Raw genomic sequence first — 114,674 nt, 5'->3', positions numbered from 1 at the left:
ATTTCATCAGTTGCAACAGCTTGTCGAACAAATGCCTCGTAACGCTGGCCACGTTCTTTCGCAGTATCACCCAAAGCAGCGAAGCAAGGATCAACATCCAGCAAACAGTCGTTTTCTACACCACTCATCCGAGCTTGATAGCTCGACCATGGGTAATCTACCGGATCAGCGACCATTCGAGCACGCACAGGATTCAGTTCGATGTAGCGACAACACGCCAGCAGATAAGCATCCGATTGCACGACACTGGACTTGTATCGGCTTTCCCACAAGGTGCCCGAACGACCCTCCAGCCGATTGCGATAACGTGTCGTCCGTGCTGCCAGCGCCTTCATCAACTGGCCCAACCCTGCAACTGCTTCACCGGGGCTAGCAAAAGATGAATATGATTGGTCATCAGGCAATAGGCATAGACCTTCACGCCGAATACTTCCTTGAGTTCCCGCAGATTTTCGAGATAACGGTGATAATCTTCCGCATCCGCAAACACTATCTGACGGTTATGACCGCGTTGTACTACATGGTGCGGGTAGTTTGGTAAAACAATACGTCCCATCCTGGGCATACCTGAAGCCTCCTTCCGTTGAAGCTTTCAGAGTAGCAAACGGTTCAGAAAATAAATCTGTCCCCGTTTCTCCGGTTTCTGGGCCGGCATGGACCTTCGCCCCCAGCTCAAGGTGCTGTTCATCAAGGGCTACGCCGAGAATTCGGCGATCAGCGATGGCGAACTGCCTTGCGGCATGCAGGTGATGACCAAGCCGTTTGTGCTGGATAGTCTGGAGAGTCGGATACGGGAGATATTGACGGTGTAGGTGAGCGTTGCGCTCTCGGTCAAGGCGACGGCGGGTAGATACCTGAATTCTTGCTCCGATTAAGTCAGGACCCAGAATCCGTCTCAGGGTGTTGGTGGAATTTTCAAGATCAATTTCACGCACTCTATCCTGGTATGTTTTACAAACTCGGTAATATCCTTCTGCCTCTCCTCCTCGGTTGCTTTCTGAGAGTAGGCAAGCGCTTCTTTCAAAAGAACTGTTCGGAGACGCCAGGTAAACGCGTCCGGCTTTTGGTACTGATCCGAGGGATACACAGACAAAGGAGGCTTTCTTTCTTGCCACGCCATCATGATCGCCGCGGCATCCATCTCCCAGAGTTTGCAATATTCACCCTCACCGTTAGTGAGCGATGCTTTCCCATCCACCAGCTTCCAGGCCAATGCAGAAGTGCTTCCAAATAAACACATCAGGGCCAACGATGCCGCAGCAATCCTTTGAGCCATAGCATTTTGAGGTCATCAAAATAGCCATCCTATCACTTGGCTAGCGAAGATGGAAATTAAAATTGAAAACCTGCACCCTTATCAAGACGAAAGCATTAACAATGCAGCTTTTGTAGAACAGGCAATTAACCAGAAAAATGTTATACCAATAAGAAGTTTCAGTCCAGCCCCTCACTTCCGACATTGCTGGACAAGTGCCTAGGTGCCGACTAGCATTGGTCCAGTCACCACTTTAAGCACATGCGCTCATTGGGTTGTTGAGTCTAGTGGTGACCCACTTATAATCAGCAATCCGGAGCAACCATGAACGACAAGTTAGAGTCGCACAATCGGCCAGTTGAGACAGGTCCTATTTTTTACTCAGCCCTAGTTATGGGGTTGGTTATGATTGGAATAGGCACCTTTTTCGAAGCAATGCAACTTGGTAACTTCACATTAAAAATTTTCATGTTCTGCACAGGGTTAGGAATAATTCTTGGTGATTTCGGCTCTAAGGCCAGTGTCACCCTACCGGGCCAATCAATGACGATCATCGGGTGTGCGGCACTCGCAGTCGTCATATTCTTTATAATTTTGGACCGTATGGACGGACGTTACCTACGTATAAAAATAGAGGGGACACTAGAGAGGCTACGATGGTTTTCGAGGGCGACAATGATTTTTTTGGATCCCGATTAAAAACCAGTTATGACTTTGTAGTTTTCGACAAGGACATTGTTCGCAAAAAATTGGCTCTGATCGTCAACATTGGTGATAGAGAACAAATATTTAGCTGCATTGATGCTGCTTTATTAAGACCACATCTAGGATCAGGAAATACCCTGCAATGGCATTACAACTCCCAGGATGCAAGCCTAAACGACGGGGCTAATAAATTAATTGCCAAGGTTGGCCCATGCCCCAGCGCGACTGGAACAGGCGCTGTCGTTAAAGTAATGCCTGCTATTGATGGTTCGTCTTGGTCACTACTGCAAATGGCTTATGCAGATGAGGAAACTCAAACGATTGATGAATTAATCAACAGCTTGAACTCCGACAGTACCTATGTGCGGCGCGATGCCCGCGCTGAGCTCGGAAAAAAAGGAATGTCCGCTGCAAGACCCCTGTTAATCAAAGTACAGAGCACTGACACTTCCTATCGAACAAAGCTTGGTGCGCTTGTCTCCCTTAACGAAATTGCTCAATCAAATGCTGGTCAACGCGGAGCACTGAAAGCAGTTGTTGAAGAAGACGATTTAAAGGCTCTGACCAAAGCGTCCGCAAGCGACGACGGCACCGTGCGATCCTACGCAACCAATGTCCTAGTCAGTTTAAAGGATCCGCGTGCTATTCCTTTGGTCATTCAACAGTTCCCAGAATCAAGTGAAGATGGCCAACGTAACCTGCTAGTGGTCCTTAGTCAGACGGTCCCCCTGGCAGATGAGAAACAGAAACAATCTGCGGCTGAAATTGCTACATCGATCGACCCGAAAGATGAGGCTACGTCGGTGCTGATTAAATCTATCCAGGCTGCAGCCGAGTGAATATTTAATCGGAGTAACCGCTAGAATGTATCGGTATGTACGAAATAGCTTGAAACTTGGTTATTCGGCTTTAAAAACCGGCTCGGGATGCTCATTGGCAACCACTCAAGTCGAGCACGACCTCGGCCGTCCCTCGCCGGCTTTTGCCTTGCCTAACATGCGTTTCAAGCTATTTCGTACACAGCCTAGTGTGGTGTTTCACAAGTAACGTTCATATTTGTCGGCCTAGTGCCTCGGCTGCTCGCAAAAACGGGGACCAAAAACGGGGACGGATTTATTTTCCTTATTTCCCTGACTCTCGCCCCAGCCGCCCCGGACCTCGTTTCTCTATCCGTAAACCAATAATCCTTTCCACCTCGCCCACGAAACGATCTGTTCCTGTCAGCTGGCCTCGTTGCAGAGCATTATCGGAGAAAATAAATCGGAGAAAATAAATCCGTCCCCGTTTCTGCAGACGCCCGTTTCTACGTCCCCGTTTCTACTGCCGTTTCTATTGCAGAAAATAAACCCTAAAAAAATCTGCCCCAGCTCCTCCGCCCTTCCCGGCCAGCCTAATTTGATTTTCCGGCAGACATTCGCTCGCTATTTACTCTAGCAATATCCATTTTCTCCTCAGCCGATAACTTACCCCACTCGCTATGCCACAACCTTTCTCTATATACGTCATCTGCAACAAAAGGAATATTTTCATCCAACGCATCAATTGCAGAAATATATTCTACAGGAGGAAGATAACCATGAACCTCAATATAATGGAGAATCATCACAGGAGACGCATAGACAACTTCACGCCCAGGAATCCAAAGCCCAGAATCAGGTATTAATCTCCCAGAAGACCCAAACAGCTTAATCTCACCACATAATTCACAAACAGGAAATTCCCGAAGCGGCTCCACAAGAGGCTTAACACAACCAGCGCCATCGACAAGAGACTTCAATTTATTAAAAGTCGAAATCGGCATGTCTCCCGTCGAAAACTCAGATTCAACATCAATCCAACCAACATTTTTCACCCCTTTCAAAATATAAGGCGCTATCCCATAAGAATAGTCAGTCAAGTCTGAAAAAACATTGAATTTATTCATAATCACTACTTCGACGGTATGTATGGAACGGGCTGAGTGCAAGCAGCCCAGAAAACGCAACCCATATTTGGCTCCAAAAATTCTGAAAGCTGAGTCGGCGCGTTAGTTGTAGTTGAATTACTCAAAATATTCAGAGGCTTACCCTGAAAACCTGGACTAAGCAAAGTATAATTATATCCAGTCTCACCAGGCTTTGTCACCTGATAATTCCGAAGATCCGCATAATTTCGATCAGAGAGAATATATCCATTTGGAGCAATCCCACTCTTAATAGTATGCTCCAACTGTTCTACCGATGTAAGCTGCTCCAAAATTTTACCAGTTGAATCAGAGATGGTTATGCCAGGCCGTGGAGAAATAACAAATGTGCCCTCAGGAGAAACATATTGCATTGACACACCACTGCCGTTCATCACACCGTGGCCAGCGAGCGCCTGTCCACTCCCCCCCTCTGTAACGGTCTCGGCAAACTCATGACCGCTGGTACCACCAAGTCCTCTCTCGGCCTCCGATGCTGACTTTATACCATTTGCCGAAACGGCTGCTTTCAAACCAACCACATTCAGAAGAGCCTGAGCAAACCAACCAATTCGCTCCCCTATGGTCGCCTCGGCTCCCGTCACCGGGTTTGCCACACCAGCTGCCATCGAGAGCTGGCAACCAATGCCAATCGGCCCCATACCACCACAGCCCCCAGCGAAGGCATCAGCAGCAATCTGGTTCAGATTTGCCTGCAGATCGCTCTTAAGCTTCACCTGATCTGCCTGCCCCGCCAATGACTGCTCCACAGTCGCAGGCTTCAGGTACCACTCATCACCCTGAGCAGTTTTCAGAGACTGATCCGTAACAACGCAAACTCCGGTAGACGAGATCTTGCACATGACGATCTCGCCAGGGTAATGATCCTTACTGGAAGCCCACGTCATATCGGAGGCTTCGCTTATGACTTCATGTTTGAGCTCACTCTCCCCTTTCTTGAGTAATGCCTGAATATCGGCAGCCAATTCTTGGCATTCAGCTGAAGAACTGCCTAGGCAAGAAGACATGTACTTCCGCCGTTTCTCGACTAGAGAGAGTCCTTCTTCGAAACTCAGATGGTTGTTCTCTACCGCATTCTTCGCAGCTCCAGCAGCAGCAATAGCGTTTTCCAACCCACCGGCCGCCAACCCACCGGCCAGGCCACCAGCAAGCGTCGACAGCGCCGAAACTGTCTGTTTCTCCGACTCGGTCAACTGATCAACAGACTTATTCGGGTACAGTTGCTTGGCGATGTACTCACCAAGGCCTGCACCTGCCGCACCGGCCAAAGCGGAGTTACCTTGCGAGCTTGCAAGCACTGCTCCCCAGACGGCATGCGCCATCAGGTTTGCGGCGTCGTCCCCCTTGGTGGCCTCCTTGATGCTCTGGGCGACATAGGGCGCCGCCGCCCCCGCCAGCGCACCACCGATGTTCCCGCCCAGAACACCCTGCACAACTGCACTGACAGCCTGAGCCGCCTTTTTGAAGCTGCTGCCCACGCCGTAACTTTGGCTAACCTGCTGGGCAATCTGATCCCCAGTTGGGTTGGCGTTCCCCTTATCCAGCAACTGTTGCTGAGCAGCTTTGTACTCGTCGCTGTTCGGGTCCTGAGCCGCCTTCATCTTGGCCGTGGCAATCGCATCCGAAACCCCATTGACCAACTCCACGGAGCTGCGAATCAGCTCCATGCGCTCTTCCATCGCCTTCTTGTCAGGCCGGTCGAGCTTCTCGTTGGCGTTGGCCGTATCGCGGCTCAGCCCCACCAGGTCGTTGGCCCCCTCAGTGTTACGAACGACGATGGTGCCCTCACTGACGGCGCTACGGGTCTTGCTGCTGTCCGAATCGCTGAGTGACATGCCGAACATGCCGCCCAGGCCTGCGCTCACCGCACCACCGCCAAAGCCAACCGAGCCACTGACACTGACAGAAGTACTTTTTATTTCGCTCTTGTTCTTGATATCGCTGGCAATCAGGCGATCGGTGCTGAGCAGGTTCTTGTCCGCCGTCGCATCACTGGCGATGACCGCACCTTGCAAGGTGGTGTTGTGACCAACATAGATGTCATAGCCCCCTGCCCCTGCAAACAGCCCGCTCTGGTCCTCGACCGCCTGGTAATTGCTCTTCATGTTGCCGGCGGCAAGGTTGGCCGACACCACGACCGGCACGCCGTAGCAGAACGGCGGGATACAGATGCTGCCACCAATACCGGCACTGCCTTGCTTGTTCTTCTCGGTCTCGGAGTCCTGGCGCGAGGCGATGTTGAGGCTGCCCTCGACCAGCGCATCGATCGATTTGGCCCGTACCTGTGCACCCGCCAGGGTGGTGTCCTTGCCGCTATGTAGGGTCAGTGCGCCGGTGTCCAGCGTGCTGTTGACCTGGGTCACCGAACCACCGGTACCCAGGCTCTTGGCGATCTGGGCTCCCAGATCCAGGGTGAAGCCAGTCTGCTGACCGATATTGAAGCTGGCACCAATGGCTGTTCTGTTATTGGAACTGTTATTGGCCCAATCTGCGGTGTTCTGCGCACTTTCCAGAACGATGTCGTGCTTGGCCGTCAAATCAGTATCAGCGGCCTTCAAAGTGCTACCGATAACGTGGATATCACCGGCCGTACCAGCCGCCTTTCCCGTCGCCTCGATAGCCAGTGTCTGCCCTACGTTGAGTGAGCTTTGCTTGGCTGTCTTGCTCTCATACTCACTAGTACTTTTGCTGTGAGTGTTGGAGAGCTCGGTACCAATCTTTATCAACGAACCATTAGCCGAAGGGCTGGCCTTCTTGTTGAGGTAGGCGTCTGCACTCTCGGATAGTGAGGCCCCGATTACCCCCAGGTTGTAGGCAGCCAGTGCAGCCTGAGCCAACTTCACCGCCTTGAGCTTGGGATCATCGGCATTCTTCGCCGCCTTGACCGCGCTACGGATGGTGTTGACGCCATCTACGACAGCACCGCCCATCACCCGGCCAACCGCCAGGCTGGCAGATTTGTCAGTCGTGCTCTGGCTAGCACTCTCCATCCCGGCAGCGATGCTGATGTTGGAGCCGGTCAGGCTCATGTTCTTGGTGCTGACCAGGTCACTCGCTACCACCGTCAGGTCGCGACCGGCCGTAAGGGTTACATTCCCCTGACTGGAACCGACCGTGCTACCCGTCAATGTCGTCTGGTCCGACTGGCCGTTATGGCTCTTGCTGCTGATGGACAGATGCTGGTTGCCCGTAATGTCGTCAACGCCCAGGTTGTTGGCCGTCAGCACACCGGTCAGGTCACGATTCTTCTCCTTATGCATCTCCGTGCGGGTGAAGGTGTTCTCAGCCGCGTCGATGACCAGGTCGCGACCAGCCTTGACGGTCAGGTCCTGGGTACTGACCAGACCGGAGCCCTTCACATTCACATCATGCAAGGCCGCCACATCGACGGTATTACCGGAGATGACACTGCCCACCGCCGTGGTCTGGGTTTCGGCGACCTTGTCCTGAACCTTGCTCGATTTCAGGCCGCCCCAACTGCTTTTGCTCTTGCTGCTTTCATGATGGGCGCTGTTGGAATCGGTGGCCGCGACGATCTGCACATCGTTACCGGCGACCAGCTTGGCGGCCCCCTTGTCAGCCGCAACCTCACTGCCTTTTACGATCAGGTCGTTACCTGCCAGCAGCGTGGCGCTCTGACCACTGGTGACCGAACTCCCCATATGGGTGGTACTAGCCACCTCATCCAGTCGGCTTTTCTTGCCCGACGCGTTTTTCGAGGTTTTGCTGTAGAAGCTGTAGTCCTGATTCTCCGCAGACTGCAGCGTCAGATTCGCCCCAGCGGACAGGTACGCCTCATTCGCGGCACTGACCCGACTGGCTACCAGTCCCAGATCCTTGCCAGCCGTCATCGTCAGATTGCCGCCCGCGTTGACCAGGGTAGAAACCTGGCTGGTATGGTTATCCTCCCCCCGATACTTCTTGTTCCAACCGCTGTACTCACTCTCGTTCGCAGCCGAAGACAACGTGAGATTACCCACCGCAGCCATGGAGATGTCACGCTTGGCATCAATCTGGCTGGCGGTGCTGCCGAGATCGCGCCCGGCACTGATGGACACATCCCGCCCGGAACTCAGCGTCGAACTCAACTGAGTCACCTGGGCACTGGCGTAGTTGTCATAGCGGACACTGCTGGCCTGCTCGGCCGAGGCGATGCTGACATCCCGCCCGCCCGTGATCTGTGTGTCGCGCCCACTTTGCAGGACACTGCCCTGGCTGACGACATCACGACCCGCCTTGGCGCTCAGGTCATTGCCCGCCTCGATACGCGCAGCACTGTCCGCAAAATCCTTGCGATGGCTGATCAGGCCGTCATGGCTCTGATGCGTGGTCACCGTCCGCTCGTTGCGCACATCGCCCGTGACGGCCGTCACGCTCACGTCGCGCCCGGCGATAATCCCGCCGGCCTTGTTGCTGAGGTTGTTGTTCGCCAAGGCGTCGAGACGATTGCCCGCCTCCAGCAGACCGCTGTTCACCAGGTCATTGTTGGCGGTCGCCTTCAGGTTGTTGCTGGCCCGCAGGGTGCCGGCGTTTTCCAGGTCCTTGCCGGCGATCAGGCTCACATCAGCGCCCTGGATCAGCGCGCCATTGTCCGCCAGGCGGTTATTGGCATTGGCCAGGTAAAGCACCGGAACCAGGACCTGCTCACCGTTGATGGTCTGGTTTTCCATCCAGACGATATCGTGGGTCAGGGCCGCGACCTGTTCGGAGGTCAGGGTTACGCCCAGTTGCAGATTCAGTTCCTGCTTGCTGGCGACCGCGTTGTTCATCAGGTACTTGAACATCGCGTCATCGGAGGTCTGCCCATCGATGAAACGCTGCCCGGTACGGGCGGTCACCGCCTGCTGGATCAGTTTCTGCTCGTAGAAACCATCACCCAGGCGCTTGGCACTGGTGTCCGGGTCGTAGCCCAGGTTGGACAGCAGGTAGTCCGAACTCATGAACTGCTTGAGGTCGGTGAGCACCGGGTTGGTTTCGATCAGGTATTTCTGCGGGCTGGAGCGCCCCGAGGTATCCGGCAGGCCCGGTACATGCGGCGGGTTGGCGGCCTGGGCCGTACTGCCCTGCCCGCTCAGGCGGAACAGGCCGTTCTGCCCGGTCGGCAAGCTGAAGCCGGGCAAGGCCACCGGGTTGATCTGCTGCTGGGCCAGGTCGGGCGGGAGCTGCGCGTTGATGTACACCGCCGTCGAAAAACCGTTACCCGTCCCCGTGTCGGCGGCGGTGCGGCCTGCTGCGACATACTCATAAAAAGGCCGGATGACGCTGTTGCTGATCTTGTTATCGGCATTGAGCGTGACATTGCCACCGGCCTGGATGATGGCGTCGTAGGACTTGTCACTGATGTTGGTGGTGACTGAAGTCCCCCCCAGGTCGACGGTCGCCCAGCGGAAGAACGCACTCAGGTCCGAACCGTAGGAAGCCGAGGGCGTCGGGTTGTTTCTGGCGTTGAACGTGGCGGCAGCGCCGGCCGCGGCGCCGGTTTCGTTGACGAAACTCCAGTAGCGGCGCGTGGTTTTGATTTCCTGCGGTTGCAAGCCCTTGTTGTTGATCGTGCTGGCGTTGACCTGCACATTGCCGGTCGCGGCAATGAGGCTGCTGGTGTTGTTCAGCGTTTGCGTGTCGATCTGCAGGTCGGCGCCGCTGGTCAGGCTGGCGGCCGCGGTGCTGCGGGTGACATTCAGGCGATCGGTTTCCGCCAGTTCCCACAGGCCGTTGATACGGCCACCCCCCCGATCATCGCAGCCGGCCACGGGGATCAGCGTGCAGGAAAGCCGGGTAATGCCCGTGGCACTCTTTTCATGCTCGGTGTATTCCAGCACATCCATGACGTTGTTGACGGTGGTCGCCGCAATCGTCAGCTTGCCGAGGCTCTCGATGTCCCCCGAGCGGTTATCCAGCAGATCGGCCTGGGTCCCCGCCGTGTCGCGGGCAATCAACGCCGTCCCCAGGCTGTAGACCTGCGCATAGCTATTGGTGAAGCGGCTGGTCAGCAACTGCAGGTCGCCGCCGCTGGAGATCAGGCCCTGGTCGTTGACCAGCGCCCCGGTGGTGACCAGCAGGTCCTTGCCGCTGCCCAGGGTACCGGTGTTGGTCACACCGGCTGCGGTCAGCTTCAGGTTGTTGCTGGAGGTCACGCGCCCGGCGTTGTTGAGCAAGGCATCGAGGTTGATCGTGGTGTCGCCACCGCCGGCGATGCTCGCCGTACTCTCCAGATCGGCCTGCGCCGCGTGGAAATCCAGGATACCGAGGCTGCTCAGGCGGCCCTTGCCGGTGTAGTGGCCGCTCAGGTCGACGTCGAGGGCACCGTCGGTGCCGAACAGCCCATCGTTGCTCCAGTCGATCCCGCGGCCCTTCAGGCCCGACGTCGACAGCAGTTGGCCGCTGGCGGTCTGGGTCAGGTGGTTGACGTTGACGGTCAGGTGCTCGGCCTGGATCGAGGTGCTGTTGGTCCAGCTGTCGCCGTCGAGCGTCAGGTCGCCGTGGGTGACCAGGCGCCCGCCGACGTCCTCGAGGTTGGCCATGGACAGGCCGAAGATCCCGGTACCGACGTGCAGCAGGCTGCCGCCCTGGTTGCGGAAACTGCCGGCGTCGAGCGCAATATCGGTATTGGCGGTTTCCAGGGTGCCGTTGCTGTTGTCGAGCAGGCCGCCGATGGCGAAGAGGGTTTTGAGGCTACGGCCCAGCGAACGCAGTTGGCCGTTCTGGTTGTCCAGGCTGGCCGCCGTGGTCGACAGGGTGCTGCCACTTTCGATGATGCCCTGGCGGTTGTTCAGCTTGCCCAGCAGGAAGAAGCTGATTTCGCTGGCGCTGATCTTGCCGCCCTGGTCACCGCTGTTGTCCAGGTCTTTGCCGCTGACCTGCACCAGGTTAGAGGCGTAGAGGCCGCCGTTGCGGTTGTCGATATTGCCGCTGCGGGCATCGAGCAGCGCGTCGCCGGCCTGGGCGGCGATGCGACCACCGTTGTTGTCGATGCCGCCGAAGGCATTGAGGGCCAGGCGCTGCGCCTGGATCGTGCCGCCCTGGTTGTTGTCGTTCAGGCCATTCTTCAAGACGCCAATGATGTGGCTTTCAAAGGCACCCTTGACGCTGGACAGCAGGCCCCCGCGGCTGTCGAGGTTGGCAGCGGTGACGGTCAGGTCACCGTCCTGGGCAATGACCTTGCCGCTCTGGTTGTCGATATCGCCCGTAACGTTCAGGGTGACCGCGCCCTTGCCCTGCAGCGAGCCCTTGGCGTTATTCAGGCTGTCGGCAGTGAGTTGCAGGTCGGCATTGCGGCTGGCGATCAGGCCGTCGGCGCTGTTGTCGACCTTGCCACTGCTGGTTATCAGTAAGGTATCGGTGGCGCCGATGGTGCCCTGCTGGCTGTTGTCCAAATCGCCGGTGAGCAGGGTCAGCAGGCCCTGGCTGTTGATGCCGCCGTGCTGGTTGTTGATCTGTGCACTGCGCTGGACCAGCAATGGGCCGGCGCTGGAGAGCTTGCCGTAGTGATTGGTCAGGGCGCCGAGCAGGTCGAGGGTGACACCGGCCTTGCCGGTGAAGGTGCCGTGGCTGTTGTCCAGGTCGATGCCGGTGAAGCTCAGGGCATCATCGGCGCTGATCGTACCGGCGTTGTTCAGGGCCATCGCCTGCAGGGTCAAGGCAGCCGAGCTGGTGATGGAGCCGCCAAGGGTGTTGTCGAGCAGGCCAGTGATGGTGAGCTTCTGGGCATCCCCGCTGGAGAGAACGCCCTGGTCGCTGTTGTCGAGGCTGTCGGCGGTGATGGTCAGGGCTTTCTGGCTCACCACTGCGCCGGCCTGGCTGTTGAGCAGCGCGCCGCTGAGGGTGACTGAGACATCACCGCTGCGGCTGGAGACGGTACCGCTGTTGCGGTTGTCCAGGCGGGTGCCGGTGACAGTCAGGCCCTGCCAGCCGGAGATCACGCCGTTCTGGTTGTTGATCGTGCCGGTGGCGGTGAGGCCCAGGGTGTTCTCGGCCATCACTAGGCCGGTGAGGTTGTCCATCGTGCCGAGGCTCAACGTGCTGCTGGCCTTGCTGGAAACTTCACCGCCGTTGTTGTTCAGGTGGCCGAGGCTCGCGGTCAGTTGCCCGACGCTGTTGATCAGGCCGCCCTGCCCGTTCAGCACCGTGTCGGCGGTCAGGTTCAGGCGGTCGGCACTGAGAACCCGGCCCCGGTTCTGGTTGTCGAGGGTACCGGCAGTGACCGTGGTCTGGCGCTGGCCACTCAGGGTACCGCCCTGGTTGCCCAGGGTCTGGGTAGCGGTGACCTTCAGGTCGCGGCTGGCGATGACGCTCTTGCCGGTGTTGCTGAAGTTCTGCGCGGTGACGCTGACGTCGCCTTCGGTATTGCGGCTGTTATCGGCGTTGACCCCGGCTTCGATGATGCCGTTGTTGGTCAGTTGGCCGCCGCTGTTCACGGTGATGCGGTCCTTGGCTACCAAGTTGTTCTGGCTGGTCAGGTCACCGGCGGTCTTCACGTCCAGAGTGCTGCCGGCATAGACAGGCCCCTTGGCTTCCAGGCTCTGGGCCTTGATATTGACCGCCCCGGTCGCGGCGGTATCGACCAGGCTCAGGTGGCCGTTGGCATCGAGCTGGATGTCGCCCCCACTGGCGACCATCTTGCCGTCGAGCTTGACCCCAACCCCCGCTTCGGTACCGACCAGTTTGATCACCCCGGCGTACATGCCACCCAGCGCCGAGGAGTCGATCGCCAGTTGCGGAGCACTCGCCGGATCGGCCGCGCGCGCGGTGGCCTTGAGGGTCTTGGCATCGACATCGTTGGCGCCGGCGATGATCGCCAGGTTCTTGGCCTGGATCTCGGCATTGAGCTTGGCCGAGCGGGTGATGATCTCGAAGCGGTCGAGATTGTTGGCGTTCAGGCCCGCGCCTTCGATAGACACACTGCCCTTGTCCACCTGGTAACGGCTGACCTCGCCGTTCTCGATCACCGGTTTGCCGGTGGTCAGCGTCGCCTGCGGGGTGTTGATGAAGCCGCAGCCATTACAGGTGATGCCATAGGGGTTGGCGACGATCACATGGGCCGACTGCCCCGCCACTTCGGTATAGCCGCGCAACTGGCTGGGACTGCCGCCGTTGACTTCGTTGAGGATGGTCGAAGCGGCACGCCCGTTGAGGTTGCTGTTGCCAAGAATGATCCCGCCCAACTGCGTCGACTGGGTACGGCCAGTAGCGTTGTTGAGGATGACGCCGTTGCTGCCGACGTTGTAGTCCTGGAACTGGTTGTGCGACAGGCCGCTGCCGTTCGGGGCGGCGATGTTGACGATGGGCACGCCGTTGCCTGCCTGCCCGAGCGTGGTTCCCGGGGCACTGACGACGATGCCGTCCGCCTGGGCCCACAGCGGCTGCCAGAACATGACGTTCGCCAGCAGGAACGCTATCCCGCGCTTGGGCAACCCGAGGAAATGGTCACGTTTTTTCAGGGATGCAGAAGGCTGCCCCGCAAGGAAGGCGAACTGGCGAACGTCCATGTCAAAAATCTCGGCGTTCCACACAAAAAACGGGCCGCCTGATCTCTCTACAAGGAGACAGGCAGCCCGTTTTCTGCACGAATGATATTAATATGATGTCACAATATTAATTTGCCACTATCTTGACGTCAACGATCTCTCTGCTACGCGGGAGAGAACGGATATCAGCAAAATCGCCTCCCCGCCCCACCTCACGGCTCTCCACTCACCGTCTAATGTTGTGGTATCCCGCCCAGGCCAGAGAGGGACCCGCTGATGAAAACCCGAGTCGAACAGGTGGTGCTGCTTGCGGACCTGGTCGGTACCGCCGTGTTCGCCGTTGAAGGTGCGATCAGTGCCATGCGCGCGGGCCTGGATCTGCTGGGGGTGATGGTGATTGCCTTCATCGTGGCCCTGGGTGGCGGCGTCACCCGCGACCTGCTGATCGGCGCCACGCCCCCAACGCGATACGCGACTGGCGCTATCCGGCCCTGGCGTTTGCCATGGGGCTGCTGGCCTTTGTCTTTCATACCCAGGTGTTCAGCCTGTCGGAGTCGCTGCTGACCCTGCTGGATACCGCAGGCCTGGCCCTGTTCGCCATCGCCGGTGCACAGAAGGCACTGAACTTCGGCATCTCGCCCTTCGTCTCGATGCTGATGGGCACCATCACCGGCGTCGGTGGCGGGGTCATTCGCGATATCGTGCTGGCGCGCATTCCGATGGTGCTGCAGGCCGACCTGTATGCCAGCTCTGCCTTCACCGGTGCCGCCGCGCTGATCATCGCCCGGCGCCTGGGTGTACCGCCGGTGACCGCCGCCCTGCTGGCCGCAACGGCCTGCATCGCATTGCGCCTGGCTTCGGTGAACTGGGGCTGGCAGTTGCCGAAGATCACGGTTTGAAACAGAAGCACAGAGTAGGGAAAGTTGATTTCTACTCAATGATCCGTTGAATTCAGCGATGCCCCACAGCATCGGCACCTTGGTACCTTTGGTGCCGACGATATTCCAATCAATCAATGCGGTTGCACCAGGCGCAACATGCCCCTTTGCAGTCGAGCGGCGGACAACCGCCGCAGACCGTAATGCACTTGGGCGCAGAGACCCAATGGGCTGACCAGCACAACCGGTCGAGCTGGCGGGAATCTACGTATCACTCGGGTCAGCCGAACTTGGCTTTTCTAGTGGACAGATACTCGGTGCGAATGGTGCGACGTGACGTCTACTTATACAGATGTAGTGAATTGTTCAATCATAATCAGACAGAGAACGAACCATGAATTATCTTCCTTCAGCTGATCGCTACGATCACAAGATGCCCCTTCGCCGTTGCGGCAACAGCGGGATCGATTTGCCCGCTATTTCTCTGGGCCTGTGGCAAAACTTCGGAGGAACCGATGTTTTTGAAACGGGCCGGGCAATTTTACGACGAGCCTTCGACAGCGGGATCAATCACTTTGATTTGGCGAATAACTATGGCCCTCCACCAGGCTCGGCGGAAGAGAACTTCGGGCGGGTAATGGCATGTGACTTTAAAGCCTATCGCGACGAAATGTTCATTTCGACGAAAGCGGGATGGGATATGTGGCCGGGGCCATATGGTGGGATCGGCGGAAGCCGAAAATATCTGATTGCGAGTCTCGACCAGTCCCTGCGCCGTATGGGCCTCGATTACGTGGATGTATTTTATTCGCATCGTGTCGACCCGACGACACCGCTGGAAGAGACAATGTCAGCGCTGGCGCACCTTCATCGGCAGGGAAAAGCATTGTACGTGGGTATCTCCAGTTACTCTCCCGAACTGACTCGCCGGGCCGCCGCCATCTTGGCTGAGGAACGAGTACCACTTTTCATACACCAGCCCAACTATTCGATGTTCAACCGCTGGGTCGAAGATGGGCTACTGGATACACTGACCGAGATCGGAAGTGGCTGCATCGCTTTCTCGCCATTGGCTCAAGGTTTGCTCACCGACAAGTACCTTCAGGGGATTCCTTCGCAAGCAAGGATTACGCGTAATGGGTCGTTCAATAATCAGATGCTGAGCGACGCCAACCTGGACCGGATCCGTGCGCTGAATGCAATTGCGAAAGAGCGCAATCAAACACTCGCACAGATGGCGATCGCCTGGGTGTTACGTGATCCACGGATTACCTCAGCACTCATCGGTGCACGGACTGTCGAACAGTTAAATAATTCACTCGGTGCTCTTCAGAATCTGGAATTCTCTGCTGAAGAACTGGCCAATATTGATCTGTTTGCAACGGAGGGCGGGGTTGACTTGTGGCGTGAATCCGCTTCAATCTAGAACTATACCTCATCGGAATCTTCAGTATGCCCAAGAGTGTTAGATCTGAGCTCGCAGATCTTCGTGTTTTCGTCACTATCATGCGGTGCGGAAGCTTTAGAAAGGCTGCCCTTGAACTCGGTGTGACAACTTCGGCACTCAGCCACACTATACGTAAGCTGGAGGATAGACTAGGGGTGCGGTTGCTCAACCGCACCACCCGCACGCTTGTAGCCACCCCCGCAGGAACAGCGCTTTCGGCGCGACTGGAAATTGGTTTCTCCACCATCGATCAAGCACTCGGGGATCTTGAGCATCTTCGTAGTTTCCCGATAGGCAAGCTTAGAATCAATATGCCACAAGATGCATCATTGCTATTGGCGAGACCTGTCCTGGCTAAATTCACTTCCGAATTTCCGCAGATCGATTTAGAGGTCAGCGTGGAAGATAGATTCGTTGACATAGTGGCAGAGGGATATGATGCGGGAATTCGTTACGGCGAGCGAGTGCCCAAGGACATGATCGCAGTCCCCCTCACACCTATATTGAAATGGGTAGTGGTCGCATCACCCACTTTCTTAAAACGTCATGGACGCCCCTCCACCCCCAGCAACTCCTGAACTTTCCATGTATTTTAACCCGCTTGGGTGACGGTACCCTTTTTCAATGGGAGCTGGGCAACGATGAACGAATGTTGTCGCTGGAGGTGAAAGGACGAATCTGCCTGAATGAAACGGGGGCTCGCATCAATGCCGCTGTGGATGGAGTCGGATTTGCTTATGTCCTGGAGGAAGTGGTACGGCAGCACATCACACGTCAGGAGCTGGAAATTGTTTTACCTGAATGGTCGTCGGACGGGCCGCCACTGTGTATTTACTATCCCAGCAGAAAACAGATGCCTGCAGGACTAAGACAGCTGATAAACATGATGCGAGCACAATTTTTACTACCGGCGATCGCCGCACATAGTTGAGTCGCTAAAGCCGTAAATGCTAAACACTACGTTTCAACGACAAATGACCGCGTATCAAGGTTTTTCATACAGAGCCCAGGTCCTCTACTTCTCTGTGCTATTACAACACAGAGACTAGAGGACAAGCCTATCCTTTGCTTTCAGTCAGTTGGATGCACCTTGGGGTTTGAGGAAAACCAGCCTCTTCTGTCATGATTGCTACCATACTCATCAACCACCGCACCCTCCGGCCCCGCCATCATAAAATGCCAGGTTTCAATTTTCTTCAAACTTGAGATCTCTCCTTTCTTCAGAATAGTCATGTTCCCACTATGGACGGGACCAAAAGAAGAAGGAATTGGAGGCGTATCTTTCGTTACAGAGCCCACTTCTGAAAAATTGTAGACAAAACCATGAAAAACTCGCCAAGCCTCGTCTTTCGCGGGTTTTGCCGGCGGGATCGAAATTGGCCTGTGGATATGCTCAGGTATCATTTGGCCTGGAAGCAGGTACATGGTCATGGCGAAATAAGCACTTTTCTGACTATTGAACCATGTAACACTTGAAAGCCCAACATGTTCAAAGTCGCCAAGACCAAAGTCACTGACCCATATTTTACTATCCATCAGAGACGTATAGTCTTCCTTGTAAAAATCGAGCATATCTTCAACCGCTTTTTTCGCAACGTCCTTCTGAAAAACGCCGTCTTTGTAAAACTGGGCATTGGTGTATTTTTTAGAGTAGTGATCGGGCGGACTGACACTGTTCGAATCCGCTGCGTCTACAAGCGCGACCGAAAACAATGCGACCAATCCCAACATGCTTGACAACAGGACATGTTTACCCTTGCCTGGTAATATCACGACGCGACCCTCACTGTTAGCTAGATGACTTTCGAATACGTCTCATTTACTGCGCTCATTAATCGCACTCTACAAGCTACGTTATTTGCGCGTTTTAGACGTTAGCCAATGTAGCATTTGCTCGACACCATCAACACCAAAAGACTGTTGAATTTCTTTCACTGCGGCACTGATAAAATATCATCGTCCAGACCTGTACATTCAATAGGCTGCGCATTACTTTTAACGCAACGGGTGCATATCAAAACATCACCCAGAAATAGTAATCCAGACTAGGCTATGTACGAAATCGCTTGAAACTTGGTTATGCGGCGTTAAAAACCGGCTCGAAATGCTCATTGACAACCAGTCAAGTCGGGCGCGACCCCGGGCGTTCCTCGCCGGTTTTTGCCTTGCCTAACCTGCGTTTCAAACAATTTCGTACACAGCCTAGTAATACATAAATATTCCTAGAGGGTGAGAACAATGATGCTTCGGGTGGCTGGCGCAGCTATGGTGTGGCTTCTATCTTCGGGGATACACGCCGCTCCAATCGACTCTTTTACGAAAGATCAGGTTAATCATGGCCGTGAGGTTTTCTCAGGCATCTGCTCTCAATGCCATGGCAGCAATCCGGCGGCCCCTTACGCTCAAGCGTCTCTGCGCATGAAAAATATTGGTGAACTTTATACATTCATCTCCTCAAAGATGCCTGCAAACAATCCGGGCGGATTAAGCTCAAAAGACTACGTCGATGTGACTTCCTATTTGCTCTGGTCCGCCGGGAAGCCAAGCGGAGGTATTGAACTGACCCCTGACCTCGCAAAACGATCAAGCGGCCCTTTGCAGTAGTTTTCTGCTTCAGCACATGGCGAGGAAAACGCCGACCTGTGCCCGCCAGTGCTCGATGTGATAATTTTAAAAATGAAGAAACACGCTTCACTTGGAAAAAATCAAAAAGGAAAAGATGAACACAAAAAAACTCACCGAAACCAGCAAGTTCCTCAGCTACGTTCTACGACACGAGCCCCAGTCCATCGGCCTTCAACTGGACAGCGAAGGCTGGGCGGATATCGACGCCCTGATCACTGGCGCTGCCCAGTCAGGCCGCACTCTGGACCGCGAACTGATCCAGGCGGTGGTCAGCAGCAACGACAAAAAACGCTTCGCCCTCTCTGAGGACACACGTTGCATTCGTGCCGTGCAGGGGCACTCCACCGAAACGGTCAGCATCCAGCACATCGAGAAAGTGCCGCCCGAGGTCCTGTACCACGGCACAGCCACCCGTTTCCTGGAGTCGATCCAACAGAAGGGATTGATCCCGGGCTCCCGCCACCATGTTCACCTCTCCCAGGAAGTGAACACCGCCGTCGCGGTCGGACAGCGATACGGCAAGCCTGTGGTACTGGAAATCGATGCGCTGAAAATGCATCAGCAGGGCTTCAAGTTCTTCCAGGCCGACAATGGCGTCTGGTTGACGAACCATGTCCCGACCTCCTTCATCACCCAGCAATAGCCGCTGTTTTCGGACCACGCCGTTCTCCAGCGGCCAACTTGCGCAGCAGGCTTCCCGCCTCGGCTCAAACTGCGGCTCCTAGCCCTTCAGCCGCAACACCATCGCACACCGCAACCCCGCGTCATGGCCTAAGTCCACCTCATGCTGCAACTGCGCCACATGTTCCTCGCCCAGACTCGCCGCCTCGACCTCGACAAACCCCAGCCGCGCATAGAACGGCGCGTTCCAGCGCAAATGCCGGTAGGTGGTCAGGCTCACCGTTGCGAACAGTTCGGCCCGCGCATGGGTGATCGCCGCGGCCATCAGAGCGGTAGCCAACCCCAGTTTCTGATGCACAGCATGCACCGACAGCTCGACGATGAAAAACGAGCGATCCATGGTTTCCGCTGCCAGAAAGCCCACCGGCTGATCGTCGGCATCGGTTGCCACCCACAAGGTACGGTGACGACACAGCTGCTCCAGATAATCCGCCGGCAACGGCTCGCCCTCGGCCACCCAGCCCAGTCCGACTTCGCGAAAAATGGACGCGGCGGAACGCTCGACCGCCGCCAGGGCGGGAATATCGTCAGGACGTGCGGGGCGAATGGCAGGCATCGGGATCTCGGGCTCGCGAATAAAACGCTCACCATAACAAAACCCCACCCGACTTGACCCCCTACCCACCCCTGCAATCAACCTCGGCCCATCGTGGTAACCTCAGCCCCTCAAACTGTCTGCCGCCAAGGAGGCCCACTTGCCCGACTCCATTCACCTGGACGCCCTGCGCGCTCGCTTCAACGCCGGCGAAACCCTGAAGTACGTGTTCTTCTGGGGCCACCAGCGCAGCAAGGACACCCTCACCGCCAGTTGCTTCAGCCAGTGGTATAACGCCGAATTCACCGTCGACGGGCAACGCTACCTCACCGCCGAGCATTTCATGATGGCCGAGAAGGCCGCACTGTTCGATGACCAGGACATTCGCACCCAGGTGCTGCACGCTCCGACACCCGGCGCGGCCAAGGCCCTGGGTCGCAAGGTACGCGGCTTCGATGACCAGAAATGGCTGCAGCATCGCTACGGGATTGTCGTGAAAGCCAACCAGGCCAAGTTCTCGCAGAACCCGGCGCTGGGCGATTTCCTGCGCGGCACCGGCTCGCGCATCCTCGTCGAGGCCAGCCCGGTCGACAGCATCTGGGGCATCGGCCTGGCCCAGGACGACGCACGGGTGAACGACCCCAACACCTGGCAAGGCCTGAACCTGCTGGGCTTTGCACTGATGCAGGTCCGCGACGGACTGAACCCGGCGCAATAGCCCTATCGCTCAGCCCTGGCTGCCCGCCGCCAGGGCCGAACGCTCCAGCCCCCGCTGCACGACCCACACCAGCGGCAACGTCAGCAGCAGGATCGCCGCCAGGGTGATCACCGCCACCGGTATGCCGGTGAGATCGCCCAGTCGTCCAAATAGCATCGGCGCCAGCGCCCCCCGCCGATCGTACCGGTGTAGAACAGGGCGAACGCCTGCTCGCGACGCCCCGCTGGCGAAACATCCGGCACCGCGCCATACAGCACCGAGGAGGTGCCGTTCAGGGCCAGCCCCAGCAGCGGCAACATCAGCATCAGGCCGGCCAACGGCAGGTACACCGCCAGGATGATCAGAAGTGCCGTGGCCGACTCCGTCAGCCAGACCGTCCTCACCATGCCGATGCGCGCCCCCAGGTAACCGCAGAGCAGCTTGCCGAAGGCACCGCCGACGAACAGCAGCGCCAACGCCACGCCGATGCCCGCCGTCCCGGCCCCCTTGCTGGTCAGCAGGAACGGCAGGAAAGTGAGAAACCCCATGCGCACCGCACTGTCCAGCACGCCGGTCGCCAGCAGCGCCCGCAACCCGCTGACGGAGCCGACACCGGCCTTGGCCTGTTTCTCCTGAGCAACTGCGCGGTGCTCCCGCCTCGGAATCAGCCACCACAGCAGCGCAGCCGCCGCCAGGCCCAGCAGCCCGACCAGGCTGACACTGGCACGCCAGCTGATCAGTGTCAGCAGCAGACCGACCAGCGCCGGGATCAGCATCTTGCCGATGTCGCCGGCGAAGTTGTATTGCGACAGCGCCTCCTTCACGCCCCCTCCGGCCTCATGGCTGTCGGTGACCATCGAGGACGCCAAGGGGTGCTGGGTACTGGCGCCCAGCCCGCCCAACATCAGCGCCAGCAACAGTACCATCAGCCCACCGGCCTGCCCGGCCAGCAGATAGGCCACTCCCGCCAGCGCCGTCCCGCCGATCAGCAGGCGCTCGCGTCCCCAGCGCAACGCAGCCCGGCTCGCCAGCAACTGCAAGCCGGCCATCACCCCGGAATAGGCGCCGCGCAGCAAACCGACCTGGGCGTAGCTCAAGCCGAACTGCACTTGCCAGATCGGCAGCAGGACATAGATCACATCCGTCAGGCCATCGTGCACTGCATGGGCGCCGCAAGCCGCCAGCAGCGAGCGGCGGCGCACCGAGGTCGCAGCGCTTGGGGGTTCGTTGAGGACAGCGTCTTCGTTCATGGTTTTCATTATTGGGAACGCCAGGCAGCAGGGTTGAAAACATCAGGCGTGGCTTGGACAAGCCCTGGGTGGGCGCCAGCCGACCAGGGCAAGCAGCAGCGACAGCAGTTGGAAGGCAATGACCAGCGCCACGCAGCCCGGCCAGCCCCACTGGCTCCAGATCAGCGCCGGCACGACGGCGCCGCCACTGCCGCCCAGGTAATAACCGCTCAGGTACCAGCCGACCGCGCCGGCCTTGTTGTGGCGGGCAGTGGCCGTGATGAAGGCATTGGCGGCGGCCTGCGCCAGGAACACACCCGTGGAGCTCAGGGCCAGGCCCAGCACGATCAGCCACAACGACGGCAACAAGGTCAGCAGCGAACCCGCGACCCCGAGCAGCGCCGCCCCCAGCAGCAGCTCGGACTGCGGCCGGGATCGGCTCAGGCGCCCCGCCAGCGGGATCACCACCAGCGCCAGCAGGAACACCATGTAGAGCGTGCCCAACGCCGCGCTGCCCAGTTCGAACGGTGCCTGGCCCAGATACAGGCCGGCATAGGTGAAGGTCGCCACCTGGGAGAACAGCACGCAGAAACCCACGCCATAGGCCGCCAGCAGCGGCCGACTGCGCAACTCGCGCCGGGCCGGCAGGCCATCCACAGCCTGGCGCACCGCCGGCCGCGGCTGGGCCGGCAACAGATAATGGATCGCCACCGCCACCAGCAGGCTGATCGCCGCCAGCAGCTCGAAGCCTTCACGCCAACCGATGTACTCGCTTATCACCCCGCTGACGAAGCGCCCGGCAAACCCGCCCAGTACCGTCCCGGCAACGTACAGGCTGGTGACCTCGGTCACGCTGCCACCGCTCCAGCGCTCGCCGATGTAGGCCACGCTGCTGGCGAACACCAGCGGAATCAGCATGCCCTCGGCGAACCGCCAGGCCAGCAATTCGGCAAAGCTGCCGGCATGGGCGCCCAGCCAGGCCGGCACGCTGGAGAGCAGCGCTGCCGCGACAATCACCGTGCGCCGCTCGAAGCGGGCGGTCAACCGGCTGACGAAGGGCGCGGTGAGCGCCACCGCCAGGGTGGTCACCGTGATGCTCCAGCCGGCCTGCCGCGCGCTCACCTGAAAATCCACGGCCAACACCGACAGGATGCTCTGGGTGGCATAGAGGTTGAGAAAGGCCACGCATCCGCAGAGAAACAGCGCGACACGGGCGGACAACGGACGGGAATGCATGGAGCCTCTCGTTTTCTGGCGTGAGGACTTTATAAGATAGGCGCATCTTCCAAGACCAATACCGAATTCGGACCGATCAATACCCAAGGATCAGGATGCTCGACCTCCGCCGATTGCGTTACTTTCTGACCGTGGCCCAAGAGCTGCACTTCGGCCGCGCGGCGCAACGCCTGCACCTGGCCCAGCCACCGCTGACCCGGCAGATCTCGGCGCTGGAAGCCGAGCTGGGCTTTCGCCTGTTCGACCGCACCAGCCGCTCGGTGACCCTCACCGCCCAGGGCCGGCATTTCCTGCCCTATGCCCGCGCCGCGCTGGAGCAGGTCGACCTGGCCGAAGTGATCGCCGGCAAGCTGGCCAAGGGCCTGGCCGGCCAGTTGAGCATCGGCTACGCCAGCTCCATCGCCCTCTCGGACATCTTCAGCCAGGCGATCCAGGTGTTTGCCCAGCGTTTTCCAGAGGTGCAACTGGCCCTGGTGGAAGAGCCTTCCGGCGCCCACTGGTCGCAGATCGTCGATGGGCGCCTGGACATCGGCATGAGCCGCAAGGCCCTGCCCGCCGGGCAGCGCGCGGTACAGTCATTGTCCCTGGGCGATGAACCGCTGGTGGCCGCCCTGCCCAGCGACAACCCGCTGGCAAGCATGAACACGGTGACGCTGGAACAACTGGGCGCCCACCCGCTCATTCTGTTTCCGGCCGACTACGGGTCGGGGCTCAACGAAACCATCGAGCAGCTCTACCAACGACACGGCGTGTCATTGCAACGCGGCCCGGCCGGGCGCCAGATCACCTCGATCATCGCCCTGGTCGCCGCCGGCCGGGGTGTGGCCCTGGTGCCCGCCTGTGCCCAGGCCCTGGCGAAAAAGGGCGTGACCTACCGACCGCTGTCCGATCCCCAGGCCTGCGCCCCACTGCTGGTACTGACCCGCACCCAGGAGCGCGGCCTGCTGGTGGAAGCATTCATGGGCGTCATCGACGAGTTGAGGCCGGTAGGCAAGTAGCGCACGGCGCGCAGGAAAGCTTTAACGCTACGGCGCGAAACCGTATTCGCATTGACGGTCGTGGCGCGGGGATTCATAGGTCTTTACCTGACGCACCGTTACGCGATAATAGCGCTTAGCTATCATCCTCCAGATTCTCCCCTCGTAAGAATGCCCCGGCTAACAAGGAGTTGGCGTCTTCGGTTTCAGTTTCACAGTGGGAAGACATTGCCGCCAGCACGATGCTACTTAGAGTCAGGAAGCCCACGACATGCTACAGGCCTTCAGCCGCGGAAAGTCGCACCTTTACAGACGCTATCTCGGACACCGGGAAGCTGATGAAGCCCGGGTGTGCGAAGAGGACGAGATCACCGCATTGATCATGGGGCCACTGGATTACCTGCCCGCTGCCACCACCAGCCGGTTCTGGCGGGCCATGGTCGAGCAGGATGGCCGGAGCACCGCCCATGGATTTCCCGAGGGCCCCGCCCAGCACGTCGAAATGCACTTCTGGCCACGGCGGGCAATAGAACCGGACCTTCTGGTCGAGCTGCACTGGCCCGGCGGAACACGGCGCCTGCTGCTGATCGAATTCAAGTGGAACGCCGCCCTGAGCGGCAGCGATCAGTTGCATCGCCAGTGGGATGAGTTCCTCACACCGGGGGAGCGCGAAGATGCCTGGCACCTGTTCATTGCCCCGGAAATCAGCGCCGGCCTCAATGCGCTGGCCGAAGGCGATATCTGGGACGGTCGCCTGTTGCTGCGCACCTGGGCCGATGTCCTGGAGGTGCTCAGGCACCTGCGCGCCCCCGATGTCCCTGGCCTGCAGAAATGGAAAAAACAGGTCAGGTCTTTCCTGGTAAAACTGGGGATCAATCGTTTCCGGGGTTTCAGGCACCTTACCCCACCCCGAACCGTCGATGATCCGGTCATTTTCTACAGCCCCATGAACGGCTTCACAAAGCTGGTGGCGCCACCCACCTTTCCCGAGGCGGATTCGCCCGCCTTTATCTGGAGTACCACACCGTGAACACCTCAGCCGATATTGGCAAGTCGATCAGGGACAGCTTCCACTTCGTGTCCAGGGTCGGCGCCGAATGCGATCACCTGGCCAAACTGATCCGGGAAGAGTTCAGTCGGCTGCTGTTGACCGCGGAAATCGAGAAACGCTACCGGGTGGCGGGCAAATGGATCGACAAATCCATCAATGACGCACATGGCTGGGTCTGCCTGGAGATGGGCTCTTCACTCCCCTTGATCATCAGGCCCAAGCAAAAAATTGGCGGCTATCTGTTCGTCCAGATCAGCCTGGCCGGACATGGCACCGATGCCAAAGATCCACAAGGCCCCTTGCTGCACGTTGGCTGGTGGCATGAACCCATTGACTTTGACGAGTACCATATGGGCTTCCCACTCGTAGCCAGCCCCTGCCTCACACTTGAGGAACAGCGTTTGTTCAAGTGGACCTACTCGGCCTCCGAGACCGAATGGTGCTACAGCCTGCGCCTGACAGACATCAACAGTCCGGCAGACGTACAGACCCACATCATCAGGCCGATGAAAGCTCTGCTGCTCGGCAAAGCACCGGCGGACGCACTGTCAGGGACAGCAGCGGTGCGTTATGAATCGGTGAATGACAACACGGGGTACTACCGCATACTGGCTGAGTCGTAACGCCCCTCGCCTCATACCCGCCTTGAGGAAGGCACGCGCCCTACTCGTACACCGTCACACAATTACGCCCCGCCTTCTTCGACTGATACAACGCCTGGTCCGCCCAGGCGATCAGGTCGGCGTGGGTCACCGAGGGGCGGCTGAGGTCGGCCACGCCCAGGCTGATGGTGAAGCGGATGGTCACGCCCTCGTGCACCACTTGCTGCGCCTCGATCGCCTTGCGCAGGCGCTCGGCAAAGAACCGTGCACTGGCCTTGTCGGTGTCCGAGAGCACCACACCGAACTCCTCGCCGCCATAACGCCCGGCCACGTCGCTGTCGCGCACATGCTCGCGCACCACCTCGGCCACCCGCTCGATCACCTTGTCGCCCGCCTGGTGCCCGTAGGTGTCGTTGACCCGCTTGAAGTGGTCGATGTCGAACATCACCAGGCTGGTCGGGTTGCCATGGCGCTGGTTGCGCGCATAGGCCACCTTCAGGCTCTCCTCCCAATGCCCGCGGTTGTACAGCCCGGTCAGCCGGTCGGTGCTGGAGAGCTTCTGCAGTTGCGCGTTGACCGCCTGCAACTGGTTGCGGTTGGTGGCCACGTCGGTCACGTCGTAGATCACCAGGCAGATATGGTGGATCGCACTGTCGGTCGAGCGCAGCGCCAGCAAGGTGGTGTTCTGGTACATGAAATCTTCCTGGCCGGTGATCGGCTGGTAGTTCTTGAACCGTACCAGGTAGGGGCGCTGCTCCCAGATGGTGAAGCCCGGTGTGCCGAGGGTCGCGACACTTTCCACCTTGCGGCTGAACCACTCGCGGTCGACCTCGGGAAACAGCTCGAAGAACGAGCGGTTGTGCGCCTCGCCCGGCTGCACCCCGGAGCGGTTCTCCATGAAGGTGTTCCACACCTGCACGCGGTAGTCGCGGTCGAGCACCACCACGCCCACATCGATGCTCTGGACGATCGCCAGCAACCAGTGAAACTCGTTCAGATCGATGTGGTCGCTCATGGCTCAGCTCATCAGGTAGGCGAGTTTATGGGTCAGGCGCTCGATCGAGTCCTCGGTGAACAGCAACAGCAGGTCGAAGTGGATATCGTGACCTTCCAGGCTGTAGCTGATCTCCACCGCCAGGGTCTTCTTCCAGCGCTGGCTGTTGATCCGGATCAGGTCCTCGATGGCCGCGTGCTGCCCGAGAATCTGCGGGTGGCCCTGGGAGAACACCACGTCGATCTGCTCGGCGATGCTGCTCAGGCAGGCGCCGATCAGCACGCTGGACAGGTCCAGGAGCATTTCCAGGTCCGAATACTCCGGACCCTGGCGCTTCATCAACTGGGCCATGTCGGCGATTTCCGAATCATGGAACATCAGCAGCGCCTCCCCGGCGATACCGCCACCGATAAAGCCCTGGCAGATGGCGGTAAGCCGCTGGCAACTGCCGGCATCCGCCAGGGCCATGTGCAGCTCGCCGACTTCGAGGATGTTGACGTTCGGCACCGGCAACTGCACGAACACCCCGAGCACCTTGGCAATCAGCGCGGCCGCGCGGCCAATGGCGACGTTGACCGTCTCGCGGAAGGCATCGCGAAAGCTGATCTGCGCGTCCGAGGTCGGGCGCAACGGTGCCTCGTCCGGTGCATCGAGCAGGCCCAGTTCGCCCAGGATGCGCTGCAACTCCTGCTGGTCGAACGGTTTTTTCAGGAACGCCAGCGCACCCAGGGCGCGGACGCGGCGCACCGCCTCTTCCTGGACGTCGCCGGAGATCACGATGACCTGGGCCTGGAGCCCTTCGGCACGGATAGCCGCCAGTACCTGGTAGCCGTCCATTTCCGGCATGGTCAGGTCGAGCAGCACCACCTGCCCCAACCCCTGGCGAATCGCCTCCAACCCTTGGCGTCCGTCACTGGCCTGCGTGATCGAGACCGGCCAGTTCGCTGGCAGAGCGCGCAATATCTGCTTGCGCGCCATGCTGGAGTCATCACACACAAGTAGGGGAATCACTGACACAGACCGGCGCTCACGTGTTGGGCATCAGGGAAAACATTAGTGGCATGATGCCATAAAATTGACATAAAACGCTGATCGCCGAGGAATTATTGAGAACCACGTCGAATAATCCGCCAGGGTATCGCCGATACGCAACTCAGGGAATGCCCTAGATCAAGGATACACCTGCCGGCTCCGGGCAGAGGGCCGACGACGCGGATTACACTCTTTGACATTTTTTCGACAAACCACTCACAGACCGGCAAGGCACTCAAGCCTAGGATAGGTGGCCCATTCGCCAGTTCGCCGGGTGCTCCATGTTCCGCTCGCTCTGCACGCTCCTCCTGATCGGCTTCCTGCTGGGCAGCACGGGGTGCAACGGCCAGCCGCCGGTGCCGCCGCCCACCCTGGAAAAGGGCGACTACAGCGGCATCATCCGCTATCTGCAGGAGCGGATTCCCGAGGAGATGGCCGAGCAGAACGTCCCCGGCCTGTCGATCGCCCTGGTCGCCGGCCAGGAGGTGATCTGGGCCCGTGGCTTCGGCTATGCCGACAAGGCCGGCGGTGTCAGGGTCACCAACCACACGGCGTTTCGCGCCGATGCCCTTTCCAAGCTGCTGACCGCCAGCGCCACCCTGCAACTGGTCGAGCAGCAGCGGCTGAAGCTGGACGCACCGCTGCAGGACACCCTCCCGGAGTTCCATGTCCGCTCGCGTTTTCATGAGCGCCAGCAGGAGGCGGACCAGGCCGTCACCCTGCGTCGCCTGCTCAGCCATCAGGCCGGCCTGCCCGGCGAATACCTGCGCGACCTGCGTACACCGTCGGCGCTCGACCAACTGCCGCAACGGGTTTCCGGCCTGTGGTTGAGCAATCCACCGGGCCGGCAGGTGGCCTATTCCAACCTGGGCTACGCACTGGTCGGCGCCGCCATCGAACGCAGCAGCGGCGAAACCTTCGAGAACCAGTTGCAGAAAACCCTGCTGCAACCGCTGGGCATGACCCAGTCGAGCTTCATCGGCGACAGCGAGCTGCTGCCCTTCCGGGCCCAGGGCTACCGCAACGGCTCGCCCCAACCCGACAGCACGATTCGCGACCTGTCCGCCGGCGGCCTGTGGACCAGCCCGCAGGACCTGAGCCACTACGTGCAGATGCTCTTCGCCGAGGGCACCTACAAGGGGCGGCGGATCATGGCGGCGCAGTCGGTGCGGGAGATGTTCCGCCAGCAGAACCGCGGCAACGCCCTGGATTTCGATTGCCCGATGGGCCTGGGCTGGTTCCTCGCGCCGTGCGGTGACGAGATGATCAGCCCGGGGGTGCGGACCTTCCAGCACAGCGGCTTCAGCGGCGACTTCGTCTCGCAGATCAGCCTGCTGCCGGACCCACAGTTGGCGGTGATCATCATGGCCAACTCCGACACCAGCGCCGACCTGGTCGCCTCGCTGACCACCCGTTCGCTGCGCATGATGCTCCAGGCCAGCGCCGGGCAGGCCGCCTGCACCGAGGCGTGCGAGGACGAGCCGCTGGCCGCCGGCGAGAGCCGCCGCCAGGTGCCCAGCGCCATCGACCGGCAGCGTCTGGCGGGGTTCTACGCCACCTATGCCGGCGTGCTGCGCATTCGCGACGAGAACCAGCGCCTCTACGCCGAGCTGGGCGGCGAACGCTTCGAGCTGCTGCGTGATGAACAGGGCTGGCTGCGCGCCGAACAGAAGCGCCTGGGCTTCTGGCCGGTGGACCTGGGCGAGTTGGGCCGGCTGCAACTGGACCTGACCACGGTGCAGAGCCGGCAGATCCTGCTGGCCCGCAGCCATGGGCAGTTGATTCCACTGGGGGAACGGATCGACCCGGTGCCCCTGCCCAAGGGCTGGCTGAAGACCGTCGGGGACTACCAGGTGATCAACTCCGACGAGCCGCAGACGGCCCTGAGCGGCGTGAGCATCCGCATCGAGGAGGGTTTCCTGCTGATTCGTGGACGGATCGAGGAAGAGGAACTGACGGAGTTCATCCTGCTGCCGGTCGACAATGCCCACGCGGTGGTCGCCGGCAGCGGGCTCGGCCTGGGTGACACCATCAGCCGCCAGGTGCTGGGCATCACGGCCTTGGGCTATCGCTTCAAGCGCGCCAGCAAGGCGCCACCCACCCTGGTTTTCTAGCCCAGGTGGCGGCGATCGCCCCCAGGTCTGGCGGTGCTATGAAGCGGCCTCGGCATGGGCCCAGGTCATGCGGAACGACGCCCCTCCCCACTGCGAATCGCGGACCTCGACCTGCCCGCCATGCCACTGGGAAACCCGCCGCACCAGCGCCAGCCCCAGGCCGAAGCCGCCGGTGCGACGGTCGCGGCTGGCATCCAGGCGCAGGAACGGTTCGAAGATCTTCAGGCGCCCCTCCGGCGGCACCCCGGGACCGTCGTCACAGACCACCACCTGGTAATCGTCGCCCTGGCGCGTCAGCGACACCTGCACCCGCCCCTGCGCGTAACGGATCGCATTGCGCAGCAGGTTGATCACCGCCCGGGCCATGAACCGCGGTTCGATGCAAACGGTTTCGACTTCGCAGGCCGCAATCGTCAACTGCACACCCGCGGCCTCCGCCTCCAGGGCCACGCTGCCCACCACGCTGTCGAGCCAGCTCTGGGCCTGGATGATCTGCCGCCGGCTCTCCCCCGCGCCGTGTTCCAGGCTGGCGTAGGTCAGCAGTTCCGAGACCATGTCTTCCAGCTCGCCAAGGTCGGCATACATGTCGCCGATCAGTTCGCCGCTGAACTGCGGATCGACATGCTGGCGCAACTGGTCCAGCTCGAACGACAATCGCGCGATAGGCGTGCGCAACTCATGGGACACCGCATTGGTCAACTCGCGCTGATTGGCGATCAAGCCCTCGATACGCGCCGCCATCTGGTTGAAGTGCTCGGCCAACTCGTAGATGTTCGACCGTCGCGGCAGATGCAGCCGGGCGCCCAGATCGTTGTTGCCGAAGCGCTGCGCGGCCAGGCGCAGCCGCTCCAGGTCACGCCAGTGCGGACGGACCCAGAAGAACAGCGTGATCCCCACCATCAGCCCGAGCAGGATGTAGGCCGCGATGGTGTACGGCACCGTCAGGCTGGGCTCGGGCGGCAGCTTGATCATCAACAGTTGCGAACCGTCGTCGATCCGCGAGATGAACTCGGTGAACTCGTCGCGCACCACCAACTGGTTGGACGCCAGCAACGCCTGCTCCCGCGGGCTGAGATCGAGCGTATCGGTGTCCACCAGGCTCAGGGTCAAACCATAGTGCGGCTTCCACTCCAGCAGTTGCCGCTCCCGGCCGGCCCGATCCAACGGGCGCAGGTCCTTGACCAGTGCATAGGCCTGGCCACGCACCGATTCGCGGTTGAGCGCCTCGGTCGGGCCGTCGAGCAACTCGGTGAACATGTAGTCGACCGCGTAGATGGCCGCGCCGAAGCCCAGGGCCAACAGGAAGTAAAGACGCAGGAACAGGCGCAGCATCTACAGCTCCCAGCCAAACGGATTGAACAGGTAGCCCTTGCCCCAGATGGTCTTGATGCACACCGGTTCGCGGGGGTTGTCATGCAACTTGCTGCGCAGCTTGCTGACATAAACGTCGACACTGCGGTTCAGGCCGTCGAAGGCGATCCCGCGCAGGCGGTTGAGGATGTCATCACGTGACAGCGTCTCGCCGGCAGCATTGGCCAGCAGCCAGAGCAGTTCGAACTCCATGGTGGTCAGTTCGATCACCTCGTCGGCCAGGCGCACCTCACGACAACTGCGGTCGATGCTCAGGCGGCCGAACTCCAGCGTACCGCGCGCCAGCGGGTCCGGCACCTGGCGCCGCAGCAGCGCACGCAGCCGGGCCAGCAGCACCGGCGGCTTGATCGGCTTGACCACATAGTCGTCGGCGCCCGACTCCAGGCCGAGGATGTGATCGAGGTCATCCTCCCGGGCCGTCAGGATCACGATCGGCGTATCGGCGATCGCGCGGATATCGCGACAGACCTGCAGGCCGCTCTGCCCCGGCAACATCAGGTCGAGCACGACGATCCGCGGCCGCCATTCCTGGAAAGCCGCCAACGCCACATCGCCGCGATGCACCGTGCGCACCTCGAAACCATGCTGTGACAAAAATTGCGCGACCAACGCGGCCAGCTTGAGGTCGTCTTCAACAAGCAAGACTTTGCTCAATGTCGAACTTTCCATAAGTGACAATCTGCAGATATATAAAGTGCGCGCATTATAAGCGCGCCATTGTGAATAAATTCCAGTTCCGCAACAAATAAATCGCTCAGCCAAAGTACCGCTATACAAACTTTTACAATCTGCAAACTTTTTAACAATTAGTCGGCTGATTCAATTAACGCCCCTCTCTGCAAAGCCTCGGCGAGACTTGCATCGGCGAGAAAAAATTGTTCAAATCCGCCCTCCTTCAATCCGGCAAGCCCTGTTGTCGTGTCGCCCAGGCGTTGATTCGCGCGGCGTCCGGCCCGGTGGCGCCAACTCGACCCGTCGTCGCCGGCCCTTGCGCACGCGCCGACTCCCCGTCTCCCGACCCCGATTGAATGACCATGACTATTCGACAAAGAGTCCCTCGCGACAACCTTGCCCTGAGCGAACTGTGGTTACGCTCGGTGCGCGCCACCCACACTTTCCTCGAAGAAGCCGATATACAGGCCCTGTATCCACAAGTGCGCGACCTTTACTTGCCGGCGGTGCAAGTCTGGGTCGAAGAAAACCCCGACCGCAGCCCGGCCGGATTTATCGGCATCGACGGTGACAAGGTCGAAATGCTGTTCATCGAACCGGACCAGCGTGGCCAGGGTATTGGCACCCGGCTGCTCGATTTCGTGCGTCAGCGTGGCGGCCCGTTGAGCGTCGACGTCAACGAGCAGAACCCCGCGGCCCATGGTTTCTATCGGCACTATGGCTTTCGCGATATCGGCCGCTCGCAGACCGATGGCCAGGGGCGCCCCTTCCCCCTGATCCACATGGCCCTCGAGCCGCAATCGAAGCCCTGAAGCCCCTGACCGTTCTCCCGCTGCACGGGGGAGCGGTCATCAGGCCGGTTGCGCACGCACCGAAAAGCGCTCGCGATAGGCCTGCGGCGTGACCCCCACGGCCCGCAGGAAACTGCGGCGCAGGGTCTCCTCGCTGCCGAATCCGCAGCGGGCGGCAATCCGCTTGATCGGCGTGGCGGTATCGCTGAGCAGCCGGCGGGCACTTTCCACCCGGATATTCTCCACCGCCCGGGCCGGCGTCTGGCCGGTCTCCTGGCGATAATGACGGACGAAACTGCGCTCGCTCATCCCGGCCTGCTGGGCCAGGATCGGGATCGACAGGTCCAGTGCCAGGTGCTCGGCGATCCACGCATGCAGGTCGCCGAAGCGGCTGGTGCTCTTTTGCAGCGACAGCGTGGCGCTGAACTGTGACTGCCCGCCCGGACGCTTGAGAAACACCACCAGGTGCCGGGCAACCTCCAGGGCCATCGGCCGGCCAAGGTCCTGCTCCACCAGTGCCAGGGACAGATCGATGCCGGCGGTCACCCCCGCCGAGGTCCAGACCGGCCCGTCATTGATGAAAATCGGATTGGGCTCGACCTGCAACTGCGGATAACGCTCGGCCAGTTGCTCGCAGCGGGTCCAGTGGGTCGCCACCCGCCGGCCATCCAGCCAGCCGCTGGCCGCCAGCAGAAACGCCCCGGTGCACACCGACGCGACCCGCCGCGCACACGCCGCCTGCTGGCGCACCCACGCCACCAGTTCCACGTCCTCGGCCGCCGCATAGGTGCCCCAGCCACCGGCAATGATCAGGCTGTCACAGGGGGTTCCCGCCGCGGGCAGCGGCTCGGCGAGCATGGCCAGGCCGGCCGAACTCATCACCGGCCCGCCCTCGGCGGCGATCACCCGGGGCGCATAGGGAGGCGGCAGGCCCTGGGAACGGGCCAGGTCGTTGGCCGAGGCGAATACCTGCAGCGGCCCGGTGACATCGAGCAGTTGCACGTTGGGAAAAGCCAGTATGTCGATGCTGCGGGGCGTATTCATGGCGATTGGCGTAAAACGTGGGTGGTATGGCGTATTCGCCAGATCCTACGAAACTACAGTGAAGCCGTCTACAGACACCGCCCCGTCTTCTCAAAGGAGCTTCGCCATGACCCTGCACATCGGTTTCCTGCTGTTCCCCAACGTCCAGCAACTGGACCTGACCGGCCCCTATGATGTTCTCGCGTCGTTGCCAGGGGCCAGGCTGCACCTGATCTGGAAGGACCTGGAACCGGTGAAGTCGAGCACCGGCCTGGTGTTGACCCCGACCACCCGCTTCGACGATTGCCCGCCACTGGACGTGATCTGCGTGCCCGGTGGCGCGGGGGTTGGAGCATTGATGGAAGATCTCGAAACCCTGGGCTTCCTCGGGGAACAGGCGGCGCAGGCACGCTATGTCACCTCGGTCTGCACCGGCTCGCTGGTGCTGGGCGCCGCCGGTCTGCTGCGTGGCCGCAAGGCCACCACCCACTGGGCCTATCACGACCTGTTGGCCACCCTCGGGGCGATCCCCGTGCAGGACCGCGTGGTGCGCGACGGCAACCTGTTGACCGGCGGCGGCATCACCGCCGGGATCGACTTTGCGCTGACCCTGGCCAGCGAGCTGTTCGGTGCCGACGAGGCCCAACTGATCCAGTTGCAGCTTGAGTACGCCCCCGCGCCACCGTTCAACGCCGGCAGCCCGGACACCGCGCCCCAGGCCATACTCGACGTGGCCCGCGAGCGGGTGGTGGAATCGCGTCGCCTGCGCAGTGAAATCACCGCCCGCGCCGCCAAGCGCCTGGGCCTGAACTGATCCTGTACTCCCATGGGAGCCGGCTTGCTGGCTCCTACCAGAGGGCTGCGCAACCGGGGCCCGCGTGTTGACAGGAAAAATGCCAAGGCGCATTGTCTGACAACCTGACTTTTGAGCCCGCACCGATGTTTGAGCTCCAACGCCCCGATTCCCTGGTCGAACGGGTCGTCGCCGCCATTCGCAACGAAATCGACACCGGTCGCCTGGCGGCCGAGGCGCGCCTGCCCACCGAGCAGCAACTGGCCGAACAACTCAATGTCAGCCGTTCCGTGGTCCGCGAAGCCATTGCCCAGCTCAAGGCCGACGGTGTGCTGGTCGCCCGTCGCGGGCTCGGCTCCTATATTTCCAGCACGCCGGCCGGCACGGTCTTCCGCTTTCCCAGGAGCGAGGGTCGCGACACCGACCTGGCGCAGATGTTCGAGATGCGCCTGTGGATCGAGACCCAGGCCGCCTCCATCGCCGCCCAGCGCCGCGACGCCGCCGACCTGCAGCGCATGCAGGAGGCCCTGCGGGAGATGCACGAAAAGCGCAGCGACTTCACGGCCGCCGCCAATGCCGACGTGGCCTTTCACCGGGCCATTGCCCAGGCCAGCAAGAATGACTACTTCGTCGCCTTTCACGATTTCCTGCGTGGCCAGTTGGCCGAGGCCCGCCGCACCGCCTGGGAAAACTCGGCAACGCATTCGGTGGGTGGCCCGGCGGATGCCGGCCGCGAGCACCAGGCCCTGTTCCAGGCTATCGCCGATGGCGACCGTCAGGCTGCCGCGGCGTGTGCCGAAGCGCACCTGCGCGCGGCAGCCCGACGCCTGCAACTGGAGCTGCCGGCCATGAGTTGACCCGCAGCCCGCGTCCGAACCGTGTTTGCGCAAGGCTTGAGGGCCCTTCGCAGGCAAGCCACGGGCCTACCGGGGCGTGTCGGGCGCAGTGGTGAGTGAGCACGAAGGGAAGGTTGCCCATGACATTCTTCAGGCACCTTAGTCTGACAACCTGATAACAAGACACCGCAAAGACAGGGATAATCGAACCATGCTCTACGACTTCTGCATCATCGGCGGCGGTATCGTCGGTCTGGCCACCGCCATGGAACTGCTCAAGCGCCAACCCGGCGCCAGCCTGGTGATCCTGGAAAAGGAGGCCAGCCTCGCCCGCCACCAGACCGGGCACAACAGCGGCGTCATCCATGCCGGGATCTACTACGCGCCGGGCAGCCTCAAGGCCGACCTGTGCAAGCGCGGTGCCCAGGCCACCAAGGACTTCTGTCGCGAGCACGGCATTGCCTACGAGGTCTGCGGCAAGATGCTGGTGGCTTCCACCCCGCTGGAGATGCAGCGGATGAACGCACTGTACGAACGCTCGCAGCTCAATGGCCTGAAGGTCGAGCGCCTGGATGCCGAGGAACTGCGGCGCCGCGAGCCGAACATCGTCGGTCTCGGTGCGCTGTTTCTCGATGCCACGGGGATCGTCGATTACCGCCAGGTCTGCGAAGCGATGGCCCGGGTGATCACCGGCAGCGGCGGCGAAATCCGCCTGCAGCAGACCGTCACCGCGATCCGGGAAAACACCGACAGCGTCACCGTCAGCACCGAAGACGGTGTCTGGCAGGCACGCCGGCTGGTGGCCTGCGCCGGCTTGCAGTCCGACCGCCTGGCCACCCTGGCCGGGGTGCCCATCGACCACCAGATCATCCCGTTTCGCGGCGAGTACTTCCGTCTGCCGGCGTCGAAGAACGACATCGTCAACCACCTGATCTACCCGATCCCCGACCCCGAGCTGCCATTCCTCGGCGTGCACCTGACCCGCATGATCGACGGCAGCGTCACCGTCGGCCCGAACGCGGTGCTGGGGCTGGGCCGGGAGAACTACCGCAAGTTCTCGGTCAACTGGCGGGATGTCGCGCAGTACGCCCGCTTCCCCGGCTTCTGGAAAACCATTCGGCAGAACCTGCGCTCCGGCACCCAGGAGTTGAAGAACTCGCTGAGCAGGCGCGGCTATCTGGAACTGTGCCGCAAGTACTGCCCGTCGCTGGTGGTCGAGGACCTGCTGCCCTACGAGGCCGGCATCCGCGCCCAGGCGGTCATGCGCGACGGCAGCCTGGTGCATGACTTCCTGTTCGCCGAAACCGCGCGCATGGTCCACGTCTGCAACGCGCCCTCGCCGGCCGCGACCTCGGCGATGCCGATCGGCGAGATGATCGCCGAGCGGATTCTCGGGCCGCGTTGACCCTACTCGTCCAGCGGCATGTCCAGCAGTGCCGAACCCAGGCTCTTGCCATGGGCGTCCAGCGCCAGGGAGCGGGTCACGCCACCGCGCAGGATGCCCGGCAGCACGAAGTTCAGCGCCTGCACACCGGGCAGTTCGTAGCGCCGCACCGGCGCGGCGGCCGGGTCGCGCAGCTCGGCGAACCAGGCCGCCACCCGCTCCGCGGTCAGCCACGCGCACAGCCGCGGATAGTCTTCGGCGCGATAGGCGATCACCGAGATGTTCGAGGTGTCGCCCTTGTCGCCAGTACGCGAATGGGCCAGGGACCGCAGCTTCAAGGTACTCATTGCAGATCCTCCAGATGAACCCGGGCAACCAGGCTTTCGCGCGGCAGCAGCAACGACGCCACCGCCACCACCTGCCGTACGCTCTTGCTGGCACCACCGCCGCCGGAGGGGCCATTGGTGTACAGGGTTTCCACTTCATTGCCGACGCGCACCGCATCGGCCCGCCGGGCGCAACGGGCGGCCACCCGCAGGCGGACTTCCCAGGGCTCGGCCGCCGCGCGCTCGCCCAGGCGCTCGCCATGCAGCGAATCGACACCCATCAGTTCGGCCCGCACCTCCTCCATTTCAACGCCGATGATCCGCAGGCGCTCCAGCACCACCTCCCGCGCCAGCCGGGCACGGGCCAGTGCCCCGGGGCCGCCGTAGGACATCTGCCCCTCGCCGATCCAGCCGTCCAGGTAACCGACCGAGACCTTCAGCGACTGCGGCCGCGGCAGCCCGCTGGCGCCCTGTACCTGCACCCGGTCCGGGCCCTGCCCGGCAAAGCTCACCCGGGAAAAATCGGCGGTGACATCCGGGGTCAGGTAGGCCGCCGGGTCATGCACCTCGTAGATCAGCTGTTCGGCGCAGGTGGCACGATCCACCCGCCCGCCGCTGCCGGCGACCTTGGTGATGATCGCCCCGCCCTGCTCGTCGACCTCGGCCAACGGGAAGCCCAGGTAGGCCAGGCCCGGTACGTCCTTGATGCCGGGGTCGGCGAAGTAGCCGCCGGTGATCTGCCCGGCGCATTCGAGCAGGTGGCCGATCAGCGTGCCGCGCCCCAGGCGCGGCCAATCGTCCGCCGCCCAGCCGAACTCGAACAGTTGCGGGGCAAGGAACAGCGACGGGTCGGCGACCCGGCCGGTGATCACCACATCGGCATCCGCCGCCAGGGCCTGGACGATGCCCTCGGCGCCCAGGTAGGCATTGGCCGAGATCAGCCGCTCACCCAACTGCGCCAGCCGCAGGCCATTGTCCAACTGCCGCTCGGGCTCGGCCTGCAGGGCCGCCAGCACGTCATCGCCGGTCACCGCCGCCACCTTCAGCGCCGGCAGGCCCAGCTCGACGGCGATCCGCCGCACCTCCCGGGCCGCGGCCAGCGGGTTGGCCGCGCCCATGTTGGTGATGATCCGCAGCCGCCGTGCATTGCCGGCCACATAGGGCAACACCCGCTGCATGCGCTCGCGCAGCAACGGATCGTAGCCCGCCGCAGGGTCGCTCAGGCGGGCCTGCTGGGCCAGCGCGATGGTGCGCTCGGCCAGGCATTCGAACACCAGGTAATCCAGCTCGCCCTTGGCCGCCAGTTCCACGGCCGGCTCGATACGGTCGCCGGAGTAACCGGCACCGGAGCCGATACGCAAGGTTTTCATCGCAAAGCCCTTCATTTCAAAAGACGCCCAGAAGCAACGCCGTCAGGGTCATCAGCACCGAGGCGGCAAACAGGAATGGAATGGTGAAACGCTGGTGGTCGGCCAGTTCGATCTTGCACAGGCCCACCAGCAGGAAAGTCGCCGGGGTCAGCGGGCTGACCGGGAACCCGGTGGTGTGCACCCCGAGCAGCGAGGCCTGGGCCACCTGCAGCGGTTCGACCCCCAGGGCCTTGCCGACCTCGGCGATCACCGGCATCACCCCGAAGTAGAACGAGTCCGGGTCGAACAGCAGGCTCAGCGGCATCGACAACAGCCCGACCACCGTCGGGATCAGCTTGCCGTGCCCGGCGGGAATCTGCGCCACCGCCACTTCGGCCATGGCCTTGAGCATGCCGGTGCCCTGCATGATGCCGGTGAACACCCCGGCCGCCAGGAGAATGCTGGCCATGGTCAACGCGGTCCTGGCGTGGGCATCGATACGCTCGCGCTGGGCGTCGACGTTCGGGTAGTTCAGGCACAGGGCAACCACGGTGCCGAGCATGAACATCACCACCGGGTCGACCCAGCCGGCGATCATCACCACCATCACCAGCACGGTCAGCAGCAGGTTGGCCCAGAACAGCCGCGGACGCCGCAGGCGCTCCTCCTCGGCGCTGATCACCCGGGTCGGCACGCTGTCCACCGCCGCCCCGCCCCCCAGACCGAGGCGACGCTCTTCACGCCGGCCCAGCCACCAGGCGCTGGCGAACACAAAGAGCAGGCCGACGATCTGCACCGGGATCAGCGGCTGGAACAACTGCGCCACCGGCACGTGCAAGGCCGCCGAAGAGCGCAGCACCGGCCCGGTCCACGGCAGGAAGTTGACCCCGGCGGCCATCGCCGCAACGCAGGCCAGGATGCGCCGGTCGATGCCCAGGCGGGTATACAGCGGCAGCATCGCCGGCACCGTGACCAGAAAGGTCACCGCCCCCGAACCGTCCAGGTGCACCAGCAGCGCCAGCAGGGCGGTGCCGACGACGATCCGGCTCGGCCGGGTACCGACGGTACGCAGAATGCGATCGATGATCGGGTCGAGCATGCCGGCATCGGTCATCACGCCGAAGAACAGGATGGCGAAGACGAACATGCCGACCACCGGGGCGACGTTCTTGATACCGGTAATGATGAAGCCGCTGGTCTGCAGACCGAAGCCGCCGAGCAAGGCGGCAATGATCGGCAGGGCGATCAGGGCAACCAGGGGAGAGAGGCGCTTGCTCATGACAGCCGCAAGCAGACAGAGAATGGTGATGACACCCAGCGTGGCAAGCATGGGAAGACTCCAGTGAGCCGCTTCTTCAGGGAGCGGGCGGTTATTGTTTTCCCCGGAGTATTGAAAGGCGATTAAGCTTTGTAAATTGGAATGTTCACCGCCTTGTATTCGGAAAAACAGAATGAAGAATTCCATCCAGCATATTCGCGCCTTCCTCACCGTCGTGCGCGCCGGCAGCTTCACCCGGGCGGCGGATGAACTGCACCTGTCGCCGTCGGCGCTGACCGTGCAAGTGCAGCAGTTGGAAGACTGGCTCGGCGTCGCGCTGCTCGAGCGCAGCCCGCGTCAGGTCAGCCTGACCAGCGCCGGCCAGCAGGCCCGCGGGCCGATGGAGAAGCTGCTGCTGGACCTGGACAACATCGTCAACGGCTCCCGCGGCCTGGCCAGCCTGCAGCGCGGCGTGGTGACCATCGCCGCCCTGCCGTCGATCTGCTCCGGCGCCCTGCCGCCGGTGCTGCGAGCCTTTCGCGAAGCCTATCCGGGCGTCGAAGTGCGCCTGCGCGACGTGGTCGCCCAGCGCATCGATGCCCTGGTGCGCGACAACGAGGTCGATTTCGGCCTCGGCGTGCGGGCGCGGCTCAGTCATGGCCTGGACTTCGAGGTGGTGATGGTCGACCGGCTCTGCCTGTTCGTGCCCGAGCAGCATCCGCTGGCGCGCAGGAAACGGGTACGGCTGGCAGACCTCAGCGGCCAGCCGATGATCCTCACCGGGCGCGACAGCAGCGTGCGCGAGCGGGTCGAGCAATTGTTCGACGAGCAGCGCCTGACCCTGGTCCCGGGGCTGGAGGCCAACTACATGTCCACGGTGCTGGCATTGGTGCGCCAGGGGCTGGGCATGACCCTGTTGCCGGAGTCGGTGGACGACCGCCTCAGCGGCCTGATCCGCCTGCCGGTGGAACACGCCGGCGTCAGCCGCGAGATCGGCCTGATCACCCGCGCCGGGCAGACCCTGGGGCCGGCGGCGGCCCGCTTCAGCGCGCTGGTGCGCGAACGCTTCGCCCTCGGCTCAGAACCGAGTGACGTTGTCGCCGAAGGTCCGGATCAGTTCCAGTAGCATCTTCACCCGCAGCGGCAGGTTGCCGGCCGGGTACACCGCATGCATCTGCGGGTTCTCGCCGCCGCTGGAGGTCAGTCGATACTCGGGAAACACCCGCACCAGCCGCCCCTGCTCGACCTCCGGCTCCGCCAGCCAGTCGGCCAGGCGGGCAATCCCCACCCCGGCCAACGCGGCCTGAAACACCGCGGCGCCCGAACTGAAGCGAAATTTCGGATGCACTCGGTAGCTGATGGCCTGCTGCTCATTGCGAAAATTCCACTCCTTAAGAATCCGCGGGGCGGTGTGCAGAATCAGCGAATGACGGTCCAATGCCTCGATCGAGTCGGGCGTGCCGCACCGCTCCAGGTAGGCGGGGCTGGCATACAGGTAGCGGGCATAGCTCCATAGCGGAAAACCGATCAGGTCGCTGGATTGCGGAAAGGCACCGCGGATCGAGAAGTCCAGCTTGCTCCTGGCCGGGTCGATGGTTTCGTCGGTGAAGATCACGTCGATGTTCACCTGCGGATAACGCTCGCAGTACTGGGCGATCAGCCTGGGCATGACCCCGTGACCGAGAAACTCCGGCGCCGAAAAGCGGATCCAGCCGTTGGCCAGGCCGCTGATACCGGCCAGGTCTTCGTCGGCCTCACGTTGCAGATCCAGCATTTTGTAGGCGTGGGGCAACAGCCGCTCGCCGGCCTCGGTCAGGCTCACCGCATTGGCCGAGCGATTGAACAGCTTGACCCCGGCGCTCTCTTCGAGGGCCTGAACGGCACGGGTCACAGAGCTTGGCGAACGCCCCAGAGTCCGCGCCGCGGCGATGAAGCTGCGCTTGCGCGCCACCGTCGCGAAGGCTTCGAGCTCACCCAACAGATCCAGTGCCATCACTCACCTCGTTGCACTTTTCGCAACGTGGTATTGCAACACAAAAAGGTCCCTTCCGTTAGCCTTCGCGCTTAACCCACAGGGACGTAGGAATAGAGGAGCAAAGGACGTGTCAAAACTGAATGAGGCTGTCAGGCATTCGGCTAGCCGAATCAGCGAGCAAAGCCCGCACTGGCTGGTTCGAAATGCCCCGGCGCCCACTCTGCAGGCCCTGCCCGAAATCCATCTATCATTCACCGAGCAACGACAATTGCAGGCAGCGCTCACTCCCCTGGCCATCCGCGACAGCGCCTCGGGCATCGACCGGATGCCGGTGCTGCAACGTCTGCTGGAAAACGTCCTGAGTGCCGAAAAACACCAGGTGCTGCGCGACTTCCCCAGTCGGATGCGGGGCGCTGATCGTCCGCGGCCTGCCGGTCGACCCGCAGTTGCCGGCCACACCCTACGACGACGAACCCGGCATCGAAGAGCTGCCGGTGCTGGCCGGTGCGATCCTGTCCGTGCTGGCGGCGTTGGGCACCCGCCCCGTGGGCTATGCCGGGGAGAGCGACAACACGGTGTTCCGCCACGTCTCGCCCAAGCAGGAGTGCGAGACCGAAGCCAGCTCCTTCGGCTCGCGCCTGGGCCTGGGCATGCACGTCGACAACCCGCACCTGCCGCTGACCTGCGAACCGCTCGACGGCCTCTCGGCCTGCCCCGAGTACCTGACCCTGACCGGCCTGCGTTGCGAACTGGACGTGCCCACGCGCATCGTCGCCATCCGCGACGTGCTGGACATCCTGCCGGACTTCGTCGAACAGGAACTGCAGCGGCCAAACTTCAGCGTTCGCCGGCCGGACTCGTTCGGCCAGGAGGGCAACGTGCTGGAAAACGTTCCGCTGCTCTACCAGCCGCCAGCCGGCGGCCTGCATTGCCGCTACAACAAGGCGGCGGTCAGCGCGACCACCGCCAACGCCGACTTTGCCATGCAACTGTTCTCGGCCACCGCCAACCACCCCGATGTCATCCGGCACATCCTGCTGCAGCCCGGCGACATGCTGATTTTCAAGAACCAGCAGACCCTGCACGCCCGGGATGGCTTCACCCCGCGCTACGACGGCCGCGACCGCTGGATGATCCGGGTGTTCGGGGTCGACGATCCGGCGCGCGTGGTACCGCTGGACCCGAACCAACCCTTTATCGTCAGAGCCTGATTTCATGTTTGATATCGTCATCCTTTGCTGCTTCGCCTTCGCCGCCGGCCTCATCGACGCGGCGGTCGGCGGCGGCGGACTGATCCAGATCCCCGCGCTGTTCAACGTGCTGCCCTCCGCCCCACCAGCCGCCCTGCTGGGCACCAACAAGGTCGCGGCCGCCTGCGGCACGACCTTCGCGGCGCGCTCGTTCGTGCGCAAGGTGGTGATCGACTGGAGCCTGGTGATCCCGGCGGCCGGGGCGGCATTCGTCATGTCGTTCTTCGGCGCGGCCACCGTCTCGGCGGTGCCGCAGTCGGTGGTACGCCCGGCGGTGCTGGTGATGATCGTGGTGATGGCGCTCTACACCTTCTGGAAAAAGGACTTCGGCGCCCTGCACAAGCCGATGCGGATCGGTACCCGGGAAAAACTGCTGGCGGTGCTGATCGGCGGCGCCATCGGTTTCTACGACGGCCTGTTCGGCCCCGGTACCGGCAGCTTCCTGATCTTCCTGTTCATCCGCTGCTTCGCCTTCGACTTCCTGCACGCCTCGGCCTCGGCCAAACTGGTGAACATCGCCACCAACGTCGCCGCGCTGGTGTTCTTCATCCCCACCGGCAACGTCCTGTACCTGGTGGCGCTGCCGATGGCGCTGTTCAACATCCTCGGCGCCCTGACCGGCACCTGGCTCGCGGTGCGCCGGGGCGTGCCGTTCGTGCGCGCGCTGTTCCTGGTCTTGCTGGTGATTCTGATCAGCAAGCTTTCGTACGACCTGATCAAGCCCTTCTGAGGAAAAGCCCATGCCTGCCGTTTTCGATCGACTGGTCAGCCTGCTGGACAGCCACGGCGCCCGCTACCGCGTCATGCAGCACGATGCCGAAGGGCAGTCGATGCGGGTCTCGCAAATCCGTGGCACCGAACCGGGCCAGGGGGCCAAGGCCATGCTCTGCGCCCTCAAGGGCCAGGGCGAACGCTATGCCCTGGCGATCCTGCCGGGCGACCACCGGCTCGACATGAAAAAGCTCGGTGCCGCCCTGGGGGCAAGAAGGCCGAACTGGTGAAGGCCGAGACCGCCATGGCCCTGACCGGCTGCCGGATCGGCGCGATTCCGCCGTTCGTGTTCGACGAGCGGATCGAACTGATCGTCGACCCGAGCCTGACCCGGCGCTACGCCGAGATCGCTTTCAATGCCGGGCGCCTGGACACCTCGATGATTCTCGCCAGCGATGACTACCTGGCGATCACCCGGCCGCAACTGGTCGATATCAGCCAGGCCTAGGGCCGGGCGATTGGTACGGGTGTTTTCCCTGCAAATGGCCCTTGCCAAGGCGTGGCGGGCTGACTGTAATGCGCAGGGAACCACCGCCTGAGCCCTCGCCGTGAAAAACCTCCTGCTGACCCGTAGCCTGGAAGGCCAGCGCCTGCTGCTGCGCCCGTTGCAAGCCGATGACGCCGACGCCCTGGTACGGGCCGCGCAAGACGGCGAGTTGTGGAACCTGCCCTTCACCGTGGTGCCGTCGCAGGCCACCGTCGCGGCGTACATCGGCACGGCCCTCGCCGGCCGCGAAGCCGGCACGGTGATGCCCTTCGCCATCGTGCTCAAGGACACCGGTGAAGTCATCGGCTCCACCCGGTTCTGGAAGATCGACCGCCACTACCGCAAGCTGGAAATCGGCAGCACCTGGATCTCGACGCGCTGGCAGAAGAGCTTCGTCAACACCGAGGCCAAGTACCTGATGCTGCGCCATGCCTTCGAGGACCTGGCGTGCGTGCGGGTGCAGTTCACCACCGACGAAATCAACGCCCGCTCGCGCGCGGCGATCCTGCGCCTGGGCGCCCAGCAGGAAGGCATCGTGCGCAACGAGCGGATCATGCCGGACGGGCGCAAGCGCAACTCCGTGCGTTTCAGCATCATCGACGAGGAATGGCCGCAGGTGCGCGATCGGTTGCAGGCACGCCTGCTGCGCGACTAAGGGAGCCAATCACCTCCGGCCCGGTCTGATGAACACCGAGGCACACCCGAACAGCAGGCACCCGCATGAAAAAATCTTTAGGGGCATTGGCCGCCCTCCCCCTGTTTATCGCCACGGCCCAGGCCGCCAGCTTCGACTGCGGGCGGGCCAAGCAGCCCACTGAAATCGCCATCTGCAGCGACCGCCAACTGAACGACCTCGACGTCGAGATGGCCACCACCTACCGCCTGCTGCGTGGCCTGTTCGCCATGGGAAACCGTGGCGCGATGCAGGATGAACAGGTGGCCTGGCTGCAGGAACGCAACGCCTGCGGCAGCGACAACGCGTGTCTCCAGCGCCAGTACGAGAAACGCCTGACGCAGTTGAAAGCGCGTTATGACCGCATCGAAAAACCGCTCTGAAGCCTTGCCGGACGTGGCTTTGAGGTAAAACATCTTTCACTGTGCCAGACAGCCTGCCTGTTTATAGTGAACCCGCTCCTTTGATGAACCTCCCATTGAGCCCGCCCGCATGCGGGCTTTTTTTTCAGCGGTGCTGCCACTTCCGGCAACGTACCGCCAAGGCGAAACCAATCCGCCAGCGCAACGCTCAAACGCTCAACTCCCAGCCAGAGAGCGCCCCCTTGAAAGCACCCCGCGACGCCCTGTCCTGGTCATGGACCCGCGTGGTGCAACGGGTGGGCAGTCACGAACAGGGGTATCTGGAGCATTGCCGGCGCTATGCGCTGGGAACGGACAAATGACCCGGCGTCCCGTCAGGGCGGCGCCGGGGCATTGAATCAGGAGAGGAAACCCTGCTGGACGGCGACGATCAGGAAGATCCCGAGGGCCGCACGGTAGATCACGAACGGCCAGGTGGAGAAACGCTCGAGGAAACGCATCAGGCCCCAGATCGCCACGAAGGCCGAGACGCTGGCGACCACGATGCCGAACAGCAGGTGGCCCCAGGCCTCGGTCGGAATCTGCGCATGGTGCAGCACCCACAGCTCCTTCAAGCCGGCCAGGGCGATTGCCGGCAGGCCGAGCAGGAACGAAAAGCGCGCCGCCTCTTCGCGCTTGAAGTTGAGAAACAGCGCCGCCGTCAGGGTCGAGCCGGAGCGCGAAACGCCCGGGATCAGCGCGCCGATCTGGGCGATGCCGACGATCAGCGCATCACGCAGGCGCATTTCACCGACCACCCGCTGGTGCCGACAGGTGAACTCCGACACCGCCAGCAGCAGCGCCATCACCAGGCAGGACACGCCGATCACGGTCAGACCACGCAGGGGCGAATCGCAGGCGTTGAGCGTGGAAGACAGGGCCAGGCCGGCGATACCGATCGGAAGGGTCGCCAGGATGATCGCCACCGCCAGCTTGAACCACTGGCTGTCGAAGTCGCCCTGGCGAACCGCCGTGACACTGCCGCCCACCACGTCGCGCACATCGCGCCAGAAATAGCTGACCACCGCCGCCAGCGCCGCCAGTTGCATGGCCGCCGAGAACGCCGAGCCCGGGTCCTGCCAGCCGAGCACCGCCGGAACGACACGCATGTGGGCAGTGGAGGAAATCGGCAGCAGTTCGGTGATGCCCTGGATGATGCCGAGAATGCCGATCTGTAGGTAGTTCAGGGAAGCGAAGCCGATATCGAGGCCGGCGGAGCAGACGTTAGACAAGATGAGTTCCTGAAAAGGGCGAGGGGTTCACGGTCTTCGCACAGGCGCGCAGCAGCGCCTTGAAGCGCAGACACAGTGCGGCGAATGATGGGCCGGTTCTCGCCGAATTTCCAGTTAAAACAAAAGCAAAAAGGCAAGCAGTAAACTAATTCTATTTATGTCAAAGCCGACCCCAGGCGCTCCGCACCCTGGGGCCGGGACGTCCGGTCAGACCGCCGCCTCCTGCGTCGAATGGGCGACAGCGCCGTAGTAGCGCCAGCAGCAATGGTCCCGGTGCCCCGGCAGAATCACACAGCCGCTGAGGCTCAGCAGCAGGACCGCGGCAACGAGCAGCGAGAGACGACGAGACATGGTGGTATTCCTCAGGGTGCGGTGGATAGAGCCGCTGCACGGACGACGCCACAGCGCCTGCCGATGGTCAACGGTTACCGGTTGAACGCGGGCACCTGGAGAAATCCGTCGCACCCCTCGTACGATTTCATCAACGCCGTGGCCACCCTGGGTAATACTTCTTCCCGACACGGCGGAAAAGCCCGCGAAAAATTTTCGGTTTTGCCGCGACGGATTTTTTCGGCGTCCTGCGTTCAACCCATCAGCAGCGTTCACTTTCGTCCGCCGCATGAAGGAGTTGTCATGAGACCTGCACGACCTCTGGCCACATTTCGCCTTGCCCTGCTCATTCCCCTGGCATTCGCGGCCCTGACCAGCACCCCGACCTTCGCCCAGCCCGAGATCATCATTCGCGAGGCACCGCCGCCCATGCGCGTCGAAGCCATTCCTGTCGAACGCCCCGGCTACGCCTGGGATCGCGGGCACTGGCGCTGGGAAGGCCGCGGCTACGTCTGGGAGCCGGGCCACTGGCAGCGCGTGCGCTACAACGCCCGCTGGGAACCGGGCCACTGGGCGCCGCGCGGGCCGAACTGGGTGTGGGTCGAAGGCCACTGGATCCGCTGAATGCAAGCCCCCGGCGGCGCGCACCGCAGCCGGGCCATCCGCTCAATCCGAAGCTGAGCCACCGGACCGGGATTTGCCATATTGAAAGAAACTGATCCGGACGTTGAATTGCTGGCCCGCATCGGCAACAACGAACCGGCGGCCGTCAACGAGATGGTGTCGCGCAAGCTGCCCCGTCTGCTGGCGCTCGCCGCGCGGATCCTCGGCGATGCCGAAGAGGCACGGATGTGGCCCAGGAGAGCTTCCTGCGCATCTGGAGGCAGGCGGCGAACTGGCGCAGCGGCGAAGCGCGCTTCGACACCTGGCTGCACCGGGTCGCGCTGAACCTCTGTCACGACCGTCTGCGCCGGCGCCGGGAACGTCCGCTGGCCGACGACGAGGAGCCGATCGAGGTGCCCGACAGCACGCCGGCGCCCGACGAACAACTGGAAGCGGCCGCCCGCAGCGAACAGATGGCCGCGGCGTTGGCGGCGTTGCCCGAACGGCAGCGCGAAGCCATTGTGCTGCAGTATTACCAGGAGCTGTCGAACATCGAAGCCGCGGCCCTGATGAACATCAGCGTCGAGGCACTGGAGAGCCTGCTGTCGCGGGCCCGGCGCAACCTGCGCGGCCACCTTGCCGAGACGCTCGGCGATGCCGGACTGGGGAGGGAAAGACGATGACGCCCGAACGATTCGCCCAACTGGCCGAGGCCTACGGCGCAGACCTGCGGCGCTGGCCGGCTACCGAGCGGGCCGGCGCCGAGGTATTGCTCGAACAGCGCGACAGCAGCGCCCTCGCCGCCCTCGATCAGGCGCGCCTGCTCGACAACCTGCTGGACAGCCACCAACTGCCGGCACCGGACCCGGCCCTGATCCGCCGGATCCGTCTCTCGGCCGGCCAGAACCGCGCGCCCTCCTTCTGGCAGCGCTATGCCGGCTGGCTGTCTCCGGCCGGCGTCGTCGGCGTCGGCGTGGCCGGGATCGCCGCCGGCATCCTGGTGGCCTCCCTGAGCCTGCCGTTGCCCCTGCATTCCGCCGAAGTGCTGCCCAGTGTCTTCGACCACGGCGATGCCGACATCGTCTTTACCGTCAACGCCGAGGAAACCGAGCAATGACCCCACCCAAGTACCTGAAGCCGCTGCTGGCCGTGTCATTGCTGCTCAATGTGTTCCTGATCGGCGGCGTCGGCGGCGGCCTGTATCACTGGCTGGTCAACGCCCGGCCGGCCGAGGTCGCGGTCAACCAGCATGGCTTGCGTCAGGCGCTGATGCAGTTGCCCGAGCCGCGGCGCAAGCAACTGCGCCAACTGCTCAGGCAGAACCAGGCGAACAGCCAGCCGCTGGTCCTGGCCGGGCGTGAAGCGCGCCAGGACGTGATCCGCCAGCTGGAAGCCCCGACCCTGGACCGCAACGCGCTGCTGGCCGACCTGGCCCGGGCCCGGGAAGCGGACAACTCGCTGCGGGTGCTGATCGACAACACCCTGGCGGACTTCGCCGACAGCCTGCCGCTGGATGAACGCCAGGAACTGGGCAAGGCCTTGTACCAGCACGGGCAGGCCAAGGCGAAAATCGCCCGAAAGGAGTGATGACCGCGACGGATTGCGCAGGCCCATGCGTTTAACCGACAGAAGCCCGCCAACCGGGCGTCGGCCCTATCGTCACCCAGGAATCACGCCATGTCCCGAATACTCAAGAGCACCCTCGCCGCCGCCCTGGTGGCGGCCACCCTGTCCGGTTGCGTCGTCGAGCCGGTTCATCCACGCCGCCCGCCACCGATTGTCGAGGTCGTCCCGGTGGCCCCGGCGCCGGGCTACCACTGGGTCGCCGGGCACTACCGCTGGGGTCGCGGCCAGTGGGTCTGGGTGCCGGGGTATTGGCGGTACTGATAGGAGCTGGTGATCTAAAAACGAACAGCAAGACCTGACGACCGATGAGCGCAAGGCACTGCGAGCAATCATCGAACAGGGGAGAACGCCAGCCGGCACCGGGCCGCGTGGCTGCCGGCTAGAGGTCGTCCTGGCCCCCATCCCTGTGCCCCGCTTCCAGGGCGGCGACCTCCTCCACCCGGTCCATCTCGCTGCGCACCACATCGCACAGGTCCTCGCAACAACGGAAGTAGGCACGCTCGGCAATCTTGACCGCCTTGAAGCCCTCCTCCAGCGCTTGCGGTTGCGTCTTGCTCAGGGAGGCCACCGTCAACCGCCAGGCTGCGCGGGCACTGTCCCTGGCCGCCAGATAGGGCTTCAAGCGTTCCGAGTCGATCATCGTCATGGGTGGCTCCTGCCGGGGGCGCTCAACTGTTGTCTGTCTGCAATCAATGTAGTGCGGATCAGGATTATTGCCTCCCTATTTGCGCCCCACCGCCGTCACCGCCAAGCGATCGACCGCACTGACAACGTCTTACCAGAACCAGTACGGCAGAAACTTCGGCGTCGGCTCGTTCGCCAACTCCAGGTGATAGGTGATGGAGTTGAAGAAGAAGGCATCCAGCGCGAGGAACGTGGCGACACCGAACGACAGGATGATCAGTTCACGATGCCGATGTTCGGCGCAGTGTTTGCCAAGCAGATGACGGGCGACCAGCAGCACGGCCAGACTGCCGAGCACGGCGGGATAGTTGGGCAGGAGTGGATGCACCGCGAAGAAGTTATAGGCAAAGACAAACGCAACCAGTCCAAGGCCAATCCACGGCAGCCTCAGGCAAAAACGCAGCAAGCCGTTCTTCGCCCCCTCGAACAGACCGCTCCTGTCGACGAAGATATACGCCGCCAACATGGAAATCGCTGGCGTGATCGACAGGATATAGCGGGCCTTCTTCGCGTTCGGGATGGTGAAAAACAGGATCAGCGCCATGAACCACGCCGCCAGGTAAAACAGCAAGGCGGTATCGCTCTTGCCAGGCGCGCGAAAGAACGTCTTGTACTTGCGCGCGACGACATACAGCGTGAAAAACACCGTCACGCCATAAGTCACCAGGCCGCTGCTGAAGTAGAAGTAGTAGCGCGGCGCATGGCCGCCGGCGAGGCGATCCAGCCCCTGCATCATCAGCACGTCGTGCAGGAAATCCATTCCCCCCTGCACATAGGCGGCCCACGACAGCAAGGCGACTGCGGCGACCAAAATCAGCCCGGACAGCAGCGAAAACAGCCCCAGCGCACGCCACTGCCGGCTCAGCAGGTAGTAGCAGCCGACCACGATCGACGGCCCGATCAGGCCGATAGGCCCGCGAAACGCAAAGCCCAGCGCCAGCCCGAGAAACACCAGGGGCAGCCGTGAAGGGTCCTGTTTCACATCACCGCGATACACCAGGTAAAAGCAGATCAGCGTAAACAGCGCCGGATAGACATCCAGTGCCAGCGAGTTGACGCTGTCGAGGAATGACCAGGTGAATAATGAAAAAAGTGCCCCGTACAGTCCCCACTTGCGGTCGTGCAATGCACCCAACTTGTAGATGAACACCAGTATCAGGGCGGCCGTGATGCAATAAGGCAGGCCCATCGACAACACCGAGACCCGACCGAAAGGCAGGGACACCAGATACATCAGCAGCGTATTGGCAATCGTGTAGTCGGGATAAGGCTTCAAGTCGTCGGCAATGGGAAACAGCGTCACGCCGTGATACAGCATGTATTCGGCGAAATCGACGAAGCGGGTGGTGTAATTGAGAATGGCGGGCTTGTACTGCAGGCCCATGAACACCATCAGCGAGAGCAGGAAAATACTCAGACAGGGCTTCTTCATGACCCGTCCGGTCAAGGCGTCCATAGCGTCAGGGCTTCCAAAAAAAGGCTGATGTTACAGCGGCCCTGGATGGAACACCATGAACATCCGCAGCGCCGGGCGCTGTCGCCATCATTCGACAGCCTGCTCCTTCAAGTGGCGGCGCCTGGGCAATGCGGCGTCCAGGCGTGCTGGCGCTCCAGCACGGCGTCGGCGGTTTCACCCAGCAACTCGGCGTACACCCCGGGAGCGGTGGCGCCTTCGGTGTTGATTATCAGCACCCGTGAGTTCGCATCGAGGCCGACTGCCGCCGCACCACCCTCCTTGACCAGGCGTACGAGCCCGGCCAACCCGGCGACACCGGACTCGCCCGCCACCAGCGGGATGTCGCCGGCACTGCCAGCCGCCAGCCGCCCCATGGCCGCCACCGCCTCGTCGTCCTTGATGGTCATGAAGAAATCGACACAAGGCTCAAGGAACCGCCAGGCCAGCGGCGAGGTTTCCCCGCAGGCCAGGCCCGCCATCACCGAGTCCACCGAGCCGGTGGCTTTCGCCGGCTTGCCGTGCAAGGCGCTCTGGTACAGGCAGTCGGCCTGCTCCGGCTCGACCATGACGAAGCTCGGGCGCTGCGCCCCCTGCTGCTGCCACAGGTAGCTGGCGATACCGGCGGCCAGGCCACCGACACCGCCCTGCAGGAACACATGGGTAAACGCCGGAACCTGCGCATCGGCGGTGGCCTCGACGATTTCCGCAGCGATGGTGCCGTAGCCCTGCATCACATCGCGGGGGATCACTTCATAACCTTCGTAGGAGGTGTCGGAGACCACGGTCCAGCCATGGGCCCGCGCCAGTGCCGCGGCCTCCTGCACCGACTCGTCGTAGTTGCCGGCGATGCGCACGATGGTCGCGCCATAGGCGGCAATCGCCTGTTCGCGCTCGATGCCGACATGGGCATGCAGGACGATCACACAGCGGCAACCGATGCTCTGCGCCGCGGCCGCCAGGCCCTTGCCATGGTTGCCGTCGGTGGCGCTGATCACGGTGAAGTCCGCCAGTGCCTCGGCGTACCGGCCGTCGAGCAGTTTGTGCGGCTCCAGGCGCCGTTCGGGAAAGGTGCCCAGGATCAGCCGCAGCAAGGCGACCGGCGCCCCCAGCGCCTTGAAGCTGCCCAGCGGCGACCGCACCGACTCGTCCTTGACCGACAGGTGCGCAATGCCCAGTTCCCGGGCCAGGTCGGGCAGCGAATACAACGGCGTGGCGCCGGCATTCAGACGCTTCCAGGGCGCCAGCCACTGGCGGCTCTCCTGGGCCTTGGCGATGCTCATCAGCGACTGGAGCGAATCGGGGTACGGCTGGCGGGTGGCCTTGGGGTTGGCGATCAACATCAGGAGCTCCTGTTGAGAGGCAAAGGGGGACCGATACCGCTGGACGCGATGTTCAGCGGCTCGGCGTGACCGGGTGAAATCAGGCAGCGCCAAGGCGGCGACGGACGACGTCGAGCAGCACCTGGGCGCCCTGGATCAGTTGTTCGTCGTCGGTGTGCTCGCGCGGGTTGTGGCTGATGCCGCCACGGCTGGGGACGAAGATCATCGCCGCCGGCGCGATGCGCGCGATCATCTGCGCATCGTGGCCGGCACCGGAAGTCATGCGCCGATGGCTGAAGCCGAAGCGTTTGGCGCTGGCCTCGATCTCGTCGGCCAGCTCGGCGTTGAAGACCACCGGCTCGAACCGCACCAGGCGCTCGGTGGTGATGCTGACCCCTTCGCGTTCGGCAATCTGTTCGAGGCAGCGGCTCAGGCGCTGTTCGGCACGGACCAGGCGGGCTTCGTCGGGGTCGCGCAGGTCGACGGTGAAGGTCGCCCGGCGCGGGATGACGTTGATCACATCGGGCTCGAATTTCATGCAGCCGACCGTGGCCAGGGTCGAGCCGGCCTCCACGGCGATGTTGCGCAGCTCGGCGACGATAGAGCAGGCGACGAACCCGGCATCATGGCGCAGACGGGTTGGCGTGGTGCCGGCATGGTTGGCGTTGCCCCGGACCTCGACCTGCTGCCAGGAAATGCCCTGCAGGTTCTCGACCACGCCGATCAGGGTGTTCTCGGCTTCGAGGATCGGCCCCTGCTCGATGTGCAACTCGAGGTACTCATGGGGCACGATGGCACCCGGCTCCAGCGAACCGGCATAACCGATGCGCTGCAACTCGTCGCCCAGGCGCGTGCCATCGGTGCCGATGCTGTCCAGTGCTTCTTCCACCGAAAGGCCGCCGGCATGCACCAGCGAGCCCAGCATGTCCGGCTGGTAGCGCACGCCCTCTTCATTGGTGAAGGCGCCGACGCTGATCGAGCGCTGCGGCAGCAGGCCGGCCTCGCGAAAGGCGCGGATCACCGCCAGGCCGGCCAGCACGCCATAGCAGCCATCCAGGGCACCGGCGTTGGTCACGGTGTCGATATGCGAGCCCATCATCAGCGGGCGCTGATCGCCGCTGTCCTGGGCCGAACGCAGGGTGCCGAAGATATTGCCGATGCGATCGACCTGAACCTCCAGGTCGAGCTCACGCATCCAGCCGACCAACAGATCGCGGCCGGCCTTTTCCGCGTCGGTCAGGGCGATCCGGGTGCGCCCGCCCTGCTCGGCATCGACGCCGACCTGGCCCAGTTCCCGGATCTGCCGCAGCAGCCGCCGGCCATCGAGTTGCAGGGGTGTACTCGCCTTCATCCGCCATATCCTCCGGGGCCGCGCGCGTCGGTGCGCCGCCCCCTGTTATCGATCATGGGAGAATCTTATTCGTTGCCGGCGTACGAAAAGCTTGATTTTCAGGTGATGAATGCAATTTTATTGCGCCACCACGGCACCACTCGCCGTTTGCCTACGGAGCGCTCCCCATGGACCTCGATCACTTCGACCTGGCCCTGCTCGATGCGGTGCAACGCGATGCAGGCACCTCGCAACTGGACCTCGGCGCCCAGGTCAACCTGTCCAGCGCCGCCGTCAACCGGCGCCTGAAGAAACTCTGCGCACAGGGGGTGATCCAGGGCACGGTGGCCCAGGTCGATGCACGGGCGCTGGGTTACCCACTCACGGTCATTACCGAGGTGGAGGTGGAGAACGAGCGTCTGGATCTGCTCGACGACATGAAGAAGACCTTCCTCGCCTGCCCGCAGGTGCAGCAGTGCTACTACGTCGCCGGCGAGTGCGACTTCGTGCTGATCATGCTGGTGCGGGACATGGAGCAGTACACCCAACTGACCCGGCAGCTGTTCTTCGAGAGCAACAACGTCAAGCGCTTCAAGACGCTGGTGGCGATGAGCAACGTCAAGACCGGGCTGTTCGTGCCGACGCTGAGCGAGTGACCGCCGGATCGGGGAAAACAGCACAGGAGTCCAATCACGGATAGTTCTCACTCTCTATCCTGCGCTCATGTTTTCCCTGTGCGAGATTGCCTGATGCCGACCCAGACCACCCCCATGACATCGTGACACTCGTGGTCCGGCACCGCGTGCGTGCGCAGTACCTCACCGAGTACGAGGCCTGGCTCAAGACCTCGGTCCGCGCGGCCATGTCCCAGGACGGCCACCTGGGCGTCAACGTCATCCGCCCCGGCGAAGCCGACAACACCTTCACCACCATCGTCCGCTTCATCGACTCCGCCCGCCTGCAGGCCTGGATCAACTCGCAACTGCGCGAGCAACTGATCCGCGAAGTCGCGCCGCTGCTGGAAGAGGAAGACCGCCCGGAAATCGAGACCCAGGCCGAGTTCTGGTTCACCCCCAACCACGCCGATTCCAAACAGCCGCCCAAGTGGAAACAGGCGCTGCTCAGCTACGGGGTGATCGCACCGCTGTCCATGGTCATTCCGCAGCTGTGGGGCCCGGTGTTCCAGGCCAATCCCGTGCTGGGCGGGATCGTGCCCAGCAACCTGATCATCACCGCCTGCATCGTCGGCCTGGTCACCTACCTGATCATGCCCAAGGTGACCCGCTGGCTGGCGCCGTGGCTGGCCGCCAAATAAGCGATCCCCCTCGACGGACGGAGCGCTGCGCGCTCCGTCCCCGTCCCGAACTACCGCAACCCGATAGCCCTGACTCTCAAGCCATCCGAAACGTCGTGGCGCCCGCTACCCGATGAGGGCGCCCTTACTGTTCACCTCCAATTGAAAGGGTATTCAATGAAACATTCATTCAAGCCGCTCTCCCTGGCCCTGGCGCTGGGCCTCACCGCCTCGCTCCCGGCCCACGCCGCCACCTCCGCCAGCGTGGCCGTCGCGCCGCAATACGACACCAGCCACGTGTATGTCGCCCCGGGCGACGTCGATGCCTTCGTCAAGAGTTTCCTCGCCACCTTCGGCGGCAAGAGCACCCGCAGGTGGTGGTCAACGTGCTGCCGGTGCCGAGCAGCACCACCTCGCAGTTGCTGCAGACGCCGGTCGGCACCGTGTCGCTGTTCGGTTTCACCACGCCGGTGCCGTACCCGTTCGGCGCCGAGCGTAACGGCTACCTGGTCAAGGACCTCGACGTCGCCCTGGCCGAAGCCAAGAAGCATGGCGCCGACGTCATCGTCCACGACTTCCCCGATCCGATCGGCCGCGATGCCGTGGTGCAATGGCCGGGCGGCGTGAACATGCAGCTCTACTGGCACACCAAGACCCCGGACTACGCGCCGTTCCAGACCGTGCCGGAGAACCGCGTGTACCTCTCCGAGCAGCGCGCCGACGCCTTCATCAAGGGCTTCGTCGGTTTCTCCCACGGCAAGGTCGTGGCCGATGAAAAACGCCTGGACGGCGCCGTGGTCGGCGAGCCGGGCAAGCCGATCCGCCGGGTCAGGCTGGAGTCCGACTTCGGCAAGATGGTGGTATTCGTCACCGACGGCCACCTGCCCTACCCGTACGGTCGGGAAACCACCGGTTACGAGGTGAGCGACCTGGCCGCGACCCTGGCCAAGGCCGAAAGCTCGGGCGCCCATCTGGTGGTCGAACCCAAGGCCGAGCCGGGCCGCCAGTCGGCCATCGTCGAGTTCCCGGGCGGCTACGTCGCCGAGATCCACCAGCCCGTCGCGGCCAAGTGATTGAAGAGAGGTGAACCATGAGCCGACGCCCTTCGCATAGTCGTTATGCCTGGGCTCTGGCCGTGCTGTGGCCGCTGGGAGTTTCCAGCGGCCACGCCGCCGAACCCGCCGAACGCCCGGTGCTGAAAACCAACCGCTGGCAGGAAGACTGGTCGGTGCTGCAGAACCCGGCCCTCAAGACCGCGCCGCTGGACGATCTCAAGTACATCCCCTTGTCCGCGGACAATCCGGACAGTTACCTGTCGTTCGGCGCCACCCTGCGCGAGCGTTTCGAACTCAACGATGCCGCCGGTTTCGGCATTGGCGGGCGCTCGCGCGACTCCTGGCTGATCCAGCGCCTGCAGGCGCATGCGGATCTGCACCTGAACGAACACTGGCGCGTGTTCACCCAACTGGAAGACGCCCGTGCCTTCGGCAAGGAGGCCATCGGCGGCGCCGACCAGAACCACCTCGACCTGCGCCTGGCGTTCGCCGAGTACGTCGACCAGACGGCCGACCACACCTTCAAGGCGCGGGTCGGCCGCCAGGATTTCGCCTTCGACCTGCAGCGTTTCATTTCCTCGCGCGACGGCCCGAACGTGCGCCAGTCGTTCGATGCGGTATGGGGCGACTGGGAGACCGAGAACTGGCGTTTCATCGGCCTGGCCAGCCACCCGGTGCAGTACCTGGACGGCCGCCACTTCGACGACAAGTCCAACGCGGACGTGGCCTTCCACATGCTGCGGGTCGAACGGCTGATCGGCGGCAAGAACGAGCTGTCGGCCTACTACGGCCTCTATGAAGAACGCGACGCGCGCTACCTTGATGCCCAGGGCGACGAGCACCGCAACATTTTCGACGTGCGCCTGGGTGGCGCTTCGGGCCCTTACGACTGGGATGTGGAAGCGATGGTCCAGAGCGGCTCAGTCGGCTCCAAGGACATCCGTGCCTGGGGTGGCGGCAGCCGCCTGGGCTACACCTGGCAATCGACCCCGTGGAAGCCGCGCCTGGGCCTGCAACTGGATGCGGCCTCGGGTGACCGGCACCCCGGCGACGGCACGCTGAACACCTTCAACCCGCTGTTCCCCAACGGCTACTACTTCTCCCTGGCGGGCTACACCGGCTACAGCAACCTGATCCACGTCAAGCCGTCGATCACCGTCAAGCCGGTCACCGACCTGTCGGTCCAGGCGGCGGTCGGCCTGCTGTGGCGCCAGACCACCGAGGATGCCGTCTACACCCAGCCCAACCTGCCGGTGGCCGGCACCGCCGGACAGGGTGGACGCTGGACCGGTTACTACGACCAGCTACGGCTGGACTACGCGTTCAACCGCAATCTGAGTGGGGCCATCGAGGCAGTGCATTACGAAGTCGGCCAGGCACTGCGCGATGCCGGTGGGGATGACAGCAACTACCTGGGGGTCGAGCTGAAGTTCATGTGGTAGACCGGGCATGCTCGGGTATCCGCAAGTCTTCTGGTGAAGCCGGGGGCCTCTTCGCGGGCAAGCCCTGCTCCTACAGGTCTGCGTCGCACACAGAAGCTGCATACGACACACGTCCCCAGGAGCAGGGCTTGTCGGAACGCCGCACCGCCACACCACCGCGAAGCTTTTGCTTTTGCTTTTGCTTTGGCTTTGGCTTTTGATCTACCCGCCCCGTTCCCAGCGGGCTGAGTGGAGGTTCTGTTTCGAGAGTCGCCCGGCAGGGATGCCGGGCGAGCCGTGTTGGGCCATGGATGGCCCGTCACGGCGTGCTCTCGAAACAGAACCGGAGCGAAGGAACCCTCGCGCAGCGAGGGCCAATGGAGGGGCAAGCGTTTTTGGTTACTTTTGCCGCGACTGGCAAAAGTGACTCGCCCGTAAGGGGCGAAACCAATACATCAGCCACACGCGCAACCGGATATACACACCATCCCCCCGACAAAAAACGGCGCACTCGTGGTGCACCGTCACTGAAATAGGCCAGTCATCTTTCGCGGGGACGCCGTCTATACCTAGCCAAACCTGATGGTGGCCGGCACAGCCACGACGGGAATGGGGATGACAGCACTACCTTGGTGTTGAACTGAGGCTCATGTAATCGGCTGCTCCTAAAGGTGCCTAAACCGCATCATCAGGTTGATATTTCAGTGGAGTATCAAACCTGGTTTTCCACTTCACGAGCTCTATAGGAAACATGCCAGGCATTGTTTAGAGACTGATAGCCATTTCTCAACAACTGCTGTTGCTCTTCCTGCCCCTCCAACTCCGAGAAGAGTTCATTGATTGAGGAGCGAGTGTCATTGACCATCGAGTTAAAGAAAGCATATTCACTCAGCTTGCCAACCTCTTGCTTCGAACCAAACAGCTGATCCAGAGGACTGCAAATCCTATCAAGCGCAGCACCGCGTAAAATGGGCAGCATTTGCAGGATTTCACGGTAGAACTGCTCCAACTCGACAAGCCCCGGCGCCTCTTTGCGCACACGAAAGGAATTCTGCGCAAAACGGTAATCCAGCGTTTCAGCAATCATTGCGCGCCGCAGGACCAGATCATTGAGGACTCCGTAGAAGGGTTCCACCTCCTTGTTTCCCGAATAGAACAGGATCGAGTTCACCGTCACTACGATGACCTCCAGCGACTCCTTCAACGCATAGAGATTGATGCCGAGATTCACACCTCCCAGCGAAATATCCCCATCCACCGCATCAGGCAGATAAGCAACGTGCAGTTGCTGGCGAATCCGCCACATCATGTCGATGATTGAGAACCCCTGCCCATCCTGCAAAGGCCTGGCACGCAGCAAGTCCCTGAGTTCAAGCAGATTGTCGTGCAACTGACCCAATCCGGCTGCCTGCCCCTGTTCCGGCGACAGATCGACGTCATAGCTGCAATGAGTGGGGCAGTTTCGAGGAAAGATCCACTGGTACAAGGCATCCTTGTTGGTGAAGCGCACGGTGTGGTTGAAGGTGGCTTCGAGGCTTTCCAACCGGTCGAAAAACACCTCGCGGTGCTTGAGGTACTGCTCGAAGGTCTGCGCCTCAAGCTGCCGGGAAATCACCTTGTCATGCTTGTCCTGAGCCTCCTGCCGTTGAGTCTCCTGCGCCCGCTGGCTCTCTTCGTTCCTGCGCTGCTGGATCAGCAGAAAAACCAGGGTGCCGAACGTTGTCACCGAGCCCAGCAAGGTGAATGCACCGGATAACACCGAACCGAAATTGCCCCAGTCGGCCGCTGACGAAGAAATCGCTCCCAGGTTCATGCCATAGGCCACCAGCACCCCCACGGTCACGGCCACACCCACGGCCACCGAGCCAACCATGAAGTAGGTAATCCACTTGTAATCCTTCAACGACATCTCCTTGTTGGGTGACATGAGCCCGCGGCAGATCGCAACGGCGCGCAAGCATAACGTGCTTCGGTACGGACAGGCACAGCAACCAGCACCCAAAAAAAACGGCGCACTCGTGGTGCACCGTCACTGCAATCAGCCAGTCATCTATCGTGGGAGGCCGACAAGGCGCTTGTGACGCCCCGCCGGATACGCCAGGCCGAACGGTGATCACCACCCGGCCCACGCATGCTTGCCCCGGGCGACTCTACGGTCGCCCAGGCGTATTCAGATCAATGTTGCCCCGCCAGTTGCCCCACCCCGGCGTCACGGCCCTTCACGGCGACCACAACCACAAGGCCGCCCACGGCGCAAACGAGCGCCGCCACACCAAAGGCCCCGCTGTAGCCGCCACCGTACTGCACCAGCAGCCCGGTCAACGACGGCGCGATGATGCCCGCGATGTTCGCCAGCAGGTGCACGAAGCCACCGGTACCACCGACGCGATTGCTCGGCACGATGTCCTGGATCAGCGCCCAGCAGATCTGCGGGGTGACGAACAGGAACACACTGGACACGGTGATGCAGGCCACCGCCATGTGCAGCGAAGTCACACGGGTGGTCAGCAGCACGCAAGCCGCCGCCACCCCCAGCCCCACCACCAGCATGATCTTGCGGGCACGAATGACGCTGCCGAGCTTCTTGCTCAAGACGTCAGTCAACACGCCACCGCCGAGGAAACCCACCGCCGCCCCCAGCCAGGGAATGACGCTGACGATACTCATGCTCTTGATGTCCAGGTGCTGATAGTCCATCAGGTAGCTGGGCAACCAGGTCAGGAAGAAATACAGCACATAGTTGAAGCAGAAGAACGCGGTGGCCACCGCCAGTACCGGTGCCGAGAAGATGCACGAGACCAGGCTGCGCTGCTCCTGCACACCTTCGACGGCGGAAGTGGCGCGGCTGCTGCGAATCAGCTCGCGCTCGGCTGCTGACACCTTCGGATGCTGGTCCGGCGTGTCCTTGAAGAACATCAGCCAGGCCGCCAGCCAGACCATGCCCAGCAGGGCAATCACCACGAACGAAATGCGCCAGCCGAAGTTCAGCGCCACGATCCCGACAATCGGACCGGCCAGCGCCGCCCCCAGCGGCTGGCCGCAGTTGGTCAGGCCCAGCGCGCGTCCCGCCTCTTCCCGTGGGAACCAGTTGGAAATCGCCTTGTTGGTCGTGGTGCCCATCGGCCCCTCGCCCATGCCGAACAGCACCCGGAACACCAGCAACTGGAAGTAGCCGGTGATCAGCGCAGTGGCGCCACAGAACGCCGACCAGGTGCCGGCCGCCAGCGCAAAAACCCGCTTGGGCCCGAACCGGTCAGCCGCCCAGCCGCCGATGAAGCAGAAGGCACAGTAGCCGATGAAGAAACTGCTGAAGATGAAGCCCATCTGGGCGTCGTCAATGTGCAACTCGGTCTTGAGCAGCGGCGCGACCACCGACAGCGCGGCTCGGTCCAGGTAGTTGAGGATGCCGGCGAAAAACAGCAGCCCGGCGATCTTCCAGCGGTAATTGCCCATCATGGTTGTAGTGCCTTTTATAGTTATTCGGACAGGTGATGCGGTGGCTCAGTCGATGACGGCCCTATCGATGCAGTAGGTTTCCAGTACCTCGAGGTCAGGTTTGAAGCCCAAGCCCGGGGTGGTGCCCAGGCGCAGACGCGGTTGGAACGCCAAGGCAGGGAACAACAGGCGTTCGAACTCGATGAAGGGCACTTCCACCGCCACCTCTTCCGGCAGCAGCGTGCACAGGTGGGCCACCGCCAGCAGTCCGGGCCCGTAGTAGAAACAATGCGGCACGGCTTTCACGCCGTATTGCTGGGCCAGCTCGAAGACCTCGAGCATGGCGCCGATGCCACCGATCTTGGCGACACTCGGCTGCACCACATCGATCGCATCCTGGTCGAGCAAGGCGCGCACGCCGTTGACGCCGGCGGCGTTCTCGCCCGCCGACAGCGGCACGCCCCTGGCGCGCACGGTCGCCAGGCCACGGGCATCATCGGGCGGCCACACCGGCTCTTCCAGCCAGGTCAGATCCAGCTCGCGCAGGCGGTCAGCCATGGCCCCGGCCTCCTCCACCGTCCACGGGCAATTGACGTCGACCATCAGCTCGCCCTCCGCAGCCGGCAGCGCCTCACGGGCGGCCGCGATGGAGGCGTAGGTGGTCTCGTGCAGCTTGATCTTGCGAAAGCCCAGGTCGCGGGCGCGACGGACCTGGCGAAAGACTTCCTCAGGGTCGCCCCCGTAGCTGACCAGGCTGGCGTACAGCTCCAGCTCGCGGGGCGTGCCGCCCAGGTAGTCGTAGAGCGGCTTTCCGGCGGCCTGGGCGGCCAGGTCCCAGAGGGCGATATCGATACCCGAGAGGGCGTAGAAGATCGGGCCGGTGCTGCCGAAACCATGCAGGGCACGGCGGGCCTTCTCCATCTGCGCCCGGTGGTCGGCCACCGCACTGCCGATGAACTGCGGGGCGACCACATCGGTCAGCGCCTTGAAAGTGGCAGGGTTCGAGCCGTGGCCGAAGGCTTCGCCCCAGCCTACCCGGCCATCGTCGGTGGTGACCTTGATCGCCAGGCATTCCATGCGCCGATGGCGGGGCGAGGCGGCATTGAAGGCATCGTCATCCTTGGCCTGGCCCTGGGACTGGCGTTCGACCGTCCCGGCGCTGAAGGGAATGCTCAGGCGGATGATCTCGATACGGCGGACTTTCACAAACACACGCTCCGGTAGCACTTATTGGGGGATTTATTGGCTCGGCTTTGAGGTACGTTATCGTACAACACAAGCAAGAGCCAGTCCCGAGTGCGGCATTCTAACGCACCTGCCCCATTCTCCCGCCCACCAGAACCTCATCGAGCCATCGCGACACTACCTTGAAAATGTCGTCGCAATTGCGCTCGTAGATCAGGCCGTGGCCGTTGCCATGGATGCCCAGTGCGGGCAGATCCAGATGATCGACCCGCGCGCCGGCGGTACGCAGGAACGGCACGATGCTGCTGGCGAAAGAGGCGAACACCGACGTTTCGCCAGTCAGCAGCGCCACCGGCAGCCCCTCGAATGCCGGGACCCGCAACGTCGCCGGGTCGGCTGCACGCACCTCGTCAGCCGTCGCCCGGGGCGGGTCGAAGGTGATCGGCGCCGCGGTCAGCCCCCAGTCCAGGGCGCCGATACCTGGCGTTTCGCCAAACACCGGGCCCATCGGCTCGACCGTGACGATGGCCGCCACCCGTTCCGGCCGTCGATCCGCCAGCAACCAGCCATCAGGGCCCGAGGCGGAATGGGTGACGATAATGGCCTTGCCGATGCGGTCCAGCAGTTGCGCCAGGCGATCCGCGTCGAGGGTCTGTGACGCCGCCAGGTCCGCCGGCATGGGGCCGTAGGCGGCGATGAAGGCATCGAAGGCGGCTTCGTCATCGGCCGCGAACGGCCACTGGGTTTCCTGCCCGCCCTCGGGAAAGTACACCTCCCGGGCCCGCTCGTAGGAAAACGCCGGGCCCATCGGCCCCATGATCTGCGAATGATAGGGCGAGCGCCCATGGCCCGGCCGGTCGACGCAGAACACCACATGGCCGGCCTCGACGAAACGCTGGGCCCAACCCGGGCGCCCATCAGGGGTATCGAGCCATTCGGTGCCCTGCAATGTACCGCCGTGCACCAGCACCACCGGGTATGGCTGGGTGATGTGCTCGGGTGCTTCCCAGGCAACGAACATCGGGCCCTTCTGGAAGTGCCTGCCCGCCTGAGCCACCCGCGGCCCGGTGACCCAGAAATGCCCACGCCGTGAAGTGGTGGGCGCGGCGCTGTACCAGGGGGCCCGGCGCGGATCGGCGGCGCCGGGTTGCAGGGGCACACTGGCGAAGGCTGACCAGTCCCGATCGCCCAGCCCCCGGCCATGGCCGCCGACATCCTCGAACGCACGACGCTCGCCGCCGGTAACGACAGGCCCTGGTCGGCAGCGGCCGCCAACGCCAGATTGACATCCTTGAGGCCCAGGGCCAGCTTGAAACCCGGCTCGTACTGCTCGTGGACGATGTTCTGCCCGTAGCGTTGATAGCTGGGGCAGGCAAACAGCGTCTGGGTCATGAGTTCGATGAAGGCAGCGGCCTCCAGCCCATGGCAACGGGCCAACGCGCTGGCTTCGGCCAGGGACTCGATGGCCTGGGTGATCATCAGGTTGCCGGCGATTTTCGCGATACAGGCCTGCACCGGCTGTTCGCCGAGCCTCCAGGTTTTCTTCCCGAGCACATCGAACAGCGGCTGTACCCGTGCGATCGCCGCCTCGGCCCCTGCCGCCAGGATGTTCAACTCCCCCCTGGCCGCCACGGCCGGCACGCCGAACACCGGCGCGGCCACCAGCGCCAGGCCCAACTCGGCATGGCGGGCCTGCAAGCGCTCCACGAGCCGAGGCGACAGGGTCGACATCAGCACATGCGTGCAGCGTCCATCGGCCGCCTCCAATACCCCGGCGGCCAGCAGCACGTCCTCCACCGCCCGGTCATCTGCCAGCAGGCTGATCACCACGTCCACCTGGAACGCCGCCGCTGGCGAAGCCAATTCCACCACCCCTTCCAGCCCCTCCAGGGTCTGGGGGCTGCGGTTCCAGGCCGCCACCCGATGCCCCGCCCGAACCAGCCGCGGGATGATCGCCCGCCCCATGCTGCCCACGCCAATAAAGCCAATGTTCATCGCAGTGCTCTCGATTAGGTGCCTGGGCCTATTGTGCGAAGCGCGGGGTTGCGACGGGACTGCCATTGCTGCATCTTCGCCGTTCATTTTTGTACGAGGTGCGCCGTGGACTGGAACGACTTGCGCGTTTTTCTGGCGATTGCCCGCAGCGGCTCGCTGGGCGCGGCCGCCCGGCAACTGGGCGTCAGCCACCCGACCGTCGGCCGGCGCCTGCAGGTGCTGGAGCAGGCCAACGGCCAGGTGTTCTTCCGCCGTACCGGCCAGGGGCTGGTGCTGACCGCCGCCGGTGAGAGCATCCTGCACCTGGCCGAAGAGATGGAGCGCAGCGCCCTGGCCATCGAGCGACGCATCGCCGGCGACAGCGACCAGCCCGAAGGCCTGCTGCGGATCTCCTGCGCGGACTGGTTCGCCGGCTATGTCCTGGCGCCGGTCCTGGCCGAGCTGCAACAGCGCTACCCGCTGATCGTCGCCGAAGTGATCGCCGGCCACCGCCTGTTCGACCTGGCCCGGCGGGACGCCGACCTGGCCTTTCGGATCGTGCCATTCACCGAACCCGACATCGTGCAACGGCGCCTGACGACCCTGCGCTACGGGCTCTACAGCGCCCACCTGCCCGCTCCCACTGCCGCGCAGGGCGAGCAGCCCGGCCTGATCCTGATGAACACCGCGCAGGCGCATTACCCCGACGTGCTCTGGCTACAGAGCCGCTATCCCAGGGCGAAAACCGTCTTCACCAGCAGCAGCCGCACCGTGCAGGCACGGATGTGCGCCATGGGGCTGGGCCTGGCGGTGCTGCCGCGGGCGCTCGGCGACCAGTCGCCGTTGCTCAGGCGCCTGGATATCGACGAAGAGCCGCCCACCCGCGATATCTGGATGGGCTACCACCGGGACATGCGCCAGATGGACCGACTGCGTGCTCTCGCCGACCTGGCCGTGGAGCGGCTCGGCGACGACTGACACGGCCGCTGATAGGCCATCGCGTACCACACCGCCGGTGTTCGCGGCGCCGTTGCAAAAGCCCCCAGCCGTGCTTCAGGGCTGGAGCGCCGCCAGTTCGGCCATGAGCACCTGGACCAGCGCGGCAGCGGGCAGCTCCCGGGCCAGCGGTGCCGCCTGCCCCGCCCATTGCGCCGCGAAGTCGTGACAGCCTTTCGCGGTGGCGGCGGCGTTCAGTTGCTTGTTCGCATCATAGGCATAGGGATAGGCGGCCACCGCCACCTCCCGTCCTTCCAACAGGGTGAAATTGCGGTTGACCAGTCCCCTGGCCGGCCGCCCGGAAATCACGTGGGTGACTTCGGTACGCTCGGCCGCGCTGCCCTTCAAGGCAGCACGGTAGGCCGCATTGGCCGACGACTCCGGGCAAAGAATGAAGGCCGTGCCCAATTGGACGGCCGACGCGCCCAAGGTCAATGCGGCACGGATACCGGCCCCGTCCATGATCCCGCCAGCGGCGATCACCGGCAGCGTGCTGCGGGCCACCAGCAGCCTCGTCAGCGCCAGGGTGCCCATCTTCGTATCCTCGCCGGGGTCGAAGAGGCCGCGATGACCGCCGGCCTCATAACCCTGCGCCACCAGCGCATCGACGCCCGCCTGCTCGGCCAGCCTCGCTTCGGCCAGGCTGGTCACCGAGCAGAGCAGCGTCGCGCCGATGCCCTTCAATGCCGCGATAGTGGCCTGGGGCGGCAGCCCGAAATGAAAGCTGACCACGGCCGGCTTCTCTTCCAGCAGCATCTGCAACATCGGCGCATCGTCCAGGAACGAGCGATAGATCTCGCGCAGCGCCGTGGGTGGCTCGGCGCCAAACTCACGAAACAGCGGGCCCATGACCTGCAACCAGCCCGTGTCCCTGGCCGGGTCGGGCAACGCGGGCTGGTGACAGAACACATTGACGTTGAACGGCTTGTCCGTGAGCGCCGCCGTCTCGCGGATCGCCTGACGCGCCTGCTCGACACTGGAGGCGCCGATTCCCAGGGAGCCCAGCCCTCCGGCATTGGACACCGCCGCCGCCAACTGCGGCGTCGAGACACCGGCCATGGGCGCCTGGATGAGGGGAAGGTGCACATTCAGCAAGGACAGCAGCGTATTCGACATGGCATCACCTGAATGACTGGATGAAAATAACCTACATGACTCGCCTCACTCGCGCGTAACCGGGCCGACGGTCAAGGCCGCCGCCAGCCAGAGCGCCAGGGTCGCGGTCCACAGGGAGGGGTTGAAGGAATGGGTCCGCGCATAGAGGGCGCCAGCGATCAGCGGTCCGAGGATCTGGCCGATGCCGTGCGCGGCGGTCATCACCGCCATGATGTTCATCCGGAAGTCGGCCGAGACCCGCTTGGCCGCCGGCATCGCGATGGTCACCGTGCCCATGAACGTCGCCCCCACCACCAGGGCACTGGCGATATAGGCCGCGGGCGTCTGGGTGATGGCCGGAAGCAGCACACCGATGCCCTGCAACGACAGGTTGCCGCGCAACGCCGCGCGCGTCCCGAAACGCCCGTGAGCCCGATGCCAGAGGTAACAGGACGGCGCCGCGCCGAGCCCGAACACCGCCCACAGGTGCACCGGGTTGACCGAACCCAATGCATCCTTGACCAGCAACGGCAGGTAGGTCGCGGTGATGATGTAGCCGAGCCCCGACAGGCCATAGAGGCCGATCAGGCGCCAGGCGGCCAGGGGCAGGTGATCGAGTCGCAACGTCGCTGCCTGCGTCGGTCGCGACGCCAGCGGTCGCCCGTCGAGCAGGAGCGCCCCGCCGCCGCCCAGGATCAGCGACGCGACCGCGAGCACGCCCCACAACTGGTAGGCATCGAGGGCAAACCGCTCGCCGACCGCCAGCAGCTCGGCGGACAAGGCAATCCCGACGCCCACCCCCGCATACAGAATCGGCGCGCCCTCCGGATGAGCCCGGTGCTGCAACAGCCAGAGCGAGGCGGCAATCATCGACAAGGCACTGAACACCCCCGCCGCGCCTCGGATCAGGATGATTGCCCAGGGACTGGAAACCCCACCCAGCAACCCTAGCGATATCACCGTCGCCACCACCGACACCAGTCCCCAGTGACGGGCACTCGGCGCCTGCAGCCGGGCCGCCAGCAAGGCGCCGATCAGGTAGCCCAGGTAATTGGCCGAGGCGGCGAGCGTGCCATCACTGACCGAAAGCACGCCCTCCCCGACCATGACCGGATACACGCCGGTAAAGGCAAAACGACCGAAGCCCATGCCCACCGCGATCACCGCGGCGGCAGCCAGGGCGGAGGTGAAAGGGCGATTCAGCGAAGCAGACGTGTCGAGCGGCGAAGCGAGCATGGCGCCCCCTTTATCTACGAGGCCAGGGCGAGATCCGTGAAGGCGCCGATAGCGGCCGTCCGGCTGCCCTTGCGGTACACCAGCCAGGTCGCCACGTTGGCGATCGGCCGGGTGGTGACCGCCGGCGACGGCGGCTGCAGGGCCAGCAGGCTGGTCGGCGCGATGCACAGGCTCTGCCCGGCCACCACGCAGGCGAACATGGCGTGATAGGAGGCCACTTCATGGGTCATGGACACGGCCAGCTCGCCCTGCTCGGCCAGCCACTGCTGACCGACACGACGATAGGTGCAGCCTGCGGCGAAGGCCGCCAGCGTCAACGGCGCCTTGCCGTGCCCCACCGGCATGACGGCCACCAACTGTTCCTCGAAGACCGGCACACCGGCCAAACCGCGATGGGCCAGATCCTCCTCGATGGGGGTGCCCTCCTCAACCGTCAGCGCCACCAGGGCGCAATCGACCAGGCCATCACCGAGCAAGTCCAGCAGCGCCTGACTGGTACCGGTCCTCACCGCCAGACGTACATTCGGCCAGCGTTGCTGGAAGGCTGTCAGCACCCCGGGCAAGCGAGCGGCCGCCGTGCTCTCCATGCTGCCGATGCGCAACGTGCCTTGCGGCTGCGCGGGATGCAGCACCTGCACCGCCTCCTCCGCCAACGCCAGCAGGCGCTGGCTGTAGTCCAGGAACAGCTTGCCCTGGTCGGTCAACGACAAGCGCCGGCCTTCGCGAACGAACAGGTCGACGCCCAGTTGCTGCTCCAGTGCCTGGATACGGGTGGTGACGTTCGATTGCGCACGGCCCAGGACGAGGGCGGCCTTGGTCACGCTCAGTTCGGCGGCCACGGTCTGGAAGATTTCGAGGGAGGTTAGGTCCATTTTAATTCTCTAAAAGAGATTATTAAAAACACTATATTCTCAAATAAAGATTAAATGAAGTGCCAATCGTCTACCAGCCCGGCCCTTCGCCTGGAGTGCCCCGCTCGCCCATTGCCTGGACCTGCGCCTTGATGCTCCTGGCTGGACGATCGCTTGGCGCATCGGGTTTGGTTGAAAGTGCAGCCTCCAAAGGCCTACATTTTCCGTTCACGCATGCGTTTTCAGAGGAGGACATCACCATGGCACCGCCCGTACTGTCATTCCGCGTGGAGGATGGGTTGGTTGAGAAGCTTGAGCGTTTGGTTCAAGCAACGGACCGGGATCGCCAATACCACCTGAAGCGTGCTCTGGACCGTTACCTTGAGCCCGAATGCTGGCACATGGACGCCATTGCCGAGGGCATCGCTGACGCGGATGCGGGCAACCTCACTGATCTGAAGGTCATCAAAGCCAAATGGGTGAACCGCGCCAAATATTGTGTTGGCGGACATAGCGGGCAGTGACTTTGAAGCCAGTCATAAATGCTGCGAAACGCGCATGGGTGTGGCGTCGGCCGATGCAGTCATCACCGAGATGATCGAGGCGCTGGAATGCCTGGAAACGTTCACTGGTTTGGGCAGGCCCTCCCAGACGCCAGATGTCAGGGAACTGATCTTCGCTCGCTATCCTTTCATCGCGCCTTGCCGGTTGCGCTATGGCGAGGTGTAAGCGCTTTGCATTCTGAGCAAGAGGACAGAGCGGGCTGAGGAGTGTTGAATCAGATCCGATCTGCGCTGCGTCCACAAAGTAGGAGCATTCATTTCCGAGTCTGGCTCGGCAGACAAATACGTCCCCTTTTCGCTCTCCATACGCTTATTAGTCGCCGACTTCCAGCCTCTGCCAGTGAGAAGATAGGGAAATCTCGTAATCAAGTAGCGGTGCTGATTTTTCTTACGAGCATGTAGTAGCATCCAGAATAGAAAATTTAATCGTAGCGCTGCTTTTTGGAAGGAAGCCATCAAGAAATGAAAGATTTTTTAAACAGCAAACGCAAAAAAATTTTACTTTACCTATTAATTATATTCATGTCACTAGGGATATTTATTCCCTTGGCAGTGCTGACCAAATACTATTTGAAGCTTGGAAATATTTCTGGAGACCCTCAAGACTGGTCAGCTTTCGGATCTGTACTATCAGGCTCATTCACTCTCCTTGCTGCTATTTCAACAACCGCAACCTTCTTGTTTTTGATATGGCAAAAGAAGGAATCCGACGAAGTGGTCGCAAAACAGATTACCGCCATGCAGTTTGAGCAATACATTAAGCATAGAGCGATATTCATGGAAACCTTAGATGAGCTGGAAACAAAATACGACAAGGACTTTATATTCAGAGAGCGCAATGAACTGTATCGCCTCTTATTCCCAGAGAATGGTGCATTCCACATATCCTATAAAGGATCCAGCTTCTGTGAATTTTTAGTAGAGAAACTTCAGGATGTATGGAACACACAAAATAAGCTTATCTATAGCGTAGATGTTTATCATGCAGAGGAATTCTGCTGGACTCTGCGGCGGCTGCATGAGCGACTGGGAATTAACTGGGAGAGGATGGATCGGGAAGGTGACATCAGTGTATTCGAGACACATATCGATGACAGGGGGAAAAAGAAGGCTGGTTTAAACTTACTCAACATAGCGAACGACTTGGAGCGCACTGACTACATAGTGAGAACCTTACTGGAGTTTTCGGCACAAGAAGAACTATATATAACGATGCGTCGCCACCTCACCGACCTGACCGTTCTTTTCGAGAATCTCTACAATTCAGCATTGGAGCGCGACCAAACCGGAGTGAGCTTTTATTCGGAAACTGATAATGGACTGAGCGCGCTTTATGAACTTTACCAGTACTCCAAGCTCACCATGCATAGAAACGAAAGGATATTCGATCCGATTTATAGCCGTCTCCATGAGGTCATACACAAAGGTAGAGGCGATAAAATTTTTTCGTCTACTGAGACTCTGAGAAATTTTTCTGAGTCATGCAGAAGTCTTGTGATCGACATACAAAAGGATCTTGCAAAAAAAACCGAATCAAGAATAGACATCACAGTGGACGGACTGAATTTTTTAGAAATATACAAAAAAATCAACGACCTAGGCACTGTAAGAAAATTAATGTCGTAAACACCGTCGCCAGCAAGCGAGTGTGGCCATCGTTACAAAGATTTCGGCCAACCTGCAGTAGTGAGCATCCCTGCCGGTGGTGCTCCTTTAATCTGCTGAATAATCGCTCGATAGCGTTGCGCTGTCGGTATTTGGGCCCGTCACACAGACGCGATAAGCCCGGCTTGGGTTTGCGTTTCATGTCACGTAGTGGAATCTCGATAGCCGTCGTAATAGTGCCGTAAGGACTTCGTGCCATAGCCCCTATCGGCCAGGAACCAGCGGCATCGCTTACGTGGTCGGCCTCGTGAGCCGAAAACGAAAACCGGGACTGAAAGCCGCAGAAAACTCGGACACCTATCAGTCGGTCTCGAGTCAAGGTCAAAAGCCACCAATGGAAAAGCGGGACGTATCAAAATAAATCCGTCCCCTTTCCGGTCCTCAACTCCCGCTCAACGAACGAAAAGCTCCACCAGGCGTTTCTCGAAGGCATAAGAGACGATCCGCGAATGTCCGAACTGGTCGGCCGGCTCGGTATTGCGTTGTCCTGATTTCATCGCAGCGACTCACCCTGCCACGCTCCAGACGCGTGGCAGGCTGCCGTCGCCGAGAAGCGAAAAAGGTAGAAAATAAATACGTCCCATTTTTCGCACATTTTTCGCATACACCTAGCCGCTCGACTTAGAGAAAAGGCTTCCTTCCACCTCTTCCGTTGGATGTAGCTGTCACTGGCTTTTCCAGTTTCGCAGACTACGCTTGCTGAGGACCGCAAGGCAGCCATCATTACGCCATCTCGCTGCGGTTTTCTACAGTCCCCACACAAGGAGCAGGAAGGTGCCGTCATTCATTATTAATAAGAATCAGCAGCAAAACGGGGACCATGAGGTCCATAACACGACAACTGGGTGCAGCTTCATGCCTCACGTTACAAACCAAATTCCGTTGGGGGTCTATGCGGGCTGTGCCGATGCTGTACGTGCAGCAAAGCAAAAATGGGCCGATTCGAGGATTAATGGGTGTTATTACTGCTGCAATCCTTGCCACACGAGTTGACGCTCCCTTGGGAAGAGACCTAGCCAACCTATAAAGAGTATTGACCTCACGCGGAGGGCAGAAACAGAAAAAGCAGAAACGGAACCAGATTTGAAAAGGAGTCAGATTTAGATTTGAAAAGGAGTCAGATTTAATTTCGATCTACTGACTCGTGAAAAATAAACCCGCCCCTTTTCACTTTGGACCTAACTGAAAGGAAACAATCGTGCTTGAAAGAATTGAATGGATTCGTGGTATTGGCCTGCTACACGACGTTAATGGGAGAGCGCTCAGGTTTTCCAAAACGCAGTTGATCTACGCTGACAACGGGCGAGGAAAGTCGACGTTGGCCAGTATCCTTCGCTCAGTCGCAGAGGGGGATTCCAGTGCGCTCATAGATAGGAAAACTGTCGATGGCACGATTCCTCCTGATGCATGCCTGGCCTTTGGGAGCGGCCACAAAGTCACTTTAACTAAGGGGAAGTGGTCAGAGGCACGCCCTGAGCTGCTCGTCTTCGACGCCGAATTCATCGAAAAAAATGTTCACTCTGGAGGTGTTGTTTCGCCTGGCCAACGCAAGAACCTTCTTCAATTCGCGTTGGGTGCATCCGCCGTACAAGCGAGAGTCAGCGAAGAAAAAGCCACCAAAGAGTCATCTGACGCTAACGCAGAAGTTTCCCGCTTGACAGCTCAGCTCGCTGGCTTCCATCAGGGGTTATCACTTCCGATGTTCCAGAAGCTAACACCGATGACTGAGGAAGAGGCGTATCCACAACTGAATGCCCTTAGAAAGCGCCTCCTTGTTACCCAGAGTATAGATGCGGTGCTTAAACGAGCGCTCCCAGAGGAGATTCAAGAACCATCTTTCGATCTTGATGCTCTGTTTAAAATCCTCAATCTTTCACTGGCGGATGTGGAGGAAAACGCGGAACACAAGGTATCCGCTCATATTGCACATCAGAACAACCCTTCAATCGAGCGATGGATAAGTGAAGGCCAAACGTTCGATGACGGGTCGGCGTGCCCCTATTGCAGTCAGCCGACCACGGGGGTCGAATTGGTGAGGGCTTATCGGACTCACTTCAACAAGGAGTATCAACAGCTCAAATCGAGTGTGTCAATGCTTGAGCGAGGAGTCCAAGCGAGAACTGCAGACACTGTGATCGAGAAAATAGCAACTGGGGTGGCAAACGCCTGTACAGCCATCGCGCTATGGTTAGCAGAGGTAAAAATAGACAACCCTGTTTTTTCTATCGAACAAGCCAAAATAGACATACAATCCCTTCGAGAAACCTTAACCAACCTGGTTAGTTTAAAATTAAATAGACCACTGGAGTCAATTGGAAGCATCGATGAAAAATTAGGCGCCCACAAGCAGTGGAATACAGTACTTGAACACATCAGAAAGGCAAACTCTAAAATCTTGCTGGCACAAACTTCAATTATTGAGTTTCGCGAGAGCTTAATCTCTGAAAATCCGGATCTTATTAATCAAGAAATAACAAATTTAGAGTTAAGAATTTCAAGGAACAAGCAGAATGTCGCCGAATTGCTAACAGCTCTTGCTGGTGCGAAGAAAAAATCCCAGGAAGCCGAAACCAACAAGAAGTTGGCGCGCGCGACTTTAAACGAACAAATGGCGTCAACCTTGGTAACCTTTAATACTACAATCAACAAGATTTTGAGCAGATTTGGCGCTTCCTTCAGCATCGAAAAAATGGATGCCAATTTCCGAGGTGGGTTGCGAAGTGAATATGGCATTTCACTTCGTGGACGATCTATCACACTGGATGGTACGCCTAAATTTGCGACGGCGTTGAGCGAAGGGGACAAGCGTACATTGGCGTTTGCCTTTTACATCGCCACGGTGACGTCGGATCCGGAATTGGAGAAAAAGATTATAGTCATTGATGATCCCATGTGCAGCCTAGACGCGAACCGCAAGTCTCAGACTAAAGAGATACTCCGAATCATAAGCACCCGCGCCGAACAGCTTATCATTATGGCCCATGATCCATTCTTTGTGCGAGACCTTAAGGAAGCCTTAGCCGTGCAGGGTTCTCCCGCGTTGGAAGTGTTCCAGCTACAGCATGCAGCGGACGGATATAGCCAGTTGGTAAAATTCAACGTAGAGCAGGAGTGCGAGTCAACCTTCTATAGGCATCACAGGCTTCTAATGGAGTTTTGCTCTGGTACTGCGCATGACAGCAGACCGGTGGCCAAAGCAATCCGCCCTTTCTTAGAAGGATATCTGCACCGAAGGTTTCCTGGCTTGGTACCTAAGGACCTAATGTTCGGACAAATTCTCTCTCACATTGGAACGGTTTCACCTTCAAATCCGTTAGCTTATGCCGCCCCCCTTGTAGAAGAATTGAGGGATCTCAATAGTTATGCGGGCCAGTTCCACCACGATACTAATCCCGGCGTTTGCGAGACTATTCCGATAACGACATCAGAACTCATCACCTATAGCCAACGCGCGCTAAATGTGGTTTATCGTGGAGCGGTGTAGTATTTTAGAGTTCGAGAAACCGGGACCGAGAAACCGGGACAGATTTATTTCCCTCTCTGTCTTGCTGGCATGATTCGCTGAGGCAAGCTATTTATTGTTGGCACGGCACGGAGCCGAAGAGGATTTGAGTCATGAACGGAATTGGACTACTGAAGGCGCATCACCGCGCATACCGAAGGGCTCTGGAGATCCACCACAAGTGGGCAGATGGTGATATCGACACACTGCTCAGGAAAGCCAGCGATCTTTCTGAACTCATTAAACCACTTGCTGATGAGGCCGGACCTGATTGGGGGAGAAGTAAGCATCTCCAGCGCCACCTGAAATGTGTCGTTCGTTTTCTGAAAGACAACGACAAGGATTCGGCCCACTCCGACATCAATGACTTGATTTATGCGGATCTTCCAGGGTTATGTGATGAGCTACTGAAAATTGCAGAAAAATCAATCAATTTTCAACTAAAAATATGAAAAAACTGTCTAGCCCTGAAATAGTTTATACCTATTTCAGGGCTCGACAGTTTTGGAAAATTAGATTTATCTCACTTTCCCTACACTACCACCCTCTCCAACATCCCCTGAGTCAAATCATCAATGATCGCCTTACCCATCTCACTCAAGTAATGCGCAGCCCAGGCATAGCGATCCCCATCGTTTTCCAGAGCGGCATCAAGAGCGAGCGCTTTGGCGCAATGGAGCAGGACAGAGGCATGTTCCATGGCTTCCAGCATAGGCACATCCGGGTTCACCCGAAATAACTCACGGCCCTGTGAGCCGCACTGGGAAAAAGTGGTGACACCGAGGGTTTTCAAGTGTTCGCTCATTGCACACCTCCCATGCCAGTCATGAGAAAGCTGTAGGGCTGAGAGGTATTGGAGATCGAGAGAAAAGCGGGATTGTTGCGTGTACTGAAAGCGTGCATGGATAAACGTCCCTATCAAATGAGGTCTGATTTCTCCTGTACACAATCGAGTTTCCAAGCCCGGTCGCTGAATTGGCAGCGACGGGAAAAGGTAACGCGCACCATCAGTCGCTGCAATGCAACTGGCCCGACGTATTTGAGTCGAGAGATTTCAACCATCGTAGGGACGCAATTGATAAACCAGGGAAACCTGCAAGTAAGTATCGTCAAGGAGAGAGCTACCGTTTCTGCACGGTTCTTGGTAGTTCGCTCGATAAATCCTGATTTCTGAGGAAATCGCCCAGTTTTTCTTAAGCACACCAAGAAAATCTTCAGAATCACTGGTTTCCTCAATTTTTTCTTAACCAGCCTGCCCTACCTAGCCGTTCATGAAGGCTCAATGCCCACCGACAACTAAATGGTCGCAAGATCTTCACATCGCTGAGCGTTCCGGCCAGTGCGGGGTACGCGGCCATTGCCGATCTGCGTCACAAAAGCAGACGCCGAGCGTCCTGAGGGGCATTCCCACGCGGAGCGTGGCAACGATCGGAGGGCGTGGGGTCTGCAACAAGCCGAATTGCCCCCTGCCCCGAATGCCTTCCGCAAACCACCTTCCATTGACCCACATCAATCCTCGACGCCCCCACCCACCATTGTCTAAGATCGGACCTTTAACGTTTCAGCGTATTTCAACAAGGATCCCGATGTCTGTTCATGAGGCGCCACCCGCCACCTACTCGAAAAGCACCGTCGCCAAGATGGAGGCGGCCATGGCGCTGGGAAGCTTTGCCATTGGTACCGGCGAATTCGCCATCATGGGGCTGATGCCGGACATCGCCCACAACCTGCAATTGACCGAGCCCCAGGTCGGCCACGCGATCAGCGCCTATGCCCTGGGCGTGATGGTCGGCGCGCCGACCCTGGCGATCCTAGGCGCCAAGCTGCTGCGCAAGCACATGCTGCTCCTGCTGATGGCGCTGTATGCGCTGGGTAACCTGGCGACCGCGTTCGCGCCGTCGTTCAGCAGCCTGGTGGCCTTCCGGTTCATCAGTGGCCTGCCCCATGGCGCCTACTTCGGTATCGCCGCGGTCATCGCGTCGAGCATGGTGGCGAGCAATCAGCGCGCCGGGGCCGTGGCCCGGGTGATGATGGGCCTCACCCTGGCGATGCTGCTGGGCAACCCGATTGCCACCTTCCTCGGACAGTTCTTCGGCTGGCGCTCGGCGTTCGTGCTGGTGGGGGCGATTGCGCTGTGCACCATCGCGCTGGTCTGGCGCTTCGTGCCGCAGCCGCACGACGAGCCCCGTAGCGATCCGCGCAAGGAACTCCAGGCCTTTCGCCTGCCACAGGTGTGGATGGCCCTGGGTATCGCGTCCATCGGTTTTGCCGGGATGTTCTGCGTGTTCAGTTACCTGGCGCCGACCATGCTGGAGGTGACCCAAGTCTCGCCGCAGTGGATTCCGTTCGGCCTGGCGGCCTTCGGGGTAGGCGGCATCATCGGCAATATCGCCGGCGGCAAGCTGTTCGACCGCCTGCAGTTCCGCGCCGTCGGGCTGGTGCTGGTGTGGTCGATCGGGGTGCTGCTGTTCTTCCCCTTCGCCGCCAGCTCGCTGTGGTCGCTTCTGCTGGGCATCGGCCTGGTCGGCACCATGGTCGCCCTGGCCGCGCCGCTGCAGATCCGCCTGATGGACATCGCCCACGAAGCGCCGAGCCTGGCCGCCGCCTCGAACCATGCCGCGTTCAACCTGGCCAACGCCCTGGGCCCATGGCTGGGCGGGATGGCGATCACCGCCGGCCTGGGCTGGACCAGCACCGGCTACATCGGCGCCGCCACGGCGCTGATCGGCCTGGGCCTCTACGGGGTGGCCCGGCGGATGAAGGGCGGGCACTGAGCCCGGACGGCGCCCTCCTCCGGGCGCTGCCGACAACCACCGACGAGCCGCCACGGTGCGGCCCGTCGGGGTCTCGCGGCGCCTCCAGGCGCGCCGCTCAGTCCGGGTTCACTTCCAGTACGAGCTTGCCCTGGGCCCGGCCACTCTCGATGAGGGCGTGAGCCCGACGCAGGTTGTCGGCGTTCAACGGGCCGAAGTGCTCGCCCACCGTGGTGCGCAGGATGCCGTCATCCACCAGCAGGGCCACCCGTGTCAGCAGCGCCTGTTGCAGGGCCTGGTCCTCGGTGCGGTACATCGAGCGGGTGAACATGAACTCCCAGTGCAGCGAGATCGACTTGCGCTTGAGCGGCATGGCATCCAGCGACGCCGGGTCATCGATCAGCGCCAGCTTGCCCTGGGGCTTCAGCACTTCGACCAACTGCGGGTAGTAGTACTCGGTATGGGTCAGGCTGATCACGTAGTCGACCTGGGCCACGCCCAACTCCTTCAGTTGGGCCTGCAAGGGCTGACCATGATCGATCACATGATGGGCCCCCAGCTCGCTCACCCAGTCGCGGGTCTGCGGGCGCGAGGCCGTGCCGATGACGGTGAGCCGGGTCAGCCGGCGCGCCAACTGCACGAGAATCGAGCCGACGCCACCGCCTGCGCCGATCACCAGCAGCGACTGGCCCAGCCCGCCCCCTTCCGCCACCCGCAGGCGATCGAAGAGCAGTTCCCAGGCGGTGATCGCGGTCAACGGCAGTGCCGCGGCCTCGGTCGCGCTGATCGATAACGGACGCCGGGCAGCGATGCGCTCGTCGACCAGCCCGTAGTCGGCATAGCAGCCCGGCCGGGTGATGTCGCCCGCATACCAGACCGGGTCACCGACCACGAAACCGCTGACCTCGGCACCCACCCCCTCCACCACGCCGACGGCGTCCCAGCCGAGGATGCACGGCGCAGCGGGCTGCACGCCCAGACGCAACTTGCTGTCCACCGGGTTGACGGCAATCGCCTGGATTTTCACCAGCAGGTCCCGCGGCCCGGGCACGGGCTTTTCCAGTTCGATTTCGTACAGCGCCCGGGGATCGGCCAGGGGCAACCCGGCCTGATCGTAGACAAAGGCTTTCATTGACGTACTCCTGCGTTGGGCTCGCGGCTCATGAGCCGCAGGCGGCTGTTGGCTGATTCCTGGCCATCATCGTGCCGTCCGTTGACCCGAAAACAAATGACATATAGGGTCATGATTCTAGACATCAGGCGATTACGGACATGCATCGAATAGGCTACCTGCTGAGCGAGGGTTTTCAGGTGATGGCGCTGGGCACCCAGACGGTGTTCGAGTTCGCCAACGTGGTGGCCCAGGAGCCCATCTACCAACTGACCAATTACTCGATGGAGGGCGGCCAGGTCCGCTCCTCGATCGGTGCCGTCGTCGACACCGAACGCGCTGACGGCCAGGCCGCCGATACGTGGATGGTCTCCGGGGTGGTCGACCCGCTGGCGCATGAGGTCAGCCAGGCCCAGTTGCAATTCGTGCGCGAGTCCGCCGAACACTGCCGACGCACCGTCGGGCTCTGCACGGGTTCGTTCGTGCTGGCCGAAGCCGGGCTGCTCGATGGTCGGCGGGTCACCACCCACTGGGCGTATGCCGATGCGCTGCGCCAGCGCTACCCGGCGGCGCGTGTGGAAGTCGACCGGATCTTCATCGAGGACAAGGGTGTCTGGACCTCGGCCGGCCTCACCGCGGCCATGGACCTGGCGCTGGGCATCGTCGAAAACGACCTGGGCCCGGAGCTGGCCACCCAGGTGGCGCGGGTGCTGGTGATGTATCACCGGCGCAGCGGCGGCCAGTCGCAGCATTCGCGCATGCTGGCGCTGGCGCCCAAGTCCGACCGCGTGCAGGCGGCCCTGGAGCACGCCCGCGCCAACCTGGCCGGCGACCTGACCCTCGAAACCCTGGCCGCTACCGTGCACCTGAGCCCGCGCCAGTTCAGCCGGGTGTTCCTGGCCGAAACCGGGCTGTCCCCGGCCAAGGCGGTGGAACAACTGCGGGTGGAGTCGGCCCGCCACATGATCGAGCGGGGCCGGCATTCACTGGAGGTCATTGCCCGGGAGAATGGTTTCCGTGACCGCCGACACCTGCGCGAGGTGTTCGTGCGCACGCTGGGCGTTTCACCCCTGTCGCTGCGACGCGAGAAGGCCTGAACAGGGTTGCGGCGACCGCGGCCCCGCGTCAGAAATCGAAGCCGTGTCCCAGCTCCTTCTCCATCCACTGCAGGAAACGCCGCACCCGGGAGAAGTTCGAATGGGCTTTGGGGAACACCAGATGATGAGCCGCCACCGGGGCGCTCAGCGATTCGGGTGACACCTTCACCAGTTCGCCGGAGTCGAGGTACTTGCGCGCCAGCAAAGCGCTCTCCAACGCAAAACCCAGACCATGGCTGGCCGCTTCCAGGGTCATGTAGGAACGGTCGAAACTCAACGTGTAGGGTTTCTCCGGACGGGCCAGGCCGTGCTGGGCAAACCAGGCCGGCCATCTGAGCAAGGTGGCCTCGGAGAGAATCAGCTCGCGGTCCAGCAGGTCCATGGCGCTGCTCACCGGGTGTCGCGCCAGCAGTTTCGGCGCCGCCAGCACCTCGAAGGTTTCGTTGCGCACGGTGCGCACTTCGTAGCTGGGCCAGTTGGGCTCGCCATGGCGGATGTCCACGTCGATCTTGTCGCGGCTGAAATGCAGGGACTCGTAGGAGCACGACAGGTTGATCTGGATGTCCGGGTGTTCATCCCGGAACGCCTCCAGACGCGGCATCAACCAGAGCAGGCCGAAGCTCGGCGCGGAATGCAGGCGCAGGCAGTCCAGGCTGACATCGCTGCTGGCCCGTTCGGTCGCCACCGCCAGGCTGTGCAGCAGGCCGGACACCTCCTTCAGGTACTGTTCGCCCACCGGCGTCAGGGTCACGCCGCGAGCGCCCCGTACGAACAGCTGGCGGCCGATCATGGCTTCCAGTTTGGCCAGTTGATGGCTGACCGCAGAGGGCGTGAGGTCCAGCACCTCGGCCGCGCGGGCGACGTTGCCGAAGCGCGCAGCCTGCTCGAAGGCCTGAATAGCCCTCAGCGGTGGAAGGGGCGGCGCCGTATCGTCGAGAGAGCGCATGGCAAGGGGTCCGCATGTTTTGTGGCTTTCCATTCAACCACCAAGCCGATCGGCTGACGAGTGCTGAATTTTCTTCAGCACTCAATGATTTTTGCGTTATTGCTCACGCTTCGGCCGAGGACCAAGCTGCGCCCATCGATCTCGCGGATCGACTCCATAAAAACAATCAGGGGTTCTCCTCATGCTGCTGCAAGACAAAGTCATCCTCATCACCGGTGCCGCCTCTGCCCGCGGTATCGGCCGGGCCACTGCCAACACCTTCGCCGCCCACGGCGCCCGTGTCGTCATCCTCGACCTGGACGAAGCCGCCGCCCGCGATGCCGCCGCGCAACTGGGCGAAGGCCATCTCGGCCTGGCCGCCAACGTGGCCGACGAAGCCCAGGTGAACAAGGCCGTGGGCCGGATCATCGAGCACTACGGCCGCATCGATGGCCTGGTCAACAACGCCGGCATCACCCAGCCGCTGAAAATCATGGACATCAAGCACAGCGACTACGACAAGGTGCTCGACGTCAGCCTGCGCGGCACCCTGCTGATGTCCCAGGCGGTCATTCCGCTGATGCGCGAACAGGGGTTCGGCAGCATCGTCTGCATGTCGTCGGTGTCGGCGCAACGCGGCGGCGGCATCTTCGGCGGCCCGCACTACAGTGCCGCGAAAGCCGGCGTGCTCGGCCTGGCCAAGGCCATGGCCCGCGAACTGGGGCCGCACAACGTGCGCGTCAATTCGATCGCCCCCGGGCTGATTCACACCGACATCACCGGCGGCCTGATGCAGGACGAGCGCCGCCACGCGATCATCGAAGGCATTCCGCTGGGCCGCCTCGGCGAAGCCGGGGACGTGGCCAATGCCGCCCTCTTCCTGGTCAGCGACCTGTCGTCCTACCTGACCGGTATTACGCTGGATGTGAACGGCGGCATGTTGATTCACTGATGAGCCTCACGCCGGCCCGGCGGCTGGCGTTGTTCTGAATCCAGGGCAGCCCCGCGCGGCCCATAACAACAAGAGATCAGACCCTCATGAGTACCCTCTCCCTGGAGGCGGCCGTGTCCGTCCGCTCCACTGCCTATCGCAAGACCGCCTGGCGGCTCATGCCGTTTCTCATGCTGTGCTACCTGTGCGCCTACCTCGACCGCGTCAACGTCGGTTTCGCCAAGCTGCAGATGATGAACGACCTGGCCCTGAGCGAAACGGTCTACGGCCTCGGTGCCGGCATCTTCTTCCTCGGTTATTTTCTCTGCGAAGTGCCCAGCAACCTGATCCTGCACCGTGTCGGCGCCCGCCGCTGGATCGCCCGGATCATGATCTCCTGGGGCCTCATTTCCGCCCTGTTCGCCTTCGTCGAAACCGCCTGGCAGTTCTACGCCCTGCGCTTTCTCCTGGGTGTCGCCGAAGCCGGCCTGGCCCCCGGTCTGCTGCTGTACCTGACCTATTGGTTCCCCTCCTACCGCCGGGCCAGGATGACCGTGCTGTGGTTCGTCGCCATCCCCCTGTCGGGCATGATCGGTGGCCCGCTGTCGGGCTGGATCATGAACCACTTCGCCGGCGTACACGGCTGGGCCGGATGGCAATGGATGTTCGTCATCGAGGCGCTGCCGACCGTGATCGTCGGCCTGCTGGTGCTGAGCTACCTCAAGGACGGCGTGCACCAGGCGACCTGGCTCACCGACGAGGAAAAGGCCCTGGTCAACCGCGAACTGGCCGAGGACAACAGCCGCAAGGTCACCCACGCCTCGGCCCGGGAGTTCGTTCGCGACCGCCGCCTGTGGCTGCTCGCGGGCATCTACTTCTGCGTGGTCATGGGCCAGTACGCGATTACCTTCTGGCTGCCGACGCTGGTGCGCAACGCCGGGGTTTCCGATCCCCTGCACATCGGCCTGCTGACCAGCCTGCCGTACCTCTGCGCCATTGTCGCGATGCTGCTGATGGGGCGTAGCGGCGACCGTCACCAGGAACGTCGCTGGCACCTGGTGCTGCCGATGATTGCCGGCGCCCTCGGGCTGACCCTCGCGGCCCTGCTGGGCGGCAACCTGCCGCTCTCGATGCTCAGCCTGTGCCTGGCCGCCGCGGGCGTGCTGTCGGCGTCCTCGCTGTTCTGGATGCTGCCCACCACGCTGCTGGGCGGGGTCTCGGCCGCCGCCGGTATTGCCGGCATCAACAGCTTCGCCAACCTCGCGGGCTTCTGCTCACCCTATCTGATCGGCTGGATCACCACCTCGACCGGGTCCAGCGCCCTTGGCATGTACCTGATCACTGGCGTGCTGCTGTTCGGCGCCACGCTGGTCCTGCGCATCCCGGCCGCCCAGGTCAACCGTTAAGTTCCCGGAGTCATCACCATGAGTGTGCATTCATCCTCCACCGCGGCGCTCTCGCTTGCCGAACGCGCCTACAACATCCGTCGCCATGCCCTGCGCATGGGCCAGGTCCAGGGCCAGGGTTATGTCGGCCAGGCCCTGGGCGCTGCCGACCTGCTGGCCGTGTCCTACTTCCATGCCCTGCGCTATCAGCCGCACGACCCCGAGTGGGAGCAGCGCGACCGTTTCTACCTGTCGATCGGCCATTACGCCATCGCCCTCTACGCGGCGCTGATCGAGGCCGAGGTGATTCCCCTGGACGAGCTGGAAACCTACGGTTCGGACGACAGCCGCCTGCCGATGTCGGGCATGGCGGCCTACACGCCGGGTATGGAAATCACCGGCGGTTCCCTCGGTCACGGCCTGGGCATCGCGGTCGGTGCCTGCCTGGGCCTCAAGCGCAAAGGGTCCGACGCGTTCGTCTACAACCTGCTGTCCGACGGCGAACTGAACGAAGGTTCGACCTGGGAAGCGGCCATGTCGGCCTCGCACTGGAAGCTGGACAACCTGATCGCGATCATCGACGTCAACAACCAGCAGGCCGATGGGCACTCCAGCGAAGTGCTGGCCTTCGAACCCATCGTCGATCGCTGGCAGGCCTTCGGCTGGTTCACCCAGCGGGTCGACGGCAACGATATCCCGGCGCTGGTCGCCGCCTTCGATGCCGCCCGCCAGCACACCGGGCCACAGCCGCGGGTGATCATCTGCGATACGCGCATGGGCAAGGGCGTGGACTTCCTCGAATCCCGGGAAAAAACCCACTTCATCCGCGTCGACGAAAACGAATGGGATCTGGCACTGCAAAACCTTCAGGTCGGGAGAACCGCATGAGCACCGCAAACACCCCTCAAACCGGCAAGAAGCGCCTGACCACCTCGGCGATGATCGCGTCCATCGCCGCCGAAGGCCAGGCCACCCGCTCGGCGCCGTTCGGTCACGCGCTGGCGGCACTGGCCGAGCAGCGCCCGGAGATCGTCGGCCTGTCGGCGGACCTGTCCAAGTACACCGACCTGCACATTTTCGCCAAGGCCCACCCGGAGCGTTTCTACCAGATGGGCATGGCCGAGCAGCTGCTGATGAGTGCCGCCGCCGGCATGGCCCGCGAAGGCTGCATACCCTTCGCGACCACCTATGCGGTGTTCGCCTCGCGCCGGGCCTATGACTTCATCTGCATGGCGATCGCCGAGGAAAACCTCAACGTCAAGATCGTCTGCGGCCTGCCGGGGCTGACCACCGGCTACGGGCCAAGCCACCAGGCTACAGACGATCTGGCGATTTTCCGGGCCATGCCGAACCTGATGATCATCGACCCCTGCGACGCCCTGGAAATCGAACAGGCGGTACCGGCCATCGCCGCCCACCAGGGCCCGGTGTACATGCGTCTGTTGCGCGGCAACGTACCGCTGGTGCTGGACGAGTACGGCTACCGGTTCGAGATCGGCAAGGCCAAGACCCTGCGCACCGGCAACGATGTGCTGATCATTTCCACCGGGCTGATGACCATGCGCTCGCTGGAAGCGGCGCAGAAACTGCAGGCCGACGGTGTCGACGTGGCCGTACTGCACGTGCCGACCATCAAGCCCCTCGACGAACAGACCATTCTCGCCGAAGCGCGCAAGCCGGGGCGGCTGGTGGTGACGGCGGAGAACCATTCGATCATCGGTGGGCTGGGTGAAGCCGTGGCCGGCCTGCTACTGCGCAATGGCGTCACCCCGACCTTCCGGCAGATCGCCCTGCCGGATGCCTTCCTCGATGCCGGGCCTTGCCGACCTTGCACGATCGCTATGGTATCTCCACTGACGCGGTAAGTGCCCAGATCAAGGCCTGGCTGTAGTCGTGAAGGCTTGCCCAAGGCTGCCTGAACCGGCGGCCTTGGGCGGCAAAACCATCCTCCCCGCCAGCGCCACGGCCTGTTCAGCGCCGACTCACCTGCGCCAGCGCGTCCCTTGCTCTCGCACCGGCATCGACGCCGACGCGCTCGGCCAACACCTGGGTCAGTTGTGGTGCTGGAGCGGTTGCGCCTGCGCTGATGCGCGCTGCGGCGCTACGCCGAGGACAGGCGCTCGTGCACCTGCTTGGCCCGGGCGACGGTGACGGTGTCGGGCAGCTCGATGCCATTCTTGGCCGCTAGAATCTCCGCCATCACGCTCACCGCGATCTCCGCCGGCGTCTTGCTGCCGATGTACAGGCCGATGGGCCCATTCAGGCGTTGGAGGCTGGCCTCGGTCTCGCCGAAATGCTCGATCAGGCGCTCGCGGCGCAACTGGCTGTTGCGCCGCGAACCGATGGCGCCGATGTAGAACGCCGGGCTGTGCAAGGCTTCGAGCAAGGCCAGGTCATCGAGCTTGGGGTCATGGCTGAGGGCGACGATGCCGGTGCGCAGGTCCACGGCAAAATCGCGAACGACATCGTCCGGCATGCCGACGAGGTGTTCCACACCCGGCACGGCCCAGGTCTCGATGTATTCCGGGCGCGGGTCGCAGACCGCGACCTTGAAGCCGTTGAACAGCGCCATGGTCGCCAGGTACTCGGCCAGCGCACCGGCCCCGATCATCAGCAGCCGATAACCGGGGCCAAGGGTATTGAGCATCCGTTGACCATCGAAGCTGAACTGCTCCGGCGTCGCGGTGGCGGCAAGGGTCACCGCGTTAGAAGCCACTGTCAGGCAGCGGCGCACCAGGCGACCGGCGTCGAGCTGCACCAGCAGTTCGTCCAGCGCCTGCCGGCTCGGCCGCAATTCCAGGACCAGCTCCAGCGTACCGCCACAGGGCAGGCCGAAGCGATGGGCCTCATCGGCCGTGACGCCATAGCGCACCACCTCGACCGGCCCCTCGCCCATACCACTGCCGCCATGGGCCGTGGTGTAGCGGTGGATCAGGTCGTCCTCGATACAGCCACCGGACACGCTGCCCACCACCCGCCCATCGTTGCGCAGCGCCATCATCGAGCCCACCGGCCGTGGCGACGAACCCCAGGTGCGCGCCACGGTGGCGAGCAACACGCGCTCGCCGGCGGCAAGCCAGTCCCGCGCCGTGCGCAGGACCAGCAGGTCGATGCTTTCCATCCGGGCCTCCTTCAGCGCATGTGCAGAATGATCGGGCTGCTGCTGGCCGGATCGGTGTGCCCGCGCAGCTTGCCCACCGCCTGCGCATCCACCGCCCCGGCCTGGTTGCCCCAGGTGCTGCGCACGAAGCTCAGCACCTCGGCGATCTGCTGGTCCGACAGTTGCTCGCGGAACGCCGGCATGCGGTAGGCGTCCGGCACCCCGGCGGCGACCACCCGTTGCGAACCGTTGAGGGTGATGTTGATCGCCGAGGCACTCTCGGCGGCCAACACGGATGTCGCGCCGGCCAGCGGCGGCATCGACTCGGGCTGGCCCTTGCCGTCCAGGCCGTGGCAGGACGCGCAGCGGGTCACGTAGGTCTGGGCCCCCGGTTTCTGTGGGGACGCCGCTGCCGAGGTCGCCTGGTACTGCCAGGGCTCGCCATCGCGCTGGCGGTCGCCGGGCAGCGAGTGGAGGTAACGGGCGATCGCCGCCAGGTCGTCATCGCTCATGAACTGCGTGGAGTTGTTGAACGCCTCGGTCATCGAGCCGAACACCACCGCGTGCCGGTTGCGACCGGTCTTGAGGAACTGCACGATCTCCGGTTCGCTCCAGCGGCCCAGGCCGGTGTTGTGATCGGCACGCAGGCTCGGCGCGTACCAGCCATCGAGCAAGGCGCCGGCGAGGAACGGCGCGCCGGACTCGTCCAGGGCCTTCTCGTTGAAGGCCAGGCCCCGTGGCGTGTGGCAACTGCCGCAGTGACCGGCCCCCTGGACAATGTAGGCACCGCGGTTCCACAGCGGGTCCTGGGCCGGTTTGTCGCTGTAGGGGGCTGAGTCGGTAAACACCGCGTTCCACAGGGCGATCGGCCAGCGCAGGTTCAAAGGCCAGGGAATCGAGCTCTCGGCATTGGCCTGCTGCACCGGTGCCACGCCCTTCATGAAGAACGCGTACAGCGCACGCACATCGTCATCGCTGAGCTTGGCGTAGGACGGATAGGGCATCGCCGGGTACAGGCGCCGACCGCCGGGCGCGACGCCGTGGCGTACGGCGCGGTCGAAGTCCGCCAGGCTGTAGTTGCCGATGCCGGTGTCCCGGTCAGGGGTGACGTTGGTGGCATGGATCGCCCCCAGCGGGGTGGCCATTTCCAGGCCGCCGGCGAACGGCGCACCACCCGGCACGCTGTGGCAGGCCACGCAGTCGCCAAGGCGGGCGACATACTCGCCGCGGCTGACCAGCGCCGGGTCGATGTCGGCCACGGCCAGTGGCTGGTGTTCCAGGGGCGAGGCAGGCTCGCGGGTGACGTACCAGGCCAGCAGGCCTGCCGCGACCAGGCACGGCACAGCCAGCCAGGCAGCGGTTCTTGCGAATCGACTGTTGTTCATGAAGGCTCCGCGCAGGTCAGGTGAAGGTGTAGCGGCTCAACGGCAGGCTACGGATGCGCTGCCCCGTCAACCTCGCCACCGCGTTGGCCACGGCGGGCGCCACCGCCGGCAATGGCGGCTCGCCAATGCCGCCCATCTTCTCCCCGCTCTCGACCACCCGGACGTGCACCCGGGCCATGCGCGAAGGCGGCAGGATCGGGTACAGGTCGTAGTTGCGTGCCCTGGGCTTGCCGTCGAGCCACACCGCTTCCTCGACCAGCGTCTGCGACAGCCCCAGCGCCACGGCGCCGTTGACCTGCGCCTCGACGATGGCCGGGTTGACGATGTTGCCCGGGTCGATGGCCTGCCAGATGTCATGCACCTTGACCTGCCCGTTGTCGATCGAGACCTCGGCGATCACCGCCGTCTGGGTGCCGAACGGCGAGGCCATGGCGACACCGCGGGCGCGCCTGCTGCCATCCTCGGCGGTGAACGGACCGCGCTTCCAGCCGCCGGACAGCTCGCCCACCGCGTTGAGCAGCGTGGTCAGCCGCGGGTTATCGCGCAGCAGGTGCAGGCGCAGTTCGAAGGGGTCCTTGCCGCCCTTGTCCGCCAACTCGTCGAGGAACGCCTCGTAGAAGAAGTCGTTGAGCGAGTTGCCCACCGAGCGCCAGTAGCCGAGCATGGCCGGGCCCTTGACGTAGATCTGCGCGATACGCTTGTTGGCGATCGCATAGGACTTGCCCGCCAGCCCTTCGACGGCGGTGGGGTCGACCTTGTCGCCCTGCTTGCCGGCCAGGGCCTCGGTCGGCCCTTCGGTCGCGCTGATCGCCTCGATGGCGACGGGGAAGCCGTTGTCGTCCAGCGCACCGCGGAACCGCACCGCCGCGATCGGCCGCAGCACATCGCGCAGGAACTCTTCCTCGCGGCTCCAGATCAGCTTGATCGGACGTCCGACCGCCTTCGCCAGGGCAATCGCCTGGGGATAGGGGTTGGCCGAGCCATAGAGGAAATGCCGGCCGAAGAAACCGCCCAGCAGTGGCGAATGCAGGGTGATGCGCGAAGCGTCGAGGCCGGTGAGCTTGGCGATGTCGTTGCGGAACATGTCCGGGGCCTGGTTGGGCAACCAGACCTCCAGCGAACCGTCGGCATTGAACCGCGCCAGGGCCGAAGGCGGCTCCAGCTGGGCATGGTTGAGGTACTGGTTGTGGTAGCTGGCCTCGACGACATGCTTGGCGCCAGCCAATACCTTGGCGACATCGCCTTCGTTCTCGGCATCACGGGCTGGCCCCTGTTCGTTGGCCAGGCGCTGCACGTAGGCTTCGCTGGAAAAGTCCGCCGGCATCACCCGCAGCGGTGAATCGGCGGCCGCCTCCTTCCAGTCGACCTGGAGGGCTTCCACCGCCCGCTTGGCGTGCCACCAGCGCTCGGCGACCACCGCCACCGCGCCCGGCAACTGATGCACCGAATGCACGCCCTTCATGGCCTTGACCTGTTCTTCGTTGCGCAGGCTGCCGACGCTCATGCCCAGGCGTGGCGCGTGCTGCACCGCGGCGTGGAGCATGCCGTCGACCTTAAGATCGATGCTGTAGAGCGCACGTCCCGTGGACTTGTCGTAGGCATCGACGCGCTTGACCGGCTTGCCGATCCAGCGGAACTGGCTGGGGTCACGCAGCTTGACGCTGCCCGGGTCCGGTACCGGCAGGTCCATGGCGCGTTCCGCCAGTTCGCCATAGGCGAGCGAACGACCGGAGGCTGCATGCAGCACCTTGCCCGGCTCGGTCGACAGCTCCGTCACCGGCACGCCGAGCTGCTGCGCAGCGGCCTGCAGCAACATCGCCCGGGCCAGGGCGCCCAGGCGGCGCATGGTCGGGTAGCTCATGCGCACCGACATGCTGCCGCCGGTGATACGCATGCCGTTGTCCATGACCACATAGGCCTCGCCGGGCGGCGCGCTGTCGACCACGAAGGTCGCCGGATCGGCGTCCAGTTCCTCGCCGACGATCTGCGCCATGGCGGTGTAGGTGCCCTGCCCGCCTTCCATGAAGGGGCACAGCAGGCGCACGCTGTTGTCCGGACGAATCTCCAGGAACGCCGGCACCTGGGTGCCGCGCTCGACCGCCGCCGTAGCGGCCTGCACCCGCGCCGAGCCCAGTGGCAGGCCGAAACCGAGGACCAGGGAGCCCACCGCCGTGCCAATCAGGAAGCGGCGCCGGGACAGGTTGACCGGGTCGGCCGACAGTTGGCTGAGGACCTCTTCGGCCCCCTCGATACGACTGTTCATCAGGCTTCTCCCTTCTGCGTAGCCAACTCGTGCACGGCGCTATGGATGGCGTTGTAGGTGCCGCAACGGCACAGGTTGACCATCGCGGCCTCGATCTGCGCATCGCTGGGCTTGGGGTTCTGCTTGAGCAACGCGGTGGCGGCCATGACCTGTCCGGACTGGCAGTAGCCACACTGGGCGACCTGGTGCTCGACCCAGGCGGCCACCACGCGCTTGCCCACGTCATCGGCCTCGATCGCCTCGATGGTGGTCACCTCCCGGCCGACCACGCCGGCCACCGGGGTGACGCAGGCCCGCACCACATTGCCGTCCACCAGCACCGAGCAGGCGCCGCACTGGGCCAGGCCACAGCCGTACTTGGTGCCGGTCATGCCCAGGTCATCGCGGATCACCCACAGCAGCGGCGTGTCGGCGTCGGCATCGACCTGATAGGTCTTCTGGTTGATTCGTAGTTCCATGGCTCACCCGCTCATCATCGGTTGATGTTTCTTCGTTATAGGCGGTGAGGCGCCGGCCGGCGCCCCACCGATCGGTACGCCCAACGGCCGCGTACCCTGAAGCGTTCAATAGGCCGGGACCGCCTCGCCGGTGGGCGAGATTTCGGAGGCCTGGCCTCGCAATGCCGCAATGTCGTGACTGGGCGCGGCACCGAAGAGCCGAGCGTATTCACGACTGAATTGCGAAGGACTCTCGTAGCCCACCGCGAACGCCGCCCGCGACACGTCCAGGCGTTCATTGAGCATCAGCCGCCGCGCTTCGTTGAGGCGCAGCCACTTCTGGAACTGCAGCGGGCTCATGCTGGTGAGCTGGCGGAAATGGTGATGAAAGGTCGGCGCGCTCATCTGCACCCGGGCCGCCAGTTCATCGATACGCAGGGGCATGGCGAAGTTCAACTTGAGCCAGTCGATGGCCTTGGCGATCCGATAGCCCTGGCCGTCGACGGCGGTGATCTGTCGTAACCGCGCCGACTGCTCGCCGTGCAGCAGGCGATAGTGAATTTCGCGCAGCACCAGCGGCGCCAGCACCGGGATCGCCTCCGGCTCATCGAGCAGCGCCAGCAGGCGCCCCACGGCCATTTCCAGGGTCGGGGTCATGTTCGCGATGCCCACGCCCTTGCCCGCGCCACGATCACGGGTCGGCGGCGGCAGGCCGCCCTTGGCGATCAGTTCGGCGAGGATGGACACGTCCAGTTTCAGCACCACGCCGACGCAGGGCTGTGCCGGGCTGGCCATGACCACCTCGGAGTTGGCCGGCAGGTCCAGTGAGGTGACCAGAAACCGCGATGGGTCATAAGCGTAGCCCTCGCCGCCGATCCACAGGCTCTTCTGTCCGCGTGCGACCAGGATCAGGCTCGGCTCGACCATGCACACCGAGGGGGGTATCGGCTGGTCACGTCGAAACAGCACGAGGCCGGGGATCGCGGTCGGGCAATCCCCTTGTTGGCTGATGTGTCGGTCGATACTCGGTGCCAACGGCGATACCGGGCAGTGTTGGGGCTGGTTCATGGCAACGGACTCCTTCGGTCAAACTCTAGACCGCAGGCAGGGGCTTTCCTATGCATCACCCTGCAACTCCAGAGGATTAGGCAAGGATTCGATTGGATTGAGCGACGACGGCGGGGTGTCGGCCAAGAAATAGGGCCTGATGCAAGGGTTCCACCCGGGCACTGATGGCCACAGGCCCTGTTCTGCCCACACGACCTGGCCCCCTGGTCCTCCTTCCCGCGTCGGCCCCGTCCGATAGCGGGTGCTATCTATCTACCACTACTGTAGCGACCGGCATGACGACGCCGCCCCGGCGGCGAACGGACATGCTCTTCAGATCAATCCGTACAGGCGTGACATGTGAGCGTAGGTAGCATCATTTCATCGGCCCCCCGGCTGGTGCAGAACAGTGAATCACGGGCAGGGCACATACCCTCGGTGCGCGAGCCGGATCGGACGCAGGCGGACGATGGCCCGGGTGGGACCGGATCCGCCGAGAGGGCGTCGCCCCCAGGGCAAGCCGGGCAGTCGGCGTTCCGTGCCCTGCTGTCGACACCCGCAGCCGCCTCGGCGCTGATACAGCAGGAGAAGATCGACGTCCTGACCGAACCGCTGAAGCAGGCCAATGCGGTGTTCGCGCAGATACCACGTCCCAGCCCGCTGCAGGACGCACGGCAGGCATTCGAAAAGCACTTCCCGCACGCACCACGGCCGGTGGACCTCAACCATATCCACCTGAAGGTTCATCAGTTGGCCGATACCGCGCAAGCGGAAGACAAGCTGGTCGCCTCGCCCAGCGTTGCCGAGCTGATCGTCGCGCACTACAGCGGCCGGGATATCGACGACCTGCATGGCCGGTACCCGTTCGCTCCCGGCACCTTGTACTACAACCCTGGAAACAGCTACCGACGCGGCGAGACAACGGCCGCGGGTGACGGGAAGCCACTGCTGCCCGGCTTCACCAGCACACAGGATATCCTTCATTTCATCCGGCAACTGCCATCGAACCAGGCCACGGACCTGGCCAGGCAGCAGACCCGGGCCTTCATCACTCCCGGCGAAGACGGCAGGACGCCACACGAGGTCCTGGGAGACATCCGCAAGCAGCAGATAACACTGCAAGCGCGGCAGCAGGACAACGACAGCATCCTCGGCAAGGCGGGCAAGGCGCTGGTCGCAGCGATCGCGAACCACCCGTCCGCGGCCGACCTTGCACGGGCCTACCCCGACGAGCACTCGCGGCCCAGGGTCCACGGCCTTTCAGTCCGCGCCAGCAGCGGCAACCACGTCTTCCCTCCCCTGACGTTGCCGGGGCCGTTCGTGATGGAGCAGCCAGGGAGTGGCGACGAGGGCAGTCTCTTCGTGCTGTGCCTGCCGGGATGGGGACTCAAGGAGTTCGGATCCCGACAGGAACTGATGGCGTCTGTCGCCGCCTCACCGGCACTGTCGAAATTCCTGCCCGAGGAGGTGCAGGCACGCTTGCCGGATGGCACACGCCATGAATTCAACGCGCTCGAACCGATCCCTTCCGACACCCGTATCTTCGCGCACAGTGTCCGCCAGCAGCTCGACAAGCTGGAGCGCGACACCCGCTATCGGCTGGAACAGGCGGGCAAACGCGGGGTGAGCCTGGACGAGTTCGACGGGATCGTCGGTCATTCGGCACGGGATCTTCGCCGGTCGTTCGAACCGCCCCGCTTCGTGTCCCATCCTCCGGTTCCACGCCAGCCCGGGGCCAGCGTGCTGACGGCAATGCCCCTCAGGGCTTGAGACCTTTCAGCCGCCAAAAGGCACGAGACCATCCCGGCGCCCCGATTGGAACCGGCTTGCCCAGACCCACCGGGGCGCCTCACGCCATGAGCCCGTCAGATGCCGAGATATCAGCCTCGGCGGCCTGGGCCAGACGGATAGCAGCACATCCGTTGAGCCGGACGAATCAAATGCAGTATTCAAACCGCTGAATATGCAGGATTCCTGCATGGAGCCAGTTCTTTCGCCCGCTTTTGCCGACTTCGTGCGCGGCTCAAGCCTTAGGCTATGCCCTATCGAATCCCCGCGCACAACAGGAGTCTTGCCAATGCCCGCCCTGGATCTTTCGTTCATCCGCCGCCAGTTCCCGGCCTTTTCCGAACCCTCCCTGCAAGGCCAGGCGTTCTTCGACAACGCTGGCGGTTCCTACGCCTGCCAACCCGTGATCGACCATCTGGACCGTTTCTATCGCCGGCACAAGATGCAGCCCTACGGCGCCCACCCGGCCTCGCGCCAGGGTGGCGAGCAGATGGACCGCTCGCACGCCGAAATCGCCGCCTATCTCGGGGTGTCGCCGGAAGAGGTGCACCTGGGCCCCTCCTCCTCGCAGAACACCTATGTGCTGGCCGAGGCCTTTGCCAATCGGCTCGAGGCGGGAGACGAAATCATCGTCACCAACCAGGACCACGAAGCCAACAACGGCGTCTGGCGGCGGCTGGCCAAACGCGGAATGGTCATTCGGGAATGGCAGGTCGACGCCACCACCGGCTCCCTCGACCCGAGCGAACTGCAGAAGCTGCTGAGCCCGCGCACCCGGGTGGTCGCCTTCACCCACTGCTCTAATATCCTGGGTGAGATCAACCCGGTGCGGGAAATCTGCGAGATCGTCCATGCCGCAGGTGCCCAGGCGGTGATCGATGGGGTTTCCTACGCCGGCCATGGTTTCCCGGACGTGGACGCGCTCGGCGCCGACATCTATCTCTTTTCGCTGTACAAGACCTTCGGCCCGCACCTGGGGGCCATGGTCATTCGCCGCCCGTTGATGGACTGGCTCGGCAACCAGGCGCACTACTTCAACGAGGCCTACCTGGCAAAGTGGTTCGTCCCCGCCGGCCCCGACCATGCCCAGGTCGCTGCCGCCAGCGGCGTCACCACCTACTTCGACCAGGTGCATGCCCATCACTTCCCCGCCGCCGACCGCCGCGAGCGCGCCGCCAACGTGCGCCAGCTGTTGCGCTGCGCCGAGGCGGCGCTGCTGCCGCCCTTGCTGGAGTTCTGCGCCGGGGATTGCCGCGTGCGCCTGCTCGGCCCAAGCGACGTACGGAACAAGGCCGCCACCGTCTCCCTGCAAACCCTGAACGCCAGCCCGCGCGAGATCGCCGCCCGGCTGGCAACGCGAGGCATCATTGCCGGCGCGGGCCACTTCTACGCGGTGCGCCTGTTGCAGGCGCTGGATGTCGACCCGCAGGAAGGCGTGCTGCGCCTATCCTTCGTGCACTACACCGCCGCCGAAGAGATGCAGCAGTTGATCCAGGCCCTGGACGCGTCGCTCTGACCAGCGACCCTCGCCGTCAGGCCTGGGCGCTGTCCACCACGGCGCCCGGGCCGGCCATGCTGGTCAGCCCGCCCACCAGGTCATCCAGGCAGATGAAGGACTGCGTGCTGCTGATGTCCGGGTGGTTGTTCAGCTCGTCGATGAGGATTTTCGAGAAATCGGCCATCCGCGGGGCGACGACGCGGATCATGAAATCCACATCGCCGGTGACGCCGGTGGCCAGCCGCACCCAAGGGCGGTTTTTCAGCAGCAGGGCCACCCGCTCCCTCGCCCCTGGACTGTTGCGCTGCAGTTTGACGATCACCCAGGCATTGATGTCGTTGCCGAGCCTGTTTTCATCGATGACCGCCGAATAGCCCAGGATCACGCCCTCCGCTTCCAGCCGTTTCACCCGGCGCAGGCATTGGGAAGGCGAAAGGCCCACTTTCAGCGACAGCTCCTGATGGGAAATCCGGCCGTTCTTGCGCAAGACGCCCAGAATCTTCGTGTCCATTCGATCCAGCTTCAGGTCATTCATGTTGGCGCCCGCATAAGATTCCGGCACTAGGCTATGTACGAAATTGTTTGAAACTTGGTTATGCGGCGTTAAAAACCGGCTCGGAATGCTCATTTACTCCAGTAAAGTCGGGCGCGACCCCGGCCGTTCCTCGCCGGTTTTTGCCTTGCCTAACCTGCGTTTCAAACAATTTCGTACACAGCCTAGCCTGCCATGAAATCGCCATAACTGCCCGGCAAAGGTGCAAGACTGGCCGCGAAAGGTTTCCAGGCGGCCGTCAGCGCCAGGCCAGGTGCCGCGCGATCAGGCCATGTCGCCCGCAGCAGCCCTCAGGCACTCAAAGGCTCGGAAATCTCGATCAGGTTCAGGTCCGGGTCCCGCACATAAACCGAACGGATCGGTCCGGTCGCGCCGGTTCGCTGCACCGGCCCCTCGACGATCGGCCACTGCTGCGCCTGCAGGTGCGCGATCACCGCGTCCAGCCCCTGGCTGGCGATGAAGCACAGATCCAGGGCTCCGGGCACCGGTAGATGCGCCTTGGGCTCGAACTCCTGGCCGCGCACATGCACGTTGATCTTCTGGTTGCCAAAGCGAAACGCCAGGCGGCCCTGGCCAAAGGTTTCAAGGCTCATGCCCAGCACGCGAAGGTAGAAATCCTTGCAGGCCTCGACATCGAAAGTGGTCAGTACCAGGTGGTCCAGGTGATCGATCATTGCGTGCTCTCTTGGTTGAAAGGGATCGTCTGTCGACTGCGCGTCGATTCTGCGCTCATGCCCAACCCAGCGTCATCAGGTACAACACACCATAGCGGGCAGCCTTGGCCAAAGTGACGATCGCCAGGAAGCTCCACAAGGGCTCTCGCATCAGGCCGGCGACCACCGTCAGCGGGTCACCGATCACCGGCACCCAACTGAGCAACAGTGACCACCGGCCATAGCGATGGTAGGTGCGCTGGACACTCTCCAGCCGTTGGCCGGACACCGGGAACCAGGCCTTGTCCCGCCAATGCTCCAGATAGCGCCCGAGCACCCAGTTCACCAACGAACCGGCGACATTGCCGACCGTGGCGACACACAGCAGGGCCAGGGCCGGGTGCTGCCCGGCCCAGAGCAGCGCGACCAGAACGGCTTCCGATTGCAACGGCAGCAGCGTGGCGGCGCCGAAAGCCGAAATGAAGAGGCCGAGGTATCCGGTCGTTTCCCACATGATCTCAACCCGTCGGATCCGCAGCGCAGCCTGGCATTCGGCCACCCCACCGGCATTGGATGACTTGCCCGTGGAGACCCACTAGCCCTTGTTTTTCTTCTTGTTGATGCTTTTCATGCGGGCGCTGGCCCGCTGCACCGTCGCCATCTTTTCCGGGCGTTTCATGCCACGCCATTTGCGGATTTCCTCGCGGGTGCGCCCGCAGCTCACGCACATTTCGCTGTTCAACTGGCACAGCGAAACGCAGGGGTTTTCAATGTCCTTCGCCATGGATCAGGCAGCCCGGTATTCGACCGTGAGGTGAGTCACCTCGTGGACCGGCTTCAAGGCCTCGCGCACATCCTCGGCCGACAGCTCCGGGGAGCCCTGCACGCTGACGATCGCCGCCCGCGCCTCAGGCCCGACACGCCAGACATGCAGGTCGGTGATCCTGAGTTTGCCCGAGTGGTCGAGCAACTCGCGGATCTCCTCGGCCACGTGCTCGTCGGTCCGGTCCAGCAGCACCGAAGCGGTGTCCTGCATCAGTACCCAGGCCCAGCGCGCGATGACGACGGCACCGACGATACCCATGACCGGGTCGAGCCAGACCCAGCCCAGGTATTTGCCGGCCAGCAGCGCGACGATGGCCAGGACCGAGGTGACCGCATCCGCCAGCACGTGGACATAGGCGGAGCGCAGGTTGTTGTCTTCGCCGTGGGCGTGTCCGTGATGAGGGTCATGCCCGTGACGGTGCCCATGGCCGTGATCATGGCCGGCGCCGCCCGCCAGCAGCAGCGCGCTGACGATGTTCACCGCCAGGCCGATGACCGCGATCAGCGTGGCCGTGCCGAAGCGGACCTGGGTCGGCTCGAACAGGCGCATGAGCGATTCGATGCCGATCCCCAGCGAGATCAGGCCGAGAATCAGCGCCGAGGCGAAGCCGCCCAGGTCACCGACCTTGCCGGTGCCGAAGCTGTAGGCGGCGTTGCCGGCATGCTTGCGCGCGAACGCGTAGGCTGCCGCGGCGATGCCCAGGGCGCCGGCATGGGTCGCCATGTGAAAACCGTCGGCCAGCAACGCCATGGAGCCGGTGATGTACCCGGCGGCAATCTCACCGACCATCATCACGACGGTGAGGATCACCACCCAGAGCGTACGCCGGGCATTGTCATCGTGGCCGGCGCCGAGGAAGTCGTGGCTGTGCAGAGAGTTCGTGGTGCTCATGGCGACCTCACTTCGAGTAACGGCGAATGGCTTCGAGCAGGTCTTCAACCCCCTGCGCCCGCTCTTCGTCAGTGAGCCCCACCCGCGCGACATGCTCGCGGGCGTGGTCCTCGATGATCTCGTCGAGCAGCCCATTGATTGCCCCACGGGTCGCGGCCACCAGGTGCAGGGTCTTGGCGCACTCTGCATCGCCTTCCAGGGCACGCTCGATGGCCTGGACCTGGCCGGCGATGCGCCTGACCCGCTTGAGCAGGTCGTCCCGGTTGGATTTCATGTGCGACATAGCATACCCCCCTACCCTATACTGAGGCCTATGATGCCGCTCGGCTGTTCCCTTGGCAAGGCAACAATCCTCAAGGGGCGAGTGAAGCCCCTGATCCAGACCGACATGGGCGGCAGAACCTGTCTGCCGCCCCCCACTCAGTGGTTGTAGGCCCGCTCGTTATGCTCGGCCAGGTCCAGCCCCATCTCCTCGACGTGTTCGTCGGCACGCAGGCCGACCAGCAGCTTGACCACCTTCAGAATGATCCAGCTGACCACGAAGCAATATATTGTGGTGAACAGCACGCCCTTGATCTGCGCGACCACTTGGCCGCCCAGGGTCACGCCTTCCACCAGGCCACCCAACGACGGCACGCAGAACACGCCGGTGAGCACCGCACCGATCATGCCGCCGATGCCGTGCAGGCCGAACACGTCCAGACTGTCGTCATAACCGAGGCGTTTCTTCAGCACGGTGACGCTCAGGTAGCAGAACACCCCGCACAGCAGGCCGATCGCCAAGGCGCCGCCGACGCCGACATAGGCACAGGCCGGGGTGATGCCCACCAGGCCGGCCAGGGCGCCGCTGGCCAGGCCCAGGGCACTCGGCTTGCCGACCTTGAACCACTCGGTGAACATCCAGCCGAGAATGCCGGCACAGGCCCCCAGCTGGGTGTTGAGCATGACGATACCGGACAGGCCGTTGAGCCCCCCGCCCGAGCCGATGTTGAAACCGAACCAGCCGACCCAGAGCATCGCCGCGCCGGTCATGGTCAGGCTCAGGTTGTGGGCCGGCATCGGCGCGTTGGCATAGCCCTTGCGCTTGCCCAGCATCAGGCAGGCCGCCAGCGCCGCGACGCCGGCATTGATGTGCACCGCGGTGCCGCCGGCGAAGTCCAGCACGCCCCAGTTGTGCATCAGGGCCCCGGCGCCGCCCCAGACCATGTGCGCCACCGGTGCGTAGACCAGGGTGAACCAGACGGCCATGAACAGCAGCGCCGCCGAGAACTTCATGCGTTCGGCGAACGCACCGGCGATCAGCGCCGGGGTGATGATGGCGAAGGTCATCTGGAAGGTCACGAACACCCCTTCCGGAATGTCGCCGACCAGGCTGTCCGGGGTCATGCCGGCGAGAAACGCCCGGCTCAGGCCACCGACGAAGCTGTTGAAACTGACCTGCCCCTCGACCATGTTGGTGGTGTCGACCACCATGCTGTAGCCGAAGATCACCCACAGCACGCCGACCAGGCCGGCAATGCCGAAGCACTGGGTGAAAAGCGACAGCATGTTCTTGGCCCGCACCAGCCCGCCGTAGAACAGCGCCAGCCCGGGCAGGCACATGAACAGCACCAGGACCGCCGCCGTGACCATCCAGGCGGTACTGCCGGTGTTCAGGATCGGGGTATCGGCGGCCTGGGCCAGGGGGCGCACGCGCCAAGCGCGAGCAGTGCGAGAAGGGATTTGCCGGGTAGACGATTCACCATTTTCGAAGCTCCTGCAATGAGATGGAAAAGTGCCGGGCAGAAAGCGCTGTAAAGATGTGTCGGGCCCTGGAGGCCTCTTTTCGTTGTAGGACTCGAAGCCTGGGGGAGGCTCCCGGGTTCCTGACCAGGCTCACGTGCCTGTTCGCGGATGAGTCCGACTCCCCGATCGTTCCCACGCTCTGTGTGGGAACGATCAAAGCCCCTATGGCTTGAACGCCTGTTCGCGGCGGTGCGGCGTTCCGACAAGCCATGCTCCTACAGAGGGAGCAGGACTCCCGTTTTGCGTTCGGCGCTGTCCCTGTGGGAGTCGGCCTGCTGGCGCGGCTACGCCAGCGTCTAGTACTGCTGCCCGGGAATCCACGAGGTCCCGGCCAGCGGCACCCGGGCCATGGCCGCGGACTCCACGGTCAAGGCCACCAGGTCCTCGGGTCGAGGTTATGCAGGTGGGACTTGCCGCAGGCCCGGGCCATGGTTTGCGCTTCCAGCACCAGGACACGCAAATAGTTGGCCAACCTGCGCCCGCCTTCGACCGGGTCCAGGCGTTTCGACAGTTCCGGGTCCTGGGTGGTGATGCCCGCCGGGTCACGGCCGTTCTGCCAGTCGTCGTAGAAACCGGCCGCCGAGCCGATCTTCTTCAACTCCTCGTCCAGCCGCGGGTGGTTGTCACCCAGGGCGATCAGCGCCGCCGTGCCGATGGCCACCGCGTCCGCGCCCAGGGCCATGGCCTTGGCCACGTCGGCCCCGTTGCGGATGCCGCCGGAGACGATCAACTGCACCTTGCGGTGCATGCCCATTTCCTGCAGGGCCTGCACCGCCTGCGGAATCGCCGGCAGAATCGGGATACCGACGTGTTCGATGAACACTTCCTGGGTCGCCGCGGTACCGCCCTGCATGCCGTCGAGCACGATCACGTCGGCGCCGGCCTTGACCGCCAGCTTGACGTCGTAATACGGGCGGCTGGCGCCGATCTTCACGTAGATCGGTTTTTCCCAGTCGGTGATCTCGCGGATCTCGGCGATCTTGATCGCCAGGTCGTCCGGGCCGGTCCAGTCCGGATGACGGCAGGCCGAACGCTGGTCGACACCGATCGGCAGGGTGCGCATACCGGCGACCCGCTCGGTGACCTTCATGCCCAGCAGCATGCCGCCACCGCCCGGCTTGGCGCCCTGCCCCAGGACGATCTCGATGGCGTCGGCCTTGCGCAGGTCGTCCGGGTTCATGCCGTAGCGCGACGGCAGGTACTGATAGACCAGGTGCTGCGACTGCCCGCGCTCTTCCGGGGTCATGCCACCGTCTCCGGTGGTGGTGCTGGTGCCGGCGATGGTCGCGCCACGGCCCAGGGCCTCCTTGGCGTTGGCCGACAGCGCGCCGAAGCTCATGCCGGCGATGGTCACCGGAATCTTCAGGTGGATCGGCTTCTTGGCGAAGCGGTTGCCGAGAATCACATCGGTGCCGCACTTCTCGCGATAGCCTTCCAGCGGATAACGGGAAACGCTGGCGCCGAGCAGCAGCAGATCATCGAAATGCGGCAGCTTGCGCTTGGTGCCACCGCCGCGGATGTCATAGATGCCGGTTTCGGCGGCGCGCTGGATTTCCTGGATGGTCAGGCGATCGAAGGTGGCCGACTCGCGCAGCACCGGAGCGGCTTTCGGGGTAGTGGATTCACTCATGTTCTGGCTCCTGGATCAGTAGGCGCTGGCGTTGTCGACTTTGAAGTTGTACAGCTGGCGGGCCGAACCGTAGCGCTTGAAATCGCTGGCCTTTTCGTTGAAACCGGCCTGATTCAGCAGGGCCTGCAGCTCTTCGAGGTGTTCGGGGCGCATCTCCTTCTCGATGCAGTCCGAGCCCAGCGACTCGACCTTGCCCTTGACGAAGATCTTCGTCTCGTACAGCGAGTCGCCCAGCGCATCGCCCGCGTCGCCGCAGACCACCAGGCGCCCGGCCTGGCCCATGAAGCAGCTCATGTGGCCGATGCTGCCGCCGACCACGATGTCGATGCCCTTCATCGAGATGCCACAACGGGCACCGGCGTCGCCCTCGATCACCAGCAGCCCGCCATGGGCGGTGGCGCCCGCCGCCTGCGAGGCACTGCCCTTGACCCGCACGTAGCCGGACATCATGTTCTCGGCGCAACCGACCCCGACGTTGCCATGCACGGTGATCGAGGCCTTCTGGTTCATGCCGGCGCAGTAGTAGCCGGCGTGCCCCTGGATATCCACGGACACCGTTTCGTTGATGCCGACCGCCAGGTTGTGCGCGCCGTTGGGGTGGGTGACCCGCCACTCTCGCTCTTCGAGTTGCCGGGCCTGGTCGTGCAGGGCCTGGTTCAGCTCACGCACGGTGCTGGTGGAAAGATCGATGGTTTTCATGGGCGTGCTCCTTGAGCCGATTCGCGTTCCCAGACGTAAAGGGTGGCGGGAACAGGTTCCCAGACCTTGGCCTTGTCGATGCCCGGCAGGCTCGACAGCGCCTGGTATTCCGAGGCCATGGCGACGTAGTCGGCGGTCTCGGCGAGGATCGCCGGCTTGCAGGCGATCGGGTCGCGGATCACCGCGAAGCCGTTGCGGGTGCCGATGGCGAAGGTGAAGAAGCCGTCGAGGTCTTCCAGGGACTTGTCCAGCGCGGTCTTCAGCGAGTCGCCCTGTTGCAGGCGCCAGGCCAGGTAACCGGCCGCCACCTCGGTGTCGTTCTCGGTCTCGAAGTGGATGCCCTCGCGGCGCAGGTTCTGGCGCAGGCGCGAGTGGTTGGACAGCGAGCCGTTATGCACCAGGCACAGGTCGGCCCCGGTGGAGAACGGGTGGCTGCCTTCCAGGGTCACCGCGCTTTCGGTGGCCATGCGGGTGTGGCCGATGATGTGGCTGCCCTTCATCGAGGCCAGGCCGAAACGCTCGGAAATTTCCCGGGGCAGGCCCATACCCTTGAGGATCTCGATGCTCTGGCCGACACTCATGATGCGCACCTGCGGTGCCAGCTCCGCCAGTGCGGCACGCACCGGCGCCTCTTCGGCACGGATCTTGAGGACAATGGCGCTGGCGTTCTGGAACCAGTCCAGCGGTGCCGCCAGGCGGGCTTGCAGCGCCTCGACCAGGGCCTTGAAGTCATAGCCGTCGCGGGTGGCCTGCAAGGTCAACTTGACCCAGCCCTCGCCCACTTCATCGCCATAAATGGCGAAACCGGCACTGTCCGGCCCGCGGTCGGTCATGGCTTCGAGCATCGGCTCGAAAAGCTGGCCGAGCCGGGATTCCAGCGCCGGATTTTTCAGGTAAAGCCCCACAATTCCACACATATCGCAAACTCCCGGGCAGAAGACGCCCTACCCACTTGCAGGGCGTCGGAAACGGTTGGTTGAAACGGCTGGATCAGAAGAATTCGGTGTAGCGCTGCACTTCCCAGTCACTCACATGGCGGCTGTACTCCACCCACTCCATGCGCTTGAGCTTGATGAACTCGCCGACGATCTCTGCGCCCAGTACCTCGGCGAACAGCGGATCGGCTTCCAGCGCATCGCAGGCTTCCTTCAGCGACTGCGGCAGGGTCTTGATGCCGCGGGCGGCGATCTCCTCCAGGCTCAGCTTGTAGAGGTTCTCGTTGCAGACGTTGTCGATTTCCAGCTTGCGGTCGATGCCATCCAGACCCGCGGCGATGATCGCGGCGCTGACCAGGTACGGGTTGCACCCGGCATCCGGCAGGCGGAACTCCAGGCGGCCATAGGGCACCCGGACCATGGCCGAGCGGTTGTTGGCGCCAAAGGCGATAAAGGCTGGCGCCCAGGTGGCACCGGACAGCGAGTTGCCGACCACCAGGCGCTTGTAGGAGTTGACCGTGGGCGCGGCGAACGCGCACAGCGCCGGGCCGTGGGCCAGCAGCCCGGCGGCGAAGTGATAGGCCAGCTTCGACAGGCCCATGCCGCTCGGGTCGCTGGGATCGTGAAACAGGTTCTTGCTGGTCGCGCTGCTGATCGACAGGTGGAAATGCATGCCGTTGCCCGCCCGTTTCGGATCGGGCTTGGGCATGAACGAGCAGATCATGCCCATGTCGTTGGCGATCTCGCCGGCGGCCATGCGGAAGAAGGTGAAGCGGTCCGCCGACTCCATGGCATCGCTGTAGGTGTAGTTGATCTCGAACTGGCCGTTGGCGTCCTCGTGGTCGATCTGGTAGATGTCGAAGCCCACCGGTTGCAGGGCTTCGGTCAGGCGTTCGAGGAATTCGCGCGAGCGCGACAGGCCCTTGTAGTCGTAGCACGGCTTGTCCAGGGCATCGCTGGCGTCGACCAGTTGCAGGGCGCCGCTGGCGTCACGGCGAAACAGGCTGAACTCCGGTTCGAGGCCGGTGTTGAGCGTCCAGCCGCGATCGCTCAGGCGCTCGACCTGGCGCTGCAGCACGTAGCGGCTGTCGTAGGGCCAGGGCTTGCCCTCGACGTGGCCGATGCACACCACCCGGCCGTAGCCCTTCTGCCAGGGTACCGGGGTCAGCGACGACAGGTCGCCCTTGGCCATGAAATCCGGCCCGTGAGGTTCCATGCCCATGCCACAGATGGCAAACCCGGCGAACCCCGCCCCCTCTTCGGCCACCATCTCCAGACCCGAAACCGGCACCGATTTGGTCTTGGACGAACCGTGGATATCGACGAACTGGGCCAGCACGTATTTGATCCCGTGCTCCGCGATCAGCCGCTGTGTTTCGGGTGGCAACATGAGCGTTCACTCCTGGCGAAAGGCAAGACGTTATGGTTTGAACCGTCGCTTGCTTCCTGGCCGGAACTTATTCCAATCAGGAAACTTACTTTCCCAATAGGAATGCAATGGCCTTGCCAAGTTTGTCGCTTGGGGTCTGCGGAGCCGCGATTGCGGCTTTTCCTCTGTATATATGGGAAACTCGTTTTCACCGAGGGAATATTCCGCCGCCGAACAAGCGGCCGAGGCCCGAATCGCACATTACTGGTGCGAATTTAAAATTATTGAACGGAAACCGTGCAAAGCCGATGAACACGCCTGACGAAGCACAACCCAAACTCAAGCTCGAGCAGTACCTGGGCATCCAGATCAAGCGCCAGCGCCAGGCCCAGGAACTGAAACTGGCCGATGTGGCGCGCATCGCCGGGATCAGCCAGGGCATGCTGAGCAAGATCGAGAACGCCCAGGTGTCCACCAGCCTGGATATCCTCAGCCGCCTGTGCGACGTGCTCGGCATGCCGATGTCCAAGCTGTTCAGCCAGTACGACCAGCAAGGCGGCAGCGCGCTGCTGGTCAAGCGCGACGAGGGGCTGGAGGTGGTGCGCCGCGGCACCGAGAAAGGCCATACCTACCACCTGCTCAACCACACCCGCGGGCCGAAGAAGAGCTTCGAGGCGTACATGGTGACCATGGACGATGCCAGCGAAGAGTTCCCGACCTTCTCCCACCCCGGCACCGAGTTCCTGCATCTGCTCGAAGGCGAACTGGTCTACCGCCACGGCAACCAGCTCTACCCGATGGAGGCCGGCGACAGCCTGACCTTCGACGGCGAAATTCCCCATGGCCCGGAGAGGCTGGTGCAGGTGCCGATCCGGCTGTTATCGATCATGAACTACGGCACCTCCGGGGAGTAGAGCCGACCGCTCCCTCCACTGGCCCGCGACGGCCCCAGGGCCACACCGCAACGGTGCTCACGTCGCGGGCAACCACTCCGCAAAATTTCCCACCAGTTAAAAAAGTTTCCAGAAACTCTGGACGCGCCATTGGCTTTCGCCTATAAACCGCACAAAAGAATATTTAATTCCTCGTGGGAATTTTTATTCACCTACAACATTGCCGTTCACCCCTGAATTTCGCCTTGCGCCGAGCTGCCGCCACTCTCCAGAGGACATGCCATGCAACACGAAAAGAACCCTTTCATTCTCAAGATCAGCTGTCCGGCGACCTCCGGCATCGTCGCGGCGGTGACCTCGTACCTGGCCGGCAATGGCTGCTACATCGGTGAAATGGCGCAGTTCGACGACGACTTCAGCGGCAAGTTCTTCATGCGCGCGGTGTTCCGCTTCAACGACGGCCACAGCGGCGACATCGCCCGGCTCAAGGCCGGTTTCGCCGAGGTCGCCCAGGCCTTCGACATGCACTGGGAACTGCACGACACCCGCGAGCCGATGCGCGTGCTGCTGATGGTCAGCAAGTTCGACCACTGCCTCACGGACCTGCTGTACCGCCACCACAAGGGCGAGATGGACATGACCATCACCGCCATCGTCTCCAACCACCTGGACCTGCGGCCCATGGCCGAGCGCGAGGGCATCCGCTTCATCTACCTGCCGGTGACGAAGGAAACCAAGGCCCAGCAGGAAGCGGCGCTGATGAAGGTGGTCGATGAAACCGGCACCGAGCTGGTGGTGCTCGCACGCTACATGCAGATCCTCTCGGACGATTTGTGCAGGCAACTCTCGGGCCGGGCGATCAACATCCACCACTCGTTCCTGCCCGGTTTCAAGGGTGCCAAGCCCTATCACCAGGCCTACGAGCGCGGCGTGAAGCTGATCGGCGCTACCGCGCACTACGTCACCAGCGACCTGGACGAAGGGCCGATCATCGAGCAGGAAGTTCAGCGGGTCGACCATGCCTATCTGCCGGACCACCTGGTCGCCACCGGTCGCGACACCGAGACCGTGGCCCTGTCCAAGGCGGTGCAGTACCACCTGGAACATCGCGTCTTTCTCAACAACGACAGAACGGTGATCTTCCGGTGAATACCTCCAAGCTGATCGATGGCAAGGCTGCGGCGGCGCGGGTGCTGGCGCGGGTCAAGGCCGAAGTCCGGGAGTTGAAGCAGGCCGGCATCGAGCCTGCGCTCGCGGTGATTCTCGTGGGGCAGGACCCGGCCAGCCAGGTCTACGTGCGCAACAAGATCCTGCGTGCCGAAGAGGCCGGGATCCGCTCGCTGGAATACCGGCTGGGCGCCGACACGACCCAGGCGCAGTTGCTCAGTCTGATTGCCGCGTTGAACGAGGACGACAGCGTCAACGGCATCCTGCTGCAATTGCCGCTGCCGGCCCATATCGAGGAAACCCGCGCCCTGCAGGCCATCGCCCCGGGCAAGGATGTCGACGGGTTCCACAGTGAGAACGTCGGCGGCCTGAGCCAGGGCCGCGAGGTGCTGACGCCCTGCACCCCCAGCGGCTGCATGCAGTTGCTCGAAGACGCCTGCGGCGACCTGAGCGGCAAGCACGCAGTGGTGATCGGCCGCTCGAACATCGTCGGCAAGCCCATGGCCGCCCTGCTGCTCAAGGCCCATTGCTCGGTCACCGTGCTCCATTCGCGCAGCGTCGAGGCCCAGGCCCTGTGCCGCCAGGCCGACATCGTGGTCGCCGCCGTCGGCCGCCCGCGGCTGATCGACGCCAGTTGGCTCAAGCCCGGTGCGGTGGTGATCGACGTCGGCATCAACCGCATCGACGACGGGGAACGCAGCCGCCTGGTCGGCGACGTCGACTTCGACAGCGCCCTGCCCCAGGTCTCGGCCATCACCCCGGTGCCCGGTGGCGTCGGCCCGATGACCATCGCCTTCCTGATGAAGAACACGGTGACCGCTGCCGTTCAGCAGGCCCACGCCCAACGCAGTCACCTGGAGGCCCTATGCCATTCCATCTATTGAAATACGGACTCGGTTCGCAGTACCCGGTCGAGGTCGACCTGCCGCCGCAGAAGGAACTCAAGCCGGCCTACGACGTGGTGATCATCGGCGGTGGCGGCCACGGCCTGGCCACCGCCTACTACCTCTCCAGGTACCACGGCATCAGCAACATCGCGGTGCTGGAAAAGGGCTACCTGGGCGGCGGCAACACCGCGCGCAACACGGCGGTGATCCGCTCCAACTACCTGACCAGCGAAGGGGTGCGCTTCTACGCCGAATCGGTGCGGATGTTCGAGGGCCTGTCCAACGAGTTCGACTTCAACATCATGTACTCCCATCGCGGCCAACTGACCCTGGCCCACACCGACGCGACGGTGCGGTCGTTCCGCCAGCGCGCCGAGGTCAACAAGCACTTCGGCGGCCGCACCGAAATGCTAGACCGCCAGCAGATCCGCGAACTGGTGCCGACACTCAACCTCGACCCCGGCCACCTGCCGGTGCTCGCCGGCCTGTGGCACATCGACGGTGCCACCGCCCGCCACGACGCGGTGGCCTGGGGTTATGCCAAGCAGGCGGCCAAGCGGGGCGTGGAGATTCACCAGCTCACCGAAGTCCAGGAACTGGTGATCGACAACGGCACGATCACCGCGGTGAAGACCAACCGCGGCACCGTCCGCTGCGGCTGCGTGGTCCAGGCCGTGGCCGGCATGAGTTCGCAACTGATGAAGAAGGCCGGCATCCGTTCGCCGATCCAGACCTTCCCGCTGCAGGCCATGGTCACCCAGCCATTCAAGCCGTTCCTCGACCCACTGGTGAGCTCCTCGGCCCTGCACTGCTACGTACAGCAGACCAGCCGTGGCGAAGTGGTGTTCGGGGGCGGTTCCGACCCCTACCCGCTGTTCAACACCCGCTCGACCCTGGACCTGAAGGAAAGCCTGCTGGCCCACGCCATCGAGATGTTCCCGTTCCTGGCCAACGCCAGGCTGATGCGCCAGTGGGCCGGGATCACCGACATGACCCCGGACTACAGCCCGATCATGGGTCTGTCGCCGGTGAAGAACTACTACCTCGACGCCGGCTGGGGCACCTGGGGCTTCAAGGCCACGCCGATCTGCGGCAAGACCATGGCCGAGCTGGTCGCCAGCGGTGGCCGGGTACCGGAGCTGATCAGGCCGTTCGGCCTGGAGCGCTTCGCCACCTTCCAGCAAGTCAACGAAATGGGCGCGACAGCGGCCAGCCACTGAGGAGCGGCACATGAAAGTGATGAATTGCCCGCTCAACGGGCCGCGCAACATCAGCGAATTCACCTACGGCGGCGAATTCAAGCGGATGCCCGATCCGCAGACCTGCAGCGATGCCGAATGGGCCGACTACGTGTTCAACAGCGAAGACACTCTCGGCGTGGTCCGCGAATGGTGGCTGCACAACCCGTCCAGCTACTGGTTCCTGGCCGAGCGTCACACCGGCAGCGACGAGATCCTGCGCACCTTCGACCCGCGGGAACTGTTCGACAGCCGCGTTGAATTCACAGCCGCGAACACCCAGGAGACCGTGCGATGAACCGCCTCCCCGTACCCATGGGCCTGCTGATCGACCGCAGCCAGCCCCTCGATTTCAGTTTCGATGGCAAGCCCTACCAGGGCTTTGCCGGTGACAGCATCGCCAGTGCCCTGCTCGCCAATGGCCGCTTCCTGCTCTCGCGCTCGTTCAAGTACCACCGCCCGCGCGGCCCGCTGACCATGGCGGGACAGGACGCCAACACCCTGGTGCAACTGCCGCGCGAACCCAACGTGCTGGCCGATACCCAGTTGCTGGAAAGCGGCGTGCAGGTGACCGGGCAGAACTTCAGCGGTTCGCTGGACCATGACCGGGATGCCTACCTCGGCAAGTTCTCCAGGTTCATGCCGGTGGGTTTCTACTACCGCTCGTTCTACAAGCCCCGGGGCGCCTGGAAGCTGTGGGAGCCGATCATCCGCAAAAAGGCCGGCCTGGGCGTGCTCGACCAGAGCTTCCAGCCCGAGTACTACGACAAGGCCTACCTGTTCACCGACCTGGCGGTGATCGGGGCCGGCCCGGCCGGCCTGCAGGCGGCGTTGACCGCGGCGGATGCCGGGGCCAAGGTGCTGCTGGTCGAGCAGCAGCCGATCCTGGGGGGTCACTGACCTACGCCCGCTTCGACCTCGAAGGCCGGCGTGCCGACAGCCTGCGCCAGGAGCTGGTCGATGCGGTGCAAGGCCACGCCAATATCCGCGTGCTGAAGCAGGCCACCTGCAACGCCTGGTTCACCGACAACTACCTGCCGGTGATCCAGGGCAAGCGGATGTACAAGGTCCGCGCCACCCAATGCCTGGTCACCAGCGGCTCGTTCGACCAGCCGGTGATCTTTCGCAACAACGACCTGCCCGGGGTGATGCTCAGCAGCGCCGCGCAACGGTTGATGAAGCTCTATGCGGTCAAGCCGGGCCAGCGCGCCGTGGTCCTGACCGGCAACGACGACGGCTACCTCGCCGCGCTGGACCTGGATGACCAGGGGGTCGAGGTCGCCGCCCTGGTCGACATGCGCCCTCATCCGGCCAACCGCGAGCTGCTGCTGGAACTGGAAAAACGCGGCATCCCCTGCCACTCCGGCAGCACCGTGTACGAAGCCCTGCACGAAAAGGGTCTGCGCCATGTCAGCGGCGTCGACATCCGCGCGATCACCGGGCAAGGCCAGGTCGCCCAGCAGGGGTTGATCCTGGACTGCGACCTGCTGTGCATGTCCGGCGGCTACATGCCGGTCTACCAGCTGTTGTGCCAGGCGGGTGGCAAGCTGGCCTACGACGACCCGTTGGCGGAGTTCACCCTCAGCGGCCTGCCGCAGAACCTTCGCGTCGCCGGCTCGGCCCATGGCTACCACGCCCTGGACAACGTGCTGGCCGATGCCATCGACGCGGCGGCGCAGATCGTCACCGCGCTGAACCTGGAACTTGTCGCCAAGCCCTTGCCGCTGCGTGCCGAAGCCCCGGTCAACTTCCCCTGGCCGATCTTCCCGCACCCCAAGGGCAAGGATTTCGTCGATTTCGATGAAGACCTGCAGGTCCGCGACATCGTCAATGCCACCCGCCTCGGCTACCGCGACGTGCAACTGGTCAAGCGTTTCTCCACGGTCGGCATGGGCCCGTCCCAGGGCCGCCATTCGGCCCTGCCGACCGCGCGACTGGTGGCCTCGTCGACCCAACGCAGCGTCAGCGAGACCGGCGTGACCACCGCCCGGCCGCCGTTCGAGGCGGAAAAACTGGCCCACGTCGCCGGCCGTGCCTTCGACCCGTACCGGCAGACGCCGATGCATCGGCGCCACCTCGAGGCCGGGGCGAAGATGATGCCCGCCGGGATCTGGCAGCGCCCGGCCTACTACGGCAAGCCCAGCCAGCGTGATGCCTGCATGCAGGCCGAGGCGCAACACGTGCGGCACAAGGTCGGCATCATCGACGTCTCGACCCTGGGCGGCCTGGACGTGCGGGGTCCGGACGCCGCCGAACTGCTCAACCGGATGTACACCTTCGCCTTTCTCAAGCAGCCGGTGGGGCGTTCGCGCTATGCGCTGATGACCAATGAACAGGGTGTGGTGATCGATGATGGCGTCTGCGCGCGCTTCGCCGACCACCACTTCTACGTGACCGCCACCACCAGCGGCGTGGACCGCATCTACCAGCAGATGCTCAAGTGGAATGCCCAGTGGCGGCTGGATGTCGATATCGCCAACGTCACCGCGGCGATTGCCGCAGTCAACGTCGCCGGACCGGACTCGCGCAAGGTACTGGAGAAAGTCTGCAGCGACCTCGACCTGTCGGCCGAAGGCTTTCCCTACCTGGCGGTGCGCCAGGGCACCGTGGCCGGGATCAAGGCGCGCCTGCTACGGGTAGGCTTCGTCGGTGAGCTGGGTTATGAAATCCACGTTCCGGCGCGCCATGCGCTGCAACTGTGGGACGCGCTGATGGCGGCCGGCAAGGCCCATGACATCCGCCCGTTCGGCGTCGAGACCCAGCGCCTGCTGCGCCTGGAAAAAGGCCACGTGATCATCAGCCAGGACACCGACGGCATGACCCACCCGGCCGAGATCGACATGGGCTGGGCGGTCAGCCGCAGCAAGCCGTTCTTCGTCGGCCGCCGCTCGATCGATATCCTCGAAGCCCAGCCGCAGAAGCGCAAGCTGGTCGGTTTCACCCTGCCCAGGACCAGCCCGCAACCGCTGGAGGGCCACCTGGTGCTCAAGGGCCCGGACATCAGCGGCAACGTCACGTCCTGCGAGTACTCGCAGACCCTCGACCGGATCATCGGCCTGGCCTATGCCGCCTTCGACCAGGCGACGCCAGGGCAGCAGATTCCGATCCGGGTCGAGGGCGGCGTGATCGTCCAGGCCACGGTGGTGAAGCTGCCGTTCTTCGACCCTGAAAACCAGCGCCAGGAGCTCTGACATGTCCACCCTCATCAGCGAACGTCCCCTCACGCCGGCCCGACTGGCCGAGGGCGCCTTGCAACAATGTGCCCTGATCGACCTCACCGACCTGCCGCGGGTCGGCTTTCGCGGCCCGCACAGCGCCGCCTACCTGCAGGCCCGCGGCTTCAGCCTGCCCGAGGCGCCCAACCGCGCCGTCACCCAGGCCGACGGCAGCCATGTGGCGCGCCTGTCGCAGAGCGAGTACCTGATTCTCGGCAGCCTGGCCGACCGCGGCGCGCGCATCGCCGACGAGGAAGCGCGCTGGGTACTGGACCGCAGCGCCAACTACCTGCTGCCACGCCAGGACAGTCATGCCTGGCTGCAGTTGAGTGGCGTGTGCAGCGCCGAGGTCATGGCCAAACTGTGCGGCGTCGACCTGCGCGCCCAGGCCTTCGCCCCCGGCGCCGTGGCCCAGACCTCGGCGGCGCGGATCAACGTGATCGTGGTCAACCTCGGCGGCAGCGCCGAGCCGACCTTCCAGATCCTCTGCGACCGCGCCTCGCTGGCGTACTTCAGGGAGGCGCTGCTCGATGCCATGGCCGAGTTCGACGGGCAACTGCTGAGCCTGGACGCCCTATAGCCATCGTCCCCGGTGGGTGCCCGCCGGGATGTCGAACGGCTACCGGCCATGGCGCGCTGTCGAGGCGGGCGGCCGTCAGTTCAGCCCGCCCCTTCGGGAAACGGCAGGCTCAGCAGCCACTCGCTGAAGGCGACCAGCGAAGGCAGGTTCTGGTAGCGGTTGGCATACGCCAGGTAATAACTCCTGCCGCTTTCCATGGGCTCGAACAGCACGACCAGGCTGCCCGCGCGGATCTCGTCCTGCACCAGCACCTGCGGCACCAGGCCGATGCCGATACCGGCGACCGCCGCCTGGATGAGGTGGCTGGTGAGTTCGAAGCCGGGCCCCGGGCGCATCAGGCGATGATCCAGGCCGTTGTGCTCGAACCAGTCCGACCAGGCATTGGGCCGGGACACGACATTGAGCAGCGAATGGCTGGTGGCGATCTCGGCCGGCGTCGTCGTGCGGTATTCGGGCAGGGCCGAAGGACTGGCGACGACCACCAGTTCCTCGGTGAGCAGCTTGTGCGACATGAACCCCGGCCAGGAGCCGGAACCGGCGTAGATGATCGCGTTCATCTCGCCGGCGGCACTGGCCAGGTCGGCCTGGATGATCCGCGAATGGATGTGCACGACGATGTCCGGATGCCGGGTGTAGAAGTCATTCATCCGCGGCAGCAGCCACTTGGAGCCGAACGTCGGCAGCACGCCCAGGTGCAGCACGCCTTCCTGGGAACGAAAGGCGATGGTCTTCAGGGTCGCGCTGCGAATCCGCCCCAGGGCCGCCGACAGCTCATGCTGGTACAGCGCCCCCGCCGCCGTCAGCTCGATGCGCCGGCCGTCACGCAGGAACAGTTCGACCCCCAGCAGCGTCTCCAGCGCCTGCACCTGCCGGCTGACTGCGCTCTGGGTCAGCAGCAGCTCATCGGCCGCCTTGGTGAAGCTGCCGTGGCGGGCCGCTGCTTCGAAGGCCACGAGCACCGACATGGAGGGAGTGAGGCGTCTTGGATTCATTCATAAAGCTCATGCAAAGGCTGCGTGTTTTACGTTTGTCAGCAGCGTGCCATCCGCGAATAATCGAAACTATACCGTTTCGCCCTGACGCTGGCTCAGCCTTGAGCATACGTTAAGCGAATATAAAAACGAATCAGCCTGCAGGAACCGCCACGAATGATCGCCCGCCTCACCCCCACCCACGGTCAGACCGACGCCTACGACCGCTTCCTGAAACAACTGGCCAGCGAAGGCTTCGAGGGGGAAATCGCCGGCGACCTGGGCTCCCGGGCGGTGCTGGCCACCGACAACTCGATCTACCAGCGCCTGCCCCAGGCGGCGGTGTTTCCGAAAACCTACGCGGATGTCGAGCGGGTGGCGAAACTCGCCGCCCAGCCGCAGCACCGCGCCGTGGTGCTCACCCCGCGCGGCGGCGGCACCGGTACCAACGGCCAGTCGCTCACCGACGGCATCGTGGTCGACCTCTCCCGGCACCTGAACGGCATTCTCGAGATCAACGTCGAGGAGCGCTGGGTGCGGGTGCAGAGCGGCGTGGTCAAGGACCAGCTGAACGCCGCCCTCAAGCCCCATGGCCTGTTCTTCGCCCCCGAGCTGTCGACCTCGAACCGGGCGACCATCGGCGGGATGATCAACACCGACGCCAGCGGCCAGGGCAGTTGCACCTACGGCAAGACCCGCGATCACGTGCTTGCCCTGTCCACCATCCTGCTGGGGGCCAGCGCCTGGACAGCCAACCCCTGGCCGCCGAACAGGCCGACCGCGAGGCGGCCCGGCAGGACCTGGTCGGCAGTGTCTATCGCTGCGCCCGCGATATCGCCGACCGGCAGGCGCAACTGATCAGGGACACCTTTCCCCCGCTCAACCGCTGCCTGACAGGCTACGACCTCGCCCACCTGCGCGAAGAGGACGGCGGCTTCAACCTCAACAGCATCCTCTGCGGCTCCGAGGGTTCGCTGGGCTTCATCATCGAAGCCAGGCTCAACGTGCTGCCGATTCCCCGCCACAGCATCCTGGTGAACGTGCAATACGCCGGCTTCATGGATGCCCTGCGCGACGCCAAGGCGCTGATGGCGCTCAAGCCGCTGTCCATCGAGACCGTGGACTCCAAGGTGCTGAAGCTGGCGATGCAGGACATCGTCTGGCACGGCGTGGCCGAGTACTTCCCACCGGTCCCCGGCCAGCAGACCCTGGGCATCAACCTGATCGAATTCAGCGGCGACGACCAGCAGAACCTGGAACGACAGGTCCATGACTTCATCGAACACCTGAAAACCGACACCAGCGTGGTGCGCCTGGGCCACACCCTGGCCGTCGGCAGCGAGGCCGTGAAGCGCGTCTACACCATGCGCAAGCGCTCCGTGGGCCTGCTCGGCAATGTCCAGGGCGAAGCCCGTCCGCAGCCGTTCGTCGAAGACACCGCCGTGCCGCCGGAAAACCTCGCCGACTTCATCGCCGAGTTCCGCGCCCTGCTCGACTCGCACCAGCTCGAATACGGCATGTTCGGCCACGTCGACGCCGGCGTGCTGCACGTGCGGCCGATCCTCGACATGAAGGACCCGCGCCAGGCGGCACTGATCCGCCCGGTTTCCGATGGCGTGGCCGCCCTCACCCGCAAATACGGCGGACTGCTGTGGGGCGAGCATGGCAAGGGCCTGCGCTCGGAGTACTCGCCGGCCTACTTCGGCCCGCTGTACCCGTCGCTGCAGGCGATCAAGGCGGCGTTCGACCCGTTCAACCAGCTCAACCCGGGCAAGATCGCCACGCCTTCGAGCATCAGCGACGCCAGCCTGACCAAGGTCGATGGCGTGGTCCTGCGCGGCGAACTCGACCGGCAGATCGACGAGCGGGTCTGGCAGAGCTACCAGAGCGCCGTCCACTGCAACGGCAACGGCGCCTGCTACAACTTCGATCCCGACGATGCGATGTGCCCGTCCTGGAAAGCCACGCGCAACCGCATTCACTCGCCCAAGGGCCGTGCCTCGCTGGTACGCGAGTGGCTGCGCCTGCAGGGCGCCCAGGGCGTCGACCTGCTGGGCAGCGTCGCCACCCGCTTCAGCGTCGGCAACCTGCTGGCCAAGGTGCGCAATAGCCTGGGCAAGCGCCTGGGCGAGCAAGATTTCTCCCATGAGGTGTACGAGGCGATGGCCGGCTGCCTGGCGTGCAAGTCCTGCGCGGGCCAGTGCCCGGTGAAGGTCAACGTGCCGGACTTCCGCTCGCGTTTCCTCGAGCTCTACCACCAGCGCTACCTGCGGCCGCTGAAGGACTACGTGGTCGGCTCGCTGGAGTACAGCATTCCCTACATCGCCCGCTTCCCGCGGCTGTACAACGCGATGATGAATGCGCGGCCGGTGAAGTTTCTGCTCGAACACCTGGTCGGCATGGTCGACAGTCCGCTGCTGAGCCTGATGGATTTCCACCAGGTCTGCGCGCGCTGGAACGTGCAGGTGGCGACGGCGCACAAGCTGTCGCAACTGAGCGAAGAGCAGCGCCAGCGCAGCGTGATCATCGTTCAGGACGCCTTCACCCGCTACTTCGAAACCCCGCTGGCGGCCGAGTGGATCGAGCTGATCGCCCGCCTGGGCTACACCCTTTACCTGGCGCCGTTCGCCCCCAACGGCAAGCCACTGCAGGTGCAGGGCTTCCTCGGTGCGTTCAAGAAGGCCGCGAGCCACAACGCCAAGGGCCTGAAGGCACTCGAAGCCTACGGCATCCCGCTGGTGGGACTCGACCCGGCGATGACCCTGGTGTATCGCCAGGAATACGCCAAGACCCTGGAGCAGGATGCCGCGCCGCGCGTGGTGCTGGCCCAGGAGTGGCTGGCGACCGCCCTGCCACAGTTGGAAAAACCGCAGGCGCCAGAGACCTTCCACTTCCTGCCGCACTGCACCGAGCGGACCAACGAGCCGGCGAGCGTCGAGCAGTGGAAGAAGGTCTTCGACGGCTT

Annotated in this window: 93 protein-coding genes and 13 pseudogenes (2 of these 106 cut by a window edge); 54 read left to right on the top strand and 52 right to left on the bottom strand. The window is 62.9% G+C overall.

Features of this window, described 5'->3' with window-relative positions; genetic code table 11:
• A pseudogene (locus ACZ5KU_RS11060) lies at positions 1-565 on the bottom strand (transposase); it reaches 136 nt to the left of the window's first position.
• A gap of 88 nt (positions 566-653) precedes the next feature.
• On the opposite strand from ACZ5KU_RS11060, the gene ACZ5KU_RS11055 reads away from it, so the two are divergent.
• Entirely contained in the window at positions 654-812 is a 159-nt protein-coding gene (locus ACZ5KU_RS11055; RefSeq protein ID WP_464737141.1) for a response regulator, read from the top strand.
• 83 nt (positions 813-895) lie between these two features.
• Here ACZ5KU_RS11055 and ACZ5KU_RS11050 read toward each other — a convergent pair whose 3' ends face one another.
• Positions 896-1,276, bottom strand: coding sequence for a hypothetical protein (locus ACZ5KU_RS11050; protein ID WP_464737140.1), 381 nt, complete (start codon positions 1,274-1,276; stop codon positions 896-898).
• A gap of 635 nt (positions 1,277-1,911) precedes the next feature.
• Between ACZ5KU_RS11050 and ACZ5KU_RS11045 the strand changes: the two genes are divergently transcribed.
• The gene (locus tag ACZ5KU_RS11045) at positions 1,912-2,799 is read left to right on the top strand and encodes a HEAT repeat domain-containing protein (RefSeq protein WP_464737139.1); all 888 of its coding nucleotides are present in this window, start codon (positions 1,912-1,914) and stop codon (positions 2,797-2,799) included.
• Between the two features lie 551 nt (positions 2,800-3,350).
• On the opposite strand, the gene ACZ5KU_RS11040 is transcribed toward ACZ5KU_RS11045, so the two are convergent.
• Both ACZ5KU_RS11040 and ACZ5KU_RS11035 read right to left on the bottom strand, forming a co-directional pair.
• Entirely contained in the window at positions 3,351-3,884 is a 534-nt protein-coding gene (locus ACZ5KU_RS11040) for a DUF7919 family protein (protein ID WP_464737138.1), read from the bottom strand.
• Positions 3,885-3,889: 5 nt separating this feature from the next.
• A complete protein-coding gene (locus ACZ5KU_RS11035) occupies positions 3,890-13,408 on the bottom strand; it encodes a two-partner secretion domain-containing protein (RefSeq protein ID WP_464737137.1) in 9,519 nt (3,172 codons plus the stop codon).
• A 255-nt stretch (positions 13,409-13,663) separates the two neighbouring features.
• Between ACZ5KU_RS11035 and ACZ5KU_RS11030 the strand changes: the two genes are divergently transcribed.
• The 4 genes and pseudogenes from ACZ5KU_RS11030 (at position 13,664) to ACZ5KU_RS11015 (ending at position 16,643) form a co-directional block, all read left to right on the top strand.
• Complete coding sequence (locus ACZ5KU_RS11030; RefSeq protein WP_464737136.1) at positions 13,664-13,951, top strand: trimeric intracellular cation channel family protein; 288 nt, start codon at positions 13,664-13,666, stop codon at positions 13,949-13,951.
• On the top strand, positions 13,891-14,286 hold the full coding sequence (locus ACZ5KU_RS11025; RefSeq protein WP_464737135.1) for a trimeric intracellular cation channel family protein: 396 nt from the start codon (positions 13,891-13,893) through the stop codon (positions 14,284-14,286). The genes ACZ5KU_RS11030 and ACZ5KU_RS11025 overlap by 61 nt, the downstream gene beginning before the upstream one ends.
• Positions 14,287-14,659: 373 nt before the next feature.
• Positions 14,660-15,691, top strand: a complete 1,032-nt coding sequence (mgrA, locus tag ACZ5KU_RS11020; RefSeq protein ID WP_054056404.1) for an L-glyceraldehyde 3-phosphate reductase — start codon at positions 14,660-14,662, stop codon at positions 15,689-15,691.
• Between the two features lie 26 nt (positions 15,692-15,717).
• Positions 15,718-16,643: pseudogene (locus ACZ5KU_RS11015) on the top strand (LysR family transcriptional regulator).
• Between the two features lie 140 nt (positions 16,644-16,783).
• On the opposite strand, the gene ACZ5KU_RS11010 reads toward ACZ5KU_RS11015, so the two are convergent.
• Positions 16,784-17,443 carry a hypothetical protein gene (locus ACZ5KU_RS11010; RefSeq protein WP_054056405.1) on the bottom strand — a complete coding sequence of 220 codons (660 nt, stop codon included), beginning with the start codon at positions 17,441-17,443 and terminating at the stop codon, positions 16,784-16,786.
• A 507-nt stretch (positions 17,444-17,950) separates the two neighbouring features.
• Here ACZ5KU_RS11010 and ACZ5KU_RS11005 point away from each other — a divergent pair.
• A complete protein-coding gene (locus ACZ5KU_RS11005; protein WP_152974256.1) occupies positions 17,951-18,316 on the top strand; it encodes a c-type cytochrome in 366 nt (121 codons plus the stop codon).
• 115 nt (positions 18,317-18,431) lie between these two features.
• Positions 18,432-18,980, top strand: coding sequence for an RNA 2'-phosphotransferase (locus ACZ5KU_RS11000; protein ID WP_054056409.1), 549 nt, complete (start codon positions 18,432-18,434; stop codon positions 18,978-18,980).
• Between the two features lie 78 nt (positions 18,981-19,058).
• On the opposite strand, the gene ACZ5KU_RS10995 is transcribed toward ACZ5KU_RS11000, so the two are convergent.
• A complete protein-coding gene (locus tag ACZ5KU_RS10995) occupies positions 19,059-19,574 on the bottom strand; it encodes a GNAT family N-acetyltransferase (protein ID WP_464737134.1) in 516 nt (171 codons plus the stop codon).
• Between the two features lie 139 nt (positions 19,575-19,713).
• Between ACZ5KU_RS10995 and ACZ5KU_RS10990 the strand changes: the two genes are divergently transcribed.
• Complete coding sequence (locus ACZ5KU_RS10990; protein ID WP_054056407.1) at positions 19,714-20,271, top strand: NADAR family protein; 558 nt, start codon at positions 19,714-19,716, stop codon at positions 20,269-20,271.
• 9 nt (positions 20,272-20,280) lie between these two features.
• Here ACZ5KU_RS10990 and ACZ5KU_RS10985 read toward each other — a convergent pair.
• A pseudogene (locus ACZ5KU_RS10985) lies at positions 20,281-21,500 on the bottom strand (MFS transporter).
• Between the two features lie 42 nt (positions 21,501-21,542).
• Positions 21,543-22,715: an MFS transporter gene (locus ACZ5KU_RS10980; protein ID WP_464737133.1), complete on the bottom strand. Its 1,173-nt coding sequence runs from the start codon at positions 22,713-22,715 to the stop codon at positions 21,543-21,545.
• 95 nt (positions 22,716-22,810) lie between these two features.
• Between ACZ5KU_RS10980 and ACZ5KU_RS10975 the strand changes: the two genes are divergently transcribed.
• From ACZ5KU_RS10975 to ACZ5KU_RS10965, 3 genes are all read left to right on the top strand, one after another.
• Positions 22,811-23,713 carry a LysR family transcriptional regulator gene (locus tag ACZ5KU_RS10975; protein WP_464737132.1) on the top strand — a complete coding sequence of 301 codons (903 nt, stop codon included), beginning with the start codon at positions 22,811-22,813 and terminating at the stop codon, positions 23,711-23,713.
• Positions 23,714-24,041: 328 nt separating this feature from the next.
• Positions 24,042-24,722, top strand: a complete 681-nt coding sequence (locus ACZ5KU_RS10970) for a hypothetical protein (RefSeq protein WP_054060017.1) — start codon at positions 24,042-24,044, stop codon at positions 24,720-24,722.
• Positions 24,719-25,366 carry a hypothetical protein gene (locus tag ACZ5KU_RS10965; RefSeq protein ID WP_054060016.1) on the top strand — a complete coding sequence of 216 codons (648 nt, stop codon included), beginning with the start codon at positions 24,719-24,721 and terminating at the stop codon, positions 25,364-25,366. The genes ACZ5KU_RS10970 and ACZ5KU_RS10965 overlap by 4 nt, the downstream gene beginning before the upstream one ends.
• Positions 25,367-25,406: 40 nt before the next feature.
• On the opposite strand, the gene ACZ5KU_RS10960 is transcribed toward ACZ5KU_RS10965, so the two are convergent.
• A complete protein-coding gene (locus ACZ5KU_RS10960; protein WP_054060015.1) occupies positions 25,407-26,360 on the bottom strand; it encodes a sensor domain-containing diguanylate cyclase in 954 nt (317 codons plus the stop codon).
• A gap of 3 nt (positions 26,361-26,363) precedes the next feature.
• Complete coding sequence (locus ACZ5KU_RS10955; RefSeq protein ID WP_081006050.1) at positions 26,364-27,356, bottom strand: response regulator; 993 nt, start codon at positions 27,354-27,356, stop codon at positions 26,364-26,366.
• Positions 27,357-27,652: 296 nt separating this feature from the next.
• Between ACZ5KU_RS10955 and ACZ5KU_RS10950 the strand changes: the two genes are divergently transcribed.
• Complete coding sequence (locus tag ACZ5KU_RS10950) at positions 27,653-29,485, top strand: serine hydrolase domain-containing protein (protein ID WP_054060013.1); 1,833 nt, start codon at positions 27,653-27,655, stop codon at positions 29,483-29,485.
• 36 nt (positions 29,486-29,521) lie between these two features.
• Here the strand turns inward: ACZ5KU_RS10950 and ACZ5KU_RS10945 are convergent, their stop codons facing one another.
• Both ACZ5KU_RS10945 and ACZ5KU_RS10940 read right to left on the bottom strand, forming a co-directional pair.
• Positions 29,522-30,817, bottom strand: coding sequence for an ATP-binding protein (locus ACZ5KU_RS10945; protein WP_054060012.1), 1,296 nt, complete (start codon positions 30,815-30,817; stop codon positions 29,522-29,524).
• Positions 30,818-31,525: a response regulator gene (locus tag ACZ5KU_RS10940; RefSeq protein ID WP_054060011.1), complete on the bottom strand. Its 708-nt coding sequence runs from the start codon at positions 31,523-31,525 to the stop codon at positions 30,818-30,820.
• A gap of 365 nt (positions 31,526-31,890) precedes the next feature.
• Between ACZ5KU_RS10940 and ACZ5KU_RS10935 the strand changes: the two genes are divergently transcribed.
• Positions 31,891-32,340, top strand: coding sequence for a GNAT family N-acetyltransferase (locus tag ACZ5KU_RS10935; protein WP_054060010.1), 450 nt, complete (start codon positions 31,891-31,893; stop codon positions 32,338-32,340).
• Between the two features lie 39 nt (positions 32,341-32,379).
• On the opposite strand, the gene ACZ5KU_RS10930 is transcribed toward ACZ5KU_RS10935, so the two are convergent.
• Positions 32,380-33,363 (bottom strand): GlxA family transcriptional regulator, encoded by a 984-nt coding sequence (locus tag ACZ5KU_RS10930; protein WP_054064215.1) that lies wholly within the window; start codon positions 33,361-33,363, stop codon positions 32,380-32,382.
• Positions 33,364-33,469: 106 nt separating this feature from the next.
• Between ACZ5KU_RS10930 and inhA the strand changes: the two genes are divergently transcribed.
• The 3 genes from inhA (at position 33,470) to lhgO (ending at position 36,376) form a co-directional block, all read left to right on the top strand.
• Positions 33,470-34,156 (top strand): isonitrile hydratase, encoded by a 687-nt coding sequence (inhA, locus tag ACZ5KU_RS10925; protein ID WP_416772746.1) that lies wholly within the window; start codon positions 33,470-33,472, stop codon positions 34,154-34,156.
• Between the two features lie 125 nt (positions 34,157-34,281).
• Positions 34,282-34,992, top strand: a complete 711-nt coding sequence (locus tag ACZ5KU_RS10920) for a FadR/GntR family transcriptional regulator (RefSeq protein ID WP_054061311.1) — start codon at positions 34,282-34,284, stop codon at positions 34,990-34,992.
• Between the two features lie 190 nt (positions 34,993-35,182).
• On the top strand, positions 35,183-36,376 hold the full coding sequence (lhgO, locus tag ACZ5KU_RS10915) for an L-2-hydroxyglutarate oxidase (RefSeq protein WP_054064213.1): 1,194 nt from the start codon (positions 35,183-35,185) through the stop codon (positions 36,374-36,376).
• A 2-nt stretch (positions 36,377-36,378) separates the two neighbouring features.
• Here lhgO and ACZ5KU_RS10910 read toward each other — a convergent pair whose 3' ends face one another.
• The 3 genes from ACZ5KU_RS10910 to ACZ5KU_RS10900 are packed head-to-tail and all read right to left on the bottom strand — an operon-like array spanning position 36,379 to position 39,360.
• Positions 36,379-36,693, bottom strand: coding sequence for an AtuA-related protein (locus ACZ5KU_RS10910; protein ID WP_193394233.1), 315 nt, complete (start codon positions 36,691-36,693; stop codon positions 36,379-36,381).
• Between the two features lie 5 nt (positions 36,694-36,698).
• Positions 36,699-38,051 carry an acyclic terpene utilization AtuA family protein gene (locus ACZ5KU_RS10905; protein ID WP_054064211.1) on the bottom strand — a complete coding sequence of 451 codons (1,353 nt, stop codon included), beginning with the start codon at positions 38,049-38,051 and terminating at the stop codon, positions 36,699-36,701.
• Between the two features lie 16 nt (positions 38,052-38,067).
• Positions 38,068-39,360, bottom strand: a complete 1,293-nt coding sequence (locus ACZ5KU_RS10900) for a CitMHS family transporter (RefSeq protein ID WP_054061575.1) — start codon at positions 39,358-39,360, stop codon at positions 38,068-38,070.
• Positions 39,361-39,481: 121 nt separating this feature from the next.
• On the opposite strand from ACZ5KU_RS10900, the gene ACZ5KU_RS10895 reads away from it, so the two are divergent.
• Positions 39,482-40,414, top strand: coding sequence for a LysR family transcriptional regulator (locus tag ACZ5KU_RS10895; RefSeq protein ID WP_464737131.1), 933 nt, complete (start codon positions 39,482-39,484; stop codon positions 40,412-40,414).
• Here ACZ5KU_RS10895 and ACZ5KU_RS10890 read toward each other — a convergent pair.
• Complete coding sequence (locus tag ACZ5KU_RS10890) at positions 40,367-41,281, bottom strand: LysR family transcriptional regulator (RefSeq protein ID WP_054064209.1); 915 nt, start codon at positions 41,279-41,281, stop codon at positions 40,367-40,369. The two genes, ACZ5KU_RS10895 and ACZ5KU_RS10890, sit on opposite strands and share 48 nt — an antisense overlap.
• A 344-nt stretch (positions 41,282-41,625) precedes the next feature.
• On the opposite strand from ACZ5KU_RS10890, the gene ACZ5KU_RS10885 reads away from it, so the two are divergent.
• From ACZ5KU_RS10885 to ACZ5KU_RS10865, 5 genes and pseudogenes are all read left to right on the top strand, one after another.
• A complete protein-coding gene (locus ACZ5KU_RS10885; RefSeq protein WP_464737130.1) occupies positions 41,626-42,474 on the top strand; it encodes a TauD/TfdA family dioxygenase in 849 nt (282 codons plus the stop codon).
• Between the two features lie 4 nt (positions 42,475-42,478).
• Entirely contained in the window at positions 42,479-43,243 is a 765-nt protein-coding gene (locus ACZ5KU_RS10880; protein ID WP_054059104.1) for a sulfite exporter TauE/SafE family protein, read from the top strand.
• A gap of 10 nt (positions 43,244-43,253) precedes the next feature.
• Positions 43,254-43,732: pseudogene (locus tag ACZ5KU_RS10875) on the top strand (YbaK/prolyl-tRNA synthetase associated domain-containing protein).
• A 115-nt stretch (positions 43,733-43,847) separates the two neighbouring features.
• On the top strand, positions 43,848-44,426 hold the full coding sequence (locus ACZ5KU_RS10870; protein WP_054059106.1) for a GNAT family N-acetyltransferase: 579 nt from the start codon (positions 43,848-43,850) through the stop codon (positions 44,424-44,426).
• 65 nt (positions 44,427-44,491) lie between these two features.
• Entirely contained in the window at positions 44,492-44,827 is a 336-nt protein-coding gene (locus ACZ5KU_RS10865; RefSeq protein ID WP_054059102.1) for a lysozyme inhibitor LprI family protein, read from the top strand.
• Positions 44,828-45,204: 377 nt separating this feature from the next.
• On the opposite strand, the gene ACZ5KU_RS10860 is transcribed toward ACZ5KU_RS10865, so the two are convergent.
• Complete coding sequence (locus ACZ5KU_RS10860) at positions 45,205-46,077, bottom strand: undecaprenyl-diphosphate phosphatase (protein ID WP_054059101.1); 873 nt, start codon at positions 46,075-46,077, stop codon at positions 45,205-45,207.
• Between the two features lie 207 nt (positions 46,078-46,284).
• Positions 46,285-46,428 (bottom strand): hypothetical protein, encoded by a 144-nt coding sequence (locus tag ACZ5KU_RS10855; protein WP_192842729.1) that lies wholly within the window; start codon positions 46,426-46,428, stop codon positions 46,285-46,287.
• 282 nt (positions 46,429-46,710) lie between these two features.
• Between ACZ5KU_RS10855 and ACZ5KU_RS10850 the strand changes: the two genes are divergently transcribed.
• From ACZ5KU_RS10850 to ACZ5KU_RS10830, 5 genes and pseudogenes are all read left to right on the top strand, one after another.
• Positions 46,711-47,031: a YXWGXW repeat-containing protein gene (locus tag ACZ5KU_RS10850; RefSeq protein ID WP_054064207.1), complete on the top strand. Its 321-nt coding sequence runs from the start codon at positions 46,711-46,713 to the stop codon at positions 47,029-47,031.
• An 81-nt stretch (positions 47,032-47,112) separates the two neighbouring features.
• Positions 47,113-47,693, top strand: a pseudogene (locus tag ACZ5KU_RS10845) (RNA polymerase sigma factor).
• A complete protein-coding gene (locus ACZ5KU_RS10840) occupies positions 47,690-48,127 on the top strand; it encodes a hypothetical protein (RefSeq protein ID WP_054064205.1) in 438 nt (145 codons plus the stop codon). Before ACZ5KU_RS10845 ends, ACZ5KU_RS10840 begins: the two are co-directional and overlap by 4 nt.
• Positions 48,124-48,597 carry a periplasmic heavy metal sensor gene (locus tag ACZ5KU_RS10835; protein ID WP_054064204.1) on the top strand — a complete coding sequence of 158 codons (474 nt, stop codon included), beginning with the start codon at positions 48,124-48,126 and terminating at the stop codon, positions 48,595-48,597. Before ACZ5KU_RS10840 ends, ACZ5KU_RS10835 begins: the two co-directional genes overlap by 4 nt.
• A gap of 90 nt (positions 48,598-48,687) precedes the next feature.
• Positions 48,688-48,897, top strand: a complete 210-nt coding sequence (locus tag ACZ5KU_RS10830) for a YXWGXW repeat-containing protein (RefSeq protein ID WP_054060818.1) — start codon at positions 48,688-48,690, stop codon at positions 48,895-48,897.
• Between the two features lie 118 nt (positions 48,898-49,015).
• On the opposite strand, the gene ACZ5KU_RS10825 is transcribed toward ACZ5KU_RS10830, so the two are convergent.
• The 4 genes from ACZ5KU_RS10825 to ACZ5KU_RS10810 form a co-directional block, all read right to left on the bottom strand.
• Positions 49,016-49,282, bottom strand: coding sequence for a hypothetical protein (locus tag ACZ5KU_RS10825; protein WP_054060819.1), 267 nt, complete (start codon positions 49,280-49,282; stop codon positions 49,016-49,018).
• A gap of 129 nt (positions 49,283-49,411) precedes the next feature.
• Positions 49,412-50,752: an ArnT family glycosyltransferase gene (locus tag ACZ5KU_RS10820; RefSeq protein WP_239688115.1), complete on the bottom strand. Its 1,341-nt coding sequence runs from the start codon at positions 50,750-50,752 to the stop codon at positions 49,412-49,414.
• Between the two features lie 131 nt (positions 50,753-50,883).
• Entirely contained in the window at positions 50,884-52,116 is a 1,233-nt protein-coding gene (locus tag ACZ5KU_RS10815) for a diaminopropionate ammonia-lyase (RefSeq protein ID WP_464737129.1), read from the bottom strand.
• A gap of 79 nt (positions 52,117-52,195) precedes the next feature.
• Positions 52,196-53,446: a Zn-dependent hydrolase gene (locus ACZ5KU_RS10810; RefSeq protein ID WP_054060822.1), complete on the bottom strand. Its 1,251-nt coding sequence runs from the start codon at positions 53,444-53,446 to the stop codon at positions 52,196-52,198.
• Between the two features lie 167 nt (positions 53,447-53,613).
• Between ACZ5KU_RS10810 and ACZ5KU_RS10805 the strand changes: the two genes are divergently transcribed.
• The 4 genes and pseudogenes from ACZ5KU_RS10805 to ACZ5KU_RS10790 all read left to right on the top strand — a co-directional run bounded on the left by ACZ5KU_RS10805 (position 53,614) and on the right by ACZ5KU_RS10790 (position 57,216).
• Positions 53,614-54,081 (top strand): Lrp/AsnC family transcriptional regulator, encoded by a 468-nt coding sequence (locus ACZ5KU_RS10805; RefSeq protein WP_054060823.1) that lies wholly within the window; start codon positions 53,614-53,616, stop codon positions 54,079-54,081.
• A 119-nt stretch (positions 54,082-54,200) separates the two neighbouring features.
• Positions 54,201-54,740, top strand: coding sequence for an antibiotic biosynthesis monooxygenase (locus tag ACZ5KU_RS10800; RefSeq protein ID WP_464737399.1), 540 nt, complete (start codon positions 54,201-54,203; stop codon positions 54,738-54,740).
• A gap of 156 nt (positions 54,741-54,896) precedes the next feature.
• Positions 54,897-55,792: pseudogene (locus ACZ5KU_RS10795) on the top strand (VOC family protein).
• Positions 55,793-55,809: 17 nt separating this feature from the next.
• The gene (locus tag ACZ5KU_RS10790; RefSeq protein ID WP_054060826.1) at positions 55,810-57,216 is read left to right on the top strand and encodes an alginate export family protein; all 1,407 of its coding nucleotides are present in this window, start codon (positions 55,810-55,812) and stop codon (positions 57,214-57,216) included.
• Between the two features lie 691 nt (positions 57,217-57,907).
• On the opposite strand, the gene ACZ5KU_RS10785 is transcribed toward ACZ5KU_RS10790, so the two are convergent.
• The 5 genes and pseudogenes from ACZ5KU_RS10785 to ACZ5KU_RS10765 all read right to left on the bottom strand — a co-directional run.
• Positions 57,908-59,098, bottom strand: a complete 1,191-nt coding sequence (locus tag ACZ5KU_RS10785) for a hypothetical protein (protein WP_464737128.1) — start codon at positions 59,096-59,098, stop codon at positions 57,908-57,910.
• 272 nt (positions 59,099-59,370) lie between these two features.
• A complete protein-coding gene (locus ACZ5KU_RS10780) occupies positions 59,371-60,651 on the bottom strand; it encodes an MFS transporter (protein WP_464737127.1) in 1,281 nt (426 codons plus the stop codon).
• 45 nt (positions 60,652-60,696) lie between these two features.
• Positions 60,697-61,836: a mandelate racemase/muconate lactonizing enzyme family protein gene (locus tag ACZ5KU_RS10775; protein WP_054064197.1), complete on the bottom strand. Its 1,140-nt coding sequence runs from the start codon at positions 61,834-61,836 to the stop codon at positions 60,697-60,699.
• Positions 61,837-61,936: 100 nt separating this feature from the next.
• The gene (locus ACZ5KU_RS10770; protein WP_464737126.1) at positions 61,937-62,974 is read right to left on the bottom strand and encodes an alpha/beta fold hydrolase; all 1,038 of its coding nucleotides are present in this window, start codon (positions 62,972-62,974) and stop codon (positions 61,937-61,939) included.
• 92 nt (positions 62,975-63,066) lie between these two features.
• Positions 63,067-63,780, bottom strand: a pseudogene (locus tag ACZ5KU_RS10765) (NAD(P)-dependent oxidoreductase); the annotation flags it as partial.
• 135 nt (positions 63,781-63,915) lie between these two features.
• Between ACZ5KU_RS10765 and ACZ5KU_RS10760 the strand changes: the two are divergent.
• Positions 63,916-64,767: a LysR family transcriptional regulator gene (locus ACZ5KU_RS10760; RefSeq protein ID WP_054064196.1), complete on the top strand. Its 852-nt coding sequence runs from the start codon at positions 63,916-63,918 to the stop codon at positions 64,765-64,767.
• Positions 64,768-64,842: 75 nt separating this feature from the next.
• Here ACZ5KU_RS10760 and ACZ5KU_RS10755 read toward each other — a convergent pair whose 3' ends face one another.
• The 3 genes from ACZ5KU_RS10755 to ACZ5KU_RS10745 are packed head-to-tail and all read right to left on the bottom strand — an operon-like array spanning position 64,843 to position 67,988.
• Complete coding sequence (locus ACZ5KU_RS10755) at positions 64,843-65,901, bottom strand: NAD(P)H-dependent flavin oxidoreductase (RefSeq protein WP_419736517.1); 1,059 nt, start codon at positions 65,899-65,901, stop codon at positions 64,843-64,845.
• 45 nt (positions 65,902-65,946) lie between these two features.
• Entirely contained in the window at positions 65,947-67,116 is a 1,170-nt protein-coding gene (locus ACZ5KU_RS10750; RefSeq protein ID WP_464737125.1) for a YbfB/YjiJ family MFS transporter, read from the bottom strand.
• Positions 67,117-67,130: 14 nt separating this feature from the next.
• A complete protein-coding gene (locus ACZ5KU_RS10745) occupies positions 67,131-67,988 on the bottom strand; it encodes a LysR family transcriptional regulator (RefSeq protein ID WP_464737124.1) in 858 nt (285 codons plus the stop codon).
• A 239-nt stretch (positions 67,989-68,227) separates the two neighbouring features.
• Between ACZ5KU_RS10745 and ACZ5KU_RS10740 the strand changes: the two genes are divergently transcribed.
• From ACZ5KU_RS10740 to ACZ5KU_RS10730, 3 genes are all read left to right on the top strand, one after another.
• Entirely contained in the window at positions 68,228-68,491 is a 264-nt protein-coding gene (locus ACZ5KU_RS10740) for a CopG family ribbon-helix-helix protein (protein ID WP_464737398.1), read from the top strand.
• Between the two features lie 34 nt (positions 68,492-68,525).
• Positions 68,526-68,696, top strand: a complete 171-nt coding sequence (locus ACZ5KU_RS10735; protein ID WP_239688124.1) for a hypothetical protein — start codon at positions 68,526-68,528, stop codon at positions 68,694-68,696.
• A gap of 296 nt (positions 68,697-68,992) precedes the next feature.
• Entirely contained in the window at positions 68,993-70,156 is a 1,164-nt protein-coding gene (locus tag ACZ5KU_RS10730) for a hypothetical protein (RefSeq protein ID WP_464737123.1), read from the top strand.
• Here ACZ5KU_RS10730 and ACZ5KU_RS10725 read toward each other — a convergent pair.
• A pseudogene (locus ACZ5KU_RS10725) lies at positions 70,145-70,446 on the bottom strand (transposase family protein); the annotation flags it as partial. The gene ACZ5KU_RS10730 and the pseudogene ACZ5KU_RS10725 overlap by 12 nt on opposite strands.
• A 947-nt stretch (positions 70,447-71,393) precedes the next feature.
• Between ACZ5KU_RS10725 and ACZ5KU_RS10720 the strand changes: the two are divergent.
• Both ACZ5KU_RS10720 and ACZ5KU_RS10715 read left to right on the top strand, forming a co-directional pair.
• A complete protein-coding gene (locus ACZ5KU_RS10720; protein WP_464737122.1) occupies positions 71,394-73,679 on the top strand; it encodes an AAA family ATPase in 2,286 nt (761 codons plus the stop codon).
• Positions 73,680-73,810: 131 nt separating this feature from the next.
• Positions 73,811-74,149 carry a hypothetical protein gene (locus tag ACZ5KU_RS10715; protein ID WP_464737121.1) on the top strand — a complete coding sequence of 113 codons (339 nt, stop codon included), beginning with the start codon at positions 73,811-73,813 and terminating at the stop codon, positions 74,147-74,149.
• An 80-nt stretch (positions 74,150-74,229) separates the two neighbouring features.
• Here ACZ5KU_RS10715 and ACZ5KU_RS10710 read toward each other — a convergent pair whose 3' ends face one another.
• Positions 74,230-74,502 carry a DUF3077 domain-containing protein gene (locus tag ACZ5KU_RS10710; protein ID WP_464737120.1) on the bottom strand — a complete coding sequence of 91 codons (273 nt, stop codon included), beginning with the start codon at positions 74,500-74,502 and terminating at the stop codon, positions 74,230-74,232.
• Positions 74,503-75,283: 781 nt separating this feature from the next.
• On the opposite strand from ACZ5KU_RS10710, the gene ACZ5KU_RS10705 reads away from it, so the two are divergent.
• Positions 75,284-76,471, top strand: coding sequence for an MFS transporter (locus ACZ5KU_RS10705; protein WP_273820663.1), 1,188 nt, complete (start codon positions 75,284-75,286; stop codon positions 76,469-76,471).
• Between the two features lie 97 nt (positions 76,472-76,568).
• Here ACZ5KU_RS10705 and ACZ5KU_RS10700 read toward each other — a convergent pair whose 3' ends face one another.
• Entirely contained in the window at positions 76,569-77,582 is a 1,014-nt protein-coding gene (locus tag ACZ5KU_RS10700; RefSeq protein WP_464737119.1) for a zinc-binding alcohol dehydrogenase family protein, read from the bottom strand.
• Between the two features lie 140 nt (positions 77,583-77,722).
• Between ACZ5KU_RS10700 and ACZ5KU_RS10695 the strand changes: the two genes are divergently transcribed.
• Positions 77,723-78,658, top strand: a complete 936-nt coding sequence (locus ACZ5KU_RS10695; RefSeq protein ID WP_054060730.1) for a GlxA family transcriptional regulator — start codon at positions 77,723-77,725, stop codon at positions 78,656-78,658.
• A gap of 28 nt (positions 78,659-78,686) precedes the next feature.
• Here ACZ5KU_RS10695 and ACZ5KU_RS10690 read toward each other — a convergent pair whose 3' ends face one another.
• Positions 78,687-79,604, bottom strand: coding sequence for a LysR substrate-binding domain-containing protein (locus ACZ5KU_RS10690; RefSeq protein WP_054060731.1), 918 nt, complete (start codon positions 79,602-79,604; stop codon positions 78,687-78,689).
• 181 nt (positions 79,605-79,785) lie between these two features.
• Between ACZ5KU_RS10690 and ACZ5KU_RS10685 the strand changes: the two genes are divergently transcribed.
• The 4 genes and pseudogenes from ACZ5KU_RS10685 to ACZ5KU_RS10670 all read left to right on the top strand — a co-directional run bounded on the left by ACZ5KU_RS10685 (position 79,786) and on the right by ACZ5KU_RS10670 (position 83,790).
• Positions 79,786-80,535, top strand: coding sequence for an SDR family NAD(P)-dependent oxidoreductase (locus tag ACZ5KU_RS10685; RefSeq protein WP_464737118.1), 750 nt, complete (start codon positions 79,786-79,788; stop codon positions 80,533-80,535).
• A gap of 86 nt (positions 80,536-80,621) precedes the next feature.
• Positions 80,622-81,920, top strand: coding sequence for an MFS transporter (locus ACZ5KU_RS10680; protein WP_054060733.1), 1,299 nt, complete (start codon positions 80,622-80,624; stop codon positions 81,918-81,920).
• Between the two features lie 18 nt (positions 81,921-81,938).
• Positions 81,939-82,787: a transketolase gene (locus ACZ5KU_RS10675; RefSeq protein ID WP_464737117.1), complete on the top strand. Its 849-nt coding sequence runs from the start codon at positions 81,939-81,941 to the stop codon at positions 82,785-82,787.
• Positions 82,784-83,790: pseudogene (locus tag ACZ5KU_RS10670) on the top strand (transketolase family protein). Before ACZ5KU_RS10675 ends, ACZ5KU_RS10670 begins: the two are co-directional and overlap by 4 nt.
• Before the next feature lie 210 nt (positions 83,791-84,000).
• Here the strand turns inward: ACZ5KU_RS10670 and ACZ5KU_RS10665 are convergent.
• The 5 genes from ACZ5KU_RS10665 to ACZ5KU_RS10645 all read right to left on the bottom strand — a co-directional run bounded on the left by ACZ5KU_RS10665 (position 84,001) and on the right by ACZ5KU_RS10645 (position 90,152).
• A complete protein-coding gene (locus tag ACZ5KU_RS10665) occupies positions 84,001-85,020 on the bottom strand; it encodes an XdhC family protein (RefSeq protein ID WP_464737116.1) in 1,020 nt (339 codons plus the stop codon).
• 11 nt (positions 85,021-85,031) lie between these two features.
• On the bottom strand, positions 85,032-86,384 hold the full coding sequence (locus tag ACZ5KU_RS10660) for a c-type cytochrome (RefSeq protein WP_273820656.1): 1,353 nt from the start codon (positions 86,382-86,384) through the stop codon (positions 85,032-85,034).
• Positions 86,385-86,400: 16 nt separating this feature from the next.
• Complete coding sequence (locus ACZ5KU_RS10655) at positions 86,401-88,647, bottom strand: xanthine dehydrogenase family protein molybdopterin-binding subunit (RefSeq protein ID WP_464737115.1); 2,247 nt, start codon at positions 88,645-88,647, stop codon at positions 86,401-86,403.
• Complete coding sequence (locus ACZ5KU_RS10650) at positions 88,647-89,105, bottom strand: (2Fe-2S)-binding protein (RefSeq protein ID WP_464737114.1); 459 nt, start codon at positions 89,103-89,105, stop codon at positions 88,647-88,649. Before ACZ5KU_RS10650 ends, ACZ5KU_RS10655 begins: the two co-directional genes overlap by 1 nt.
• Before the next feature lie 105 nt (positions 89,106-89,210).
• Positions 89,211-90,152, bottom strand: a complete 942-nt coding sequence (locus tag ACZ5KU_RS10645; protein ID WP_464737113.1) for an AraC family transcriptional regulator — start codon at positions 90,150-90,152, stop codon at positions 89,211-89,213.
• A gap of 339 nt (positions 90,153-90,491) precedes the next feature.
• Between ACZ5KU_RS10645 and ACZ5KU_RS10640 the strand changes: the two genes are divergently transcribed.
• On the top strand, positions 90,492-91,901 hold the full coding sequence (locus ACZ5KU_RS10640) for a hypothetical protein (protein ID WP_464737112.1): 1,410 nt from the start codon (positions 90,492-90,494) through the stop codon (positions 91,899-91,901).
• Between the two features lie 307 nt (positions 91,902-92,208).
• A complete protein-coding gene (locus tag ACZ5KU_RS10635) occupies positions 92,209-93,435 on the top strand; it encodes an aminotransferase class V-fold PLP-dependent enzyme (RefSeq protein ID WP_464737111.1) in 1,227 nt (408 codons plus the stop codon).
• A 16-nt stretch (positions 93,436-93,451) separates the two neighbouring features.
• On the opposite strand, the gene ACZ5KU_RS10630 is transcribed toward ACZ5KU_RS10635, so the two are convergent.
• The 11 genes and pseudogenes from ACZ5KU_RS10630 to glnT form a co-directional block, all read right to left on the bottom strand.
• Positions 93,452-94,045: an Lrp/AsnC family transcriptional regulator gene (locus ACZ5KU_RS10630; RefSeq protein ID WP_416772673.1), complete on the bottom strand. Its 594-nt coding sequence runs from the start codon at positions 94,043-94,045 to the stop codon at positions 93,452-93,454.
• Positions 94,046-94,260: 215 nt separating this feature from the next.
• Positions 94,261-94,644: a VOC family protein gene (locus tag ACZ5KU_RS10625; RefSeq protein WP_054058037.1), complete on the bottom strand. Its 384-nt coding sequence runs from the start codon at positions 94,642-94,644 to the stop codon at positions 94,261-94,263.
• 55 nt (positions 94,645-94,699) lie between these two features.
• Positions 94,700-95,137, bottom strand: coding sequence for a YqaA family protein (locus ACZ5KU_RS10620; protein ID WP_054058038.1), 438 nt, complete (start codon positions 95,135-95,137; stop codon positions 94,700-94,702).
• A gap of 81 nt (positions 95,138-95,218) precedes the next feature.
• Positions 95,219-95,407, bottom strand: a complete 189-nt coding sequence (locus tag ACZ5KU_RS10615) for a DUF1289 domain-containing protein (protein WP_054058039.1) — start codon at positions 95,405-95,407, stop codon at positions 95,219-95,221.
• A gap of 3 nt (positions 95,408-95,410) precedes the next feature.
• Positions 95,411-96,340 (bottom strand): CDF family Co(II)/Ni(II) efflux transporter DmeF, encoded by a 930-nt coding sequence (gene dmeF / locus ACZ5KU_RS10610; RefSeq protein ID WP_054058040.1) that lies wholly within the window; start codon positions 96,338-96,340, stop codon positions 95,411-95,413.
• Between the two features lie 7 nt (positions 96,341-96,347).
• The gene (locus ACZ5KU_RS10605) at positions 96,348-96,623 is read right to left on the bottom strand and encodes a metal/formaldehyde-sensitive transcriptional repressor (RefSeq protein ID WP_054058041.1); all 276 of its coding nucleotides are present in this window, start codon (positions 96,621-96,623) and stop codon (positions 96,348-96,350) included.
• Between the two features lie 137 nt (positions 96,624-96,760).
• A pseudogene (locus ACZ5KU_RS10600) lies at positions 96,761-98,085 on the bottom strand (ammonium transporter).
• Positions 98,086-98,421: 336 nt separating this feature from the next.
• Positions 98,422-99,755 (bottom strand): annotated as a pseudogene (locus ACZ5KU_RS10595) (FMN-binding glutamate synthase family protein).
• A gap of 15 nt (positions 99,756-99,770) precedes the next feature.
• Complete coding sequence (locus ACZ5KU_RS10590; protein WP_054058044.1) at positions 99,771-100,454, bottom strand: GltB/FmdC/FwdC-like GXGXG domain-containing protein; 684 nt, start codon at positions 100,452-100,454, stop codon at positions 99,771-99,773.
• Entirely contained in the window at positions 100,451-101,371 is a 921-nt protein-coding gene (locus tag ACZ5KU_RS10585; protein ID WP_054058045.1) for a class II glutamine amidotransferase, read from the bottom strand. Before ACZ5KU_RS10585 ends, ACZ5KU_RS10590 begins: the two co-directional genes overlap by 4 nt.
• Before the next feature lie 73 nt (positions 101,372-101,444).
• Entirely contained in the window at positions 101,445-102,779 is a 1,335-nt protein-coding gene (gene glnT / locus ACZ5KU_RS10580) for a type III glutamate--ammonia ligase (RefSeq protein WP_054058046.1), read from the bottom strand.
• Between the two features lie 287 nt (positions 102,780-103,066).
• Here glnT and ACZ5KU_RS10575 point away from each other — a divergent pair, with 287 nt between their 5' ends.
• The 7 genes and pseudogenes from ACZ5KU_RS10575 to ACZ5KU_RS10545 all read left to right on the top strand — a co-directional run bounded on the left by ACZ5KU_RS10575 (position 103,067) and on the right by ACZ5KU_RS10545 (position 110,738).
• Complete coding sequence (locus tag ACZ5KU_RS10575) at positions 103,067-103,672, top strand: helix-turn-helix domain-containing protein (protein ID WP_464737110.1); 606 nt, start codon at positions 103,067-103,069, stop codon at positions 103,670-103,672.
• Between the two features lie 261 nt (positions 103,673-103,933).
• Positions 103,934-104,800 (top strand): formyltetrahydrofolate deformylase, encoded by an 867-nt coding sequence (purU, locus tag ACZ5KU_RS10570; RefSeq protein ID WP_054058048.1) that lies wholly within the window; start codon positions 103,934-103,936, stop codon positions 104,798-104,800.
• The gene (gene folD / locus ACZ5KU_RS10565) at positions 104,797-105,702 is read left to right on the top strand and encodes a bifunctional methylenetetrahydrofolate dehydrogenase/methenyltetrahydrofolate cyclohydrolase FolD (protein ID WP_464737109.1); all 906 of its coding nucleotides are present in this window, start codon (positions 104,797-104,799) and stop codon (positions 105,700-105,702) included. The genes purU and folD overlap by 4 nt, the downstream gene beginning before the upstream one ends.
• On the top strand, positions 105,684-106,925 hold the full coding sequence (locus ACZ5KU_RS10560; RefSeq protein ID WP_464737108.1) for an FAD-dependent oxidoreductase: 1,242 nt from the start codon (positions 105,684-105,686) through the stop codon (positions 106,923-106,925). Before folD ends, ACZ5KU_RS10560 begins: the two co-directional genes overlap by 19 nt.
• Positions 106,926-106,935: 10 nt before the next feature.
• Positions 106,936-107,241 carry a sarcosine oxidase subunit delta gene (locus tag ACZ5KU_RS10555; protein WP_054058051.1) on the top strand — a complete coding sequence of 102 codons (306 nt, stop codon included), beginning with the start codon at positions 106,936-106,938 and terminating at the stop codon, positions 107,239-107,241.
• Positions 107,238-110,134: pseudogene (locus ACZ5KU_RS10550) on the top strand (2Fe-2S iron-sulfur cluster-binding protein). The gene ACZ5KU_RS10555 and the pseudogene ACZ5KU_RS10550 overlap by 4 nt, the downstream one beginning before the upstream one ends.
• 1 nt (position 110,135) lies before the next feature.
• Positions 110,136-110,738 carry a sarcosine oxidase subunit gamma gene (locus ACZ5KU_RS10545; RefSeq protein WP_464737107.1) on the top strand — a complete coding sequence of 201 codons (603 nt, stop codon included), beginning with the start codon at positions 110,136-110,138 and terminating at the stop codon, positions 110,736-110,738.
• A gap of 80 nt (positions 110,739-110,818) precedes the next feature.
• On the opposite strand, the gene ACZ5KU_RS10540 is transcribed toward ACZ5KU_RS10545, so the two are convergent.
• Positions 110,819-111,730 (bottom strand): LysR substrate-binding domain-containing protein, encoded by a 912-nt coding sequence (locus ACZ5KU_RS10540; RefSeq protein ID WP_152973065.1) that lies wholly within the window; start codon positions 111,728-111,730, stop codon positions 110,819-110,821.
• Between the two features lie 156 nt (positions 111,731-111,886).
• Here ACZ5KU_RS10540 and ydiJ point away from each other — a divergent pair.
• A pseudogene (gene ydiJ, locus ACZ5KU_RS10535) lies at positions 111,887-114,674 on the top strand (D-2-hydroxyglutarate dehydrogenase YdiJ) (it continues 265 nt past the right edge of the window).

The sequence above is a fragment of the Pseudomonas sp. Tof1 genome (genome assembly GCF_055390395.1).
Note: the sequence above shows the minus strand (reverse complement) of the source record. Positions and strands in the feature narration are given on the sequence as shown.

Excerpts from the sequence above, each read along its gene's own strand:
- dmeF (WP_054058040.1), bottom strand. The coding sequence starts at position 96,340 with ATGAGCACCACGAACTCTCTGCACAGCCACGACTTCCTCGGCGCCGGC.
- ACZ5KU_RS10820 (WP_239688115.1), bottom strand. The coding sequence starts at position 50,752 with ATGAAGAAGCCCTGTCTGAGTATTTTCCTGCTCTCGCTGATGGTGTTC.
- ACZ5KU_RS10685 (WP_464737118.1), top strand. The coding sequence starts at position 79,786 with ATGCTGCTGCAAGACAAAGTCATCCTCATCACCGGTGCCGCCTCTGCC.
- ACZ5KU_RS10825 (WP_054060819.1), bottom strand. The coding sequence starts at position 49,282 with ATGACGATGATCGACTCGGAACGCTTGAAGCCCTATCTGGCGGCCAGG.
- ACZ5KU_RS10835 (WP_054064204.1), top strand. The coding sequence starts at position 48,124 with ATGACCCCACCCAAGTACCTGAAGCCGCTGCTGGCCGTGTCATTGCTG.
- ACZ5KU_RS10995 (WP_464737134.1), bottom strand. The coding sequence starts at position 19,574 with ATGCCTGCCATTCGCCCCGCACGTCCTGACGATATTCCCGCCCTGGCG.
- ACZ5KU_RS10665 (WP_464737116.1), bottom strand. The coding sequence starts at position 85,020 with ATGGAAAGCATCGACCTGCTGGTCCTGCGCACGGCGCGGGACTGGCTT.
- ACZ5KU_RS10575 (WP_464737110.1), top strand. The coding sequence starts at position 103,067 with ATGAACACGCCTGACGAAGCACAACCCAAACTCAAGCTCGAGCAGTAC.
- ACZ5KU_RS10810 (WP_054060822.1), bottom strand. The coding sequence starts at position 53,446 with ATGAAGGCGAGTACACCCCTGCAACTCGATGGCCGGCGGCTGCTGCGG.
- ACZ5KU_RS10630 (WP_416772673.1), bottom strand. The coding sequence starts at position 94,045 with ATGAGCATTCCGAGCCGGTTTTTAACGCCGCATAACCAAGTTTCAAAC.
- ACZ5KU_RS10735 (WP_239688124.1), top strand. The coding sequence starts at position 68,526 with ATGGGTGTGGCGTCGGCCGATGCAGTCATCACCGAGATGATCGAGGCG.
- ACZ5KU_RS11040 (WP_464737138.1), bottom strand. The coding sequence starts at position 3,884 with ATGAATAAATTCAATGTTTTTTCAGACTTGACTGACTATTCTTATGGG.
- ACZ5KU_RS10700 (WP_464737119.1), bottom strand. The coding sequence starts at position 77,582 with ATGAAAGCCTTTGTCTACGATCAGGCCGGGTTGCCCCTGGCCGATCCC.
- ACZ5KU_RS10830 (WP_054060818.1), top strand. The coding sequence starts at position 48,688 with ATGTCCCGAATACTCAAGAGCACCCTCGCCGCCGCCCTGGTGGCGGCC.
- ACZ5KU_RS10635 (WP_464737111.1), top strand. The coding sequence starts at position 92,209 with ATGCCCGCCCTGGATCTTTCGTTCATCCGCCGCCAGTTCCCGGCCTTT.
- ACZ5KU_RS10650 (WP_464737114.1), bottom strand. The coding sequence starts at position 89,105 with ATGGAACTACGAATCAACCAGAAGACCTATCAGGTCGATGCCGACGCC.
- purU (WP_054058048.1), top strand. The coding sequence starts at position 103,934 with ATGCAACACGAAAAGAACCCTTTCATTCTCAAGATCAGCTGTCCGGCG.
- ACZ5KU_RS11030 (WP_464737136.1), top strand. The coding sequence starts at position 13,664 with ATGAAAACCCGAGTCGAACAGGTGGTGCTGCTTGCGGACCTGGTCGGT.
- ACZ5KU_RS10905 (WP_054064211.1), bottom strand. The coding sequence starts at position 38,051 with ATGAAAACCTTGCGTATCGGCTCCGGTGCCGGTTACTCCGGCGACCGT.
- ACZ5KU_RS10590 (WP_054058044.1), bottom strand. The coding sequence starts at position 100,454 with ATGAAAACCATCGATCTTTCCACCAGCACCGTGCGTGAGCTGAACCAG.
- ACZ5KU_RS10900 (WP_054061575.1), bottom strand. The coding sequence starts at position 39,360 with ATGCTTGCCACGCTGGGTGTCATCACCATTCTCTGTCTGCTTGCGGCT.
- ACZ5KU_RS10540 (WP_152973065.1), bottom strand. The coding sequence starts at position 111,730 with ATGAATCCAAGACGCCTCACTCCCTCCATGTCGGTGCTCGTGGCCTTC.
- ACZ5KU_RS10880 (WP_054059104.1), top strand. The coding sequence starts at position 42,479 with ATGTTTGATATCGTCATCCTTTGCTGCTTCGCCTTCGCCGCCGGCCTC.
- ACZ5KU_RS10695 (WP_054060730.1), top strand. The coding sequence starts at position 77,723 with ATGCATCGAATAGGCTACCTGCTGAGCGAGGGTTTTCAGGTGATGGCG.
- ACZ5KU_RS10865 (WP_054059102.1), top strand. The coding sequence starts at position 44,492 with ATGAAAAAATCTTTAGGGGCATTGGCCGCCCTCCCCCTGTTTATCGCC.
- ACZ5KU_RS10755 (WP_419736517.1), bottom strand. The coding sequence starts at position 65,901 with ATGTCGAATACGCTGCTGTCCTTGCTGAATGTGCACCTTCCCCTCATC.
- ACZ5KU_RS10745 (WP_464737124.1), bottom strand. The coding sequence starts at position 67,988 with ATGGACCTAACCTCCCTCGAAATCTTCCAGACCGTGGCCGCCGAACTG.
- ACZ5KU_RS11055 (WP_464737141.1), top strand. The coding sequence starts at position 654 with ATGGACCTTCGCCCCCAGCTCAAGGTGCTGTTCATCAAGGGCTACGCC.
- ACZ5KU_RS10585 (WP_054058045.1), bottom strand. The coding sequence starts at position 101,371 with ATGTGTGGAATTGTGGGGCTTTACCTGAAAAATCCGGCGCTGGAATCC.
- ACZ5KU_RS10605 (WP_054058041.1), bottom strand. The coding sequence starts at position 96,623 with ATGTCGCACATGAAATCCAACCGGGACGACCTGCTCAAGCGGGTCAGG.
- ACZ5KU_RS10545 (WP_464737107.1), top strand. The coding sequence starts at position 110,136 with ATGTCCACCCTCATCAGCGAACGTCCCCTCACGCCGGCCCGACTGGCC.
- ACZ5KU_RS10625 (WP_054058037.1), bottom strand. The coding sequence starts at position 94,644 with ATGATCGATCACCTGGACCACCTGGTACTGACCACTTTCGATGTCGAG.
- ACZ5KU_RS10705 (WP_273820663.1), top strand. The coding sequence starts at position 75,284 with ATGTCTGTTCATGAGGCGCCACCCGCCACCTACTCGAAAAGCACCGTC.
- ACZ5KU_RS10715 (WP_464737121.1), top strand. The coding sequence starts at position 73,811 with ATGAACGGAATTGGACTACTGAAGGCGCATCACCGCGCATACCGAAGG.
- ACZ5KU_RS10950 (WP_054060013.1), top strand. The coding sequence starts at position 27,653 with ATGTTCCGCTCGCTCTGCACGCTCCTCCTGATCGGCTTCCTGCTGGGC.
- ACZ5KU_RS10940 (WP_054060011.1), bottom strand. The coding sequence starts at position 31,525 with ATGGAAAGTTCGACATTGAGCAAAGTCTTGCTTGTTGAAGACGACCTC.
- ACZ5KU_RS11035 (WP_464737137.1), bottom strand. The coding sequence starts at position 13,408 with ATGGACGTTCGCCAGTTCGCCTTCCTTGCGGGGCAGCCTTCTGCATCC.
- ACZ5KU_RS10620 (WP_054058038.1), bottom strand. The coding sequence starts at position 95,137 with ATGTGGGAAACGACCGGATACCTCGGCCTCTTCATTTCGGCTTTCGGC.
- inhA (WP_416772746.1), top strand. The coding sequence starts at position 33,470 with ATGACCCTGCACATCGGTTTCCTGCTGTTCCCCAACGTCCAGCAACTG.
- ACZ5KU_RS10660 (WP_273820656.1), bottom strand. The coding sequence starts at position 86,384 with ATGAACAACAGTCGATTCGCAAGAACCGCTGCCTGGCTGGCTGTGCCG.
- ACZ5KU_RS10805 (WP_054060823.1), top strand. The coding sequence starts at position 53,614 with ATGGACCTCGATCACTTCGACCTGGCCCTGCTCGATGCGGTGCAACGC.
- ACZ5KU_RS10850 (WP_054064207.1), top strand. The coding sequence starts at position 46,711 with ATGAGACCTGCACGACCTCTGGCCACATTTCGCCTTGCCCTGCTCATT.
- ACZ5KU_RS10655 (WP_464737115.1), bottom strand. The coding sequence starts at position 88,647 with ATGAACAGTCGTATCGAGGGGGCCGAAGAGGTCCTCAGCCAACTGTCG.
- ACZ5KU_RS11005 (WP_152974256.1), top strand. The coding sequence starts at position 17,951 with ATGATGCTTCGGGTGGCTGGCGCAGCTATGGTGTGGCTTCTATCTTCG.
- ACZ5KU_RS10730 (WP_464737123.1), top strand. The coding sequence starts at position 68,993 with ATGAAAGATTTTTTAAACAGCAAACGCAAAAAAATTTTACTTTACCTA.
- ACZ5KU_RS10980 (WP_464737133.1), bottom strand. The coding sequence starts at position 22,715 with ATGCATTCCCGTCCGTTGTCCGCCCGTGTCGCGCTGTTTCTCTGCGGA.
- ACZ5KU_RS10945 (WP_054060012.1), bottom strand. The coding sequence starts at position 30,817 with ATGCTGCGCCTGTTCCTGCGTCTTTACTTCCTGTTGGCCCTGGGCTTC.
- mgrA (WP_054056404.1), top strand. The coding sequence starts at position 14,660 with ATGAATTATCTTCCTTCAGCTGATCGCTACGATCACAAGATGCCCCTT.
- ACZ5KU_RS10790 (WP_054060826.1), top strand. The coding sequence starts at position 55,810 with ATGAGCCGACGCCCTTCGCATAGTCGTTATGCCTGGGCTCTGGCCGTG.
- ACZ5KU_RS10675 (WP_464737117.1), top strand. The coding sequence starts at position 81,939 with ATGAGTGTGCATTCATCCTCCACCGCGGCGCTCTCGCTTGCCGAACGC.
- ACZ5KU_RS10935 (WP_054060010.1), top strand. The coding sequence starts at position 31,891 with ATGACTATTCGACAAAGAGTCCCTCGCGACAACCTTGCCCTGAGCGAA.
- lhgO (WP_054064213.1), top strand. The coding sequence starts at position 35,183 with ATGCTCTACGACTTCTGCATCATCGGCGGCGGTATCGTCGGTCTGGCC.
- ACZ5KU_RS10890 (WP_054064209.1), bottom strand. The coding sequence starts at position 41,281 with ATGGCACTGGATCTGTTGGGTGAGCTCGAAGCCTTCGCGACGGTGGCG.
- ACZ5KU_RS10855 (WP_192842729.1), bottom strand. The coding sequence starts at position 46,428 with ATGTCTCGTCGTCTCTCGCTGCTCGTTGCCGCGGTCCTGCTGCTGAGC.
- ACZ5KU_RS10920 (WP_054061311.1), top strand. The coding sequence starts at position 34,282 with ATGTTTGAGCTCCAACGCCCCGATTCCCTGGTCGAACGGGTCGTCGCC.
- ACZ5KU_RS10740 (WP_464737398.1), top strand. The coding sequence starts at position 68,228 with ATGGCACCGCCCGTACTGTCATTCCGCGTGGAGGATGGGTTGGTTGAG.
- ACZ5KU_RS10780 (WP_464737127.1), bottom strand. The coding sequence starts at position 60,651 with ATGATGGGCAATTACCGCTGGAAGATCGCCGGGCTGCTGTTTTTCGCC.
- ACZ5KU_RS10555 (WP_054058051.1), top strand. The coding sequence starts at position 106,936 with ATGAAAGTGATGAATTGCCCGCTCAACGGGCCGCGCAACATCAGCGAA.
- ACZ5KU_RS10815 (WP_464737129.1), bottom strand. The coding sequence starts at position 52,116 with ATGTTGATCGCCAACCCCAAGGCCACCCGCCAGCCGTACCCCGATTCG.
- glnT (WP_054058046.1), bottom strand. The coding sequence starts at position 102,779 with ATGTTGCCACCCGAAACACAGCGGCTGATCGCGGAGCACGGGATCAAA.
- ACZ5KU_RS11025 (WP_464737135.1), top strand. The coding sequence starts at position 13,891 with ATGGGGCTGCTGGCCTTTGTCTTTCATACCCAGGTGTTCAGCCTGTCG.
- ACZ5KU_RS10960 (WP_054060015.1), bottom strand. The coding sequence starts at position 26,360 with ATGAGCGACCACATCGATCTGAACGAGTTTCACTGGTTGCTGGCGATC.
- ACZ5KU_RS10615 (WP_054058039.1), bottom strand. The coding sequence starts at position 95,407 with ATGGCGAAGGACATTGAAAACCCCTGCGTTTCGCTGTGCCAGTTGAAC.
- ACZ5KU_RS10750 (WP_464737125.1), bottom strand. The coding sequence starts at position 67,116 with ATGCTCGCTTCGCCGCTCGACACGTCTGCTTCGCTGAATCGCCCTTTC.
- ACZ5KU_RS10895 (WP_464737131.1), top strand. The coding sequence starts at position 39,482 with ATGAAGAATTCCATCCAGCATATTCGCGCCTTCCTCACCGTCGTGCGC.
- ACZ5KU_RS10710 (WP_464737120.1), bottom strand. The coding sequence starts at position 74,502 with ATGAGCGAACACTTGAAAACCCTCGGTGTCACCACTTTTTCCCAGTGC.
- ACZ5KU_RS10645 (WP_464737113.1), bottom strand. The coding sequence starts at position 90,152 with ATGAACCAGCCCCAACACTGCCCGGTATCGCCGTTGGCACCGAGTATC.
- ACZ5KU_RS11050 (WP_464737140.1), bottom strand. The coding sequence starts at position 1,276 with ATGGCTCAAAGGATTGCTGCGGCATCGTTGGCCCTGATGTGTTTATTT.
- ACZ5KU_RS10975 (WP_464737132.1), top strand. The coding sequence starts at position 22,811 with ATGCTCGACCTCCGCCGATTGCGTTACTTTCTGACCGTGGCCCAAGAG.
- ACZ5KU_RS10680 (WP_054060733.1), top strand. The coding sequence starts at position 80,622 with ATGAGTACCCTCTCCCTGGAGGCGGCCGTGTCCGTCCGCTCCACTGCC.
- ACZ5KU_RS10560 (WP_464737108.1), top strand. The coding sequence starts at position 105,684 with ATGCCATTCCATCTATTGAAATACGGACTCGGTTCGCAGTACCCGGTC.
- ACZ5KU_RS10840 (WP_054064205.1), top strand. The coding sequence starts at position 47,690 with ATGACGCCCGAACGATTCGCCCAACTGGCCGAGGCCTACGGCGCAGAC.
- ACZ5KU_RS11000 (WP_054056409.1), top strand. The coding sequence starts at position 18,432 with ATGAACACAAAAAAACTCACCGAAACCAGCAAGTTCCTCAGCTACGTT.
- ACZ5KU_RS11045 (WP_464737139.1), top strand. The coding sequence starts at position 1,912 with ATGGTTTTCGAGGGCGACAATGATTTTTTTGGATCCCGATTAAAAACC.
- ACZ5KU_RS10930 (WP_054064215.1), bottom strand. The coding sequence starts at position 33,363 with ATGAATACGCCCCGCAGCATCGACATACTGGCTTTTCCCAACGTGCAA.
- ACZ5KU_RS10690 (WP_054060731.1), bottom strand. The coding sequence starts at position 79,604 with ATGCGCTCTCTCGACGATACGGCGCCGCCCCTTCCACCGCTGAGGGCT.
- ACZ5KU_RS11010 (WP_054056405.1), bottom strand. The coding sequence starts at position 17,443 with ATGTTGGGATTGGTCGCATTGTTTTCGGTCGCGCTTGTAGACGCAGCG.